The organism is Haemophilus influenzae (assembly GCF_900475755.1).
GTDB lineage: Bacteria > Pseudomonadota > Gammaproteobacteria > Enterobacterales > Pasteurellaceae > Haemophilus > Haemophilus influenzae_D.
Window position 1 is genome coordinate 519,042 of the sequence record NZ_LS483411.1, and the last position, 115,343, is coordinate 634,384.

Genomic DNA, 115,343 nt, shown 5'->3' on the forward strand with positions numbered 1-115,343 from the left:
AGTGCGGTCATTTTTCACCGCACTTTCGCCGTTACGTAATTTTACAGGCAAGGCTTGAAATAACACATCGCCTAATCCTGCTTGATAATAATTTGCTGCCCAATGCAGCCAATTCCAATAAATAGGGGTAAAGATTGGTGCTAAATCTAATGGTTGAAGAATGGCTTTGAGCTTATCCTCTGGCACGTCCGATTTTGTCGGAAAATCAACCACAATGGCGATGCGTTTTTGCGTACCAAAAGGCACAAGAATACGCATACCGATTTGTAATGAAACATCATCGGGGACGAGATAATCAAATAAACGAGGAAGCGGCACAGCCAGTGCCACTCGGACAATTTTCATAATCAACCTTGGGAAAAAATTTGCCCTATTATACGAGAAAAATTGGTATAATCGCCGCCAATTTTTTTCACGAACAAGATTTTTATGACACAAACTTTTGCTGATCAAAAACGTAAAACCGTTGAAACCGCAGAATTTACCGAAGATGGCCGCTATAAACGCAAAGTCCGTAGTTTTGTTCTCCGCACTGGTCGTTTGAGCGAATTTCAAAGAAATATGATGAATGATAACTGGGGAACACTTGGTTTAGATTATCAAACGGAACCTTTTGATTTTGCGAAGATTTATGGCAATGATAATCCAGTTGTATTAGAAATTGGCTTTGGAATGGGAAAATCGCTCGTGGATATGGCTTTTTCTAATCCCGACAAAAATTACCTTGGCATTGAAGTTCATACTCCAGGCGTTGGTGCTTGTATTGCTTATGCAGTGGAAAAAGGCGTCACGAATTTACGCGTGATTTGCCACGATGCAACGGAAATTTTACGAGACAGTATTGCAGATGGTGCACTTGGCGGTTTGCAATTATTTTTCCCCGATCCTTGGCATAAAGCAAAGCATCATAAACGTCGTATTGTTCAACCGCACTTTGTGACACAAGTTGTACAAAAATTAGGTGGAAATGGTTTTATCCATATGGCAACAGACTGGGAAAATTATGCAGAGCAAATGCTAGAAGTATTAAGCACGAATACCGATTTAGTGAATACCTCGAAAAATGGCGATTATATTCCAAGACCAGATTTTAGACCTTTAACTAAATTTGAAGCCAGAGGCCACAGACTTGGACACGGTGTTTGGGATTTATATTTTGTGAAGAAATAAGCTGGTTTTAAATAATGCGTGGGCTTACGCCCACCCTACCACAAAATTTTCATAAACAACTATAATAATATTTCTCGTAGGGTGGGCGTAAGCCCACGAAATAACAAAAGAAATGCCTAATTTTGAGGCTAAAGACCACAAATTTAGGCTCAATATTTAGCATTTATACTTTGTGAAGAAATAAGCGGATTTTAACTAAACCCAATACCTAATTTATGAATTTAATATAAAATACGCGTTTGAATATAACCTTAATAGGAGAAATACAATGTCTAAATCTTACAATCAACGCCAACGCAAAAAACTTCATCTTGCGGAATTTCAAGAGCTTGGTTTTCTTGTCAATTTCCAATTTGCAGAAGGTACTTCGATTGAAACGGTAGATGAAATCGTTGATCGTTTTATTAACGAAGTGATTCAACCAAATGGTCTAGCTTACGAAGGTAGCGGTTATTTACATTGGGAAGGTTTAGTTTGCCTAGAAAAAATTGGCAAATGCGATGAAAGCCATCGTGAAACTGTGAAAAAATGGTTAGAAACAAATGGTTTGCAACAAATTGAAATAAGTGAATTATTTGACATTTGGTGGGAATATCCAGCAAAAGCAGAATAATCTAAATTGAAAGCAGCATAGCATAAATCGCTATGCTGTATTGTTTTAATGCCTTGCAAAATTCATTAAACCTTAGATTTTTTGATCTATAACAAATAAAGTTCAAATAATTGACAAACTACCTATTTTGGGTTGTTTTCATTCATTTATCGTAAACACATAATCCGTCTTCTACAGAAGCATTTAGAAATATTTTAAAGACAATGACCGTTGAAAATTTACCTCGCAGACAATTTTTACGCGGTAGATTTTCAACATTGAGCTGTTTAGAAAATAATCAAAAACAGAATTTTGTGGGTATTAGACCGCCTTGGTCTGTGGAAAATTCTATTTTTGTGGAGCAATGTACACGCTGTGGCGATTGTCTTTCTGTCTGTGAAACCAATATTTTGGTAAAGGGCGATGCTGGCTTTCCTGAAGTTCGTTTTGATAATGGCGAATGTACTTTTTGTGGAAAATGTGCAGATGCTTGTAAACAGCCTATTTTTCATCCTCGTGAGCAGTTGCCTTGGTCACATAAAATCGACATTGGCGTAGCTTGTTTAACTTTACACCGTATTGAATGCCGAACTTGCCAAGATAATTGTCCAGCTAATGCGATTCGTTTCAAATTACAAATGGGTGGCGTAGCACAACCTTTAGTTAATTTCGATGCTTGTAATGGCTGTGGGGCTTGTGTGCAAGGTTGCCCTGTGAATGCAATAACAATGAACGATCTAAAACAAAATGAATAATACAAATTTAATATCAGAAAATGCGGGAGATTGGCACGTTGTTGGATTGATCGTGCAAGGTAATCCAAAAAAATTATCAGCAATTCAAACCGCACTTTTAGCGATTGAGCATACTGAAATTCCGACTTTTGATGAAAAACTTGGGAAATTTGTGGTGGTAATGCAATCGCACGATCAGCATCTCTTGCTTGAAAAAATGGAAAGTGTGAAAGATATCGACGGTGTGATTAATGTATCGTTGGTGTATCACGAGCAAGATGAACAAAATAAATAATTTTAAAATCAAACGTTTAACGTGGGGGAAAACGCGATGAATTTAAGTCGTCGAGACTTTATGAAAGCCAATGCGGCTATGGCAGCCGCAACGGCAGCGGGGCTAACCATCCCAGTAAAAAATGTGGTCGCAGCCGAATCCGAAATTAAATGGGATAAAGGCGTATGTCGTTTCTGTGGTACTGGTTGTGCTGTGCTGGTTGGGACTAAAGATGGGCGTGTTGTGGCATCTCAAGGCGATCCTGATGCAGAAGTAAACCGTGGTTTAAACTGTATTAAAGGCTATTTCTTACCGAAAATTATGTACGGTAAAGATCGTTTAACGCAGCCGCTTTTACGTATGACAAACGGAAAATTTGATAAGAACGGCGATTTTGCGCCAGTTTCTTGGGATTTTGCGTTCAAAACAATGGCTGAGAAATTCAAAGAAGCGTTTAAAAAGAACGGGCAAAATGCAGTGGGTATGTTCACTTCTGGACAATCAACCATTTGGGAGGGTTATGCGAAGAACAAACTTTGGAAAGCAGGTTTCCGTTCTAACAACGTAGACCCAAATGCGCGTCACTGTATGGCGTCTGCAGCTGTTGCATTTATGCGTACTTTCGGTATGGATGAACCAATGGGCTGTTATGATGATATTGAACAGGCAGACGCTTTCGTGCTTTGGGGATCAAATATGGCGGAAATGCACCCAATTTTGTGGTCGCGCATTACTGATCGCCGTATCTCCAATCCTGATGTTCGTGTCACTGTTCTTTCGACTTACGAACATCGTAGTTTTGAACTTGCCGATCACGGTTTGATATTTACACCGCAAACTGATTTGGCGATTATGAACTATATCATCAATTATCTTATTCAAAATAATGCGATTAATTGGGATTTTGTTAATAAACATACAAAATTTAAACGTGGAGAAACGAATATTGGCTATGGTTTGCGTCCAGAGCATCCGTTAGAAAAAGACACGAATCATAAAACAGCTGGGAAAATGCACGATTCTTCTTTTGAAGAATTAAAGCAACTTGTCTCAGAATATACTGTGGAAAAAGTGTCGAAAATGTCTGGGTTAGATAAAGTTCAGTTAGAAACTTTAGCGAAACTTTATGCCGATCCAACGAAGAAAGTGGTTTCCTACTGGACAATGGGCTTTAACCAACATACACGTGGTGTGTGGGTAAACCAATTAATCTACAATATTCATTTACTTACTGGAAAAATTTCAATTCCGGGTTGTGGGCCATTTTCATTAACTGGTCAGCCTTCTGCTTGTGGTACAGCGCGTGAAGTAGGTTCATTCCCTCATCGTTTACCTGCCGACTTAGTGGTAACTAATCCTAAACACCGTGAAATTGCTGAACGTATTTGGAAATTACCAAAGGGGACGGTTTCTGAAAAAGTGGGGCTACACACAATTGCACAAGACCGTGCAATGAATGATGGCAAAATGAATGTGTTATGGCAAATGTGTAACAATAATATGCAAGCAGGGCCAAACATTAATCAAGAGCGTTTGCCAGGCTGGCGTAAAGAAGGCAACTTCGTGATTGTTTCAGATCCTTACCCAACTGTATCCGCACTTTCCGCTGACTTAATTCTTCCAACGGCAATGTGGGTAGAAAAAGAGGGGGCTTACGGTAATGCAGAACGTCGTACTCAATTCTGGCGTCAGCAAGTCAAAGCACCAGGCGAAGCAAAATCAGACTTATGGCAATTAATGGAGTTCGCAAAATACTTTACGACTGATGAAATGTGGACAGAAGACTTACTTGCACAAATGCCTGAATATAGAGGTAAAACTTTATATGAAGTGCTTTTCAAAAATGGTCAAGTAGATAAATTCCCATTGAGCGAACTTGCTGAAGGTCAATTAAACGACGAATCAGAATATTTTGGTTACTACGTTCACAAAGGTTTATTTGAAGAATACGCTGAATTTGGTCGTGGTCACGGTCACGATTTAGCTCCATTTGATATGTATCATAAAGCACGTGGTTTACGCTGGCCAGTTGTAGAAGGTAAAGAAACCTTGTGGCGTTACCGTGAAGGCTATGATCCGTATGTTAAAGAAGGGGAAGGTGTGGCTTTCTATGGTTATCCTGATAAGAAAGCGATTATTCTTGCGGTGCCTTATGAACCACCAGCTGAGTCACCCGATAATGAATACGATTTATGGTTATCGACGGGTCGTGTTCTTGAACATTGGCATACGGGTACAATGACACGCCGTGTACCAGAATTGCATCGCGCATTTCCAAATAATTTAGTATGGATGCACCCATTAGATGCACAAGCACGTGGTTTACGTCACGGCGATAAAATTAAGATTTCATCTCGTCGAGGCGAAATGATTTCTTACTTGGATACTCGCGGACGTAATAAACCACCTCGTGGCTTAGTATTTACCACTTTCTTTGATGCAGGTCAGCTTGCAAATAGCTTAACCCTAGATGCGACAGACCCAATTTCAAAAGAAACCGACTTCAAAAAATGTGCGGTAAAAGTGGAAAAGGCTGCGTAAAAACGATGTAAAAATCAACCGCACTTTATTTTCTCTCACCAATAAAAGAGGAAGATGAAAGTGCGGTTAAAATTTAAAAAGAAAATGAAGAAACCCGCTCTCAATCCTGAACGTAGAAAATTTCTCAAAGAAGCAACCCGTACTGCGGGTGGTTTAGCTGGCGTTGGGATTTTGTTGGGATTGCAGCAAAATCAAAGTCTTGCGCGAGAAGGTGTGCCATTACGTCCGCCCTTTGCTTTGCAAGATGCAAAAGCGTTTTCTGCCGCTTGTATTCGTTGTGGACAATGTGTTCAAGCCTGTCCTTATGACATGCTGCATTTAGCATCTTTATTATCGCCAGTAGAAGCGGGAACGCCGTATTTTATTGCGCGTGATAAACCTTGCGAAATGTGTCCCGATATTCCTTGTGCAAAAGCCTGTCCTAGTGGTGCATTAGATCGTCAAGCAACAGATATTAATGAATCGCGTATGGGGCTGTCAGTACTGTTAGATCACGAAACTTGCTTAAATTATCAAGGATTACGTTGCGATGTTTGTTATCGGGTTTGTCCATTAATCGATAAAGCGATTACATTGGAAAAACAACATAATCCACGTTCTGATAAGCACGCGTTATTTATTCCAACAGTACATTCTGATGCTTGTACGGGATGTGGAAAATGTGAGCAAGCTTGTGTGTTAGAAGAAGCAGCGATTAAAATTTTACCAATGAATCTGGCAAAAGGTATGTTAGGTAAACATTATCGTTTAGGCTGGGAAGAAAAAGCGAAAGCGGGTCATTCTCTTGCGCCTAAAGATATGATTTCGTTGCCAACTCGAACGCCAGAGGGAGCTACAGTAATGCCTGAACCAGCAGAACCCGTGCTTGCGCCTATTTTAGGGAGTGGCAAATAATGGCAAATGCACCAAAATTTGCAGGGAAAGAGGCTCGAGAAAAATGGGGCTGGTGGTATGCAAACCGCTTTTTGTTTTGGCGTCGATTAAGCCAACTCAGCATTCTTGCCATGTTTTTAAGCGGGCCTTATTTTGGCGTATGGATTTTAAAAGGTAATTATAGTGGAAGCTTATTGCTCGATACTATTCCATTAAGTGACCCTTTAATTACCGCTGAAAGCTTGGCTGCAAGACATTTACCAGATGCTCTCACTTTGATTGGTGCAGCGATTATTGTGTTATTTTACGCAGTACTTGGTAGTAAAGTGTTTTGTGGTTGGGTATGTCCGCTAAATGTTGTAACTGACTGTGCTGCGTGGCTTCGCCGTAAGTTAGGCATTCGCCAAACAGCAAAAATTTCGCGTAGTTTACGTTATGGCATTCTTGTGCTTATTTTACTAGGCAGCTGCGTAAGCGGAATGTTGCTTTGGGAGTGGGTTAATCCAGTGGCTGCTCTTGGCCGCGCCTTTGTGTTTGGTTTTGGTGCAACAGGCTGGCTATTACTTGTTATTTTTCTTTTTGATTTATTGATTGCAGAACATGGCTGGTGTGGACATCTTTGCCCAATTGGTGCTGCTTATGGTGTGATTGGTGCAAAAAGTTTAATCCGTATTAAAGTGATTGATCGTGCTAAATGCGATAATTGTATGGATTGCTACAATGTTTGTCCCGAAGCCCAAGTGTTACGTTCGCCTTTACACGGAAAAAAAGACGAAAGCCTACTCGTGCTTTCCAAAGATTGCATCAGCTGCGGACGTTGTATTGACGTTTGCGCTGAAAAAGTTTTTAAATTTTCGACCAGATTCGATCATTCAGGGGAGTGATTAATATGACTAAACAGGTATCTAAAATTTTAGCGGGATTATTTACCGCACTTTTTGCTGGCTCACTGATGGCATCTGATGCACCAGCAGTGGGAAAAGATTTAACTCAAGCGGCTGAAAATATTGCACCCGCATTTCACAATCCACCGCGTCAAAGCGAATTACCCGCATTGAACTATGTAAACCAGCCTCCAATGGTTCCACATAGTGTTGCAAATTATCAAGTGACAAAAAATGTAAATCAATGTTTAAATTGTCACAGCCCAGAAAATTCTCGTTTGAGTGGTGCAACTCGAATCAGCCCAACTCACTTTATGGATCGTGATGGAAAAGTAGGTTCAAGCTCCTCTCCGCGTCGTTATTTCTGTTTACAATGTCACGTTTCTCAATCAAACGTAGATCCAATTGTTCCAAATGATTTTAAACCGATGAAAGGTTACGGAAACTAGTTTAAGAGGTCTATATGTCTGAGAAAAAACCAAATATCTTAAAGCGTTTCTGGCAATGGTTTAGAAAACCAAGCCGTATGGCAATTGGTACGATTATTATCTTATCGGCTATTGGCGGTATTCTTTCTTGGGTTGGTTTTAACTATGGTTTAGAGAAAACCAACACAGAACAGTTCTGTGCAAGCTGCCATATGCAAGATGTTTATCCAGAGTATTTGCATAGTGTGCATTATCAAACTCGTACTGGCGTGGGGGCAAGTTGTCCAGATTGTCACGTACCACACGAATTTGGTGCAAAAATGAAACGTAAAATTATAGCGGCTAAGGAAGTATATGCTCACTATACTGGAAAAGTGGATACCTTAGAAAAATTCAATGCGCATCGTTTAGAAATGGCTCAAAATGAATGGGCTCGTATGAAAGCTAACGATTCTAAAGAATGTCGTAATTGCCATAATGTAGATCGAATGAATTTCAATGATCAACGTTCTGTGGCAGCACGTATGCACCAAAAAATGAAAACTGAGGGTAAAACTTGTATTGACTGCCATAAAGGTATTGCACACCAATTACCTGATATGAGTGGCGTTGAGTCAGGCTTCAAAGACGAGAAGTGATTTTCTAAAAATAGGCTGAAAAAATACCGCACTTTTATCAGCCTATTATAAATTTGGGTAGTTTATAAAAAAATCTGCACTTTAATTCGCTGATTTCTTCAGCCTTTAAGGTGCAGACTAATTATATTTTCTAAAGTGCGGTTAATTTTTAGATTATTTTTAGCCTAAGATTTTATCTAACTCTTGGCTAACCTCTTCTACTTTTTGTGTACCATCTAAACGGAAATATTGAGTATTCCCCTCTTTCGCTTCTGCTTGGTAATAATCAATTAATGGACTAGTTTGTTTATGATATACGGCTAAACGATCTAATACAGTTTCTGGTTTATCATCTGCACGAATAATTAAATCTTCGCCAGTTACATCATCTTTACCTTCCACTTTGGGTGGATTATAAACGATGTGGTAAGAACGACCAGATGCTTGGTGTACACGACGACCGCTCATACGTTCAACAATCACTTCGTCTGGCACATCAAATTCTAAAACAAAGTCAATTTTAACACCTGAATCTTTCAGTGCATCCGCTTGTGGAATAGTACGAGGGAAACCATCTAACAAGAAACCATTTGCGCAGTCAGGTTGTGCAATACGATCTTTTACAAGCGCAACGGTTAATTCATCTGGTACTAATTTACCTTCATCCATTAATGCTTTAGCTTGTTTGCCCAATTCAGTCCCCGCTTTGATTGCAGCACGGAACATATCGCCAGTTGAAATTTGCGGGATACCAAATTTGTTCATAATAAATTGTGCTTGAGTGCCTTTACCTGCACCCGGCGCACCTAAAAGAATAATTTTCATAAAAATCTCCATTAATAAAAAACGTGATTAAGATACTGATAAAGAATAGTGTGGTCAAATTTTTTATAATTTTTACCGCACTTTTATACAAAGCTGGTCTTATGATTTTGTTGATTCCAAGGTGCTACCCAAAATAAACAAAGCATGCCTGGAATCGCTAAAAATAAACAAAACCAAAAATACTGATAATACCCCACTGCTCCCACTACATAACCAGAAAGCATACCTAAAACTTTACTAGGCAAAGCTGAAAGGCTTGTAAAAAGTGCAAGTTGCGTTGCAGTATAAAGCGGATTACTCTCACGCGCCATAAAAGCCACAAAAGCCGCGGTGCCAAGTCCAACGCCGATATATTCTGCGGCAATCACAACACCTAGTTTCCATAACTCGGCTGATGTAATAACATCAAAATGACCGAAAGCAGACAACCAAATAAACCCACCAATTGTTACCATTTGTACAAGCCCAAATAGCCACAATGCACGGTTAATACCCAGTTTTATTATTATCACACCACCAGCAAGCCCAGATAAAATGCTTGACCAAAGTGCGGTACTTTTTACAACAATAGCTATATCCTCTTTGCTAAACCCCATATCATAAATAAATTTGGTTTGTAGCGTTGTGGCAAAAGAATCCCCGAACTTATACAAAAACAAAAACAGTAAAAAACCGATAGCCTGAATAACGCCCTTACGCTGGAAAAATTCTTGTAATGGAATCCAAAATGCTTGATAGAACGGCTGATTAGTTTGCTGCATGTCTATTTTTGGCTCTTTTGCTAAAAATAACGTCATAAAGATGCCCGCTAACATACAAAGTGCGGTCCATAAAAAGACAGTTTCCCAAGGATAAATCGCCGCCAAATAGAGCGATAATCCACCCGGAATTAATCCCGCAATTCGATAAGCATTAATATGAATAGTGTTTCCCAAACCTAATTCATGATCACTCAAAATCTCACGACGATACGCATCCAACACGATATCTTGTGTGGCTGAAAAAAAGGCGATAAGCAACGCAATATTTGCCACCACGCTCAGTTGTGTGAGCGGATCAAACAGGCTAATGATGTAAAGTAAAATCAATAATGCCACTTGTGAAAGCAGCATCCAGCTACGACGACGCCCTAAAAAACTCGGGAAATAACGATCCAATAATGGTGCCCACAAAAATTTCAATCCATAAGGCAACATCACGCCAGTTACTGCACCAATAAGCTCAATTGAGAGATGCTTATCCGTCAGCCAAACAGGCAACATTTGCAATAACACAAATAATGGCAAACCAGAATTAAAACCTGTGAATACGCAAATCAACATTTTGCGTGTAAAAATTTGGGAAGAAAGGGAATTTGACATAAAGTGCGGTTAATTTTGGTTGTATTTTAGAAATTTCGCCTTTCAATTAAAGGATTTTTGTAAAAATTAGGGGATTTTTAATCATTCCCCCCAATGTTTAGCATTCTTCTTCCTAAAAAAGAAAAACAAATATTAGAGAATATTAATCTCTGTACCCTTTGGGATTATTTTTCTGCCAGTTCCACGTATCTTGCATCATTTTTTCAAGACCACGTTCTGCCACCCAACCAAGCTCTTTTGCAGCTAAACTTGGATCAGAATAACAAGTGGCAATATCGCCAGGGCGGCGTTCTACAAGTTTATATGCAATTGTAATATCGTTGGCTTTTTCAAAGGCTTTTACCATATCTAATACGGAATAACCATGACCTGTACCAAGGTTATAAATATGTAAACCAGAGTCATTTTCATGACGTTGAAGCGCTTTTAAATGTCCCACGGCTAAATCCACTACATGAATATAATCACGCACCCCAGTTCCATCGTGAGTGTCATAATCACTACCAAATACAGAAAGTTGTGCTAATTTACCGATAGCAACTTGGCTAATATAAGGTAATAAATTATTTGGAATGCCATTTGGATCTTCACCAATCAAGCCACTTTCATGCGCCCCAACTGGATTAAAATAACGCAAGATGGTCATGCTAAATTTTGGTTCCGCTTTTGCTGTATCGCGTAAAATCTGCTCAACCATATATTTAGAGGTACCATAAGGATTGGTTGTACCGCCGACTTCACAATCTTCTGTAATTGGAATAATTTTTGGATCACCGTAAACCGTTGCAGATGAGCTAAACACAAAGTTCCAAACACCCGCTTTTTTCATTTCTTGAATTAATACAAGGGTGCCAGCGACATTGTTCATGTAATATTCTGTCGGCTTTTGAACACTTTCCCCTACGGCTTTTAACCCTGCAAAGTGAATAACAGAGCTAATCTCATTTTCTGCAAAAATTTTTTGTAACAAAGTACGATCTAAAATATCGCCTTCATAAAACTTTGCGTCTTTGCCCGTAATTTGTTTTACGCGTTCAAGGGATTTTGGCGATGAATTGCAAAGATTATCTAATACCACCACCTCTTTGCCAGCATTTAATAATTCTACAACTGTGTGAGAACCGATATAACCGGCACCACCTGTCACTAAAATGGCCACAATGATCTCCTTATTAATTATTGAGACTAAAAAAATTATATCACTATTTTGTGTGATAAGAAAGATGTCTTGTATGCCCTTGCGGTCGCACCGCACGTTTTAAACGATATGGTTTCGGCAGTTCAAGCAAGGCTTCTGTTTCATATTGGCTCACTGGGATAGAATGGCCAATATATTCTTCAATTGCTGGTAAATTCATCGCATATTCTTCGCAAGCGAAACTAATAGAAACACCACTTTCCCCTGCTCGTCCAGTACGGCCAATTCGGTGAACATAATCTTCTCGATCATCGGGTAAATCATAATTGAAAACATGCGTCACATCAGAAATATGCAAGCCACGAGCAGCCACATCTGTTGCTACTAAAATATCTAAATTACCATCAGTAAATTGTTTTAATAAGGACAAACGTTTTTTCTGTGCTACATCGCCAGTCAGTAAGCCGACACGATGCCCATCAGCAGCCAAATAACCCCAAATTTCTTCACAACGATGTTTCGTATTAGCAAATACAATACAACGCTCAGGCCATTCATCTTCCATTAAGGTTAAGAGAAGTGCCATTTTATCCTGATTAGATGGATAAAAAAGTTCTTCTTTAATGCGATGTCCTGTCTTTTGTTCTGGTTCTATTTCAATATATTCAGGATCATTCATATCTTCAAATGCTAATTCACGCACTTTATAAGAAAGCGTCGCTGAAAATAACATCGTTAAACGCACTTGCGGAGTGGGGCATTTACGCAATAAATAACGAATATCACGGATAAATCCAAGATCGAACATTCGATCCGCTTCATCTAGCACGACAACTTGAATTTCATCTAAACAAATTACGCCTTGTTTCACATAATCAATGACTCGCCCCGTCGTACCAATCAAAATATCTACGCCACGCTCAATCGCTTGTAGTTGTTTATCATAACCATCGCCACCATAGGCAAGTGCGGTTTTTAATCCACAGGCTTTTGCAAGAAATTCTGCGTCATTACTAATCTGCACCGCTAATTCTCGAGTAGGTGCTAAAATCAAAGCTCTTGGGTGAGGATATTCCAGATTAGGATCTTGGTGAGTTAAAAGATGGTGAAAAGTAGCCGTTAAAAAAGCCATTGTCTTGCCTGTACCAGTTTGAGCTTGTCCTGCGACATCGCGTCCATTTAAACTGATAGGCAAGGATAAAGCCTGAATTGGGGTACAAAAATCAAAGCCTTTTTTTGCCAAAGCATCTCGTACAATCGGATGTAGAGGAAGATCGGAGAATCGTTGTTGGCTTAAATAATCTTGTTGCATAAAAATTACATTTTAGAATAATAAAATTACGTTTAGCATAGCATTTTTAGGAAAAATCCTCAAAAAAGCACCGCACTTATAAAAATTAACCGATAGGGTTTCCTATCGGTTAATCTCTATTTAATGCTCCATTCGTCACTCACATTTGGATCCATTGCAAAATCAGCAGTATCACTTGGAATCGCTTTTTCTTCAGCCGCCCATTCGCCAAGATCGATTAACTGGCAACGTTTGCTACAAAAAGGTCGAAAAGTACTTTCATTTGTCCAAGGCACAGATTTCTGGCAAATCGGACAAGGTACTTCAATAATTTCGTCAGACATTTTTATTTTCCGCTTGTTGTAAATAAAACTGGTGCAATTCTAGCACCTTTTTCTGCAAGTGCGGTAAGTTTTGAGCCAGATCAGCATCATTGTTAATCACATCATCCGCCCATTTCAAACGCTCTTGTTGAGAAACTTGAGAATTTATAATTCGTTGAATTTGCTCAAAATTATTGTTATCTCGTTGAGCTGAACGAGCAAGTTGAGTTTGTGGACTCACATCTACTACCAAAATACGATCACAAAGTGCGGTCAATTTATTTTCTATTAATAAAGGGACGACAAATAATGTGTAAGGTGCAGTTTGTTCAGAAAGTTGTTGTTTCATTCGTTCACGAATAGCGGGATGTAAAAGATTATTTAACCACTGTTTTTCTTCATCATTGCAGAACACTCGCTCTCGTAAGGCTGCACGATTAAGTTCTCCTTGCTCCGTTAAAATTTGAGCCCCAAAATGTTCAACAATTTTTGACAATAAAGGGGAATCTTTCGCAACGACTTCTCTAGCAACCACATCCGCATCTACTAGAGGTACGTCAAGATCGGCAAATAAATTAGCAATCGTTGTTTTACCACTACCAATGCCACCAGTTAAGCCAACAATATAAGTCATATAATTTCCCATAAAAAATAAGCGGCGATATTAATCGCCGCTAACCATATAATCAACGAAAGAAAATAAATCATTTCGGATAAACTGGAAGACGTTTACAAATTGCTAATACTTTTTCTTTAGTTTCAGCAATCACTTGTTCTTCATTTTCTTTGCCTAAAGCATCTAAAACATCACACATCCAGCCAGCTAATTCACGCACATCATTTTCATTGAAACCACGGCGAGTCACAGATGGTGTGCCTACACGGATACCTGAAGTAACAAATGGTTTTTGCGGATCATTTGGTACAGCGTTTTTGTTCACGGTAATATTTGCTTTGCCTAATGCCGCATCAGCTGCTTTACCTGTTAATCCTTGTTTAATGAAACTTACTAAGAACAAGTGGTTTTCAGTACCATTTGATACAACGTCATAATCACGTTGTTTAAATACATCAACCATTGCTTTCGCATTTTTGATTACATTTGCTTGGTATTCTTTATATTGAGGCTCTAATGCTTCTTTAAAGCAAACTGCTTTTGCCGCAATAATATGAACTAATGGACCACCTTGATTTGCGGGGAATACAGATGATTGTAATTTTTTGTAGATTTCTTCATTGCCACAAGATGAAAGAATTAAACCACCACGTGGACCGCCTAAGGTTTTGTGGGTTGTAGTGGTTACAACGTGTGCGTGCGGAAGTGGATTTGGGTATAAACCTGCTGCGATTAAACCTGCAACGTGTGCCATATCCACAAATAAATACGCACCCACTTCATCTGCGATTTCACGCATTTTCGCCCAATCCACAACTTGTGAATAAGCCGAGAAACCAGCAACGATAAGTTTTGGTTTACATTCTAATGCTTTTTGACGAACATCTTCATAATCAATTAAGCCATCCGCAGTGATTCCATAAAGCACAGAGTTATAAATCTTGCCAGAGAAACTGACTTTTGCACCGTGAGTTAAGTGACCACCGTGAGCCAAATCCATACCTAAAATAGTATCGCCTGCATTAATCAACGCACCATACACTGCAGCGTTTGCTTGTGAACCAGAGTGCGGTTGAACATTCACGTAATCTGCACCAAATAATTCTTTCGCACGATCAATGGCTAACTGCTCCACAATGTCTGCATACTCACAACCACCGTAATAACGTTTACCTGGATAGCCTTCAGCGTATTTATTAGTGAATTGTGAACCTTGAGCTTCCATCACACGCGGACTAGCATAGTTTTCAGATGCAATGAGTTCGATATGTTCTTCTTGACGACGATTTTCATCTTGGATCGCTTGCCACAATACCGGGTCGTAATCAGCGATAGTCATATTTCTTGTAAACATTGTGTTCTCCTGTTATGTAATTTATGGCAGATAGTTTAACTGTTTATGGATAAAAACTTAATTAAAATTTCATTCCTAAATTTTCATTACTTAAATGAAATTAATTCATCATAATGATATGAATTATTTTTGCAACTCTCGTTCAACAGCCCTATACCCAATATCTCGACGATAAAAACGCCCAGACCATTGAATTTGCTCAGCCAATTTTAACGCTTTCTGCTGTGCCTCAAATACGCTTTCGCCTAATGCAGTTACACAAAGTACACGACCGCCGTTTGTTACTAGCTTGCCTTCTTGTTCTGCGACACCCGCTAAGAAAACTTTCTCGTTTTTGACCGCACTTTTAGGCAATCCGCTGATTTCATCGCCTTTGCGATAATCTTTTGGGTATCCTTCTGCAGCCAATACGATACCTAAAGAAGCCTGTTGATCCCACTGTGATGTTACTTCATCTAATTTGCCGTCACAGGCTTTAAGACAGAGTTCAACAAGGTCTGATTTGAGACGTAGCATTATTGGTTGCGTTTCCGGATCGCCAAAACGACAGTTAAATTCGATCACTTTCGGCTGACCATTCGGCATAATCATTAATCCTGCATACAGGAAGCCAGTATAAACATTGCCTTCTTCCGCCATGCCATTAACCGTCGGATAAATCACTTCCCGCATAATGCGACTATGAATTTCGGGTGTTACCACAGGTGCAGGCGAATACGCACCCATACCGCCTGTATTTAATCCCGTATCATTTTCGCCAACACGTTTATGATCTTGGCTAGTCGCCATAGGCTCAACATTTTTACCGTCTACCATTACGATAAAACTGGCTTCTTCGCCATCTAGAAACTCTTCAATTACTACTTGGCTCCCCGCTTCGCCAAAGGCATTGCCAGAAAGCATATCATGCACAGCGTTTTCCGCCTCTTGCAAGGTCATCGCAACGATTACGCCTTTACCCGCAGCTAAACCATCTGCTTTAACGACAATTGGTGCGCCTTTCTCACGCAAGTAAGCCAATGCTGGTTCGACTTCGGTAAAGTTTTGATATTCCGCTGTTGGAATTTTATGACGAGCAAGAAAATCTTTAGTAAATGCTTTTGAACCTTCTAATTGTGCCGCTGCTTGAGTTGGGCCAAAAATTTTCAATCCTGCCTTGCGAAATGTATCAACAACACCAACTACTAACGGAGCTTCAGGGCCAACAATGGTTAATCCAATTTGTTTATCTTGAGCAAATTTCACTAAGGCTGGAATATCTGTCGCAGAAATATTCACGTTTTCTACTTTGTGTTCCAATGCAGTGCCAGCGTTACCTGGTGCGACAAAAACTTTATCCACAAGTGGAGATTGTGCAGCTTTCCAAGCCAGAGCGTGTTCACGACCGCCGTTTCCGATGATAAGAATGTTCATAATAATCCTAGTATCTTTTTGAATTTAATCCCCTCTTTACGAAAGAGGGGGAGAGTTAGATAAATTAATGTCTAAAATGTCGCATCCCAGTTAATACCATGACCATATTATGTTCATCCGCGGCATCGATGACTTCTTGATCACGCATTGAACCACCTGGGTGGATCACACATTGAATGCCCACTTTCGCCGCTGCATCAATGCCATCACGGAATGGGAAGAAAGCATCAGATGCCATTACACAACCAGCCACTTTTAAGCCTTCATCTTGCGCTTTGATACCTGCAATCTTCGCAGAATATACGCGGCTCATTTGACCTGCACCAATGCCAACAGTTTGATTATCTTTAGCGTAAACAATGGCATTAGATTTCACAAATTTTGCCACTTTCCAGCAGAACAATAAGTCTTTTAATTCTTGTTCAGTTGGCTGACGTTTACTCACCACTTTTAAATCATCCAAACCAACCATACCTAAATCAGCATCTTGTACTAATAAACCACCATTTACACGTTTGAAATCTAAACGTTCAGAACGTGAGGTCAATCCTCCACATTCAAGCAAACGGACATTTTTCTTGCGTTGTATTACTTCTTGCGCTTCAGCAGAAACTTTCGGTGCAATAATCACTTCGACGAATTGGCGTTCCACAATTTCATTTGCTGTTTTTTCATCTAATTCACGGTTAAAAGCAAGAATTCCGCCAAATGCAGAGGTTGGATCGGTTTGGTAAGCGCGATGATAAGCATCTAAAATATCCTTACCTAACGCCACACCACACGGATTAGCGTGTTTAACGATAACACAAGCTGGCTCATCAAATTCTTTCACGCATTCAAGTGCAGCATCGGTGTCGGCAATATTATTGTAAGATAATGCCTTACCTTGCAGTTGATTAGCCGTAGCCACGCTCGCTTCTTTCACATTCAAATCAACATAGAAAGCAGCATTTTGATGGGCGTTTTCGCCGTAACGCATAGTTTGTTTACGCACGAAGTTAAGGTTTAAAGTTCGTGGGAATTGACCGCACTTCGCATTCGCCTCTTCTTCCTCTGCAATATGATAAGGTTTTACTAGCTGACCGAAATAGTTGGCAATCATAGAATCATATTGAGCGGTATGTTCAAATGCTTTAATCGCAAGGTCAAAACGAGTTTCAAAAGTTAGGCTGTTTTGGTGTTTATCCATTTCTGTAAGAATGGCGTTAAAATCATTATTATTAACTACGATTGCTACATCTTTATGGTTTTTCGCCGCAGAACGCACCATTGTTGGCCCCCCAATATCGATATTTTCTACCGCATCAGTCAAGGTGCAATCTGGTTTAGCAACGGTAGCTGCAAAGGGATATAAATTCACAACAACCATATCAATGCCTTCAATACTATGTTGTTGCATAATGGCATCGTCCGTACCACGGCGACCAAGAATACCGCCATGTACTTTTGGGTGTAAGGTTTTTACTCGACCGTCCATCATTTCTGGGAAACCTGTGTAATCAGACACTTCAATTACAGGTAAACCATTTTGTGCTAAAAGTTTTGCCGTTCCGCCTGTTGAAAGTAGTTTTACACCACGTTTAACTAAACCTTGAGCAAACTCTACAATACCCGTTTTATCATACACACTCAGTAAAGCCTGACGAATTGGACGATCTGTCATTGTATTTTCCTTTCATTAAATAGTTAAAAATAAGCGATGAGAATTATAACGCAAACGTTTGCTTAAATATAGAAAAGATTAAATATAATTTCTTAACGTGCGGTAAAAATACGATAAATTTCAGGCATAAAAAAGCCCACATAAATGTGGGCAAAAATAAGGATAAAATTATGAAACTACAACTAAACTACTTTTTAAAAAACTTATTATCTAAAGCACAAGCACCTGCGCCAGAAAATACAAAATATAGAAAGAGAAGTGAGTAAAGTAATGCAAGTTCGCCGCCATTTGCAATTGGGAAAAATAGATTTCCTTTTCCTGCTACGTGCATAAAGAAATAGGCATATGCCATTTCCCCTGACAAAATAAACGCAGCTTGGCGTGTAAATAAACCTAAGATTAATAAAATGGAACCAACAATTTCAATTACGCCTGCCACTAGTAGCATTGGATCGCCTACTGCACCATTTCCTCCAGTCATAGAAATTGGAAATTCCAAAAATTTTGCCGTGCCGTGTAAAATAAACATATAAGCGACAACGATACGTAAAAATGCCAAGAAATACGGGCGATATTTTTCAAGATTGTTCATTTTGCTTTCCTTTTGTTTAAAGATGAATTAAAACGGCGTCATATTAATCTTTAACGGATAGTCAAACAATAATTAAAATTGAAAAATACTTTTTACCAAAAGTAAAAAATAACTAAAGTAGCTTTTCAATCCAATTAGAAAAAGCATCAGCATCCATAAAGCCCGTTACTCTACTTCCTTTAATTTCATTATTTTGCTGATCAAAAAATAAAATCGTAGGCAATCCCATTACCTTAAAGCGTTCCATTAATGCTTTATTTTCTGGGCTATTCTTTGTCATATTCACTTGTAACAATAAGATATTTTGAAATTGCTGTTGCACTTTTGGATCTGCAAAAGTCAGCTTTTCAAATTCTTTACAAGCCACACACCAATCCGCGTATAAGTCCAACATCGCGATCGAATGTGGATTTTCCGCTAAAGTGCGGTCAAGTTCTTCAATATTTTTAATCTGCTTAAATTTAACTTGAGAAACAGACTTATTTTCTACCGCACTTTGTGTTGCAGTTTGGGTTTGCCAAATCCAATTTTGCAGGGGTTGTACAGTAACCATAGCCAACGCAAAACTAATAATTTTAATGGCATAGCCAAAACCGTTCTTAGACATCTGCAACGAAAACCAAATAAAGAATGCTGTCGCTAATCCAGCCCATAAGCGTGGCTCCCATACTTCAGGCAAAATACGAGAAAGTAAAAATACAGGTAACGCCAACATAACAAAGCCGAATGTTTGTTTTACGGTATTCATCCATTCGCCTGATTTTGGCAAAATTTTATTACCAAACAATGTGATTAACATTAGCGGCACGCCCATACCCAGTGCAAGTAAATAAAGGGTTGCTGCACCTGTGAATAAATCGCCACTTTGTGCCACATAAAGTAAAGCACCAGAAAGTGGCGCAGATGTACAAGGCGATGCCACCAGCCCAGCAATCATTCCCATCGCAAAGGCACCGCCAAAAGCACCTGAGGTTTGTTTTTGGCTCCATGTATTGAGTTTATTTTGTAAGCTATTTGGTAATTGAATAGTAAATAAGCCAAACATTGAAAGGGCAAGAGCAACAAATAAAATAGAAAGCCCGATCATCACATAAGGATGTTGCAAAGCAATTTGGAACGGCAAACCGATGGCTGCCACTGCAAGCCCTAACAAAGTGTAAGTCAGTGCCATACCTTGAACGTAAAGAAAAGCTAAACTAAACGCACGCATCATATTTGGACGTTGTTGCTGACCGATAACAATAGCAGAAAGCAACGGTAACATTGGCAATACGCAAGGCGTAAAAGCCAGTCCCAATCCCAATAAAAAGAAACCGAAAATTGCCCATTTACTATGGAATAAACCATCAGCTAAACGATCTTGTTCAGATAAAAGTGCGGTATTTTTTTCAACTGTTTTTTCGACAATTTGCTCTTGAGAAAGTGCTAAATCGCCAATTCGTAATACTTTAGTTTCAGGCGGATAGCAAAAACCTTCGGTACACCCTTGATAAGTAATTTCAACCTTATCATCAGCATTATTAAATGCTCCGCTAAATATGCCATCAATTGAGTGAGTAAAAACTTTTACTTCGCCAAAATAAGGATCTTGATGTAATTCCGCTGCCTGTTGTGTATGCAAAGAGAGAGGATTTGATTTACCGACTAACTCAGCACTAATTTTATCTTGATACAAATAATAGCCATCGGCAATATCCCAATGGGCTTGTAACTGGCTTTTATCTGTAGATAAAGTAGCAGAAAAAGCAAAAGCATCATCTACTTTTAAAAAGGTTTGTTTTTTATCGAATAAACCTGAATTAGCCGCAAAAGCAGTGAAAATCAGCGTAAAAAAAAGAAAGAGTTTTTTCATAGAATTGAGTGTAAAAATATAAATGTTCGAAATTCTATCACAAAGAAAGTTGAATACCTAAAACTATGATTTAGATCACAAAAAGGAAAATCAGGTAAAAAATCACCGCACTTTTTTATTGTTACAATAATGTTGCACAGCTAGAATGATAGCTTTGATAGCATACGCCAAAATAAGTATAAGGATGGAAAATGGCTACTCCAAAAATTCTCGTTGTTGAAGATGAAATCGTCACTCGAAATACGCTTAAAGGGATTTTTGAAGCGGAAGGATATGATGTATTTGAAGCAGAAAATGGTGTTGAAATGCATCATATATTGACAAATCATAATATTAATTTGGTTGTGATGGATATTAATTTACCAGGTAAAAACGGCTTATTATTGGCAAGAGAACTCCGTGAAGAATTAAGCTTACCTCTTATTTTTTTAACTGGTCGAGATAATGAAGTGGATAAAATTTTAGGTCTGGAAATTGGTGCCGACGATTATTTAACCAAACCTTTTAACCCTAGAGAACTGACTATCCGCGCACGTAATCTATTGCATCGTACAATGCCACATCAAGAAAAAGAAAATACATTTGGTCGAGAATTCTATCGTTTTAATGGTTGGAAATTAGACCTAAATAGCCACAGTTTAATTACACCAGAAGGACAAGAATTCAAACTTCCTCGCAGTGAATTCCGTGCAATGTTACATTTCTGTGAAAATCCAGGAAAATTGCAAACGCGCGAAGAATTGCTGAAAAAAATGACGGGACGAGAGTTAAAACCTCAGGATCGTACCGTAGATGTCACAATTCGACGTATCAGAAAACATTTTGAAGATCATCCAAATACTCCAAATATCATTATGACTATACATGGAGAAGGCTATCGTTTTTGTGGAGATATTGAATAAAGTGATTTTTCTACATAAAAATTCCTTTTTGAAATTCATTTCCTGTTTTGTTAGAATTCGCACACTTTTCAGTATCTAATGAAAAGTGAGTTCGGATGAAGGTAGCTGGAGAGCGGGGAATTGACCCCACACCGACGATGTAAAATCTTTCAGGTGCGATGGCAGGGACTGTTACTGGACGAACCCTTGGAGAGATCCATTTTAGAAATGGACGCCGAAGGCGCAAAAGAGCGGTTAATTTTTTAATCGTTTTTCAAACGCTCAGGCAAAAGGACAGGGGCAAAAGACAATCTATTGTAAGTGTGGAAATTATCTATCTTTTCACCGCACTTTCTTTTCCATTGTATCTTTTCGTCTTCTTGTCGTGTTTATTTTTGATTTAAACGACGAGGAATCACAATGACAATTGAGTCAATTCTTTCAGCTATTGATAGCTTTATTTGGGGCGCACCGCTACTTATATTATTATCTGGTACAGGACTCTATTTAACGTTACGCTTAGGCTTTATTCAAATTCGCTACTTACCACGCGCACTAGGTTATTTGTTCAAAAAAGATAAAGGTGGAAAAGGGGATGTTTCCTCTTTTGCCGCACTTTGTACCGCATTAGCAGCAACAATTGGAACGGGTAATATTGTGGGCGTTGCAACTGCGGTACAAGCAGGTGGGCCAGGGGCTATTTTTTGGATGTGGCTGGTTGCTTTGTTAGGAATGGCAACAAAATATGCCGAATGTTTACTCGCAGTTAAATATCGTGTTCGTGATAAAAATGGCTTTATGGCTGGCGGCCCGATGTATTACATTGAACGCGGACTAGGTATTAAATGGCTGGCAAAATTATTTGCATTATTTGGTGTAATGGTGGCCTTTTTCGGAATAGGTACATTCCCACAAGTGAATGCAATTACTCACGCAATGCAAGACACTTTTAACATTCCCATTTTAGTTACAGCAATTATTGTTACACTTTTAGTCGGCTTAATCATTCTTGGCGGAGTTAAACGTATCGCAATCGCATCATCAGTAATTGTGCCGTTTATGGCGATTTTATACGTCACAACTTCACTGGTTATTATCCTTTTGAATATAGAAAAAGTACCAGATGCGATTTTATTGATTATTGATAGTGCTTTTGATCCACAAGCAGCATTAGGCGGTGCCGTAGGGCTTACTGTGATGAAAGCGATTCAATCAGGCGTTGCGCGCGGCATTTTCTCCAATGAATCTGGTTTAGGAAGCGCACCAATTGCAGCCGCAGCGGCACAAACTCGCGAGCCTGTTCGTCAAGGTTTAATTTCTATGACAGGAACATTCTTGGATACCATTATTGTTTGTACGATGACGGGGATTGTATTGGTATTGACTGGGGCGTGGAACAATCCTGAATTAGCAGGTGCTACCGTCACAAACTATGCCTTTGCACAAGGTTTAGGCACATCAATTGGCGCAACGATTGTAACAGTCGGTTTATTATTTTTTGCATTTACAACTATTTTAGGTTGGTGTTATTACGGGGAACGTTGTTTCGTTTATCTTGTGGGTATTCGTGGCGTAAAACTATATCGTCTAGCTTATATTATGTTGGTTGGTTTAGGGGCATTCTTACACTTAAATTTAATCTGGATTATCGCCGATATTGTAAATGGTTTGATGGCTTTCCCAAATCTTATCGCGCTTATTGGATTGCGAAAAGTGATCGTTGAAGAAACAAAAGATTATTTTCAACGTTTAAAAATTAATCATTATGATCAAGATGAAGTGATAAAATAGTTAAATAAAAGGTGCTGTTCAGCAAATTCTGTGAAACAGCACCTTTATTTTTCTATTTTTAATCAGCACTATAATATAATTTTCCGATTTCAATTTTTTGACGACCCGTATCTTCTCGCCATTTATTACTATCACGTAAAGAATACACACAACCGCAATATTCTTGTTGATAGAATCGTTCACGCTTACTAATCTCAATCATACGCTGTGAACCACCTTCCTTGCGCCAGTTATAATCCCAATAAACAACATCATCATATTTTTCCGCCGCACGATGCCCACAGCCATTGATTTGATTCATATCTTTCCAGCGAGAAATACCAAGACAACTAGTAAATACAGGGAAGCCGTGTTTATGTGCATATTCAGCCGTTTTTTCAAAACGCATATCAAAACACATTGTGCAGCGAATGCCTCTTTCAGGCTCCCATTCCATACCCTTAGCACGATCAAACCAATTTTGGCGATCGTAATCGGCATCAATAAATGGAATACCAAATTTTTTTGCAAAACGGATATTTTCTTCTTTACGAATTAAATATTCTTTGAGTGGATGAATGTTTGGATTATAAAAATAAATCGTAAATTCAATGCCTGATGCAAGAATTGCTTCCATCACTTCGCCAGAGCAAGGCGCACAACAAGAATGCAAAAGGAGCTTATTGTGTCCATCTGGCAACTCAAGTTTTTCACGAATAAAAGGTGCGTTAGGATCCTTACGGATTTTTTGTTTTCGCGGTTTAGTTTGAAAATTGACCGCACTTTTTTCTAGTTTAGGTTGAAGTTCTGTATTCATAAAGTTTAATTAAAATTAATGGGTATCAAGTATATAAGCTAAATTATGGACTAATAATTTCTATCCACAGACAAATATGCCAATGAAATTAACGCTTGTTTATATTCACTTTCTGGCAAAATTTCGATTGCATCCACTGCTTTTTGAGCCTCTTCTTTTGCACGATTCATCGCATAATCTAAAGACTTATGCTCAGCCATAATAGCTAATACTTCATCAATAGCTTCACGTTTACCGCCTTGCTCAATCGCTTCGCGAATTAAAGCTGCCTGTTGAGCATTACCATGACGCATAGCATGTAGCAGAGGAAGGGTTGGTTTTCCTTCAGCTAAATCATCGCCTACATTTTTACCCAGAGCTTGTGCATTTGCACTATAATCCAATACATCATCCACGAGTTGGAATGCAGTGCCAAGATAACGCCCATAATTTTGTAAAGCCTTTTCTTGAGGTTCTGTTCCACCGGCGACAATTGCCGCAGCTTGACCAGCCACTTCAAACAAACGCGCAGTTTTACTATAAATTACACGCATATAATTAGTTTCGCTCGTTTCAGGATCATTAACATTCATTAGCTGCTGAACTTCGCCTTCCGCTAAAACGTTAGTCGCATCCGCCATAATACTTAAAATTTTCAATGATTCTAATTGTGCAACTAATTGAAATGCACGCGTATAAATAAAATCGCCTACCAACACACTCGCCGCATTGCCAAATTCAGCATTCGCCGTAGCACGCCCACGACGCATATCAGATTCATCTACTACATCATCGTGTAATAAAGAAGCGGTATGAATAAATTCAACAAAAGTAGCACAAGTAATTGAATTAGATCCTTCGAACCCTAAAGATTGAGCTGCAAGCACTGCGATCAACGGGCGTATCCGCTTACCGCCACCTTGAACAATATAAAAACCTAACTGTCCTATTAATGGAACATCTGAATTAAGCTGAGCAAGAATATTTTGATTAACTTTTTGCATATCGGGATCTGCAAGTTTCTGGATCGCGTCTATGCTCATAAGATCTTGTTTCTTCATTTTTTCATCAATTATTAGTCAAAAGTGCGGTGCATTTTACCCGAATTTTCAGACTTTCTGAAATCAATCCGCAAATGAAGGGAATTTTTTTATTTTATTGTAAATAAATTCTTGCCATAGGTAGGATTTTTCCGTAGAATTTGCCACCTATTTTATATGAATTTTTAAGTGTGGACTGCTAAAGAGCAGAGAAACACAATTAAGCGGAGTATTTATGTACGCAGTTTTCCAAAGTGGCGGTAAACAACACCGTGTGAGCGAAGGTCAAGTTGTTCGTTTAGAAAAACTTGAACTTGCAACTGGCGAAACAGTTGAGTTCGATTCTGTGTTGATGGTCGTTAATGGTGAAGATGTTAAAATTGGTGCACCAGTAGTTGCTGGTGCAAAAGTAGTGGCTGAAGTTGTTGTACAAGGTCGTGGCGAGAAAGTTAAAATCGTTAAATTCCGTCGTCGCAAACACAGCCGTAAACAACAAGGTCATCGTCAGTGGTTCACAGAAGTGAAAATCACTGGGATTCAAGCATAATTTCAGAGGAGATCAAGTAGATGGCAACTAAAAAAGCTGGTGGTTCAACTCGTAACGGTCGCGATTCTGAAGCTAAACGCCTTGGTGTTAAACGTTTCGGTGGCGAATCTGTATTAGCAGGTAGTATTATTGTTCGCCAACGTGGTACTAAATTCCACGCAGGTAACAACGTAGGAATGGGAAGAGATCACACCTTATTTGCAACCGCAGATGGCAAAGTTAAATTTGAAGTAAAAGGCGAGAAAAGCCGTAAATACGTAAGTATTGTTACTGAATAATTTAAAATCTATTCCATTGAAACGCCCTACAATTTTGTGGGGCGTTTTGTCTTTCTTAATTTCACATAAGTGAGAACGCAATGAAACAACAACCTTTACTAGGCTTTACCTTTGCACTTATTGCTGCAATGGCTTGGGGATCATTGCCTATTGCCTTGAAACAAGTTTTGTCTGTAATGAATGCGCAAACTATCGTATGGTATCGTTTCATTATTGCTGCAGTTTCATTATTGGCTTTACTTGCTTATAAAAAACAATTACCTGAATTAATGAAAGTTCGCCAATATGCGTGGATTATGCTTATTGGAGTAATTGGTCTTACCGGCAATTTTCTATTATTTAGTAGCTCGCTGAATTACATTGAACCGTCAGTTGCACAAATTTTTATTCATTTATCATCTTTTGGAATGCTCATCTGTGGTGTACTAATTTTCAAAGAAAAATTAGGGCTGCACCAAAAGATCGGACTTTTCTTATTATTAATTGGTTTAGGCTTATTCTTTAATGATCGTTTTGCTGTATTTTCTGGACTAAATCAGTATTCAATAGGTGTCATTTTAAGTGTAGGGGGCGCTCTTATTTGGGTCGCTTATGGAATGGCGCAAAAATTAATGTTACGTAAATTTAATTCACAACAAATCTTGCTAATGATGTATTTAGGTTGTGCCATAGTCTTTATGCCGATGGCTGAATTCTCGCAAGTGCAAGAACTCACACCTTTAGCTCTGATTTGTTTTATTTACTGCTGTTTAAATACCTTAATTGGATACGGCTCTTATGCGGAAGCACTTAATCGTTGGGATGTATCAAAAGTCAGTGTTGTTATCACACTTGTACCTCTTTTCACAATCCTATTTTCCCATATTGCCCATTATTTTAGCCCATCAGATTTTGCAGCCCCAGAATTGAATAATATTAGCTATATTGGCGCATTTGTTGTAGTATGCGGGGCAATTTTATCCGCGATTGGACATAAATTATTACCGCATAAAACTCATTAAAGTGCGGTTTATTTTGGAGAAGTTTTAATGAAATTTATTGATGAATCCCTTATTCGAATTGAGGCTGGGGATGGTGGTAACGGTTGCGTAAGTTTCCGTCGAGAGAAATTTATTCCGAAAGGCGGCCCTGATGGTGGCGACGGTGGCGATGGTGGCGATGTCTATTTACAAGCCGATGAAAACCTCAATACCTTAATCGATTATCGCTTTAATAAACGCTTTGCCGCAGAGCGTGGAGAGAATGGACGGAGTTCAGATTGTACAGGACGTCGCGGTAAAGATATTATTTTACCTGTTCCCGTAGGAACTCGCGCTATTGATAATGACACCAAAGAAACCTTGGGAGATTTAACCCAACACGGTCAAAAAATGTTGGTAGCTAAAGGCGGTTATCACGGGTTAGGGAATACCCGTTTCAAATCATCGGTAAACCGTGCACCGCGTCAAAAAACAATGGGAACACCGGGCGAAAAACGCGATTTATTATTGGAATTAATGCTACTTGCTGATGTGGGAATGCTCGGTTTACCTAATGCTGGTAAATCCACTTTTATTCGTGCCGTTTCAGCAGCCAAACCAAAAGTTGCAGATTATCCATTTACTACCTTAGTACCAAGTCTAGGTGTTGTGAAAGTGGATGACTCACACAGTTTCGTCGTCGCCGATATTCCAGGATTAATTGAGGGCGCAGCAGATGGTGCTGGGTTAGGAATTCGTTTTTTAAAACATCTAGAACGTTGTAGAGTGCTTATTCATTTAGTCGATATAGCGCCAATTGATGGCTCTAATCCAGCAGATAATGTTGCTATTATTGAATCTGAACTTTTCCAATACAGTGAAAAATTATCAGAAAAGCCACGCTGGTTAGTATTCAATAAAATTGATACGATGAGCGATGAAGAAGCTGAAGAGCGGGTTCGAGAAATCACTGAACAATTAGGTTGGGAAGAAGACTATTACCTGATTTCAGCTGCAACAGGGAAAAATGTTCCACCACTTTGTCGTGATATTATGGACTTTATCATAGCAAATCCACGCGAAGCTGAAACACAACAAGTTGCACCTGAAGAAGTAAAATTCAAATGGGAAGATTATCATCAGGAACAACTAACGGGGTATCAATTTGATGATGACGAAGATTGGGATGACGATTGGACTGAAGAAGATGATGACGAAGATTGGGATGATGATTGGACTGAAGAAGATGATGAAGGAATTGAGTTCATCTATAAACCTTAAGAAAGTCTAATTTTGTAAGCATTAAAACTTTAAAAGCACCTAAAACTTTTAGGTGCTTTTTGCTATCAATTAACGCTCAAAAATTTCACAATCAGTAAAGAAATAAGCAATTTCACGATTTGCATTTTCTATACTATCTGATCCGTGAACCGAATTCTCACGCTGACTCAATGCAAACTCTTTACGAATTGTCCCTTCTGCGGCAGTTTCTGGATTCGTTGTACCAATCAAAGTGCGGTAATCTTTCACTGCATTTTCTTTTTCAAGAACAGAAACCACTATCGGCGAAGACATCATATATTCAACTAAAGGAGCAAAAAATTCTTTGCCTTGATGCTCTGCATAAAAGCCTTCAGCCTGCTCACGAGTTAGGCGTACCATTTTAGAGGCTATGATTTTAAAGCCATTTTGCTCAAAACGAGTTAAGATTGCTCCAATAAGATTACGCTTTACCGCATCAGGTTTAATAATCGAAAAAGTTCTTTCTGTCATCATATCTCCTTACTTCAATGATTTTGATAACATTAAATTTGCTAAAGTTTGCACACCAATCCCTGTTGCCCCAACAGCCCATAAATCACTACCAGATTTACGATAAGTTGCGGAACAATCAATATGCAACCAATTTTGTTGATAATTTTTTACAAAATACGATAAAAATGCCGTTGCTGTACTTGCCCCCGCCCCAACTGGAACAGAACCAATATTAGCAATATCTGCAAAAGATGAATTAATTTGTGAGCGATGAAAATCTTCAAATGGTAAACGCCAGAAAGGTTCATTTTCTTCTTGTGCTGATTGGAAAAGATTCTTCACGAGATCATCATCCATAGATAATACCGAATGATAGTCATTTCCTACTGCCATTTTTGCTGCGCCAGTTAAAGTTGCACAATCAATAATAAAATCTGGATTTTGGCTGTCCGCTTCAATCAATCCATCAGCCAACACCAAACGCCCTTCAGCGTCAGTATTCAGCACTTCTGCTGTCACGCCATTTTTATAAGTAATAATATCGCCTAGTTTAAAGGCATTATTGCTTACCAAATTTTCTGCACAACATAAATACAGTTTAACGCGTTGATTTAATCCGCGAGCGATAGCGAAACCTAATGCCCCCGTTAATAATGCTGCCCCACCCATATCGGTTCGCATTGTGCTCATTCCATCACTTGGTTTGATACTGTAGCCGCCACTGTCAAAAGTAATCCCCTTACCAACTAAACAAGCTAACACTGGCGCATTCGGATCTTGTGTTGGATTGAAATCAAGTTGCAACATAGCTGGCAAGTTGGCAGAGCCTTTACCCACAGTCCAAATTCCGTGATAACCTTGTTGCTCAAGTTCCTCTCCAGAAATAATCTTAAAACTTACCGCACTTTTTTCATTATAAATATCAGCTTGGTTTAAAATAAATTCAGCCGCACGTTCTGCTAATTTTACTGGTGTTAGGCTTTGTGCTGGCTCATTAATAATCCCACGTACAAAATCGCCACATTCAATACGCGCTAATAATTCATCTTGCGGTTCATCATCTAAATGCGGAAACTCAATCCCGTAATCTTGTTTTGCGGTATAAAAACCTTGATAAAACGCCCAGCAAAATTCTAAATCCCATTCTTCACCGAGCAATTCCACATCTTTAATTCCCTGCCCACGCAATTTACGAGCAGCTTGTTGAACTAAAGTGCGGTCAGTTTTTTCATTATTTTTTAAATGAATTGTTGCTTTATTAGAGACAAAGCTCAAAATAGCATTTTTTCCCCAAGCATCATTCGCTAAGTTATTTGAAAGTGTAATTTGCATATTTATTCCCCCATGTATAAACAAAATAAATTTAGAAACTATACCAGCTTTATTTCTAATAGTTAATTATTTGACCTTATTCACTCACTTTTTGACACCATTCTTGATGATTTAAATACCAAATTACCGTTTTTCTTAATCCCGATTCAAAAGTTTCTTTAGGTATCCAGCCTAGTTTATGATTGATTTTACTTGTATCAAGTGCATAACGAAGATCGTGACCTGGTCTATCTTGCACATAACAAATTAAATCTTCATATTTATCAATATATTTTGGCTTATTAGGTAAAAATTCTTCCAGCAAAGAACAAATAGAACGCACTACATCAATGTTGGACTTTTCATTATTTCCGCCAATATTATAGGTTTCCCCAATATTTCCTTTCATCAAAACGTTATATAGTGCATCAATATGATCTTCAACAAATAACCAATCTCTAATTTGTAAACCATCGCCATAAATAGGCAGTGTTTTTCCCTCTATCGCATTTAAAATCATCAATGGAATTAATTTTTCAGGGTACTGATACGGGCCATAATTATTTGAACTATGTGTAATAATTGTCGGTAACCCATATGTTCTATACCAAGCCTGCACAAGATGATCGCTTGCCGCCTTTGAAGCAGAATAAGGGCTGCTAGGTTTATAAGCTGATGTTTCAGTAAATAAACCCTCATTACTTTTTAAATCGCCATAAACTTCATCGGTGGAAATATGTAAGAATCGGAAGCTGGATTTTTTTTGATTATCTAAACGATGCCAGTAATCTAGAGTTGATTCAAGTAGCCTATAAGTTCCTACAATGTTAGTTTGTATAAACTCCGAAGACGCATTTATAGAACGATCAACGTGACTTTCAGCAGCAAGATGGATAACAGCATCAGGTTGGTATTGTGCAAAAATATAAGACAACGCTTTAGTATCACAAATATCTGCTTGTACAAAAGCATAACGTGGATGGTTTTCTACGGTTTTAAGTGAGGCTAAATTTCCTGCATAAGTCAGCTTATCAACATTTACGATCTTATTATGTGTCTTTTCAAGAAGATAACGGACAAGCGCAGAACCAATAAACCCCGCTCCACCAGTGACTAGAATTGTTCTATTTGTATTCGACATTTTTACCCGAGTCTCGTTATAAACAATTTCAAACGAAAAGTGCGGTAAATTCTACCGCACTTTTAAAAATGATTACGTCAATGACATTACGCATAATACATTTCAAACTCAACTGGATGTGGTGCCATATTTAAACGTTCCACTTCTTTACGTTTGATACTGATAAACGCATCAATAAAATCTTTAGCAAATACGCCACCTTGAGTTAAAAATTCATAGTCTTTTTCTAATGAATTCAATGCTTCTTCTAAAGAGCTTGCAACCGCTGGAATATCTTTTAATTCTTCTGGTGGAAGATCGTAAAGATTTTTATCCATTGCATCGCCTGGGTGGATTTTATTTACCACGCCATCAAGGCCTGCCATCAATAATGCAGCGAATGCAAGATATGGGTTTGCTAAAGGATCAGGGAAACGCGCTTCTATTCGAATCGCTTTCGGATTGGTTACAGCAGGAATACGAATTGAGGCAGAACGGTTGCTTGCGGAATAAGCCAGCAATACTGGCGCTTCATAACCAGGTACCAAACGTTTATATGAATTAGTGCTTGGGTTAGTGAACGCATTTAATGCTTTAGCGTGCTTAATGATACCGCCGATGTAATAAAGTGCGGTTTCAGAAAGACCTGCATATTTATCGCCTTGGAAAATATTTTTGCCATCTTTACTTAACGACATATTACAGTGCATACCCGAACCATTATCTCCAGTAATTGGTTTGGGCATAAAACACGCCGTTTTACCGTGCTCTAATGCAACGTTTTGTACGACATGTTTATAAATTTGAGTTTCATCCGCTTTTAAAGTTAGCGTATTAAATTTAGTCGCAATTTCGTTTTGCCCTGCAGTCGCCACTTCATGATGATGGGCTTCAATGACTAATCCCATTTCTTCTAAAATCAAGCACATTTCAGAACGAATATCGTGCGCACTATCAATCGGTGCAACGGCACAATATCCGCCTTTTTTTAATGGGCGATAAGCATTATTGCCTTCTTCATATTTTTTATTCGTGTTCCAAGCAGCTTCTATATCATCAATAGAAAAAGATGCTTTGTTCATTGATACATTAAAACGCACATCATCAAATAAGAAGAATTCAGGCTCTGGGCCGAAAAAAGCTTGATCCGCAATACCTGTTGAACGCATATAATTTTCTGCACGAATTGCAATAGAGCGCGGATCGCGATCATAGCTTTGCATTGTCGTTGGTTCATAAACACTACAACGAATAGAAAGCGTTGGGATTTGCGCGAATGGATCGACAACTGCAGTTTCAGCCATTGGCATAAGCAACATATCGGCTTTATTAATAGTCTTCCATCCTTCTACAGAGGAACCATCAAACATCTTGCCGTCTTCAAACATATCTTCATCAACAAGGCTAACTGGGATAGAAACACCATGTTCTTTACCTTTAATATCGGTAAATCGAAGAAGTACAAATTTCACATTATTTTCTTCAATTAGCTTAAATACATTGGCGATTGCATTTGCGTTTGGCATTAGAAAATCCTCTATGGTTAGTCTTATTAAGATAAGCGCACATTATAACGTAGCCATGCTATTTTTTCATGAAATTTATTTTTCTTATTCTAGCCATAGCAGAAAAAGAAAAATACATGTATAATTTTTGCCTTTTCGACAAATGTAGAAATGTAGGGTGCAATTCATTGCGCCATTTTTTATGTAACAATGCAATAAAAATTGCATCTTATCCAATTAAAGCATTAAACAATGAAAAACGAAATTGATATTAAAAAACTCCGTAACATCGCCATTATTGCGCACGTAGACCATGGTAAAACCACTCTTGTAGATAAACTTCTTCAACAATCTGGTACTTTTGAATCTGCTCGTGGCGATGTAGATGAACGCATTATGGACTCAAACGATCTTGAAAAAGAACGTGGCATTACCATTCTTGCAAAAAATACTGCGATTAACTGGAATGACTACCGCATTAACATCGTGGATACTCCAGGGCACGCAGACTTCGGTGGCGAAGTTGAACGTGTACTTTCTATGGTGGATTCTGTTCTATTAGTTGTTGATGCGTTTGATGGCCCAATGCCACAAACCCGTTTCGTGACACAAAAAGCATTCGCTCACGGCTTAAAACCAATCGTCGTAATTAATAAAGTTGATCGCCCTGGTGCACGTCCAGACTGGGTTGTGGATCAAGTATTTGACTTATTTGTCAATCTTGGTGCAAGCGATGAACAATTAGACTTCCCAATTATCTATGCTTCAGCATTAAATGGTGTTGCAGGTCTTGAACACGAAGATTTAGCGGAAGATATGACGCCATTATTTGAAGCCATTGTGAAATATGTAGAACCGCCCAAAGTAGAACTTGATGCGCCATTCCAAATGCAAATTTCACAATTAGACTACAACAACTATGTAGGTGTTATTGGTATTGGTCGCATTAAGCGTGGTTCGATTAAACCAAACCAACCAGTTACTATCATCAATAGTGAAGGAAAAACTCGTCAAGGTCGTATCGGTCAAGTACTTGGTCATCTTGGTTTACAACGTTATGAAGAAGACGTTGCTTACGCAGGCGATATCGTGGCAATCACGGGTTTAGGAGAATTAAACATTTCAGATACGATTTGTGATATTAACGCAGTTGAAGCACTTCCATCATTAACGGTTGATGAACCAACAGTCACCATGTTCTTCTGTGTAAATACCTCTCCGTTTGCAGGGCAAGAAGGAAAATACGTTACATCGCGTCAAATTCTTGAACGCTTAAATAAAGAATTGGTTCACAACGTGGCGTTACGTGTAGAAGAAACCCCAAACCCAGATGAATTCCGTGTTTCTGGTCGTGGCGAATTACACCTTTCTGTATTAATTGAAAATATGCGTCGTGAAGGTTATGAACTTGCCGTTTCTCGTCCAAAAGTAATTTATCGTGATATTGACGGTAAAAAACAAGAACCATACGAACAAGTAACTATTGATGTGGAAGAACAGCATCAAGGTTCTGTAATGGAAGCATTGGGTATCCGTAAAGGTGAAGTTCGAGACATGTTGCCTGACGGTAAAGGCCGCGTTCGCTTAGAATATATCATTCCTAGCCGCGGATTAATTGGCTTCCGTGGGGACTTTATGACCATGACTTCTGGCACAGGCTTACTTTACTCAAGTTTTAGCCACTATGATGAAATTAAAGGTGGAGATATTGGCCAACGTAAAAACGGCGTATTAATTTCTAATGCAACAGGTAAAGCACTTGGCTACGCATTATTTGGCTTACAAGAACGTGGTAAGTTAATGATTGATGCAAACGTAGAAGTTTATGAAGGCCAAATTATCGGTATTCATAGCCGTTCAAATGACTTAACCGTGAACTGCTTGCAAGGTAAAAAACTGACGAATATGCGTGCTTCAGGTAAAGACGATGCGATTGTGCTGACTACACCTGTAAAATTCAGTCTTGAACAAGCCATTGAATTTATCGATGACGATGAATTAGTGGAAGTGACACCTGAATCGATTCGTATCCGTAAAAAACTTTTAACGGAAAACGATCGTAAACGTGCAAATCGTACAACGACAAGTACTAGCACGCATTAATAAACAACTTTAGCACGAAAATTTGTAAAAAAATTAACCGCACTTTGGGGATACAACTAAAGTGCGGTTATTTTTATGCTCAATTTACTAAGGCGAAAGTCTTTCTCTAATCCAATTATCGCTTTCTTTACGATAACGAATGCGATCATGTAAACGGCTTGGTCGCCCTTGCCAAAATTCCACGGTTTCTGGCACGACTAAATAGCCGCCCCAATAATCTGGTCGAGGCACGTTTAACGGATGTTTAGCAACAACCAATGCGGCTTTTGCTAGTAAAGATTTATAATTAGAAATCACCGCACTTTGTTCACTTGCCCAAGCACCTATACGACTGGTGTAAGGTCGGGTAGCAAAATATTTATCGGATTGTTCTGCTGAAATTTTAACCGCCTTACCTTCAATTCTCACTTGGCGTTCCAATTCAGGCCAAAAGAAAGTCAGCGCGACATAAGGATTACGCTCAATACAGCTGCCTTTTCGGCTAAGATAATTGGTAAAAAAGACAAAACCTTGTTTAGTGACTTCTTTTAGCAAAACCATTCGGCTATTTGGGCGACCTTGTTCATCAACAGTCGCAATATTCATTGCGGTAGGTTCATTAACTTGCGCATGAATAGCCTCTTTCTGCCACTGTTCAAATTGCGAAATTGGATTCTCATAGCAATCATTTTGTGAAAGCACGCGTTTAGTATATTCATCACGAATATTGTGTAACTCCATTTTTTCTCCTTTTAAATTTGATGAAAAACGCAAATAGAATAAAGTCTGTAAAATCATTCGTCAATTTTCATAAAATATAAAACTCAAATGCAATCACCCCTTGCAATTATTAGAAATATGCGTATCATCTAGCCCCCTATATTCAACCTCGGGTTCCCTAACCCCGATTTATTTAAACTAAAAAGGTACAATATGAAATTAAACTCTCCGATCTTTAATGATCAACAAAAACGTCGTGCAATCATCTGGCTCAGCTTTTTCCACATATTCATCATTGCCGCAAGCAATTACTTTGTTCAAATCCCTTTTGAAATTACGCTAAAATTGACCGCACTTGGTGCAGCAAACGATTTTTCCTTCCACAGCACTTGGGGAACGCTCACATTCCCATTTATCTTTTTAGCTACTGATTTAACTGTGCGTATTTTCGGTGCGGAAGATGCGAGAAAAATCATCTTCGTGGTAATGTTTCCTGCATTGATTGTAAGTTACGTCATATCGGTTTTATTCTCTGAAAGCAAATTCCAAGGTTTTGAATCATTAACGCATTTTGATCTATTTGTATTCCGTATTGCTATTGCGAGCTTTGCCGCTTACGTGGTAGGACAATTGCTTGATGTGATCGTATTTAACCGCTTACGCCAGTTAAAAACATGGTGGGTGGCACCAACTAGCTCAATGACATTCGGCTCAATGGCAGATACCTTTGTTTTCTTCAGTGTAGCCTTCTATCAAAGTGCAGATCCGTTCATGGCTGAACACTGGGCACAACTCGGCTTTGTAGATTACCTGTTTAAGCTATTTGTCGGCATTATATTATTCGTACCAGCCTATGGCGTAGTATTAAATGTTATTTTACGAAAACTACAAATGCTCGTAACAGAACGCGTTCCTGCATAAACTAAATTTCTGGCGCATATAAAACAATTAATCCCACTCTTTTGAGTGGGATTAATTGTTTTTGAAATACTGCAAATAAAAATTAAATTAATTTAACAGGCACTTTCACGACCAATTTTTTAATTTTTTCTGTTTTTCCATTCACTACACAGCAAGGTTTATGCGGTTCGTAAGGATAGAATACAGCGAACATTTTTGGTTTCATTGTAACGGTGAATTTATCATCAATATCTGCACAAAGTTGATAATCATCCGCTTCGTTATAAGATTCATATTTAGACAAATCAGGATAATTAGCGCCAACTTCTATATTTTCCATACCGCGGATTAACACCTGAACATCTAAGTATTCATGATGTAACTCTGCTTTTTTACTGCTTGGTTCTGCTGTTTCTGGTTCCATTACGTTCATATAAATTTGATCGTTAATATCATGGCGACCATTTTCTAACGCATTCAAATCTAACGTATTCAAATAATCACATACTTCAGCAATCGCTTTTGGTAAACCAACTTTAAAATTTGGGCTGGTTAAGCTGCTAATAATCATAGAATTTTCCTTATAGTGGATAAAAGTTATCCTATGATACCAAGTCGGTTAAATGAAATAAAGTTACCAATCACACAAAAACCTCTGTATAATGCTTAGGCTTTATTTTCTACATTAGCGTGCGGCTATCAAAAGAAATTTTTAAACGTCCAAAGTGCGGTCATTTCTTCGAAAGATTTCTTTTGCTAGTCGCAATCTGGAAAATAAGGCATTGTTTTTAATATAAATTTTAAGGAAAACATTGTGAATCCAATTGTTAAACAATTTAAATACGGTCAGCATACCGTAACCCTAGAAACTGGCGCAATTGCACGTCAAGCAACTGCTGCAGTGATGGCAAGCATGGACGATACCACGGTATTCGTGACTGTTGTGGCTAAAAAAGATGTGAAAGAAGGTCAAGACTTCTTCCCATTAACCGTAAACTACCAAGAGCGTACTTATGCGGCGGGTAAAATCCCTGGTGGTTTCTTCAAACGTGAAGGTCGTCCATCTGAAGGCGAAACTTTAATTGCACGTTTAATCGACCGTCCAATTCGTCCATTATTCCCAGAAGGTTTCTTCAACGAAATCCAAGTTGTGGCAACTGTAGTTTCTGTAAACCCACAAATCAGCCCTGACTTAGTGGCAATGATTGGTGCTTCTGCAGCATTAACCTTATCTGGTGTGCCTTTCAACGGCCCTATCGGTGCGGCGCGCGTTGGTTTTATCGATAACCAATTCGTATTAAACCCAACGATGGCTGAACAAAAACAAAGCCGTTTAGACTTAGTAGTTGCAGGTACTGACAAAGCCGTATTAATGGTTGAATCTGAAGCCGACGTTTTAACTGAAGAACAAATGTTAGCGGCGGTCGTATTCGGTCATCAACAACAACAAGTTGTGATTGAAGCAATCAAAGAATTTGCAAAAGAAGCGGGCAAACCACGTTGGGATTGGGTTGCGCCACAACCAAACACAGATTTAATCAATAAAGTAAAAGCAATTGCTGAAGCGCGTTTAGGCGATGCATACCGCATTACTGAAAAACAAGCACGTTACGAACAAATCGATTCGATTAAAGCAGATGTGATTGCACAAATCACAGCTGAAGATGAAGAAATCAGCGAAGGTAAAATCGTGGATATTTTCACCGCACTTGAAAGCCAAATCGTTCGTGGCCGTATCATTGCAGGCGAACCACGTATTGATGGTCGTACCGTTGATACCGTTCGTGCATTAGATATTTGTACTGGTGTATTACCACGTACTCACGGTTCTGCAATTTTCACCCGTGGTGAAACGCAAGCATTAGCTGTTGCAACGTTAGGTACTGAACGTGATGCACAAATCATTGATGAATTAACAGGTGAACGCCAAGATCACTTCTTATTCCATTATAATTTCCCTCCATATTCTGTAGGCGAAACAGGAATGATCGGTTCTCCAAAACGTCGTGAGATCGGTCACGGTCGTTTAGCAAAACGTGGTGTAGCGGCTGTTATGCCTAGCCTTGCGGAATTCCCGTATGTTGTGCGTGTTGTATCTGAAATTACTGAATCTAATGGTTCTTCTTCTATGGCGTCTGTATGTGGTGCGTCTTTAGCATTAATGGATGCCGGTGTTCCAATCAAAGCCGCTGTTGCAGGAATCGCAATGGGCTTAGTGAAAGAAGAAGATAAATTCGTGGTGCTTTCAGATATTTTAGGCGATGAAGACCATTTGGGCGATATGGACTTTAAAGTGGCAGGTACACGTGAAGGTGTCACTGCGCTTCAAATGGACATCAAAATTGAAGGTATCACACCTGAAATTATGCAAATTGCATTAAACCAAGCGAAAAGTGCACGTATGCACATTCTTGGTGTAATGGAACAAGCAATCCCTGCTCCACGCGAGGATATTTCTGACTACGCACCACGTATCTATACAATGAAAATTGATCCTAAAAAAATCAAAGATGTGATTGGTAAAGGTGGTGCAACAATCCGCTCACTAACTGAAGAAACTGGCACTTCTATCGATATTGATGACGATGGTACAGTGAAAATTGCCGCAGTCGATGGCAATGCTGCGAAAAATGTAATGGGACGCATTGAAGAAATCGTTGCAGAAGTTGAAGCTGGTGCAATTTACAAAGGTAAAGTCACTCGTCTTGCTGATTTTGGTGCATTCGTCGCAATCGTTGGAAATAAAGAAGGTTTAGTTCATATTTCTCAAATTGCTGAAGAGCGCGTAGAGAAAGTGAGTGATTACCTCCAAGTGGGTCAAGAAGTAAACGTAAAAGTTGTTGAAATCGATCGTCAAGGTCGTATTCGTTTAACAATGAAAGACTTGGATCCAAAACAAGAAACTGAAATTAACCAAGAAATGTCTTCCGAAGAACAAGAATAATCTTGGAATATCGAATCAAAACTTGGTAGCAACTGCTGCCAAGTTTTGTTGTTTTCCAACTTTTAGGCATAAAGAAAGCAAATGCGGTGTTTTCGCTTATCTCGCCATTTTATAGTCTATTTATTTAGCTTATGTGCGATCTTATTCCTTGCAGGCTGTGTTCAGTCTAGGGGCAGTTTTGTGTCTAAAAATCATGTCGTGTTGGCTGAACAAAATCCGAATACTCACTTTGAACAAGAAGTGATGATCGTGCGATTAAGCCAAGTACTACTGGTTGGAAAAATGAGTAATGAAGAACGTGCATTGCTACATTTTGAACGTGGCGTACTCTATGATTCTCTTGGATTATGGGGACTTGCTCGTTACGATTTTACTCAAGCTCTTGCATTACAGCCTAAAATGGCTTCTGTGTACAATTACTTAGGGCTTTATTTGTTGCTTGAAGAAGATTACGACGGCGCATTGGATGCTTTCAATACGGTGTTTGAATTAGATTCAGGTTATGACTATACCCACCTTAATCGTGGTTTAAATTTTTATTATGTAGGACGCTACCATCTTGCTCAGCAAGATTTCTTACAGTTCTACCAAGCCGATACAAAAGATCCCTATCGTGTCTTATGGCTATATTTGAACGAACAAAAATTAAAACCACAAGAAGCCCAAACAAACCTTGTTGAACGAGCAAAAGGGCTATCAGAGGACTTCTGGGGTACACATATCGTTCAATATTACTTAGGACACATCTCTGTAGAAGAATTACAACAACGTGCGAATGGATTTGCTGAAAATTCGCAACAATATGCTGAAATTCTCACAGAAACCTATTTTTATCTAGCAAAACAAAAACTCAATGTAGGGCTAGTAGATGAAGCAGCAGCTTTATTTAAACTAGCTATGGCAAATCAGGTTTATAACTTTGTTGAGTATCGTTTTGCTGCGTTTGAACTAATGAAATTAAAACCGGTTCAAACAGAAGACGAAAAAGAAGAGAAAAGTGCGGTGGCAAAATAAGTACTTAGGGTAGGTATACCCTAAGTTATGCAAAGCGGTTCTCCTTTGGAGAACTGCTCTCCTCCAACGAGGCAGCACTAAAATTAGCCTAGAGTATATTTACCCTAGGACTACGTTTTAATAGCAACATAAACCCGAAAGCCCGTTGAGCTTTCCTTATTTATATTCGAGTATTTTAATGACTGACAAAATTACTTTTAATGACTTAGGCTTACCTGAGTTCATCTTAAAAGCTGTTTCTGACTTAGGTTTTGAAACCCCTTCTCCAATTCAACAAGCTTGTATCCCACATTTGCTCAGTGGCAATGATGTGCTAGGTATGGCACAAACAGGTAGTGGTAAAACCGCTGCTTTTGCACTGCCTTTATTAGCACAAATCGATCCAAGTGAAAAACATCCACAAATGTTAGTAATGGCACCTACTCGCGAACTTGCTATTCAAGTTGCCGATGCGTGCGAACAATTTGTTAAATATGCTCATGGCTCCCGCATTGTTACCTTATATGGCGGGCAACGTTATGACATCCAACTTCGTGCATTAAAACAAGGCGCACAAGTGGTTGTGGGTACACCAGGTCGTATTCTTGACCATATTCGCCGCGGCACATTAAATCTTTCTGAACTTCGTTTTATCGTATTAGATGAAGCCGATGAAATGCTACGTATGGGTTTCATTGATGATGTAGAAACCGTGATGGCTGAACTACCAGAAAATCATCAAACTGCGTTATTCTCTGCAACAATGCCTGAACCGATCCGTCGTATTACGAAACGTTTTATGAATGATCCGAAAGAAGTGAAGATCAAAGTTAATAATGAAAATGCTCCAGATATTGAGCAAAGTTGCTGGTATGTACACGGCGTGCGTAAAAACGAAGCTCTTCTTCGTTTCTTAGAAGTGGAAGATTTTGATGCCGCAATTATTTTTGCTCGCACTAAAACTGGCACGTTAGACATTACAGAACTACTTGAAAAAAATGGTTTCCGTTCCGCCGCACTTAATGGCGATATGACACAACAACTCCGCGAACAAACCCTCGATCGCTTACGTAACGGCAGTTTAGATATTGTAGTAGCAACCGATGTGGCTGCTCGTGGTATTGATATTGAACGTATCAGCCTTGTGGTAAACTACGACATTCCGCTGGATGCAGAATCTTATGTACATCGAATTGGCCGTACTGGTCGTGCAGGTCGTTCTGGTCGTGCTTTATTATTCGTTGAACCTCGTGAGCGTCGTTTACTTCGTAATATTGAACACCTAATGAAAAAAGGTATCAATGAAGTAGAATTGCCAAATCATCTTGTGTTACAAGAATGCCGCCGCAAAAAATTCGTTGCAAAAATTACGAAACAACTTGAGCATCACGATTTAGAGCAATATCGTAGTTTATTAGAAGACTTATTCACAGCCGATCAAGATCAAGAAGATATTGCTGCTGCAATGTTAATGTTGTTACAAGGTAAACAAAAATTAATTCTTCCACCAGATCCACCAATGGAAAAACGTCGTCGTGAACGTAATGAACACGGTGATCGCCGTGAAAATCCACGTTCAGCTGAACGTCGTGGCGAACGTAAAGGCTACGGAAATCCACGACCAATGGATTTATATCGTATCGAAGTCGGTCGTGCAGATGGTGTAGAAGTTCGCCATATCGTTGGTGCAATTGCTAACGAAGGCGATATTAACAGCCGTTATATTGGTCATATTAAACTTTATGATGATTACACTACCGTTGAATTGCCACAAGGTATGCCGAAAGAATTATTGCAACAATTCGGAAAAACACGCGTATTGAATAAACAAATGCAAATGTCTTTCTTAGGTGCAGTAAAATCCGATAATTCTCGTGGCAGCGATGATTTTAACGGTAAACGTAAAGGTCGTGGTGGCGATTTCTGTGGAGAGCGCGGACGTGAACGTGGCAATGATAATCGTGGAAATCGTAAATTTAACGAAAAAAGTAACCGCACTTTTAGCGACAAACCACGCCGTGATCGTAGATCATCATTCTAAAAATAAATAGTCTGATATTTTACATACGCTTAGCCTCTTGAACCTCAAGGGGCTTTTTATTGTCTATAGTGAAAGTTTTGGCTACAATCCCATAACTTTTTTATATAGGAAAAATCATTGAAAGGTCTTTTTTTACGTATTATTACTGCTCTAGCTTTATTATTTTGGGCTATTGATATGGTATTCCCATGGCAATTTTTACGTCATACTGAAGAAAATCATTATGCTGCAATTCAATCAAGGGGAGCACTTTATGTAGGTACAATAAATAACCAGATTTCTTATTTTACCAATAAAGATGGTGAACGAGGCTTTGAATATGAATTAGCCAAAGCATTTGCTGATTCACTAGGTGTAGAACTCGAAATGAAAACTTTCGATAATCAAGAGCAGTTATTTGATGAACTTGATAAACATAATATTGATTTAGCTGCCGCCCACCTTTTATACCATCCTAAAAATGCAGAACGTTTCCAAATAGGCCCAGCATATCATTCTGCTTCATGGCAATTAGCTTATCGAAAAAATGAAAATCGTCCTAAAAATTTAGGTAACGTAAAGAAAGATATTTATATCTCAAATAATTTAGCATTAGAAGAAACGTTAAAAGAATTACAAAAACAATATCCACAATTAACTTGGAAAAGAAATCAAACACTTACTCAAGAAGAACTATTACTACAACTGGCTGAAGGCAAAATTCCTTACGTTATTGCAAATTCTATTGATATTGCTGCAATGCAACAAATAAAACCAGAATTAGCCATTGCCTTTGATATTACTGATGAAGCAAACGTTCACTGGTATTTACCCAATAAATCCTACCACGATCTGCAAACGGCTTTACTCAATTTTATGAATAATGCCGAAGAAACGGGGCTTTTAGATAATTTAAAAGAAAAATATTTAGGACATATTTCACAATTTGATTACGTGGATACGCGTTCTTATATGAACGCAATTGAAAATACACTGCCACAATATTTACCGCTTTTTGAAAAATATCAGGGAGAATTAGATTGGCGGTTACTCGCAGCAGTGGCTTATCAAGAATCCCATTGGGATCCTCACGCAACATCGCCAACTGGCGTACGTGGCATAATGATGCTCACCAAAAATACCGCACAACATATGAAAATCAGTGATAGAACAAATCCTGAACAAAGTATTAAAGCAGGTTCAGAATATTTACACTGGTTGATTAGTCAGCTTCCTGAAAGCATTGAAAAGGAAGAAAAAATTTGGTTTGCCTTAGTTGCCTATAATATAGGACTCGGTCACTTAATTGATGCTCGCCGTTTAACTCAAAATCTTGGAGGAAATCCAGATAATTGGCTCGATGTGAAAAAAAATCTGCCTTTATTAGCAGAAAAACGCTATTATTCCCAACTCAAATACGGCTATGCTAGGGGCTATGAAGCCTATCAATATGTAGAAAATATTCGCCGCTATATAAATAGCATCGTAAATTATCATCGAGTCCAAGAAAATCAAATAATAAATGATAATGCAAGCAACGAAAGTGCGGTTAAAAATTTAGAAGAAATAAAAGAAAATAAGGATTAATAAAATGTTAAAACGCAAAACTTTTCTTAAAAAGAAAGCTAATTTACAACAAAGTTCTTTATCACGAAATCTACGTTTAAGACGTTTAAAACACCGCAAACAAAAACAATTTTCGAGACATTCATTGCAATTTGTCGTACAAGAAATTTGTTGTTAATTAATCTATTTTTTATCAAAATAAAGAAAAAAATAACCGCACTTTTTTATATAGTTTATATCATTAAAGTGCGATCTTTGTTTTACAATAATCGTAAAATATAGTGTGAAATTTTATAGATTAATCAATATTTTATTCTGATTTTATCCCTAAGTTTCCAATTTTCACACCGACTAGACCAATAGATACGGGATCAAAATAATCCCCTAAAAATTTAAACAATTCATTTAACTCTGTAAAAGAACGCTGAATTTTTATTTGATCCTCCACTTTACGCACAAATTCATAGCGTATGTTATTTTCTTCAAAATAAGCCGTTAGAGTTAAATAAATCCTTTCAAAGAAATGGCTTTTTGCCCCCTCCTCTCCGGGATCACTAATACGCACATTCCACGTATTATTAAGTAGAATTTGAGGCTGTTTTGACATATTTTACTCCTTATTATTTTTAACCTAAGAAAAACCCGATTATAAAGTTTCTGTAATCAAAAAATTTATAATCGGGCTTTTCAAACATTTTCCCTGGGTGTTTCACTTTACGTTGGTAACTGCCTTTCCCTTTACGTTTTTTCTCAACACGCTGACGAAATAATTTATCGCCTAGCAATGCCATCACTGCATTATCTTTTATCACGCCTCGAGTATGCTGATAAACGGTTTCATTTTCAACCGCACTTTTTTGTTGCTTTGCCATAATTTTTCCTCAAAAAAGCCGCGGAAGGATTTCCACGGCGGGAGTATTATACTCGCAAACGTTTAAATTACAAAATCTCAAGTACAGTTTCTGGTGGACGCCCTATTTTAGCTTTATCGCCATTTATAACAATTGGGCGTTCAATAAGTGCTGAATGTTCACTCATGGCTTTTAATAATTCAGCTTGAGAGAGCTCTAAATTATCTAAATTTAAGCTTTTATATAAATCATCCTTCGTTCGCATCATTTGACGCACATCATCAATTCCTAATTTTTGAGCAATACTTTTTAATTCATCAATGGAATATTGCTTTTGTAAATACAGTTCAATTATTGGCTGAATACCTTGATTTTCTAATAATGCTAGCGTTTCACGGCTTTTTGAGCAATGTGGGTTGTGATAAATAATAACAGACATAGGATTTCCTTTTAGTAGCTATAAACACTGTAAATTTTAACTTATAATGGCGAAAAATACTTATAGGAAAAGAAATTATGCTAGAAATGTTAAAAAGCTGGTACTCGCGCCGTTTAAGTGATCCGCAAGCGATGGGACTATTAGCAATATTATTATTTGGCTTTATCTCCATTTATTTTTTTGGAGATTTAATCGCACCTTTGTTAATTGCTCTAGTACTATCCTATTTACTAGAAATGCCAATCAATTTTTTAAATCAATATTTAAAATGCCCAAGAATGTTAGCGACAATTCTTATTTTCGGTAGTTTTATTGGTCTAGCAGCAATTTTCTTTTTGGTATTGGTGCCAATGTTATGGAATCAAACTATTTCCTTATTAAGTGATTTGCCCGCTATGTTTAATAAATCTAATGAATGGCTACTCAATTTACCCAAAAATTATCCTGAACTTATTGATTATTCAATGGTTGATTCTATTTTCAATTCTGTGCGAGAAAAAATCCTTGGTTTTGGCGAATCTGCTGTAAAACTTTCTTTAGCCTCTATTATGAACTTGGTTTCTTTAGGGATTTATGCCTTTTTAGTGCCATTAATGATGTTTTTTATGTTGAAGGATAAATCAGAACTTTTACAAGGCGTTAGCCGTTTCTTACCGAAAAATAGAAACTTAGCTTTCAAAGTATGGAAAGAAATGCAACAGCAAATTTCTAATTACATTCACGGAAAATTATTAGAAATACTGATTGTCACTTTAATCACTTATATTATTTTCTTAATTTTCGGGCTAAATTATCCACTCTTATTGGCTTTTGCGGTGGGTCTTTCAGTTCTCGTCCCCTATATTGGCGCAGTTATTGTCACGATTCCTGTTGCATTGGTTGCTTTATTCCAGTTTGGAATCAGCCCAACATTTTGGTACATCATTATTGCTTTTGCTGTAAGCCAACTTTTAGATGGAAATCTCCTTGTGCCTTATTTATTTTCTGAAGCCGTGAATTTACATCCATTAATTATTATCATTTCAGTATTAATTTTTGGCGGTTTATGGGGATTTTGGGGCGTATTTTTTGCCATTCCTTTAGCCACTTTAGTAAAAGCCGTAATAAATGCCTTACCTCAAGATTAAATAATTTTTGAATTTTAAGTACTCTTAGAGGTTATTTATATAAATAAAAAATAGTTAATCGTAAATTTTCGATTAACTATTTTTTTAAATTTATTCTAAGCGTAAATTAACTAAGGTAATTCATCAATTCCTTTATCTACTTTAGGTGGGATCATATGCTCACGACGTAAACCAACATCGTATGCAATGGCGATGGCAACAAAGATCGAAGAATAAGTACCAAATCCAATACCTACGAGTAAAGCAAGTGAAAAGTTATGGATAGAAGGACCGCCAAAGAAGAACAATGCGATCACAACAACTAATGTGGTAACCGAAGTAATGATAGTTCTTGATAAAGTTTGCGTTAAAGAAATATCAATAATATCAATCGTATCTAATCGTCTAATTTTTCGGAAATTTTCACGAACTCGGTCAAATACCACAATACTATCGTTAATAGAGTAACCCACCACAGATAAAATCGCGGCGACAAAAGTGAGATCAATTTCAATTTGTAATGCAGAGAATACCCCTAGCGTAATAATTACGTCGTGCGCAAGAGAAGCTATACCACCAAAACCTAAACGCCATTCAAAACGTGACCCCACATAAATAAGCACCATTGCTAATGTCGCTAAAGTTGCATATACCGCACCTTGTGCTAATTCTTCACCGACATTTGGGCCAACAAATTCAATACTGCGAATTTGAATGTCTTTATCTACATTCTGTAGCATATTTTTGACGTGTTCACCAATGGTAGAATCATTATTACTTGCAGGTAAACGAATCATTACATCTTGAACCGATCCTGTGGTTTGAACAACTGGGCTTTCAATTCCATTTTCGTGAAGTTTATTACGGATTTGTTCAAGATTAGCGGATTGCGAGAAGTGGGTATCAAATACCACTCCACCAGTAAAATCTAAGCCCCAGTTAAATCCTTTGGTAATAATAAAAAATAGAGAAATTACCATTAAAAGTGCGGATAATATATAACCCAATTTACGCACTTTCATAAATTCAGTCAATGGGAACGGGAGTTTGATCCCATTGATTTCACGGATAAAATGTCCGCCTTTATCTTTTGTAAAAAGTTTCATCATTTCCCACCTAAATTAATAATTTTTTAAGTTGTTTACCGCCGTAAAGGGCATTAACTAATGCGCGAGTTCCGGTAATCGCGGTAAACATAGAAATCGCAACACCAAGTGAAAGCGTAATTGCAAAACCTTGAATTGGGCCTGTTCCAACCGCGTATAGAATAATTGCAGTTAAGATTGTGGTTAAGTTTGCGTCAAAAATAGAAGTAAATGCGCCGTTATAACCTTCATTAATGGCTTGCTGAATTGAACGACCATTACGAATTTCTTCTTTAATACGTTCAAAAATCAATACATTCGCATCTACTGACATACCTAAAGTTAAAACGATACCCGCAATACCCGGCATTGAAAGTGTCGCACCGGGTAAAATAGACATCAAGCCCACAAGTAATACGATATTAATAACAAGTGCAAAACTTGCAATCACACCAAACATTTTGTAGTAAAACAACATAAAGGCAATAACCGCAACTAATCCCCAAAGACTCGCATTAATCCCTTGCTCTACGTTTTGCGCACCTAATGATGGGCCAATTGTGCGTTCTTCAACAATTTGAATTGGTGCAATTAATGCGCCAGATTTCAACAAGGTAGAAAGATTATGTGCTTCCGCGATGCTATCAACACCAGTAATTTGGAAATTAGAACCAAAACGACCTTGAATTGTTGCAACATTAATAACTTCTTCATGCTTTTCTAAAATGGTTTTGCCATTTTCATCTTTTTTGCCATTATCTTTATACTCAACATAAAGCGTTGCCATTGGTTTTTTGTAATATTTTTTAGTGGTCTGAGACATAATCTCGCCACCTTCGCTATCCAAGGTTACACTTACTTGCGGTGTGCTTGAATGCTGATCTAAACCAGAGCTTGAATTAATAATATGCTCCCCACCTAATACGGCACGTTTAAATAATGCAACAGGATGACCTTGGCGATCATATTTAACTTCCGAATCAGCTGGTAACATATTACGAGAAATAGCATCGGCTGTAACATTTTGATTTACGATACGAAACTCAAGTGTTGCCGTTGCCCCTAAAATTTCTTTTGCACGTGCAGTGTCTTGAACACCTGGTAATTCAATCACAATACGCTCCGCACCTTGACGTTGAATTACTGCTTCTACAACCCCTAATTCAGCAACACGTTTACGTAAAATCGTTAAATTTTGCTCAATGGCTAAGTCGCGTGCTTCATTTAATGCTGCAGTAGATAGCCCTAAATTAATACTATCAGCATCAGGCTCAGTAATGTCTAATGTTGGATGCAATTGGCGAATAATTCGCTCAGCTTTAGCACGCTGGCTTACATTAGCTAAGGTTATCAACGTACCAAAATGCTCAGTATTTTTAATAGCAGTATATTGAATTTTTTCTTTACGAAGTTCGCCACGCAAACTGTCTTGTAACTGCTCTTGGCGTTTTACAAGTGCTGCATTCATATCCACTTCCATCAAAAAACGAACCCCACCGCGTAAATCCAATCCCCATTTCATTGGGTTAGCACCAAACATACTTAACCAAGCTGGAGTCGCAGGAGCAAGATTTAATGCAGTGGTGTAATTATTGCCAAGACGTTCAGCAATTTTATCTTTAGCGAGGAGTTGAGCATCGGTATTAGTGAAACGAGCCAAAATTGAGCCGTTCTCAAGTACGACAGATTTGGTTGGAAGATTATTGGTTTTAAGCACATCTTGAACTTGTCCAAGCACGCTAGTATTCGCTTCTTGACCGCGCGTACCAGAAATTTGAACCGCAGGATCTTCACCATAAATATTTGGAAGAGAATATAAAATCCCGATGGCTACAATAAAAATCACCATCAAATTCTTCCATAATGGATAACGGTTTAACATAGTTTTCCTTTTCTTTTCTAACGCACAGAGCCACAATACGTGGCTCTGGAAAATAATTTAACGTTACTCTTAAAGTGATTTTAATGAACCTTTAGGAAGAACGCTCACAATGTAGTTACGATTAATCGTAATTTCTGTCGTGTCGTTTAACGCAATCACGATGCTATCACTACCTTCGGTTACTTTAGTAATTTTGCCGATTAAACCACCAGCAGTTAAAACTTCAGTACCTTTTGCAAGCTCAGACATCAATTTTTTATGTTCTTTATTGCGTTTAGATTGCGGGCGATAAATCATAAAGTAGAAAATTAAACCAAAGATCACGAAAATAAATAGTGTGGACATTGGGCTTTGTGCTTCCATTGTGTTTTCCTTATTAATTTAAGTTAAAAATTTTGCGTAAAATACCATAAATTGCTTCATTGGGAAAGGCGAACCATCCTCAATATTCACTGTTATATAAAATGACTGAAAATATTGATTGTTTATCGTTCATTTCTTGAACATCATTGAACTTATCAATGAAATATATACTGTGGAAAAATGATGATTGACAATATTATTTAATGGAGATTGAGTTTGAGCTTCTATAGAGAATATTTCTATTTCACTGATAAAAAACGCTTAATTACCATTCATAACCATAAGCAGCACCAAGCATAACATCTTTCTTACCAGACATATTAGATGCTCCGCTGAGTTTGATAATGTGTTTACCATTATCCGTCACGTGGGAGTATCCAACAGCTAAGGCTTGTTCGCCGCGATAATATGTAGCCGCCGTGCCGATGGAAGATTTACCATTAGTACGAGGTTGCGGCAATAGCCCCATCGCACCAGCAATGGCTGCTCCACGACGACCGCGACGATCAATTTCATCAACTTTGTTATTTAACTGACTAATCGAGCGCGTATTTTGTGCCACATTCACTGCATCAGTATCTTCTAAGCCTGCAGCAACATTCGTGATTTGGCGAGTGATACCTAAATCAGAATTACCTACAGATACTGCACCAGCTGAATTTTGCCAAGGACTTCTCCACGCTTTAGAATTATTGTACTCTGTTTGAATTTTTGTAAGCGCAGCATCTCTTTTAGCGATATATCTCCTGAGCTTTCTTGATGTTTTCATTAGCTTCATAGATAGCCTGATTAGCTTCATCAACAATTGTTTTTTGTTTGTTATATTTGTTTAAAAAATTTCATTGTTTCTTATAAAAAAGAAGTCGTGAATTCTACTTAAACGCTCAACAAAAAGCTATAAAATGAAGACTTATCTAAAATACCACTTCGCTAACAACACACCCGCATTCACCGCAATGTTTAGGCCTGATTTAATTGGGCTTGCGAGCGTTAAACGCACTTGCGTGTCTTCTGGCGTCGCCAAACTTTCCGTAAAACTTTCACTTAGCACAAAAACTACTTTATTTTTTAACCGCACTTTATCCAATGGGTCGCCTTGTTTATTGTGCGATACGTGAATAACTTGATAGCCTGATTTACGCAAGTGCATTAAAGCTGAATCAATATAATCCGTTTCTAACACACGAATATATTCTGCGCCACCTTCTGCTACGCGCATTGAAGCTGATGAATACAGATTTTCCACATTATCGGCAACAATATTTTTCACGCCAAAATAAGCACAAGTACGCAATACGCCACCAATATTTTGCGCATTATTCACATTGTCCAATAGCACTAAACAATCCTCGTTACGAGGAATATCCAAATATCCTTGCAACGTAAAAGCTCGCGGTTTCTTCACTAATAAACAAATGCCACCGTGATGTTCTGTTCCGCTCACTCGAGCTAATTCTTCGCTATCTACAATATGATAAGCCTTTTTGTTTTCAGCTAAATAACTCAATACTTCGCCAATTTTGTGTGACATTTGTACGGTTGCCCACAATCGAACAATACTTTCAGGGCGTTCTGCAAATAAAGCTAAACAGGCATTTTCACCGTAAACCTTCATTTCTTCCGCACGGTTTTTCTTAATTTTTTCAGGTGCACGAGGAGAAAGCGCACCAGTTTTCTTTTCTTTTGTTTTATAAATCGTGCCCGTCGTTTTTATTGTCACTTGAACCTTAGGTTTTTCTACATTTTTATTTGATGGCGCACGAGATAAAGAAAGTTGCGTAATTTTAGTTTCTTTCACTTCTTGTTTATCACGAGAAAAACGAGATTTTTCGTTTCTATTTCCATTAAATTTATCATTAAAGTGCGGTCGATTTTGGCTTGGTTTTTCTCGATACTTTTCCCCCACTGAGCGTTCTTGAAAGGTTTTGCCTGCGGATTGAAAAGACGGTTTGCGTTTGTCGTTCATAGGATTTTCCTGAATTAAAATGGCTATTATTTAGCCAAAAAATGCTAAAATTTGTGAGCATTATAACGAAAAAAAGCCTTTTTTCTATTAATAAGCACGTGAAATATTGTAAACTAGCACACTAGTCTTCAATCACGAGATGGATTATGTTAATCAATAAAACCAAACGAGCTGAACAAAATTTAAATAATTTGCCATTCCTTGCTTTGCAAGCTGAGCAAATTGAATTTTTGGGTAGCCCGGCTGAATTTAAAACTCAAATTATTGAATTAATCAGAAACGCAAAAAAACGTATTTATGTCACCGCACTTTATTGGCAAAAAGATGAAGCGGGACAGGAAATCCTCGATGAAATTTATCGCGTGAAGCAAGAAAATCCACACTTGGATGTAAAAATTCTCATAGATTGGCATCGCGCACAACGCAATTTATTAGGGGCGGAAAAATCTGCCACCAATGCAGATTGGTATTGCGAGCAACGCCAAACTTATCAGTTACCAGATGATCCAAATATGTTCTTTGGCGTGCCAATTAACACGCGCGAAGTTTTTGGTGTATTGCACGTTAAAGGCTTTGTATTTGATGATACGGTGCTGTATAGCGGTGCAAGCATTAATAATGTCTATCTTCATCAACTTGAAAAATATCGTTATGACCGCTATCAAAAAATCACTCATGCCGAATTAGCTGATTCGATGGTAAATTTCATCAATGATTACTTGTTAGATTTCAGTGCCGTTTATCCACTTGATGTGACCAATCGCCCTAGAACTAAAGAGATCCGCGGCAATATTCGCATTTATCGCAAAGACCTTGCTCAAAATGGAAAATATTCATTAAAAAGTGCGGTGAAATTACCAAATGTTTTAAGCGTATCGCCATTGTTTGGCTTAGGCGCATCGGGCAACGAATTAAATCAAGTGATTGAAGATTTATTCTTGCAAGTGCAAGAAAAATTGGTGATTTGTACGCCATACTTTAATTTCCCACGCACATTGCAACATAAAATAGCGACGTTGTTGGAAAATGGTAAACAAGTAGAAATTATTGTTGGCGATAAAGTCGCAAACGATTTTTATATTCCACCAGAACAACCATTTAAAATGGCGGGGGCGTTACCTTATCTGTATGAAAGTAATCTTCGCTGTTTCTGTGAAAAATTTGAGACTCAAATTGAAAGAGGTCAGCTTGTGGTGCGTTTATGGCGTGATTGCGATAATACCTACCACTTAAAAGGTGTGTGGGTAGATGATCGTTATATTTTACTTACGGGCAATAATCTTAACCCTCGAGCGTGGCGTTTGGATGCAGAAAATGGCTTATTAATTTACGACCCACAACAACAACTTTTAGCCCAAGTGGAAAAAGAGCAAAACCAAATTCGCCAACATACAAAAGTATTAAAACATTACACTGAATTAGAAGAATTGAATCAATACCCCGAACCAGTGCAAAAATTATTGAAAAAATTTGCACGGATTAAAGCGGATAAATTAGTGAAAATGATTTTGTAATAGGAAATTTTATGTTTTTCCTTAAATTCGCTTTCAGTATTAATCTGATAAATTTTGTGGCAATCGTTCAAGAATAGCTTTCCAATAGGTCGAAGAACGCAAATTATTTTTTCGGATGCAATCCACTACTGCATCGGCATTTCCCTCAAGACAAATTTGTTGCATTTCTAAGTAAAATTGCTTTGTTAATTCACGGTGTGTTTTTTCTTTAAAAAATAATAATCCTATTCGCTGATAAACGCCTTTTAAACTATTGAAAATTAAACGATAAAAGGGTTTGTTGGCAACAACAGTGAATTGACGAAATAATTGGTAATCAAATTCTGTGTAATCTTGTGCTGTGTTTTCTAATTGCCCTAATTCAGCAAAAAGTGCGGCTGATTTTTGAGGGGAATTCTTTACGGCTTCATAAATGTAAGATTCCGACATTTTACTACGCAAAGACAGCATATTATCAATAATTAAGGGCGCGGACTGCATATCTAAAGCAATTAGGGTTTCTATAATATTTGGACCTGCAGCATCCCAAATATTATTTACTTTAGTGGGTTTGCCGTGCTGAATTGTTAGCCAACCATCACGAGCCAAACGTTGTAAAACTTCACGTAAGGTAGTGCGAGTTACACCAATCTTATCGGCTAAATCACGTTCTGATGGTAAATTACTGCTCGCAGGAAAAACATCTTGCCAAATGCTTTTTACAATATATTCCTCTGCTAAAGCAGCTGGACTTTGGGCTTTTAAAATATCGTTATTGTTTTGCATTACAATTAAAAATCAGATAAAAATCAAAAAAAATGCAATTTTATAAAAAAATTACTTGGTTTTTATTATCCTTTAAAGGGGGATATATTACAATGTTCACGTGATAAAAATAATGGAGTTCACTATGACAAACACTCAAGCTTTTATGAAAAACTTTCTTGGGGCAAGTCCAGACTGGTACAAACTTGCCATTGTGGTTTTTCTTATTATAAATCCAATTGTTTTCTTTTTTATCAGTCCTTTTATTGCGGGTTGGTTACTCGTTGCAGAATTTATTTTCACATTGGCAATGGCATTAAAATGCTATCCGCTTCAACCGGGTGGTCTATTAGCAATTGAAGCTATTATTATCGGAATGACAAATGCCAAACACGTCAAAGCAGAAATTATGGCAAACTTTGAAGTGATCTTGTTACTGATGTTTATGGTGGCAGGTATTTTCTTTATGAAACAATTACTGCTTTATGTATTTACTAAATTACTTGTCAAAATTCGTTCTAAAATTGCACTTTCTATTGCCTTTTGTTTTAGTGCTGCTTTTTTATCGGCTTTTCTCGATGCTTTAACGGTTGTAGCTGTTATCATTAGTGTCGCAATGGGATTCTATGGTGTGTATCACAAAGTTGCATCAGGCAATAATTTAATTGATGCGGTTGATATTTCAGACGATAGAAAAATTATTGAACAACAGCACGAAATCTTAGAAAAATTCCGTGCATTCTTACGTAGTTTAATGATGCACGCAGGGGTAGGGACTGCACTTGGTGGTGTAATGACCGTTGTTGGAGAACCACAAAACTTAATTATTGCAGAACAAGCAAAATGGAACTTTATGGAATTTTTCTTACGTATGGCACCCGTGACTATTCCTGTATTTATCTGCGGATTACTCACTTGTTTCTTAGTCGAAAAATTCAAATTATTTGGTTATGGCGAGAAATTACCAGACGAAGTGTGGAAAATCTTATCAGATTTAGACCGCACTAATTCAGAAAAAATGTCTAAACAAGATAAAATTAAATTAGGTATGCAAGCGTTAATCGCAATTTGGTTAATTCTTGGATTAGCATTCCATCTTGCCACAGTCGGTTTAATTGGTTTAAGTATCATCATTTTTGCTACTTCCTTCACTGGTGTGACGGATGAACATACTATTGGTAAAGCCTTTCAGGAATCTTTACCCTTTACTGCATTGCTCGTTGTATTCTTTTCTGTTGTTGCAGTAATTATTGATCAAAAACTTTTTTCACCAATTATTCACTTCGTTCTTTCTGCGGAAGAAAATACGCAACTTGCTTTATTCTATGTGTTTAATGGCTTGCTTTCTTCTATTTCTGATAATGTATTTGTTGCAACGGTTTATATTAACGAAGCTAAAGCTGCATTAACTAACGGCGTTATTGCACCGCATCAATTTGAATTGCTTTCTGTTGCCATTAATACAGGTACAAACTTACCGTCAGTTGCAACACCAAATGGACAAGCTGCTTTCTTATTCTTATTGACTTCATCACTTTCGCCATTAATTCGCCTTTCTTATGGCAGAATGGTTTATATGGCTTTACCTTACACGATTGTACTTTCAATCATTGGTTTACTGGCTATTGAATTTATTTTACCAGCTGCCACAATTTGGTTAGCAAGTTTAGGTTTAATTTTGCCAATTTAAGGAGAAAAAATGCTCGCGCTATTAAAACAATTTTCTGAAAAACGTTTTGTGTGGTTTTTATTGGCTTTTTCAAGTTTAGCCTTAGAATCTACCGCACTTTACTTCCAATATGGAATGGGCTTACAACCTTGTGTGCTTTGTGTTTATGAACGTTTAGCAATGATTGGCTTATTTGTAGCGGGCATTATCGCTTTACTTCAACCTCGCGTTTTCATCCTTAGATTAATCGCCTTGGTTTTAGGCTTATTCAGCAGTATTAAGGGCTTATTAATTTCGTTTCGTCATCTTGATTTGCAAATAAATCCAGCCCCTTGGAAACAATGTGAGTTTATTCCAAACTTTCCCGAGACTTTACCATTTCATCAATGGTTTCCATTTATATTTAACCCGACTGGCTCTTGTAATGAAAGCCAATGGTCATTATTTGGTTTAACGATGGTGCAATGGCTGGTGGTTATTTTTTCACTATATGTGGTTATTCTTACATTATTGTTAATTGCTCAAGTGATTAAAACACGGAAACAAAGAAGATTATTTAACTAAAAAATACGGTGAAATTTCACCGTATTTTTTATTACATTAAAATCAACCGCACTTTATTCTACGGTAACTGATTTTGCTAAGTTACGAGGTTGATCTACGTCAGTACCTTTAATTAAAGCCACATAATAAGAAAGCAATTGCATTGGAATGGTATAAAAAATTGGTGCAACAATATCATTGACTTTTGGCATCGTGATGATTTTCATTCCTTCACTTGGCGTAAATCCTGCTTCTTTATCGGCAAATACATATAATTGACCACCACGAGCTCGCACTTCCTCAATGTTCGATTTTACTTTCTCTAATAATTCATTATTTGGTGCAACGACAATCACTGGCATATCGGCATCAATTAACGCTAATGGTCCGTGTTTCAATTCTCCTGCCGCATAGGCTTCAGCGTGAATATAAGAAATCTCTTTCAATTTCAAAGACGCCTCTACCGCAATAGGATAAAATTCGCCACGACCTAAGAAAAGTGAATGATGTTTTTCAGCAAAATCCTCTGCTAATGCTTCAATTTCTGAATCAAAGGCTAACGCTTTTTCAATTTCAGCAGGTAAGGATTGCATTGCTTTAATAATTTCACGTTCTTTTTCTGCAGAAATATGACCTTTAACTTTACCAAGTGCCGTCACCAACATTAATAACGCAGCTAGCTGTGTCGTAAATGCTTTTGTTGATGCCACCCCGACTTCAACACCGGCACGCGTCATAAATGCAAGATCTGATTCGCGTACGAGCGAAGATCCAGCAACATTACAAATTGTTAATGCTGCCATATAGCCCTTTTCTTTCGCTAAACGAAGTGCGGCTAAAGTATCTGCTGTTTCGCCAGATTGAGAAAGGGTAATCAATAAGCTATTTGGACGGGTAACAAATTTGCGATAACGAAACTCTGATGCAATTTCAACATCACAGCTCACGCCAGCCAAAGATTCAAACCAATAACGCGCCACCATACCTGCATTATAAGATGTGCCACAAGCAACAATTTGAATATGCTCAACTTTTTCTAAAATGTCTTTTGCACCATTTCCGATTGAATCGACAATCACATTTTCGTGATTGATACGCCCTTCCATTGTATTAATAAGTGCGGTTGGCTGTTCGTAAATTTCTTTCTGCATAAAATGGCGGAATTTACCTTTCTCTGCCGCGTCATTTTCAAGATTAGACTCGTGAATTTCACGTTTAGCCTTATTACCGTGAGTATCATAAATATCAACTGTACGACGTGTAATTTCTGCAATATCCCCTTCTTCTAAAAAGATAAAACGGCGAGTAACACTTAATAGCGCAAGTTGATCTGAAGCTAAGAAATTTTCGCCAATACCTAAACCAATCACAAGCGGACTACCAGAACGAGCTGCGACTAAATGTTCAGGATTACGACTATCCATTACCACCATCCCGTATGCGCCCGTGAGTTGTTTTACCGATTTCTGCACAGCCTCTAAAAGGGAATCCGTGCTACGCATTTCCCATTCAACCAAATGTGCGATCACTTCAGTATCTGTTTGCGATAAAAAGACATAGCCACGAGATTTTAATAATTCTCGAAGTTCTTCATGGTTTTCAATAATACCGTTATGTACTACAGCAAAAGTACCTGACGCATGGGGGTGCGCATTAGTTTCTGATGGTTCGCCGTGAGTTGCCCAGCGAGTGTGTGCAATTCCCGTTCCACCAATCAATGGTTTTTCTGATACGGCTTCATCTAATGCTTTAACTTTACCTAAACAACGAATACGTTGTAATTCATTTTGTTTATTGATTACTGCAACACCAGCTGAATCGTAACCACGATATTCCAAACGATGTAAACCATTAATTAAGATTTCCGCTACATCTCGTTGCGCTACTGCGCCGACAATACCACACATAAGTCTTCCTTATTCATTCTATTACTAAGTTTGTTTTTACATTTGCCACGCTATACAATAAAAAAACCCTGCGTAATCGACAGGGCTTCATTTCATTGATGTTATCAATTATTTAATTGCATCTTTTAATGCTTTACCAGATACAAATGCTGGCACTTTAGATGCTGCGATTTGGATTTCAGCACCAGTTTGTGGGTTACGGCCAGTACGAGCAGCACGTTCATTTACTTTAAATGTACCGAAACCGATTAATTGTACAGGCTCACCTTCTTTTAGGCTTGCAGTAATTGCATCTAAAGTCGCTTCTAACGCTGCTTTAGCTTGTTTTTTGTTTAACTCTGCAGCGTTTGCAATTGCATCAATTAAATCTGTTTTGTTCATAAATTTGTACCTTCTGTTAAATAAAAATTTGATTCTTTAAAAGTATCTTTGCGAACTCGTCGCAAAAGCTGTGCAAAGGATAATCTAACTTGAGATGAATTAAAAGCATGATTTATAAAAATTGTGACAAATCTCACGTTATTGATGAAATTCTATACCAATGTTAGATATGCCCTCAGTCCGAATTTCATTTTTTAAAGCTAAAATTAATTCAATATCACGTTTTTCACATTCTTTAAGCAAACGATAAACTTGCCATTGCACATCAAGTTCTGTTTGAATATCTTCATTTTCTTTTAGCTCACTTTCTGACCAATCTCGTCCAGTTTCTGTTTCCAATAACGCTCTTATTGTTCCCAACGAAATTAAGCTTATTTCCACCGCCCTTTCTAAGGTTTCTCCCGCAATAATAGCGTGTAAAATTTCAGCTAAAGCCTGACAGGCATCTAATGCAGGCACAACACCAAAACTATCATAATCATTCACATCGGGAATAATGCTTTCTAATTTCTCCAACTGATTTTCAAAGTTGATTTTGACATCTTTAATTGTTAAATATTCCCACACCAAATTGAGAATATTTTGATACGTTTTAGCTTCAACGCTAAGCTCGTTCATTTGACAGAACAATTTAAAATTTGGTGCCATACGTTCACATAAAGCAGCCATAAAAGTAAGATGTTGCCAACTTTCTAAGTTTTCTAAGCGTTTATGAATCGGATTTCGCATCTTATTTCCTTAATTTATAAGAGTTGGAATATTTATTAATCGCGTTTATTTTCCGCTTTACAGAGTTCAAGCGTTGCGTGAATTAATTTACGAGCGATAGTACCTGTTGGCGGTAATTCTGGCAAGGGTTGATCATAAGAAAACCATTGTGCGTCATAAATTTCACTTTCCTGCAATGTTATTTCTCCGCTTTCATAATCAGCAAGAAAACCGACCATTTGAGAGTTTGGAAATGCCCAAGGCTGGCTACCAAAATAACGAAGATTTTTTATTGAAATCCCCGTTTCTTCAAAAACCTCTCTATTCACCGCTTGTTCAAATGTTTCCCCTACTTCGACAAAACCTGCAAGCGTCGTATATATTCCTCCGTTGGGACTATAATGTCGCTTATGATTTGCCAATAGAATTTCGTGACCACGACGAACCGCAACAATAATTGATGGGCAAATCACAGGATAAGTTCGATACCCACAGTGAGTACATTGCACGGCAAGTTCATCTTGAGTTTGTTGTGTTTTATGACCGCACTTTCCACAGAATTTATGGGTTTTCAGAAAATGATTAATTTCCACTCCTCGACTTAATATATAAAATTCATCCTCTGGCAGTGAAAGTAATTTACGCAAACTCACATATTCTCGTTCGTCATTTATTTGCTCTGCAACAAGCCACAAGGGATGATTTTTCCATTCTCCAATTTGCATTGCTTTCAATCCTTCCAAATCAATATCTTTAGCGATACCAAAAGGCAATTCATTATTCACTAAATACAGATTAGAACCTTGTGTAAGCAACCAATAACCAAAATCATCTTGTTGAAGTATTTTCATTTTTTCTCCATAAAAATAACCGCACTTTCAAAAGTGCGGTTATTATAAATCTTCTTTTTATAACTCACTAATAATAAGAATGTTCGCCACGTTGATGCTCGGTTATATCTTTTGCACCTTTTAATTCATTCGGGAATAGGCTAATAAGTTGTTTTTCTACGCCATCTTTTAATGTAACGTCCACCATTGAACAACCATTACAACCACCACCGAATTGTAAAATTGCGTAACCATCTTCAGTAATTTCAATTAAGGTTATGCGTCCACCGTGATTTGCAAGCTGTGGATTAATTTGAGTTTGAATGACATATTCAACACGTTCAATTAATGGCGCATCATCAGCCACCTTACGCATTTTGGCATTTGGTGCTTTTAAGGTAAGTTGCGCACCAAGTTCTTCGGTAACATAATCAATTTCTGCTTCTTCTAAGAAAGGCAGGCTGACCTCATCAATAAATGCAGAAAAAGTGTCATATTTCATTTCAACATCACTTTCTTCCACGGCATTCGGTGGGCAATAAGATACGCCACATTCCGCATTAGGCATACCCGGATTAACGACGAAAATACGAATATTGGTTCCTTCTTCTTGGGTGTCTAAAAGTTTTCTAAAATGCGCTTGTGCGGCATCAGAAATAGCGATTTGCTGGGTTGCTTGTTCCATAATTATGTCCTAAATACTTGAGAGAAAGTATCGGAAATAATACGCTCATCGCGTTTTTTTTTCCAGTGCTTTATATTAAGCCCGTGCCAGTCCCCACACTTGGATCTCCTCCACACCTAATTTTCGCAACAATTTTGAGATTTCATTGAGTGTAGAGCCTGTAGTAATTACATCATCCACCAGCGCGACTCGATGATAAGGAAATTCATTTTTCAAAACAGCAAGAGAAAAGGCATTTTTTAAATTCTGACGACGATCTTTTGCACTCAAACCACGTTGAGTATGCGTATGTTTCACACGTTTTACGATATTGTTCAAATTAGGAATATCCAGCCAACGACTTAATTGCCGAGATAATAAATCAGCCTGATTATAACCCCGTCGCCACTGACGAAAATGATATAAAGGCACAGGAATGATTGCTTCTGGCAATTTAAGTTGATGCGTTCGCTTAGCATCACGCACCGCAAGATATAAAAGCCGAGCTAAAGTGCGGTCAATCCAAAATTGATTTTGAAATTTAAAACGATGAATTAACACTGAAAGTGGCTCAACATAATGCCCTATAATGACCATCTTATCCCAACTAGGTTCTTGTTTAAGACAATTTCCACAATGCTGCGCATAATATTGCAATTCCGCACCACAATGACCGCAATAAGGAAAAGATTTAATTTGTTTTTGGCAACCTGAACATAACCCATTTTTTGCGATATGAAGATTGCCACGACAGTGGATACAGCGAAAATTTAAAAAATTCATTTGATCCTTATTAGTGATTACTGCAACCTAGGGTAGATATAAGCGTTCCCCACAGGGGAACTACGATTACTATCACTAACCGTAGGTATACTTACCCACGGCTTACAAACCTAGGGTAGGTTTACCCTAGGCTAATTGTAATGCTACCCCGTTGGGGTAGGCATAAGTGTTCCCCAAAGGGGAACCACGATTACTATCACTAACCGTGGGTATACTTACCCACGGCTTACAACATTCCCAAAAACAACTAAACATTTCTCTCAAACCATTCTACGTTAAAATCTATTCCTTCACGTTGAAATAGGCTCTTCATTTCATCATTGAAATGAGTTTCTTTGTGATGCTGTTTTTGATTCTTAATGTAATTAATAAGTTGATGTTTATCTGTCGCTATAAGTTAATGCGCAATATCCTACTGACCAAGCCGTAAATTCTGGAAATAATGGTTTATTTTCATCTAAAAAACGGTGTGTCGATTTTTTTAATTTACGAACAAATTCAGCCACTGAAATCGTTTGGTGTAATTCAACAAATAAATGTAGATGATCTGGCATACCATTAATTCGATGAAGTATAGAATGGTGTGATTTAACAAATCCCCAAATGTAATCATAGAGAATTTTCTCATTTTCTTCATTAATGGCATAAACACTGTCTTTTGTCCTAAAAACAATGTGATAAAACAAACGGCAGTAACTCATTGTAACTTTTTCCCCGCACTTTTTTGCTTCAACGCCTCTAACGTTTCTCCTGCTTTTAAAATATGCGGCGTCACGAAAATCACGAGCTCACGTTTTTGATGTCGTTCGCTTTCTTTGCTGAATAATCGTTTAATAACGGGTATATCGCCAAGCAATGGCACCTTATCTTCGCTTTTCGTAATTGTGTCGTGAAACACGCCGCCAAGCACAATGGTTTCCCCATCTTTGGCAAAAACCTGAGTATTAATTTCTTGCTTATCAATAGAAACCACCTCATTTTGTCCATAAGAAACACGAGAACCTGGTGAGTTTTGGCTCACTAATAAATCAAGTAAAATATTGTTATCTTTAGAAATATGTGGTGTGACTTCCAAACCAAGCACCGCCTCGCGAAATTCCACAGATTGCGTATCGTTACGAGTATTGCTCACAATATAAGGAATTTCTGTCCCCTGTTTAATGCTTGCACTTTTCTTATTTGTGGTTAGTAAGCGAGGGCTTGCGATAATTTCTACATTATTTTCACGCTCTAACGCACTCAATTCTAAATCGAGCAATCGCCCATTAATTTTGGCGACTTGTAATGCTATCGAGCCAGCAGGTGTTGTCGTTGTCGCAAAATTTACATTAAGATTATCCGCAATATTTTCAAAGCTATTGCCTGCAAGACTGCCCGCAACTCGTCTTGCATTTTCCGTTGGATTAAAAATCCCCCACCGAACGCCAAGTTCTTTCAAACTCTCATCTGTTATCGTCACAATACGCGCTTCAATAGCAATCTGCTCAATAGGTTTATCCATTTCAGAAATTAGTTTTTTGATATTTTGCACAGAATGAGGTTCATCTTGAATCACGAGCAAATTACTACGATCATCAAAGGTAATGCTCCCAGCTGATGAAAGCAAAGAGCCACTTCCTGTCGTTAAGGACTTCATTAATTCAGAGGCTTTAGCAAAATGGAGTTTTACTGTATGGCTCTCTAAGTGCGGTTCATTTGTAGTAAGATTTCCTGCAACTTGCCATTTGCCTGATTGCCCTCCATTCAGATAGTAAATACCCTCATCTTTATTCAAAGTAAGCTTCTTACTTTTAGCGATTATTTGTAGTAAACGTGGCATATCAATATTATCTAATCTCAATGAAATATTACTTTCTAATGCTTCATCTATCACTAAATTCACATCTTGTTGAAAAGCCAACTGCTCTAATGTTTGAGCTAAAGGTGCTTGCGATAAACGAATAAAAAAACGTTCGTTATCAGTTTTGGGATTAGCAAAAACAATTAAGGGTAAACAAAAACAGACTAAAAAATAACCGCACTTTAAAAAATATTTCTTCATAATCTTCCTTTAAAAACTTAATTTTTTCCATTCACTACTATCACATTGCTCTCCGAGCTTGCGCATAAATTGAACATTGTTTTGGTCGATTTTTTCTACAATATAGCCCTCTTGAGCCACATCAACACCCTCTAAAACACTGTAAATTTGCAAATTCTGATCCAGCAATAACGCAAACGCTTTATCTTTAGAAATCACTACGCCCACCAATTTTAAAGCATTCAAGGGAATTTCAGCCGCTTGGCGATTTTCATCCGCTCCGCATAGATTATTAGGTACATCTGAGGAAATTATTTCTGTCTGTTCCATTACTGTTTGTGCGTTATCAAACTGAGAACGGTTACGTTGTGTTTTATCGAAAGGATCCTGCCCCCAACTGCAATTTATAAAAAGCAATGCAGTTAGGAAAAACCAATACTTCATTTTGTCTCCTTCTCTAGCTGAAAAATAATCTCGGTTTGCAATGGGCTGTCTTCGGGTTTCATAAATTGCAGCCGACTTACTGAAAGCTGTGACGTACTAGCTAAAAGTGCGGTTAAAAATGTCTTCGTTTTTTCAAAATGCCCAATAAGCTGTAAATGCAAAATGGGCTGTTGCCCCATTTCCCAACGTAAATGCTGAGATAATCCGTTACGCACAGCTAAACGTTGAATTTGTTTATTCAAAGGAATAATTTGTGCAGCCAGTTCTGGAGAAAGTTTTCGACTTTCCGACTGCTGCTGTAAAGAAGTTAAAATTTTCTGTTGATGTAGAAATTCCGAACTTTTCTTTGCTAATTCATATTCAGTTTCAGCAAAATGCTCACTAGCCTCGATATAATCTAAAACAGGGCGAAAAATCACCGCACTTAATAACAACAAAAAGGTTAAACTCTGTATATAAACAGGCTGACTTAGCCATTTGCCAAAAGGAGTAAAAGGATCGTTAAAAAAGGTTTTCACTTATCTTCTCCAACTTGTTCCACATCAAAGAGAAAATACAATGACTGTTGTTCAGGTTGAAACTGGCTTAATTTCACATTGGGAAAATGTTTCTTTAAAAATTGATGAATCAGTTCAAATTCTCTTTGATCTTGTGCGAGACCTTCCAAACTTAAGTTATGAGCATCTTGTTTAAATTTATTCAGTTCTCCTTGCTGAAAAGGTAATTCACTTAGCAGCTGTAAACTCTTTTTTACTTGCTCTTTAGGAATAGATGTCAAAATTTCGCCAACCTGCACTGCACTACGCAACTGTTCAATTTTCTTGGCGGTTTTATAAAGTTGCTGATTAAGTTGTTCAAAAGATGTTTGTTGCGCCTGCAAATGTTGTTTCTGTTGTTCAATTAAATTACTAAAAGCCAAAGTTAAATTAATAGCAAGCAAGATAAATAAAGCGATATAAAAAGCTAAACGACGTAAACGGTTTTGATGTTGATAAGTACGCCAAGGCAATAAATTCATCGACATTTAGTTACCTACTTTTTGTTGATATAAATCTTTTTGCCATAGCGCGTTGCCCAGTGCAATAAAAGGGAGTTCTGTTTCTACTCGCTGCCAGTGTTCTGGTAATGGCGTATGACTTGAGGGAATTTGATACACAAAAACTTGTTCAAGTTGCCCTTCAAAACGTTCGGTAAATTGTTCATAAAGTGCGGTCAAATTTTCGTGAGATTGTAAAATTTGCGATTGCTGCGATCTTTCACAAATCGCCAAACAATAGTCATCTTCTTGAAATAAAAATAAGGTATTTTCTGACCGCACTTGTTCATTCAACAAATACTGAAATGCACGCAAAATAGCATTTGACGCAACATCCAATACATTAATTTTAAATGGCTGAAAATCTTGCAAATAAGTTTGAGCAGTACTTTTACGAATTGCAGTAACGTCTAATCGAAAACCTTGCTTTAACGAGGTAGAACGATAATCAAACCATAATTCATCTAAAGAAATAGGCAGCTCTTTTTCAAGCACAAATTTACATTGTTGATGACATTCTTGCGCATTTAACACTTGTGGCAACATTAATACTTTCGACCAAGTTAAGTGAGCGGGAATGCTTGCCACAAACTGTAAAGGAAAGGTTTTCCCTTGATATTGTGTTTTTAGCTGTTGTAAAAAACGATTTTTAAAATCACGATCATTAACAAAAATTTGATAACTTTGTGGCTGTTCAAGATCATCAAACCACACAAAATCAAAATAACCCTGCTTACGATGAATGCCGATTTGTAAAGTGAGGTAATTTTTCAGGGAGAATTGCATATTCTTTCCTATTCTTTAAAGGCTGAATCTTTTATACTTAACAACTAAATCATAGGTCTCTTGACAAGAATATTCATTAACCAAGCGAGAATTTTACGATGCGGATCGCAAAATTAATATTAAGCACCCTATTAACTTTATGTATTTTAGGTTTAGTGGCTGGTGGAATGCTGTATTTCTACCTAAAATCGGAATTGCCCTCAGTAGAAACATTAAAAACCGTTGAATTACAACAACCAATGCAGATTTATACGGCTGACGGTAAATTAATTGGCGAAGTGGGCGAGCAACGCCGTATTCCAGTGAAATTAGCTGATGTACCGCAACGCTTAATTGACGCATTTTTAGCAACGGAAGACAATCGTTTTTACGATCATCACGGATTAGACCCTATCGGCATTGCCCGTGCATTATTTGTCGCAGTGAGTAATGGCGGTGCATCACAAGGTGCAAGTACGATTACTCAACAATTAGCGCGTAACTTTTTCTTAACCCCAGAAAAAACTATTATTCGTAAAGCTCGTGAAGCGGTGCTTGCGGTAGAAATTGAAAATACCCTCAACAAACAAGAAATCTTAGAGCTTTATTTAAACAAAATCTTTTTAGGCTATCGTTCTTATGGTGTTGCAGCAGCGGCACAAACCTATTTCGGTAAAGCATTGAATGAATTGACCTTATCTGAAATGGCGATTATTGCTGGTTTACCTAAAGCACCTTCAACAATGAATCCGCTTTATTCGCTAAAACGTTCAGAAGAACGTCGCAATGTGGTGCTAAGCCGTATGTTAGATGAAAAATACATCAGCAAAGAAGAATATGATGCTGCATTGAAAGAGCCGATTGTGGCGAGTTATCACGGCGCAAAATTTGAATTTCGTGCTGATTATGTCACTGAAATGGTGCGTCAAGAAATGGTTCGCCGTTTTGGAGAAGAAAATGCCTACACCAGTGGTTATAAAGTATTTACCACTGTACTTTCAAAAGACCAAGATGAAGCACAAAAAGCTGTGCGTAATAACTTGATTGATTATGATATGCGTCACGGTTATCGCGGTGGTGCACCATTATGGCAAAAAAATGAAGCCGCTTGGGACAATGATCGCATTGTCGGTTTTCTACGCAAATTGCCAGATTCAGAGCCATTTATTCCTGCGGCAGTGATTGGAATTGCAAAAGGCGGTGCTGATATATTGCTTGCCTCTGGAGAAAAAATGACCTTATCAACCAATGCAATGCGTTGGACAGGCAGAAGCAATCCTGTGAAAGTCGGCGAGCAAATTTGGATTCGTCAGCGTGCTAATGGGGAATGGCAATTAGGACAAATTCCCGCAGCAAATTCAGCATTGGTTTCTCTTAATTCAGATAATGGCGCGATTGAAGCAGTGGTGGGCGGATTTAGTTATGAACAAAGTAAATTCAATCGAGCCACACAGTCTTTAGTTCAAGTGGGTTCTTCTATTAAACCATTTATTTACGCGGCAGCATTAGAAAAAGGCTTAACGCTTTCTAGTGTATTACAAGACAGCCCGATTTCTATTCAAAAACCGGGACAAAAAATGTGGCAACCGAAAAACTCGCCTGATCGTTATGATGGTCCAATGCGTTTACGCGTAGGATTAGGTCAATCCAAAAATATGATTGCTATTCGTGCGATCCAAACGGCAGGTATTGATTTCACAGCAGAATTTTTACAACGTTTTGGTTTTAAACGTGATCAATATTTTGCAAGTGAAGCCTTAGCACTTGGTGCTGCCTCTTTCACACCATTAGAAATGGCGCGAGCTTATGCCGTGTTTGATAATGGTGGCTTCCTCATTGAACCTTATATCATTGAAAAAATTCAAGATAATACAGGAAAAGAATTATTTGTCGCAAACCCTAAAATTGCTTGCATTGAATGTAATGATATACCTGTGATTTATGGCGAAACTAAAGACAAAATCAACGGCTTTGCCAATATTCCTTTAGGCGAGAGTGCCTTAAAACCAACAGATGACAGCACCAATGGCGAAGAATTAGATCAACAACCTGAAACTGTGCCTGAATTGCCAGAATTACAATCAAATATGACCGCACTTAAAGAAGATGCGATTGATTTAATGGCTGCAGCAAAAAATGCTTCGTCGAAAATAGAATATGCACCACGAGTCATTAGTGGCGAACTTGCTTTTCTCATTCGTAGTGCCTTAAATACGGCAATTTATGGCGAACAAGGTTTAGACTGGAAAGGCACAAGTTGGCGTATTGCACAAAGCATTAAACGTAGCGATATAGGCGGTAAAACAGGTACCACCAACAGTTCAAAAGTGGCTTGGTATGCGGGATTTGGTGCAAACTTAGTCACTACAACTTATGTTGGATTTGATGACAACAAACGTGTACTTGGGCGTGGAGAAGCGGGTGCAAAAACAGCAATGCCTGCTTGGATCACTTATATGAAAACGGCTTTAAGTGATAAGCCAGAACGTAAATTGACACTGCCGCCAAGAATTGTGGAAAAAAGCATTGATACTTTGACAGGTTTGCTTTCTCCAAACGGTGGACGCAAAGAATACTTTATTGTAGGTACTGAACCGACACGTACCTATCTTTCGGAAATGCAAGAGCGTGGTTATTACGTTCCTACAGAGTTACAGCAACGCTTGAATAATGAAGGCAATACACCAGCGACGCAACCACAAGAACTCTTCTAAAAATGACCGCACTTTAGTGTGTAATAGGGCGAGTCTATTGGCTCGCCTTCGTTATTAAACAAATAAGGAATATATTATGCTGAGTTATCGTCACTCATTTCACGCAGGCAATCACGCCGATGTCTTAAAACATATCGTCTTAATGCTTATTTTGGAAAATCTTAAACTCAAAGAAAAAGGCTTTTTTTACTTAGATACGCACTCTGGCGTGGGGCGTTATCGTTTATCCTCAAACGAATCAGAAAAAACGGGGGAATATAAAGAAGGTATTGGACGCTTGTGGGATCAAACAAACTTACCCGAAGATGTTGCACGTTATGTAAAAATGATCAAAAAACTCAATTATGGTGGCAAAGAACTACGTTATTACGCGGGTTCTCCATTAATTGCCACTGAATTGTTGCGCCCACAAGATCGCGCACTATTGACCGAGCTTCATCCTAGCGATTATCCAATCCTTCGCAATAATTTTAGCGACGACAAAAATGTCACCGTAAAATGTGACAATGGCTTTCAACAAGTCAAAGCAACACTACCACCAAAAGAACGCCGTGGCTTAGTGCTAATTGATCCGCCTTATGAATTAAAAGAAGATTATGATCTTGTTGTCAAAGCCATTGAAGAAGGCTATAAGCGTTTTGCCACTGGCACTTATGCGATTTGGTATCCCGTTGTATTACGCCAACAAACTAAACGTATTTTTAAGGGCTTAGAAGCAACGGGGATTAGAAAAATTCTAAAAATTGAACTCGCCATTCGCCCTGATAGCGATCAACGAGGAATGACGGCAAGCGGTATGGTAGTAATTAATCCACCTTGGACATTAGAAACTCAAATGAAAGAAATTTTGCCTTATCTCACAAAAACATTAGTTCCAGAAGGCACAGGAAGCTGGACTGTCGAATGGATTACACCAGAATAATTCTCCATTCTAAACACCACTAAATTTCACCGCTAAAAGTGCGGTAAGATTTTCTAAGATTTTAAATAAATCCTACAGTTCCCAAAAGCCCATTTTTTCGCTAGAATGCACGCAATTTTTGACTTAATAAAGGATAACATTATGTTTGGAAAAGGCGGTTTAGGCGGCTTAATGAAACAAGCCCAACAAATGCAAGAAAAAATGCAAAAAATGCAGGAAGAAATCGCACAACTAGAAGTAACGGGTGAATCTGGTGCGGGTTTAGTGAAAATCACAATTAATGGTGCACATAACTGCCGTCGCATTGACATTGATCCATCTTTAATGGAAGACGATAAAGAAATGTTAGAAGATTTAATCGCGGCTGCTTTTAATGATGCGGTGCGTCGTGCAGAAGAATTACAAAAAGAAAAAATGGCATCGGTTACCGCTGGAATGCCATTACCTCCAGGAATGAAGTTTCCGTTTTAATCAAACACTTGTCTTCCCCTGCTTGCGGGGGAAGGTGTCGCAAAGCGACGGAAGGGGGTTCCCCCCAAGCCTTCGGTAGCTTCCTCCGTAAATAGAGGGAGCGAAAAGTAGCCTTATATTTCATCTCAAATTATGCAAAGCAGTCCACTTTTAGAACACCTTATTGAAAACTTACGTTGTCTTCCTGGCGTAGGGCCTAAATCGGCGCAACGTATGGCTTATCATCTTTTACAACGTAATCGTAGCGGTGGAATGAATTTAGCTCGAGCTCTCACAGAAGCGATGTCTAGAATTGGCCATTGTTCACAATGTCGAGACTTTACGGAAGAAGACACCTGCAACATTTGCAATAATCCACGCCGTCAAAATTCAGGTTTGCTTTGTGTCGTTGAAATGCCAGCAGATATTCAAGCGATTGAGCAAACTGGACAATTTTCAGGACGTTATTTTGTTTTAATGGGACACTTGTCTCCACTTGATGGCATTGGTCCTCGTGAAATTGGCTTAGATTTACTGCAAAAACGTTTAGTAGAAGAATCTTTCCACGAAGTGATTCTTGCAACAAATCCAACTGTGGAAGGCGATGCAACAGCAAACTACATCGCTGAAATGTGCCGCCAACATAATATCAAAGTGAGTCGTATCGCTCACGGTATCCCTGTGGGTGGGGACCTAGAAACTGTAGACGGCACAACGCTTACCCACTCATTTCTAGGTCGTCGTCAAATCGACTAATCTTCTCATACCATTATGCGTTTATTTATCGCCGAAAAACCAAGCCTAGCTCGCGCTATTGCAGATGTGCTACCTAAACCCCATCAACGTGGGGACGGTTTTATTAAATGTGGCGATAATGATGTGGTAACTTGGTGTGTAGGGCATTTGCTCGAGCAAGCAGAACCCGATGCCTATGATCCTAAATTCAAACAATGGCGTTTAGAACATCTCCCTATTATTCCTGAAAAATGGCAACTTTTACCGCGAAAAGAAGTAAAAAAACAGCTTTCTGTGGTGGAAAAACTGATCCATCAAGCGGATACACTTGTTAATGCAGGAGACCCAGATAGAGAAGGACAATTACTTGTAGATGAAGTGTTCAGTTATGCCAATTTAGCTGCTGAAAAACGCGACAAAATTTTACGCTGCTTGATTAGCGACCTAAATCCAAGTGCGGTAGAAAAAGCAGTAAAAAAATTACAACCTAACCGTAACTTTATTCCTCTTGCCACATCCGCACTCGCACGAGCCCGCGCCGATTGGCTTTATGGCATTAATATGACCAGAGCCTATACCATTCGTGGCAGACAAACTGGCTATGATGGCGTGCTTTCGGTTGGTCGAGTGCAAACCCCTGTGCTGGGTTTAATTGTACGTCGAGATTTGGAAATTGAACATTTCCAGCCCAAAGACTTTTTTGAAGTACTAGCTTGGATTAATCCAGAGAGTAAAGAAGAAAAAACTCGGGAGAAATCAACCGCACTTTTCAGTGCCTTATGGCAACCCAGCAAAGCTTGTGAAGATTACCAAGATGATGATGGCAGAGTACTTTCTAAAGGCTTAGCTGAAAACGTTGTAAAACGTATTACAAATCAACCTGCGGAAGTAACCGAATACAAAGACGTTCGTGAAAAAGAAACGCCACCCTTGCCTTATTCCCTTTCTGCGTTGCAAATTGATTCGGCAAAGCGATTCGGTATGTCCGCTCAAGCCGTATTAGATACTTGCCAACGCCTGTATGAAACTCATCGTTTGATTACTTATCCGCGTTCTGATTGTCGCTATTTGCCCGAAGAACATTTTGCCGAACGCCATAACGTATTAAATGCAATTTCAACCCATTGTGAAACTTATCAACGCTTACCAAATGTTATTTCAACTGAACAGAGAAATCGTTGTTGGAATGATAAAAAAGTAGAAGCTCACCACGCAATTATCCCGACAGCCAAAAATCGTCCAGTAAATCTAACACAAGAAGAACGTAATATTTACAGCCTTATCGCTCGCCAATATTTAATGCAATTTTGCCCTGACGCAGAATATCGTAAAAGCAAAATCACATTAAACATTGCTGGCGGTACCTTTATAGCTCAAGCGCGAAATTTACAAACCGCTGGGTGGAAAGAGTTATTAGGCAAAGAAGACGACACAGAAAATCAAGAACCCTTATTACCCATAGTAAAGAAAGGACAAATTTTGCATTGTGAACGTGGAGAAGTCATTAGTAAAAAAACTCAACCGCCAAAGCCTTTCACAGATGCAACCTTGCTTTCAGCAATGACGGGTATTGCGCGATTTGTACAGGATAAAGAACTCAAAAAAATCCTGCGAGAAACGGATGGATTGGGCACAGAGGCTACTCGCGCTGGCATCATTGAGTTACTTTTTAAACGCGGTTTTTTAACGAAAAAAGGGCGAAATATTCACAGTACAGAAACAGGAAGAATTTTAATTCAGGCATTACCAGATATTGCCACCCAACCAGATATGACAGCTCATTGGGAATCGCAACTCACAGACATTAGTCAAAAACAAGCAAGCTATCAGCAATTTATGCATAACTTGAATCAAATGCTGCCTGATTTAGTCCGTTTTGTAGATCTTAATGCATTAAGACAATTAAGTCGCATTAAAATGATTAAATCTGATAGAGCAAAACCTAAAAGTGCGGTAAAAAAATCGAGTAAATCAAACGGTGAAACTGATTAAAGTTAAACCAATTAATATTTTTTTTATGCAAAGCACTTGCGAGAAAATTGAATTTTCTATAACATTCACGACCAGTTTTCTTGCAAAATTGCAAATTAGAGAGAAAAAATGTATCAAGTTCTTTTATTTATTTATGTTGTTGTCGCGATTGCCTTGATCGGGTTTATTCTCGTTCAACAAGGTAAAGGAGCGAACGCTGGTGCATCTTTTGGTGGTGGCGCATCAGGTACAATGTTTGGCTCTGCTGGTGCAGGTAACTTTTTAACACGTACCAGTGCGATTTTAGCAACTGCATTTTTTGTTATTGCTCTTGTTTTAGGTAACATGAATTCACATAAAGGCAATATTCAAAAAGGTGCTTTTGACGATTTATCACAAGCTGCAGAGCAAGTTCAGCAACAACAAACTGCTCCAGCGAAAGAAAATAAAAATAGCGACATCCCACAATAAAATAGGATTAGCATAAAAATTAACGCTCTGGTGGTGGAATTGGTAGACACGCTATCTTGAGGGGGTAGTGACCACAGGTCGTGCGAGTTCAAGTCTCGCCCAGAGCACCATTTGACTAAACAAAGCCCCGCGAAACTAATCGTGGGGTTTTGTTTTATCCAGGTTTCACAAGGGTTTATAGCACTTTAACCCCTCATATCTAATCTTACCTAGTGGTTCTAAAAGCTGGCGATTTAACTACGCTAGACCACTCACAGGGAAAAGAACAAAAATAGCCTTAGGCGGTTATCCAGAATTATCGTTAGCAGATGCCCGTGCTAAACGTGAAGAATATCGTGCGTTACTTTCGAAAGGTATCGAACCACAAGAAGAAAAAATACGCATTCAACAATAATATGAAAACTGCTTAAAATATACTTTTCATTCTGTTGCAGAAAGTTATTTTTATGGCATTTATAAAGAAAAGGCTAAAAATTCAGAAACACGAGAAAAGAATTGGGAAAGATTGAAAAATTATATCTTCCCTTATATTGGTGATAAGCATCTATCAGAAATAAAAGTAAAAGAGTTAGTTAGCATTTGTGAAAAAATAGCAGATAGAAGTAACACGCTCAAAAAAAATACACCAGATTATCGGTGTAATAATGGATCGTGCGATAACACAAGGTATCATGGAAAGTCATAATTGCAGACTGGTTTTGAAAAACTATTAATTTGCTGATCTTTTTTAACGGCATTACGATTAAAAGAGACAGTAAGTGCGTAATAGTCAGAAATTGGTTTTAAAATGCTTGAATTTACTGACTTCGATTACATCTATAAGCAAATAGTTTTTGAGTTATTATCTAGTACATTAATTTTATTTTTTCAAGATAACAATAAATTCTTTTTCCGAAGTGTAATATTGTTCGACCAAAGCAACAGAATTTTCTTCGGCAAAAATAGAAAAATTTTCCACCGCACTTTCAATGTTTAAGATCAACATTAGTTCATCATTTTTATCCAAATTTTTTAAGGCTTTTTTGGCACTTAAAAGAGCAATTGGGCATCGAAGTGCGGTTAAATTGAGCTGATATTTCATTCTGTAACTTGACGACGAATGCTCATATTTTTACCCATTTCAGACAACACATCATCAGCTAAAAATTCTCGCCCCATCTCAAATAAAGGTTCTTCTAACGTAATATGACGTTCATAACCTTGAACAAAGCGTTCAATTAAATGTTCATCAATATTTTGACGTTGTTCAGAAATAAGTTCTTCTAACTGCGCAGATAATGCATTCCAATTTTCATGCAAATTTTTGTGCTGTTGTTCCAATTCATCAATGGCACTTTGTGCTTGCGGAGCCACTTTGACTAGTTGAGGGAAAAAATCTAATTCTTCATCATCGTGATGTAAAGGCGCGGCACGATTGAAATAGCTTAAAATCTGCTCAACATCATTTAATACAGCCTGAGTATAGCCGTGTTTTTCTAGATAATCAGGCAAAATGCTTAACTGACGACAAAAACGTTTTACCTTGCTATGGCAGGCATAAAGCATTTCAATAGGTTCATTCCATGTGGCGAATTGTTGAGGTTCAAGAATTTGCATAAAGTTTCCTTTGTTAAAAAGTGCGGTCAAAAAACGTTTCATTTTTCTACCGCACTTTCATTCATTATGATTTATCTGCTAATTGTAATGGCGGAACGGGTTTGCCCATACGAGCATAGAATTCTACTACAAAATCATCGAAACGATCATCTTCTATTGCTTGACGAATTTCAGCCATTAAACGTTGATAATAGCGTAAATTGTGAATGGTATTTAAGCGTGCGCCTAAAATTTCACCACACTTATCTAAATGATATAAATAAGCTTTGGTGTAGTTTTTGCAGGTGTAGCAATCACATTCAGGATCTAACGGACTGGTATCATCACGATATTTTGCATTACGGATTTTAACAATGCCATCAGTCACGAATAAATGGCCGTTACGTGCGTTACGGGTTGGCATTACGCAATCAAACATATCAATACCACGGCGAACACCTTCCACTAAATCTTCTGGCTTACCCACGCCCATTAAATAACGTGGTTTATCCGCAGGAATTTGTGGGCAAATATATTCTAAAATGCGGTGCATATCTTCTTTCGGCTCGCCAACAGCTAAACCGCCCACCGCATAACCGTCAAAGCCAATATTCACTAAGCCTTCTAGTGATACTTTGCGTAATTCTTCAAATACGCCGCCTTGAATAATACCGAATAGCGCATTTTTATTGCCTAATTCATCAAAGCGATCACGGCTACGTTTTGCCCAACGAAGTGACATTTCCATAGATTTTTTCGCATAATCAAACGTTGCAGGATATGGTGTACATTCATCAAAAATCATCACAATATCTGAGCCGAGATCATATTGAATTTCCATAGATTTTTCAGGCGAAAGGAAAATGCGCTCGCCGTTAATTGGGTTTTGGAATTTCACGCCTTCTTCTGTAATTTTACGTAATTTACCTAAACTGAATACTTGGAAACCGCCACTGTCAGTCAAAATCGGGCGATGCCATTGCATAAAGTCGTGCAAATCGCCGTGTTTACGCATAATTTCTTGCCCTGGACGTAACCATAAATGGAAAGTGTTACCCAAAAGAATTTCTGCACCTGTCGCACGCACTTCTTCTGGCGTCATGCCTTTTACCGTGCCATAAGTACCTACTGGCATAAATGCAGGGGTTTCTACACTGAACGTGCCTTGTGGACGCTCAAATACTAAACGACCACGACGAGCACTGCCGCTTATTTTATCTAATTCATACTTCATTTTAGCTCCAACGAATAAACAGTTCGAAGATTTTTATGAATAAAAAAGCCTGTTCAAAGTTACAGGCTTTATGCTATCATATTTTTAATGCTCTTTGAGCAGAGGCGGATCTGCTAAAATCAGTCCGCCAGTACGCACCTGACGGGCTGCTTAGTAGATCCTTCATTTGTAATCAAATTGAGGATAAAAACTATGATTAATCTTATTATTAAACTAGTCATTGTTATTCTACTTTGCCTACTATTGAAAGGTAGCGCTGGCAGGTAGATTCTCCGACACAAGGGATGGTTACAGCCATCTCTTGTTCTTTATTGTAGGTGCTGACTAATTACAAGTCAAACAACTTATTCTAATCCTTTTACATTTGGATTTTTAGTAATAAACATCGCATCACCATAACTGAAAAAACGATAGTGATTTTCGACCGCACTTTTATAAGCATTCATTGTATTTTTATAACCAGCAAAAGCTGAAACTAACATAATCAATGTGCTTTCAGGTAAGTGGAAATTAGTAATTAAGCAATCCACCACTCGGAATTTTTTCCCTGGATAAATAAAAATAGCGGTATCAGAAAAATAAGGCTCAATTAAATCAGGGTTGCCAAATTCTTCCGCAGAAAGTGCCGCACTTTCAATAGAACGAACGGAAGTTGTTCCCACTGCAATTACACGTTTGCCCGCTTTTTTTGTTGCAATAATCGCATTGCAAACTTCTTGAGAAACTTCCACGTACTCTGCGTGCATTACGTGATCTTCAATATTTTCCACACGAACAGGCTGGAATGTACCCGCGCCTACGTGTAATGTAACAAATTCAAAATTCACGCCTTTCGCTTTGAGTTTTTCAAGTAAATTTTCATCAAAATGTAAGCCCGCTGTTGGTGCCGCGACTGCGCCTGGGACTTTACTATAAACCGTTTGATAACATTCTTGATCAGCTTTTTCATCTGGACGGTCAATATAAGGCGGTAATGGCATATGTCCAATGGCTTGCAACACATCTAAAAGAGCGGTTGATTTATCACTTAATTCCACTTTAAACAACGAACTATGGCGTGCTGTCATTACCGCTTTAATGCCATTATTTTCGCCTAATTTATCTTCACCTAAAAATAATTCAGCCCCTTCTTTAGGGGATTTCGATGAACGAATATGCGCTAAGAAACGATGTTCGTCTAACATTCTCTCAACTAAAACTTCAATTTTTCCACCACTGGCTTTACGCCCAAACATTCTTGCAGGAATAACGTGCGTATTATTAAAAATCAACAAATCGCCTTCATCAATTAAATCTAATACATCAGAAAAAGTGCGGTGAGAAATTTCTCCGTTTTCGCCATTTAACTGTAATAAACGACAAGAAACACGATCAGTTTTAGGATAACGAGCAATTAATTTATCGGGTAAATCAAAGTTAAAGTCTGAAACACGCATAACAAAATTTAGGTTAAATAAAATAGGCGGTAAGTCTAGTTTGAATTGAAAATGATCTCAAGAAAAAATCTCCCCTCGGGGAAGATAAAATAACCAGCAATTATGCTGGTCATTTGGGATTAATTATAAATTTGCTTTTTTAGTTGCTTTTACGTTTACATCACAATTTTTAACGATGATGTTATCGCTAGATTTACCTTTTTGAATTAAATTTACAGGCACAACAGAATCAAATTTATCTAACGTTAAGCCACTATCTACATTCCAAACATAATCCCCAGAAACGAAACTTGTAAAGTCATTTTGTGATTTATCACGAGTAAAATCTTTCGCAATAATGCCATCGCCCACACTTACCATTGCAGCAACTGGTTCTTGGTTTTCAAATTGATACACAGCAGTCACAGTTTGTTTATTGCAGGAATATACAACTGTTTTATCAGTGATTGTTGGAAGTGTTTGCATTTCAGCTATTTGCGCAGATGATTTTGTCATTTCAGGTGCATCCTTTGCACAAGCAGATAATACAACTGCAGCAGCAAATGCGGGTAAAATTTTAGTTAAATTCATTATTAAATCCTCTTAATTAATCCCTATATAGGGTGCTACTTAGATACCTTTAATAAAATAAAGTTCCATTATTGGAATAAAAAAGGTGGGCTCTGATCTGCCCCACCTTGTTTATCAATAAACGATAAAATTATGTTGATTTTTACCAACGATACCCCAATTTCACGCCCACATTTTGCTGTTTGCCGAGTTGTGAACCTTGAGATTTTGAGATAAAAGCGGAAAGTTGGAAATGTAAAATTTCTGCCTTTAATCCCACTTCTTTTTGCCAATAACGCCCAAATGATTGTTGCAACATCGTGCGATTTACAGTGGTTTGTACGTTAGCGTTTGAAACATCAACATAATTGACGAAGAAATAAGGCTTAACGCTGATATTATTTGTCGGGGTAAACGTATAATCAACTCGAATGCCAGCATTATAGCGATTAAATGCAAGGCTCGGTGTTTGCACTTTCACTTCTTCAGATTGATAATTTTCACGTTCAATAAAATATCGATTAACACCCAAATAAGGCTGAATACCCAATTGCCCTAAACGGAACTGATAACTTGCATTCACACCATAATTTATCGCTTTTCGATGAATTTTTCGGCTTTGTTCTTCAGCCATTTTACTCGCACTAATTCCCGCACCCACGTTTACACCAAATTGTAAATCGCCCCATTGATATTGGGCAAAACCAGACATCATCGTTAATGTCGCGTGATTTTTAACCTGTTCGTCAAAGGTATTATCTGAACGGCTATGCGAGAAAACCGCCCCAATTCGTCCATTGGCTAAGGCTTTTTGCACCCCAATTTGACGCAAGTTCGTTTTCTGCTGATAAGCACGGAATGCATCAGAATCATAGCGTCTTTTATCCTGTGCGATATTTGTCCACACAGCAGATTGTGCTTGATCTACAAAAAGACGATCCAATTCATCTTGAACGGAAAGCATACTATTTACTGTTGCAGACAACTCCGATAACGCACTATTTGAGTAACGGCTGATCAATTCTTTTTGTTTGCGTTGTTTTTTCTCTTGTTCCTCTTGAGCTTGACGTTCTTTTTCTGTTTGCTGTTGTTGGACATTAATAACTTCAAGTGCGGCTTGTAATACGTTTAACTGGCTTTGATCAATCGGGGTATCAGAAAACGCTGCTCTCAATGCTCTTTTTGACCGCGCTTTTTTTGCCTTACTTGTTTGTGTTTCAGTAGTCAGAGCTTGTTTGGCTTCTAATGTTTGTTCTGCTTGCTCTGATCTTACTAAGTCATTGCGCAATTCCTGCTCTTTTATTGGGTTATGCAAGCGGAATTCGCCATCATTCTTCACTAATTTATAACGTAATGCACCTGCATCAACGTGGTCATTTTCTAAAGTAAATTTGAGTTTGTCTGATAACGGTTTATTATCTTTGCTTTCAACCAAAGTTAATTGCTCAAGGGCTTCGGGTTCTTTGCCTGTGTTGCGAACAGATAATGTGTAATCGCCCTCAGCGTCATTGGATAATTTTAATTTATCGCTTTTATAGCCAAATAAAGATGAAGTAAATTGGAATGTGCCTTGCCCGCTCAATTTACCATTTACTGTCAATGTGTTGAAACGATGTTCTGCCGATGTTGGCGTTGTTTCCGTCTCTAATGAACGGCGGTGACGTGGCGCATTATTTGAGCTAGCTGAATAAGCTGAATTTAACGTAACAGTACTATTATTTAGCGTTAAATTCTGCAATGTGGCATCGCTAGGCATTGTCCAAGTCGCATTTTCCAACGTCACTGTTGTGTCTTTGTCGCCCTGAATTTGGTGCGAAAAATGGCTGTTTTTTAAAGAAAATTGAGCAGAATCCGTTAAATTCACATTACCATTTAACGTGGCATTATCTACTGTTGCATTTGCGTGATTTGAAAGTTTGATATTGCCTATTTGGGTGGCATTGTTGCTCAATGTAAATTGGCTATGATTTATTAAAGTGACATTACCATTAAGTTTTGCTAAACCATGAATATTCACTGTTGCATTATCAGTTAAATTAATAGAGCCATTAATTTGTGTTGTCGGTATGGAATCAATAACTTTTGTATCGGTTAAATCAACTGTTTTACAAGTCGTTAATCCTGTCCAATCTGAACGCGTGCAAATGGTATTTTTCTGATTTGGCACAACACCAAATGTGGCATTTGCATTATTGCTGACTGTCCAATTTCCCTCAATTGAAGAAACATTGCGAGAAACCACCGCACTTCCGCCTTTAATTTGGAAGTTTTCAGCTTTAAATGTGCGGTTGATCCAATCGTCATCAATAACCACTTCGCCTTTAGGTCGCCCAAGCTCGTTTGGGCGATTTAAATGATTGTAAGCGTGTGGCGTTGGGCGACCACTAAACACTAAAGTGCCGCCTTCTTGAGTAATATTGCCTTTTAAATTTGTGCCACCTGAAAGTAGCAAAGTACGATCTTCTGTGGTTGGTTTATAAATAAGGTTTAATCGTCCATTGTGTTTATTTTTATCTGTTTCGCCAAACCAACCGTTGTAGGCAATTTCTTTGCTGTAATTAAGTTTATTAATATTATTTCCATTAGGTAGAACAATGCTTTCGTTCCCAGTAATAGTAATATTAGCGACTTGAGTTGTATTATGGTTCACAATCATCGCCCCCTCGTCCGTATTTTGGATACGTTTAAAGGTTAATGAATGCCCGTTAAGATCTAAGCGACCACCACGAAAGCCGAAATAAAATTTATCGGTATCAAATTGCTTGTCATCGTTTAATTGAACAGTCCCTCTGCCACTAACTAAGCCTATTTCACTAAAGGCTTGTTTTTTGTTTTGATCGTCTGCCTGCTGCTCTAAGATGACTTTACCATCTCCCACGCTGATCGAACCTTTATTTTCCCCTTTGGCTTTAACGTGTAATGTGCCTTTACCGATTTTAGAAAGGCGATCATTTTCAACGCCATTTACTTTCCAAGTAACGGTGCTATCTTCACTTACATGCACTCCAGCACCTTGCCAAGTTGCATTATTTTCTGAAGATACCGTAAAGTTACCCTCAAAATACAAACCGCCCGCACCTTGGTTGATGTTGGTTGATAAGGTAACAGTGCCGTTTTTTTGATCTCCGAAATACAGGTTTCCACCGTTATTCAAACGAGGCAGGTATATATTTGGACCTTGGTATTGGTAAACATCGTCTTTACCTTCGGCAGGTAATTTGTCGTCTTTTAAACCGATGCGGACTTCAGATGGTCTTCCTGTTTGTTGTTTGACAATGCCGCTGCCGTCGCCTTTGTCTGTAATGGTGTATGCACCATTGCCCGATGGGCTATAAAACGATGTACGCAAATCTTTTTCAAGGATTTCATCAAAAAAAGACTTGCGTACCAGTTGGAATGTATTCTCTGTCCCCGCCCAAGGGTTGCCGGTCCTCAATACGCCGTTAATCAACCATTTTTGTTTTTCCGAATCATAAATAAACATAGGCGAACCGCTGTCGCCGCTTGAGCCTGCAATAGGAATGGGGCCGTAATTGCCCGCTTGGCGCACATCGCCGCTCAGACTTGACCAGCCGCCCCCTGCTCCGCCTTGGTTGTGTGTATTGCCTGCTGTCAGGTAATGATATGCGCCGGCAACTTGGTCGCCGTTGTTTTGATCGTTTCGCCAAAACTGCCACCCGGAGCCGATACGCACGCGTTCGGGATATTTCGTCCTATCTGTATATTTGTTGCCGTTCATATCAGAAGTCATATCGATTGGGGTGGCTTCCGTAACAAATTTATGTAAGCGTGGGTTGTGGTAGTCTTTCTCATAAGGATGCGTTTGATCGTTTTTATAATTATTCCGTTTTGCAATCTTATAAGAAAAACGGTGCTGATCGGGATTGCTTCCCTCTGCACCAAAATCAACATCGCGATAACCTACATTATGCGCCACGCTCACAATATATTGATCGCCCACCAATGCCGCCACGCCGTTACGCGACACCACGGAAAAATCAATCATCGGGGCTTTTGTCATTGATGTGCCAACTAAATTTCCATTTTTATTGTAAACCTCAATATTTTTAGCCCCAACTGTGAACTTCCCTTTATTCTCGGCAAAATCACGATAATATTGGTAGTCAATCCCAAAATAAGTATGACCTGCCCACGCTTGCGATACTATCCCTAATGAAATGCAAGCGGTTAAAAAATTAAGACGAAATACAGTTTTTTTCATAATGTTTATTTAATTAAGTAATTTTTCGTATTAAAAAATACGTGGTTAAACGACTATTGAACAATAAAAGTGCGGTGATTTTCTAAGGGATTTCAGCTAAAAAACGAACTAAAAGGCACAAAAGAAAATAAATGAGTAAAACTATATAGTAATTAAGCCAAAATTTCTAGGTTTTTGCTTAATACTTAGTGGGTAATCTAATCTTGCGATGTGGTAATATTGTATATAATTTACATAGGCGACTAAAGTTAAAACAATATCACTAATAAAATAACCGCACTTTATGTGAGTTTTCTCTGAAAGTGCGGTCATTTTTTCTAAGATTTTTCTAAAATCGGTTTAAGGAAGCGAGCGGTGTGGGAGCTTTTTACTTTAGCAACTTGCTCTGGTGTACCCGTCGCAATAATTTGTCCGCCGCCACTGCCTCCCTCTGGGCCAAGATCGACAATCCAGTCTGCGGTTTTAATCACATCAAGATTGTGTTCAATGACGACGATAGTATTTCCTTGATCGCGTAATCGATGCAGTACTTCAAGTAATTGCTTAATGTCAGCGAAATGCAAACCAGTCGTCGGTTCATCTAGAATATACAAAGTTTTACCCGTATCACGTTTAGAAAGCTCAGTCGCTAGCTTAACGCGTTGGGCTTCACCGCCTGAAAGTGTTGTGGAAGATTGACCTAATCGAATATAGGATAATCCCACATCTATCAAGGTTTGTAATTTTCTTGCAATCATTGGAATCGCATCAAAAAACTCGCGAGCTTCTTCCACTGTCATATCTAAAACTTGATGAATTGTTTTGCCTTTATAACGAATTTCTAAGGTTTCACGATTATAGCGTTTGCCTTTACATTGGTCGCAAGGAACATAAACATCGGGCAAAAAGTGCATTTCAACTTTGAGTACACCATCGCCCTGACAGGCTTCACAGCGTCCACCCCTTACGTTAAAGCTAAAACGCCCAGGATTATAACCGCGCGCACGTGCCTCTGGCACACCTGCAAAAAGCTCGCGAATTGGGGTAAATAAGCCTGTATAAGTGGCTGGATTTGAACGTGGCGTGCGTCCAATCGGGCTTTGGTTAATATCAATAACTTTATCGAAATGTTCTAATCCCTCGATAGATTGATAAGGTGCGTAATCCGTCTTTTCGGCTCGATTTAATGCATTTTGCGCAAGTGGAAATAAAGTATCATTAATAAGTGTGGATTTTCCTGAACCAGACACACCAGTTACGCAAGTAAACAAACCAACGGGAATATCTAAATTCACATTTTTTAAGTTATTACCTGATGCACCTTTAAGTTTGAGCCATTTTTTCTTATCAAGTGCGGTGCGTTTTTTCGGGATTTCGATTTTATCTGCGCCCGATAAAAATTTTCCCGTGATGGAATTTGGATTGAGCATAATTTCATCGGCATTTCCTTGCGCAATAACTTGTCCGCCATGCACGCCAGCACCAGGTCCAATATCAATAATATGGTCAGCTGCACGAATCGCGTCTTCATCGTGCTCCACGACAATTACCGTATTACCAAGATTACGCAAATGAATTAACGTATTAAGTAAGCGTTCATTATCACGTTGGTGCAAGCCAATAGAGGGTTCATCTAATACATACATTACGCCAACAAGTCCCGCACCAATTTGACTCGCAAGGCGAATACGTTGAGCTTCACCGCCTGAAAGGGTTTCTGCAGAACGAGAAAGAGAAAGATAATTCAAACCAACATTGACTAAAAACTGCAAACGCTCGCGGATTTCTTTAAGAATTTTTTCCGCAATTTGCGCTTTTTGACCAGTGAGAGAAAGTGCGGTAAAAAATTCGAGGGTTTCGCCAATGCTTTTTTCCGCAATTATCGGCAAATTGGTTTTTCCAATATACACATTACGTGCTTCGGGTCGCAAACGAGAACCGCCACAATCTATACAAGGTCGATTGCTAATATTTTTCGCTAATTCTTCACGCACCGACATTGATTCTGTTTCTTTATATCGGCGAGCCATATTATTCAAAATCCCTTCAAAAGGATGCTTGCGAATAACCACATCGCCACGATCATTCATATATTGGAATTCAATTTCCTCTTTTCCTGAACCCTGCATAATGATGTGTTGAATTTTCTTTGGCAAAGATTCATAGGGCGCTTCAACATCAAAATGATAATGTTTCGCCAATGATGTAAGCATTTGATAATAATAGAAATTACGACGATCCCAACCTTTTACCGCACCACCAGCAAGAGAAATAGTTGGATTTTGCACCACACGATCTTCATCAAAATATTGCTGCACACCCAAGCCATCACAAGTTGGGCAAGCACCTGCAGGATTGTTAAAGGAAAATAAACGAGGCTCTAATTCTGGCACAGAATAACCACAATGCGGACAAGCAAAATTTGCCGAAAAAACTAATTCTTCTGCTTTCGGATTATCCATATCTGCCACAATTGCAGTGCCACCAGAAAGCTCTAATGCGGTTTCAAAAGATTCGGCTAAACGTGTTGCTAAATCTGACCGCACTTTAAAACGATCAACCACTACTTCAATAGTATGTTTTTTCTGTAAGGCTAATTTTGGCGGATCAGATAAATCGCAAATTTCGCCATCAATACGCGCACGAATATAACCTTGCGCAGCAATATTTTCTAAAATCTTGAGATGTTCGCCTTTTCGATTTTTGACAACTGGCGCAAGTAACATCATCTTGCTGTCTTCTGGCAAACTTAATACTTTATCCACCATTTGACTAATCGTTTGTGCCGTTAATGGAATATTATGATCGGGACAACGCGGCTCCCCTACTCGTGCAAACAATAAACGTAAATAATCGTAAATTTCCGTAATTGTTCCCACCGTAGAACGTGGATTGTGTGAGGTAGATTTTTGTTCAATGGAAATTGCAGGGGAAAGTCCCTCAATAGAATCCACATCAGGCTTTTCCATTAAAGACAAAAATTGACGTGCATACGCCGAAAGAGATTCAACATAGCGGCGTTGCCCTTCCGCATAAAGTGTATCAAAGGCTAAAGAGGATTTTCCCGAACCTGAAAGCCCAGTAATTACCACAAGTTTATTGCGTGGAATAGTTAAATTAATATTTTTCAGGTTATGGGTTCTAGCCCCGCGAATATCGATATTTTCCATAAAATAACTCAAAAGTATAAAATAAATGTAAATTTTGCGATCATTATCGCATATTTTAATATCTGTGCAAATATCCAGTTAAAATATATAGATCTTTTAAAAAATTTCAGGCAAAATAACCGCACTTTTTTAGATAAAAAATGAGGTTTTTTTATGGCTGGAATTAATAAAGTCATTATTGTAGGTCATTTAGGTAATGATCCTGAAATTCGTACTATGCCAAACGGCGATGCCGTTGCAAATATCAGCGTAGCAACCAGTGAAAGCTGGAACGACCGTAATACTGGCGAACGCCGTGAAGTAACAGAATGGCACCGCATTGTATTCTATCGTCGTCAAGCAGAGATTTGCGGCGAATATTTACGCAAAGGCTCTCAAGTGTATGTGGAGGGTCGTTTAAAAACACGTAAATGGCAAGATCAAAACGGTCAAGATCGCTACACCACAGAAATTCAAGGCGATGTAATGCAAATGCTTGGTGGGCGTAATCAAAACGCAGGTGGTTTCTCTAATGAGATGGGATCTTCACCACAACCTTCTTACCAAGCTCGTCAAACTAACAATGGTAATAGTTATCAATCATCTCGCCCAGCTCCACAACAAGCTGCACCACAGGCTGAGCCACCAATGGATGGATTTGATGACGATATTCCGTTCTAAATTACATAGATTGAAAAGTAAATGATAAAAATCAAAGAGAAGCTGAATAAAAGAGAGCTTCTCTTTTTATTTTACTAATTAAAAGGACTAAATCTATGATTATAGATTTAGCCCTTAATTTTATAGCTTTAGTTTTAGGGAAGATTAATTGCTACCATTTATCTTCCATATCACATTTTATTGAAGAGTAAAACTAATTTGCACACTTAAACTCGAAGGAAATCCTGCGGGTCTTGTTCCAACAGAGCGAGATACGTTAATAGCGTCTAATGCCGCCTTATCTAAACTTTCATCGCCTGAGGATTTTGTAACCTTAGCACCACTTAATGAACCATCAGCTCCTACATTAAAAGATACACTCACTTTTCCTTGTTTGCGCATTATCTTCGCTCGAGTTGGATAACGTTTATGGCTTTCAATTTCACGGCGGATTGCAGAACGGTAAGCCGCTATTTCACTCGTATCCGTTCCACTTCCTGCTACCTGTGCATTGCTATTAGCTGCACTTGTTGTACTTGCTTTATCATTTACGTTGGCACTTGAATCAATATTTTCATCGCCTTTTGGTAGCTCTTTATTGATTGGTTTCTTTTGTGGTTTAACCTCTTTTTTAGGTTTCTTCTTCGGCTTTTCTTTTGGTTTTGGCTTTTCCTTTTCCGGTTCTTTGATTTTTTTCGGTTCAGGTTTTATTGTTGGATCTTCTACAATTTCTTGTTTTTCTGGTTCTGGCTCTTTTTGTACATTTTCTGGCTCAGGCTCTGGCTCTTTTTGTACATCTTCTGGCTCTGGAGCAGGTTCTTCCAACACCATGCCCTGTAATAGCTCCATAGAAATACTTGTAGATATATCGCCTTGTGCGCTATTTGCACTATCACTTGGCTCATTCCAATTCCATAAGATAAATCCTATAACAATACCGTGTGCGATCAAAGAAATAAGCAAACCCAATAGCGAACGTTTTGTTTGCTGCATAATTATTCCTTACGGCGTAGTTGGTACAGATTGAGAAGGAGTAGATTCTTGAGAATTTTTACCCGCACTTTTTCCCTTATCTTTCATAGAAACAATTGCCACATTTTTGATTTCATTTTTAGAAAGCATATCTGTAATCGTCACAAAATCTTGGAAAGAGGCTTCGGCATCAATTTTTAAAGTTACTTTCTGATCTTTATTCCATTGAGCAATTTCTGCCTCTAGAGCTTCTTGAGAAATAGGTTTATCATTAAAATAGAGTTGTTTATCCGCTGTCACTGTCAATAATTTAGCTAGCTCGTCAGATTTAAATGCGACCGCTGTACTAGCTTTTGGTACATTTACTTGAATTTTACCTTGAGAGATAAAAGATGCAGTAATAAGCACCACAGTAAGTAGCACCAACATAATATCAATGAAAGGGATAATGTTGATTTCATCGAATTTTTTCACGAATTATTCCTTATCTTTTTGTTCGCTTAATACTTTCCATTTTAAACGATTAACTTCAACTTTACGCCCCAAACCGTTATAAAACACCATAGAGGGAATAGCCACTAGAATACCTAATGCAGTTGCTTTTAATGCTAAAGATAAGTGCAACATAATTACACTTGGATCAATATCGCCACCGCCGTGACCGATTTGATAGAAAGTTAATAAAATCCCGATAACTGTACCAAGTAATCCAACATAAGGCGCATTTGCACCGATGGTAGAAATCACTGTCATATTACGGTTTAAATCAATATCTAATGCGTGAATAGTAGAATAATGTGCCACGCTTACCTTTCTTAAAAAAAGATAACGTTCAATTACCATCGCAAGCATAATAATGCTCATCAGTAATAATAAACCGATGATAAAATAATCACTATACTGTTGTAAAAAATCAAAAAGTTGTACCATTTTTTTTCCTTGTTATTTGAGAAATTTTTTTGAGAATATAATTGAGAATGAATTTCAATCACTCGGGGAATTCTAGCAAAGGCTGAATAATGCGTAAACCTTGAATTTAAAAATTTCTGAATTTTTTACCGCACTTTATGTGGAAAAGTGCGGTTATTTTTTGAAATATTATAGGGAACGAAGATAATCAATGATCATTTGATGATGGTCTTTTATCTTAAATTTATCAAATACTTGCATAATAGTTCCGCTTTCATTGATTAAAAAACTAATTCGATGAATACCGTCGTAAGTTCTCCCCATAAATTTTTTTTCGCCCCATACGCCAAATTGCTCCGCAACTTGATGATCAGGATCAGAAAGCAATGTGAAATTAAGTTCTTTTTTCTCAATAAATTGAGCTAATTTTTTCGGGGCATCAGGACTAATACCAAGTACAACTAAACCTAGTGCATCTAATTCGGATTTACTGTCGCGCAATCCGCAGGCTTGTGTGGTACAGCCTGGAGTGAGAGCCTTTGGATAAAAATAAATTAAAACTTTTTTACCACGAAAATCACTTAAAGAAACAAATTTTTCTTGTTGATTTAATAAGGTAAAAGCAGGTGCTTGATTACCAACAGATAATGGATTCATAAAAAACTCCTTTAATGAAAAAAAATTTGCAAATTAAAGTTATTTTAGCGACTATAACAAGTGAAACCAAATAATAAAATTAAAAACCGACGGAGGTTATATGTCAGCGCAAAATTCTTTATTTTCGGGTAGCATAGTTGCCCTTGTTACGCCAATGAATCATTATGGCGAAGTCGATTTTTCCTGTTTAGAAAAATTAGTAGAACACCACATTGAAGCTGGTTCTAATGCGCTTGTTTCTGTGGGTACAACGGGAGAATCCGCCACGCTAAGTATTGAAGAAAATGTAAAAGTCATTGAAAAGACTGTTGAATTTGCCAAAGGACGTATTCCTATTATTGCGGGAGCGGGTGCAAATGCGACGAGTGAAGCAATTACAATGACCAAATTATTACGAGACAGTGGTGTAGCAGGATGTTTATCTGTTGTGCCTTATTATAATAAACCAACCCAAGAGGGAATGTATCAACATTTTAAAGCCATTGCGGAATGTACTGATTTACCACAGATTCTTTATAATGTTCCTAGTCGCACAGGCAGTGATATGAAACCAGAAACAGTTGCTCGTTTAGCTGAAATTGAAAATATTGTAGGCATTAAGGAAGCAACGAGAGATGTTAGCCGAATAGTTAAAATTAAGCAGCTTGCAGGTAAGAATTTTATTGTTTTAAGTGGCGATGATGCAACAGGCTTAGAAGCAATAAAATTAGGTGCTGAGGGAGTAATATCAGTAACAAATAACATTGCAGCAAAAGATATGGCTGATATGTGCCGTTATGCACTCGTGGGAGATTTTGATAAAGCGGAAGAAATTAATGCTCGTTTAATGCGTTTACATCACGACCTATTCATTGAATCCAATCCAATTCCAGTGAAGTGGGCAGCTTATCGATTAGGCTTAATTAAATCGCCACATTTACGCTTGCCACTTACGACACTTAGTGAAGAAATTCAACCAAAAGTAGAAGATGCACTAAAAATTGCAGGATTGTTATAAAAATAAAAGGGTAAGTAATTACCCCTCACTTTTATGTATTATAGATCAGTAAAATGATCAGAAAAGTGCGGTCAGAATTTATCAAATTTTCAATTTAGTTAAGGTTAGTATATGAAAAAAATAATATTGAGTTTAATAACGGCTATTATTCTAGCTGGTTGTTCGTCTAATCCCGAAACCTTAAAAGCAAGCAACGATTCATTTCAAAAATCTGAGGCGAGCATTCCCCATTTTTCCCCTTTGGCTACTGGAGGTGTACAATTACCAAAAGCTGATGATGCTTATTCGTTACCTAATATTGAAGTGAAAAAAAGGGGAGATATTGATATTCGTCCACCATTAATCCCTCTTGCTATTATTCAAAATTCAATAACAAAATTTGATGGAGAACGCTCGTTGATTGTCTATCCAAAACAAGAGGCAAAACTATATAATCTTCAGCAAGTTAAGCGTTTGTTGAAAGAAGAGGGTATTTCATCAACAACAAATGGTTCGATTTTAACGACCGATTGGACAAAAACAGAACGAATTGGCGATAAGTCTATAGAAATAAAATATCAAATAGAACAAGTTATGACACCTGATGTGAGTGCGATTACCGTATCTATTTTGCATATGCGCCGAGATGGTATTATTTTTACACCAAATGTATCAGATAAACAATATTATACTTCGGAACGTTTAAATCGCATTGTTTTAACACTCACTACCGCATACAACAAACAATTACAGGATTTATCAAGCACTTCAATTCAATAGGGTTTCGTCACATAATAATTTTTCGAATATAATAAATGTTTAAAAATGAGACATAGATCATCCTTTTGAAAATTATTCTGATATTTATCTTTAAAGCACTTGAAAATCTAAAATAAGAACACTATTTTGTTATTAACTAGAATTTAAATCACGCAACAAAGAGGTAAATGCTATGACACTTAATATTACCAGTAAACAAATGGACATCACTCCTGCAATTCGTGAACACTTGGAGGAAAGACTTGCGAAGTTAGGTAAGTGGCAAACGCAGTTAATTAGCCCACATTTTGTTTTAAACAAAGTACCTAATGGATTTACTGTCGAAGCCTCTATTGGCACACCTTTAGGCAATTTATTAGCCAGTGCAACTTCAGATGATATGTATAAAGCAATTAATGAAGTGGAAGAAAAATTAGAACGTCAGCTTAATAAACTTCAACATAAAAGTGAATCTCGCCGAGCGAATGAACGTTTAAAAGATTCTTTTGAAAACTAAATACTGTAAAAGATAAAATCTAATCTGGCAGTCTTATTGTAAAATAATATGTCTGTCAGATTAATTTTTTCTTAAATTGGTTTTAATAGAAATAAAGACTAATGAAAGATACAGATTGTATTTATATTTTTTAACGAGATAGATATTATTTGACGGGATTAATGGCGGTGAGAAAGGGATTTGAACCCTTGATGCAGTTTCCCACATACACGCTTTCCAGGCGTGCTCCTTCAACCACTCGGACATCTCACCGTAAAAGGTTCGCAAACTATAAAGATTTACTCTGGTTTAGTCAAGTTTTTTACTATAAAAAATAAAAATCTTTAGAAGATTAGTTAAAAAATAGGCAATAAAGCTATTGATCTAATCCAGAGTTAGAAGAAATTAATAATTATTAAAACAGTTGATTTTTAATAGATGCCATATATTAATTTATCTTTTATTCTCTTTCTTAACCTTTTTATTTTAATTAAAAAAGGGATTTTCTCAAAATGATCATACCAAGATGATGGTATATCAATAATTTTATCCATTTCTTTTAAAAGTAAATTTCCTATATGACAATTTAAGTGACCGCATTTTTTGTGCCAAAATTTATATGGACCACAATAATGAGAAATAATTATTGGCATTTTTACGTGTAATAAATTTTTCTTTTTAATCAAATCTCGATCCGTTGGTGTAAAATTAAATCTATTATTAATAAATTTTACTTTTCCTTTACAGATACCATTTAGAATATCTTGATCTTGGTATTTCATAACATTATTGTATTTATTCATCCAGTTTATTGATTTTTGGAAAATATTTTCTTCTTTCCATTTATTTAAATTAATTAATAATATACCTGCATTAAAATAAGAATATCCTTCTAAACCAATGGATTTTTTATAAGCTTCATTTTTTACATCAATAAAAGTATCTCGACATGCTGCCAAATAATAATTCGTTATATCTATATCCCAAAGTTCTTGAAGTGAAGAGTTTGTTAATGTATCTACATCGATATAAATAGCTTTTTCTATATTCTTTATATATTTAGTTAAATTTAGTCTAGCGTAAGTCGCTAAAGATATGTAATCTATTGTTTTTGGAAAATTTTGAAAATCTGCCTCACAAACAGGCAAGAAAAATACTTTACAAGAATATGCACTTGCTAAATTATTTATTATGGTCTTATTTTCCTGATTTATTTTCATATCAAGAATATAAAAATTTATTTTTTCAGGTGTATTTTTAATAATGCTAAAAATACTTACAGCTAAATAAGTTGCATAATAGTTGTCAGATGAAAATATAATATTTATTATCTGTCTGTCTGTCTGTCTGTCTGTCTGTCTGTCTGTCTGTCTGTCTGTCTGTCATAAAATTATCTCTGATTAACATGTGAATTATTATTTTTAGGGTTATTTTTTATTGATAGATTAAATAATTTTATTAACTTTATAATTTATTTTTTAAAACGCTCAATGCCTTTGCACGATGAGAAATTTTTTTCTTCTCAACCGTTTCTAATTCAGCAAATGTACAACCTTGTTCTGGACTAAAGAATAAACTGTCATAACCAAAACCATTTTCGCCTTTTTCTTCAAAACCAATCACACCATGACACTCACCTTCGGCAATAATTGGAGATGGATCTGTTGGATGCTGTAAAAACACGATACAGCTCACAAATTTGGCTTGGCGTTGATCTTGTGCAATATGTGCAAGCTCTGCCAATAATTTCTCACGGTTTTTAGCATCATTGCCCTCTTCGCCAGCATAACGTGCAGAATACAGACCTGGTGCGCCATTAAGTGAGGAAACTACTAAGCCAGAATCATCCGCAATAGCAGGCAAACCTGATTTCTCTGAGGCATAGCGTGCTTTTAATAAGGCATTCTCTACAAAAGTTAAACCTGTCTCTTCTGGGCTTTCAATGCCTAGATCTGTTTGTGCAATCACTTCAAAACCAAAATCAGATAGGACATCAGCCATTTCTTTTACTTTTCCTTTATTGCCTGTAGCAAGTACGATTTTTTGTTTCATAATCAATCCTTTTATTGATGATAAGCTGACGTTAAATCAGCCCAGTTTTGCTCGGTAAATTGAATATTCATTCGTCCAACTTCTTTTTCGAAGGAACGTTTTAAACGGTTCAGATTCTGCACTTTCCAAAAATCTCCAGATTTTTCGCCGCACTTATCAAAATCCAGTAACCAACATTTTTGCCCTTGTTCAGCTTGTTGAAGCAAAATATTGTGTGCATTCAAGTCTGTATGGCAAATCTGTAAATCATGTAGTTTTCGAATCAAACGACCAATTTGCCTCCAAGTTTCTTTTGGCAATGTTTGTGTTTGTAAAAGTGCGGTTAAATCCTGCGCGTTTTCGATTTTTTCCGTCAAAATATCCGCTTGATAGCAAATACCTAACTTGCCTTTTTGAATACGTGCAGCAATGGGTTTAGGCACAGGTAACCCCGCTTCATACAAACGTTGCAACAAATGAAACTCAGCAAAACTACGGGTAGTTTCAAGATCAGAAAAACGATAACGATCTTTGTTCAGTTTACCCCAAAGTCCGCCGCGATAATAATGACGCAACGCACAATTTACACCAAACCAATCTTCAGTTTGCAAAAAATAAGTGATGCCTCGACCTTTTGCACTTCCTATCACTCGTTCTTGTTTTTGCCAAAATTCCGCTTGGAAAAACTCGGTTGCTTGGTCAAAAGTGCGGTCAAAATTAAAGATAAAATATTGGTTATCTTGTTGGAATTGGTGCATTAGAACGTTGTTATGAATAGAAAATGGGGTCATTCTACTTTAAAATAGGCACAAATTAAATGATAAAGGAACGTTAATGCCACTTTTTACCGAAGCTCCAAAATCCCTTTGTATTCTCCGATTATCAGCTGTAGGCGATGTTTGCCACGCCTTAGCGGTGGTTCAGCACATTCAGGCATATTATCCCCAAACAGAAATGACGTGGATTGTAGGAAAAACCGAAATGGGTTTGCTTTCAGGCATTCCTAATGTCTCGCTCATTCCTTATGATAAAAAAACAGGATGGAAAGGCGTTTTATCACTTTGGAAACAACTAAAAAATAAGCAGTTTGATGCGCTATTAAATATGCAAACAGCATTTCGTGCATCAATCCTTTCTTTAGGAATTAAAGCAAAATTCAAAATTGGATTTGGAGAAAAACGTTCTCGCGAAGGGCAATGGCTATTTGTAAATCGTCGTATCAGAGATCCTTTTTCCCCTCACGTATTAGATGGATTTATGGCTTTCGCTGAATATATTGGCGTACCGAAAGTAGAACCGAAATGGCAATTAGCTATCTCACAAGATGATGATAAATTTGCCGATCAATTTATTGATTTCTCTCGTAAAAATTTATTAATTTCCCCTTGTTCTAGCAAAGCAGAAAAAGATTGGCTAATCGAACGTTATGCAGAGGTTGCCAATATTGCCCATCAGCATAATGTCAATGTGATTTTCTGCAGTTCGCCAGCCAAACGTGAATTAGAAATAGTCGAAAAAATTACCGCACTTTGCCATTTCACGCCAACCAATATTGCAGGAAAAACAAACCTAAAACAGCTTACCGCTTTAATTTCTAAGGTTGATTTGGTACTTTCGCCAGATTCTGGCCCTGCCCATATTGCGACAACACAAGGAACACCCGTTATTGGCTTATATGCCTATCACAATCCTTTGCGGACTGCGCCTTATAATAATTTAGATAACGTGGTATCTGTATATGAAGAAAATGCCCAAAAAGAATTTGGCAAACCGTCATCTGAACTACCTTGGGCAACCAAACTAAAAGGGAAAAATTTGATGGCAGAGATTCAAGTCGAACCCGTTATTGAACAAATGAAAAAATTAGGATTATTTTGAAAAAATGATCTGCATCTCAAAAGTTAGATGGTTAAGTTAAACGTTTTAATATAGCCAACTTGAAAGTTGTTTTTGGAAAGTAAGAGTTTTATTTTTTAAGTTAAAAATCAATAACTTGTTGTTAAATTAGTTTATATTTAGTCATAAAAATCTATACCTTAATCTCTTGCTTATTTAGTCCAATTTTTGCAGGTACAGATTGAAATCCAAAATTAGTTTAAATTTTACGCTACTAAATACAAATGATTATAAATAAATCAATTGATTATTATTGTAATTATCATTATTATCATCGCCATTCTCCTATTTTTAATTATTACAATAAGGAAAACAGATGCGATTTTCTAAACTTTCCCTTGCAATTGCAACAACCTTAGTGACAGCAAATGCACTAGCGCAATCCGTTGAATTAGACTCTATCAACGTTATTGCGACACGAGATCCAAGTAGGTTTGCTTATACGCCAGAAAAACAATCTAAAGATAGTCTTCTTTCTAAGCAAGCGACTAGTGTTGCAGCAGCGTTAGAAGACATTCCAAATGTTGATATTAGAGGCGGTTCGAGAAGCATTGCTCAAAAACCTAATATCCGAGGGTTAAGTGATAATCGTGTTGTGCAAGTCATTGATGGCGTGAGACAAAATTTTGATTTAGCACATAGAGGTTCTTATTTTCTTCCAATGTCACTCATCCAAGAAATTGAAGTAATCAAAGGGCCAAGTAGCTCCTTATGGGGTAGCGGTGCTTTGGGTGGTGTTGTGGCAATGCGTACGCCAAATGCTTTGGATTTATTGAAAAATAATGACAAACTCGGGGTTAAAATTCGCCAAGGTTATCAAACTGCTAATAATTTATCGGAAAGGGATGCTTCTGTATTTGCGGCAAATGACAAATTCGATGTTCTTATTAGTGCTTTCTATAATAATGCGGATAATTTACGCACTGGTAAAGGCAACAAGCTGAATAATACAGCCTATAAACAGTTTGGGGGCTTAGCAAAGTTTGGTTGGCAAATTAATGATGCGAACCGTGTGGAATTATCCCACCGCGAAACTCGTTTTAAACAAACAGCACCAAGCAATAATGAGGTGGAAAACGAACTTACCAATGAAAAAATTATAGATCAAATCAACGAGTTCCACGGACCAAGCGACAGTTTTCCGCCGATAAAAAGAAAACCATCAGAAATATCAGAGTTTTACTCTAAAGTGAAAACACGTTTTGGCAGTGTCAGTTATTTAAGTGATCAACAAATTCCTGATCAAAGCACGGTATTTAACTATTATTTAACGCCTGATAATCCTTATCTAAATACGCATATTGCGCTATACAACAATAAGACTATTGAGAAAGAACAGCGTAAAGTCAGTGGTGTGAAAGATCAGACTAAATTAACTACCCGAGGTATAAATTTACGTAATTCTTCCGAATTATCTCACATTTCCTTTGTTTATGGGGTGGATTATATGCGAGATAAAATTAGTACAGAACGCGGCACAAACAGTAATGATGCGAAGTTTCGAGCGGACCCCTATAATGCGAATTCAAACACTACAGGCGTTTATTTAATCGCCCATATTCCACTATTTGGGGAAAAATTGCTAGTTTCGCCAAGTGTACGTTATGACCACTACGATACCTCAAGTAAAACTGTAAAATATAAGGATAATCATTTATCGCCTGCCACAAAATTAACTTGGAAAGTGACCAATTGGTTAGATTTTTCTGCTAAATATAATGAAGCTTTCCGAGCACCATCTATGCAAGAGCGGTTTGTGAGTGGTGCTCACTTTGGGGCAAATACTCTAGGGCTAGATCAAGTCAATAGATTTGTAGCAAATCCAAATTTGCGCCCTGAAACAGCGAAAAATAAAGAAATTACCGCAAATCTACATTTTGATAGTCTGTTTAAACAAGGCGATAAATTCAAAATTGAAGCGACTTATTTCCGTAATGATGTGAAAGATTTTATTAACTTAAAAATATTTAATGATGCAAAGACAAATACAAATGCAAGTGCAAATCCAAATACAAATACAAATAGAGCATTTTTGCCAACAAAATCCCAGTATCAAAACATAACTAATGCCCGTTTAAGCGGTATTGAGTTGCAAGCTCAATACCAAACAGAACGTTTAACGCTGTTTACTAACTATGGCAGTACCAAAGGTAGAGATAAAGATAGCGGCGAAGCTTTATCAAACATTGCCGCAAGCAAAATCGGCGTAGGGGCAGATTATGCTTTAGTAAAAGACAAATTCACTGTAGGAGCGACAATAACCCATTACGCTGCCCAACATCGAGTGCCTAAAGATCATGGTGTTACCTACCCAAGTTATATACTGACCGATCTTCGTGCTACCTATGCGCCATTAAAAGGCGAATGGAAAAACCTGCGTTTAGATTTTGCGCTGGAAAACTTGTTTGATAGAAAATATCAACCAGCGTTTAGTTTAATGGAAGGCACTGGTCGCAATGCGAAAATTAGTGCGGTTTATAGCTTCTAAATTTACTTTGGAAAAACGCCCTAAAGCTGTTTTCCCTCAATTTTTGTAATTTTATCAATTAATAGGACATAAGGAATGAAAATGAGACCTCGTTATTCTGTTATTGCAAGTGCGGTCAGTTTAGGCTTTGTTTTGAGTAATTCAGTGATGGCATTAGTGCCAAATGCTGGATCATTGAACCGTGAACTAGAACAGCGTCAAATTCAACCAGAAGCCAAACCTAGTGGCGAATTATTTAATCAAGCAGCAAAATCGCCTTATACCGCACAGTATAAACAAGAGCTAAAATTTCCACTTACGCAAGTACAGATTTTAGATCGAAACAATCAGGAAGTGGCGGCAGATGAACTTGCGCATATTTTGAAAAATTATGTAGGAAAAGAGGTATCGCTGTCAGATTTAAGTAATTTAGCAAATGAGATCAGCGAATTTTATCGTCATAATAATTATTTAGTGGCAAAAGCAATTTTACCACCGCAGGAAATTGAGCAAGGTACGGTAAAAATTCTGTTACTCAAAGGTAATGTGGGCGAAATACGCTTGCAAAATCACAGTGCATTAAGCAATAAATTTGTATCCCGTCTTTCTAATACAACAGTAAATACGTCCGAATTTATTTTGAAAGATGAGTTAGAAAAATTTGCTTTAACAATAAATGATGTTCCAGGGGTAAATGCTGGTTTGCAACTCTCCGCAGGCAAAAAAGTCGGCGAAGCGAATTTACTGATTAAGATTAACGATGCAAAACGTTTTTCTAGTTATGTTTCAGTAGATAATCAAGGCAACAAATATACAGGGCGTTACCGTTTGGCTGCGGGGACAAAAGTCAGTAATTTGAATGGCTGGGGCGATGAATTGAAACTGGATTTACTGAGTTCTAATCAGGCTAATTTAAAAAATGCTCGTATAGATTATTCCTCTTTAATTGATGGTTATTCTACGCGTTTTGGTGTAACTGCTAACTATCTCCACTACAAATTAGGTGGTAATTTTAAATCATTACAATCTCAAGGGCATTCCCATACCTTAGGGGCTTATTTGTTGCACCCAACAATCCGTACACCAAATTTTCGTTTAAGTACTAAAGTGAGCTTTAATCATCAAAACCTTACGGATAAACAACAAGCGGTTTCTGTGAAACAAAAACGGAAAATAAATAGTTTAACTGCAGGGATTGACGGCTCTTGGAATCTTATTAAAGATGGGACAACTTATTTTTCATTATCTACCTTGTTCGGTAATTTAGCGAATCAAACTAGTGAAAAACAACATAATGCAGTAGAGAATTTTCAACCACAATCGCATTTTACGGTATATAACTACCGCTTGTCTCACGAGCAAATTTTACCAAAATCTTTTGCTTTCAATATTGGTATAAACGGTCAGTTTGCCGATAAAACCCTTGAAAGCTCACAGAAAATGTTGCTTGGTGGTTTGTCTGGAGTACGTGGACATCAAGCTGGTGCGGCTTCTGTGGATGAAGGGCATTTGATACAAACAGAATTCAAACATTATTTACCAGTCTTTTCCCAAAGTGTGCTAGTAAGCTCATTGTTCTATGACTATGGTTTTGGGAAATCTTATAAACATAGCCAATTTCTCGCAAAAGGCGTGAAAAATAGCGTGAAATTACAAAGCGTTGGTGCAGGACTTTCTCTTTCAGATGCTGGCAGCTATGCCATCAACACTAGTATCGCTAAACCGCTTGATAACAATATTAATAATGCCGATAAACACCAATTCTGGCTTTCTATGATTAAAACTTTCTAAGGAGGTATGCTATGTATAAATTAAATGTAATTTCTCTTATCATTTTGACCACTTGCAGTGGTGCGGCATATGCCTCTACACCGGATTTTCCACAAAAGGATAAAGTAGTTGTTGGGGAGGCAGATGTTTCTACAATTGGAAATAAAATGACGATTGATCAAAAAACCCCAACAACTCAAATAGACTGGCATAGTTTTGACATCGGTCAAAATAAAGAAGTGGAATTTAAACAGCCTGACGCAAATTCTGTGGCATATAACCGTGTAACTGGTGGCAATGCTAGCCAAATTCAAGGGAAATTGACGGCAAACGGTAAGGTTTATTTAGCAAACCCTAATGGGGTTATTATTACCAAAGGGGCACAAATTAATGTAGCTGGTTTACTTGCAACAACCAAAGATTTAGAGAAAATCAGTGAAAATGGCAATAGCAATACCAATACCAATAAATTTACCCGTAAACTAAAAGACGGTCAGGTGGTAAAAGAAGGTCTGGTGCTAAAAGACGGTCGGGTGCTAAAAGAAGGTCAAGTTATCAATGAAGGGGAAATTAAGGCGAAAGATTTCGTGGTACTTAATGGCGATGAAGTTATCAATGAAGGGAAAATTGACGCTACAAATGGCAAAGTATATTTATCCTCAGACTATAATTTTACATTTACCTTATCAGATAGCAGCATAAGTGTGGCATTAGAAGATAATGCAGTACAGAGTATTGTTAAAAATGAAGGGAGCATTAAAGCAGGAGAGATTACGTTAAGTGCGAAAGGGCGTAAAGAAGCATTAGATAGCTTGGTTGTGAATAATGGAGTATTAGAAGCAACTAAAGTTAGCAATCGAAAAGGTAAGATTGTGTTATCTGCTGACAATGTTGAGTTGAATAATAAAAGTGATATTAAAGGGGAGAGTGAGACTGTATTTACCTCAAATAACGAACTTAAAGACAATATAAAAATCACTTCTCAAACTGGATCAAAAGTTACCTCGCCTAAAATCAACTTTAAAGGCAAAAGCGTTAATATCAATGGTAACTTTGGACGTGAAAATAGTGGAACGCACTATAATGATGAACATAAAACATTAAATACAGAAGTTAATATTGACGTGCCAGACACTGAAAATATTCGGATTGCAGATGATAAAGATGATACGGGGACGGATTCATTTATACAAACAGAGGCGTTAAGTTCATTACTAGCTAATAATGGAAAAGTAACTCTTAAAGGAAAGGACGTTAATATTTCAGGACGTATTCATATAGATTCCTTTAAAGGCACAGATTCGCTATTAAAGCTGACTAACCAAGGTCATATTAATATTGATCATGCGGATATTCACTCAAAAGGTCGTTTATTTGTTGTAACGAGTTTGCAGAATAAGGAAGATTTTAAATCAGATATTAAAATTACCGACAGCAAAATAAATCTTGGTAACGGAGCGATAGGATTGGGGCGTAGTGTCAATGAAGAGGATTATGAAAACCGATGGAAGAGAGCAGAAAAGTCACAACGCAAGAAGTTTAATGTTGATATGCGTAATGTAGTCTTTAATCAGGTTGATGATGTGGTTTTAGCGGGTGGATTTGAAAAAGTTAATTTAAATAACATCACCGCCACAGGACAGACGAATTTTTACATTGATGGGGGGGTATCCCGTAATAATTCAAAATATGAATACGGTGTATTGGATTTAGACAAGCGTACACAGTTATCTTCGTTAGAACAAGGCAGACGCCGTTGGAAATATTACAATGATTTAGATTTAGATATGAACAAAGCCTATTGGCATCGTTTTGATATGTTTGCCACCAAAAATACAGGGCGAGCAGCTATTAAAGGCACAGAAATTAATATTTCTAACAGTAATATTAATCTGAAAAATGGATTTGTGCATTTACTGGCAGAAAAAATTAAGTTAGATAATAGCAAGATTGATATTACCTTTGATAAAGATAATTCACAAGATATTTCAACTCAAATTAACCGTTTAGGAATGAATGGTAAAGTCTCAATGGTAAACTCACATATCAAAATCGTGGGCGATGAGAAAAGCGATATATCTCCAAAAGCACCTTATGCTACGATGTTTTTAATCGGGGAATTAATAGGGGAAAAAAGTTCTATTTTTGTGAAATCTCATCAGGGTTACACCTTTAGAACTGATGGCGATACAAAAATTGCAGGTAAAAACAGCAAAGATGACTTGAAAATTACTGCAATTAACACAGGTGGAAGAACTGGGAAGGAAGTGATCATTAATGGTGCGCCAGGCTCAATTGATAATGATGCTAATATTGCCAATATGGCATTTACTATTGGTGATAACGCAAATACCAAAACAACCATTGAAAATGCCGACATCACTGCCTTAGCACCAAACGGTGGGACAGCTTATTTAAGCTCCAAAGGGGTAGAAATTGAGGTAAAATCAAATTCAAATTTCACATTCTTTGAACTGCCTCGTGAGAAAAACTTTAATCAAACAAAAATTAACGGCGATTCTACCAAACTCAGTGAACGTGGTTTTGCTAGACTTTATGACAAAATTAACGGTGTGCGAGCCACCAACTTATCTGCTGAGCAATTGAATGTTACGGACGCAAGCGAAAAAATCATTAATACAAAGTTAGTGAGTAGCTTAGATGTTGAAAAACTTGTTTCTGTTGCAGTTTGTGATGCAGGTAACGGTTGCGAAGAACAACAATTCGGCGATAAAGGTAATAATACTAAAGTGAGTGTTGGAGAGTTAGAAGCTGAACAATAACTATTCAGAACACAAGGTAAAAGTGTAAAGCCAATCTGACAGGCACCAATTAAATTGCATGCCTGTCAGATTTATTAATAGCCACTATCGCTACATTATTTTAAACATCCACGTATAACCAATACGCCAACATTTCGAGCTTGCGCGACGGCTTTTGGTTTACTCAGTTTAATTTTTAATCCTTGAAGTTGATAACGTGACTCAAGCAAATCCGCCACTTCATAAGCCACTCGCTCAATCAGCAAGAAAGGTTTACTTTCCACATAATCAATTATCACTTGGCTCACTTCAGCATAATTTAAACAATATGCAACATCATCCGTTTCTGCCGCTTGTTTACAATCCCAAGCCATTTCCAAATCAAACACAAGTTTTTGTTTTATTTGCTGTTCCCAATCATATACACCGATTTGTGCAAAAACAGTCAATTCTTCAATAAAAATACGATCCATAAGGTTTCCTCTAAAATTATTGTAGGCGTATGCTATCAATTTTGGGTAGAATAACGAACAGTTTTTCTTGCTGGAGTGCAAAATGAGCCTTTTCGCCCTTTTTTATATGCTTTTTGCCTATCTTTTAGGCTCTATTTCCAGTGCGATTTTAATTTGTCGCCTTACTGGATTGCCTGATCCTCGTCAAAATGGTTCACACAATCCTGGTGCGACGAATGTATTACGTATTGGAAATCGTAAGTCTGCCTTGGCGGTGCTTATTTTTGATATGTTAAAAGGGATGATTCCTGTATGGGCAGGTTATTATTTAGGTTTAACCCAATTTGAATTAGGGATGGTCGCACTTGGTGCTTGTTTAGGGCATATTTTCCCCATTTTTTTTCAATTTAAAGGTGGCAAAGGTGTTGCAACTGCCTTTGGAGCAATCGCACCAATTTCTTGGGCTGTTGCAGGTTCAATGTTTGGTACGTGGATCTTTGTTTTTCTTATTAGTGGCTATTCTTCATTAAGTGCGGTACTTACGGCGTTACTCGTGCCTTTTTATGTGTGGTGGTTTAAACCAGAATTTACTTTTCCTGTTGCCTTGGTATGTTGCCTATTAATTTATCGTCATCACGATAACATTCAACGCTTATGGCGTGGTCAAGAAGATAAAGTTTGGGCTAAATTTAAAAAGAAATAAAAATTCTACCGCACTTTTTTAATTTCCACTGGAGTTTTCTGTGCATACCAAGCGTTCTGTTTCCACTCGTATTGCTAAATATTTATTTATTATTTTAATTGTTGCTGGCGTGATTAGTTCTCTGAGTTTAGCGATTATAAGTAGTAATAAATATGATGCGAAAGCTATTAATATTTCTGGTTCATTACGAATGCAAAGTTATCGTTTGCTTTACGAAATGCGGACACAACCAGAAAGTATAGAAAATAATTTGCGTCGTTATCAGGTTAGCTTACATTCTTCTGCATTACTGGAAACGCAAAATCAATTTTTTACACCTAAAGCAGTGAAATTATCTTATCAAACCATTTTGCGACGTTGGGCGATAATGGAAAAATATGCACGTCAGTATGATGTGAAAAATTATAGTGAACAGCTCACAGATTATGTTGCAGATGTTGATCATTTTGTGTTTGAGCTACAACGTTTCAGTGAGCAAAAATGGATTTTGGGCGTATCGGTGCTTTTTTTCGCTATGTTGTTAATTTTAGCTATGGTGTCTTATGTGATTTGGTACACACAGCGAGAAGTTGTGAAACCTTTGCATTTAATGACAAAAGCCAGTATGCAAGTGCAAATGCGTCAATTCAATCATATTCCGCTTGACACAAGGAAACAAAACGAACTTGGCACGCTGGCACGTGTATTTACACAAATGTCCACAGAACTAGGACAACTTTATTCACGTTTAGAAGAAGCTGTAAACGAAAAAACGCAAAAGTTACGCCAAACTAACCGCACTTTAAGCACACTTTATCAAAGTGCTCAACTTCTGAATACAAACACAATTAACGATAAAATTTTAAATCAAGTTTTGAATTACATTTTTATTAGCGAGCATTTGAACTTCGTTAAAGTGGAAGTGATGGGAGCTGAGCATTGGGATATTACATTGGGTGAGCGAGAAACCGATAGTGCATTACAAATCGAACCCCTTTCTGTGGATAACGAAGAATTAGGTGTACTCTCTTGGCAAGCGGGACTACCTTGTCCAGATCCCCGCATTATGCAAAATTTAGCGCAAATGCTTGCTCGTGCGCTTTATTTCCATAAAAATTTACGCCAGAAAGAACAGCTTTTATTAATGGAAGAACGCTCAATTATTGCGCGAGAATTGCACGATTCCTTGGCACAAGTCTTATCATTTTTACAAATTCAACTTACTTTGCTCAAACATAACCTGAAGAAAGAAGACGAACAATCAAAAGAAAAGAGTTTGGCAATTATTGCCGATTTTGAACAAGCCCTTTCTGGTGGTTACGCACAGTTACGCGAGCTTTTAGCCACTTTCCGTTTAACCATACAAGAAGCGAATTTACAACTCGCTTTAGAACAGGTAATTAATTCTTTACGCACTCAAACTTCAATGCAAATGAATGTAAAAAGTCAATTACCCTCACAAAGTTTAAATCCTCAACAGTTAGTGCATATACTTCAAATTGTGCGTGAGGCAACAACCAATGCAATCAAACATTCTCAAGGCACAGCAATTGAAATAAGTGCAAGAATTAATGCAGAAGGCGAATATGAAATTTTAGTTGAAGATGATGGGGTTGGCATTCCAACTCTTGAAGAACCAGAAGGGCATTACGGCTTGAATATTATGGCGGAACGCTGTCGTCAGCTTAATGCACAATTGCATATTCATCGCCGTGAACAAGGCGGCACGCAAGTCAAGATTACCTTGCCGCATACATTATTTTAGGACATCAAAATGCAAAATTTACAGCCTTTTCATACTTTCCATATTCAGTCTAATGCTCGTGAAATTATTGAAGCACATAGTATCGAACAACTACAACAAGTGTGGGCGCATTCTAAATCAGAAAATTTACCCGTACTTTTTTTAGGTCAAGGCAGTAATGTTCTGTTTCTGGATGATTTTAATGGCGTGGTGGTTTTAAATCGTTTAATGGGGATTACGCACGAACAAAATGCACATTTTCACTATCTTCACGTCAATGGTGGGGAAAATTGGCATAAATTGGTGGAATGGTCTATTAATAATGGTATTTATGGCTTAGAAAATCTGGCTTTAATTCCTGGCTGTGCAGGATCTGCGCCTATTCAAAATATCGGTGCTTATGGCGTTGAATTTAAAGATGTGTGCGATTATGTGGATGTACTTAATTTAAACACGAATGAAACCTTTAGACTCGACACAGAACAATGTGAATTTGGTTATCGTGAAAGTACTTTTAAACATCGTTATCAGCAAGGTTACGTGATTACAGCGGTTGGATTAAAGCTTAAAAAAGATTGGCAGCCTATTCTAAAATATGGTTCGCTTGTAGCGTTCGATCCAAAAACTGTCACGGCTAAACAAATTTTTGATGAAGTCTGTCATATCCGTCAAAGTAAATTACCTGATCCAAATGAAACGGGTAATGCAGGGAGTTTCTTTAAAAATCCAGTTGTCAGTTCAGAACATTTTGAGGAAATCAAAAAACATCACAAAAATCTACCGCACTTTCCACAAGCAGATGGCTCAGTGAAATTAGCGGCAGGCTGGCTGATTGATCAATGTAATCTTAAAGGTTTTCAAATAGGAGGGGCTGCGGTTCATAAAAAACAAGCATTAGTGTTAATTAACAAAAGTGGGGCAACAGGACAAGACGTAGTCAAACTTGCCCATCACGTTCGCCAAACTGTTGCAGAAAAATTCGGTGTATATTTGCAACCTGAAGTAAGATTTATCAGTGCAACTGGCGAAGTAAATAGCGAGCAAACTATCGCATAATTTTATAAACTAAGGATAACACTATGAACTTTAAAGAAATTTTAGAAACCTTGCCCAACATCGATCATCTAATGGGTTTAAATGTGATGAATGGAGAAACTATTATCCATAACATTCCTGCGATACAAGGTAAATTAGGATCGCTTCGCCTTTATAATGCGTTGGCTGAAAAATTTAACGGGAAATTAAACCGAACTTCCGCACAACAAGGTGTTGAATGGTTTGCAGAACACGTCGAAGATGCAAAAGCGAATCCAGGCAAACATCCAAACATTGATTTACTATTTAAAGTGGTTGATGAAAATCTTAATTTAACCCTCATTCCACTTTGCTAATTAATCAGAGTTATTTAGAATAATTGAACTTTTGATTGATAAACCCTGTCTTATTAACAAATTGGTTCAATAAGATAGCTTATTGTGCTATAACTAAGTACATTGATTGGCAAAAGCCAAAATAAAGAAGGGAAACGATGGATAAAGAAACACAAATGATGTTAGTTCCTCAAGGCAGTATCGAAGGTTATATTCGTGCGGCAAATGAATATCCGATGCTGACCGCAGAGGAAGAAAAGGAATTGGCAGAACGTTTGTATTATCACGAGGATTTAGATGCTGCGAAAAAACTCATTTTGTCGCATCTTCGTTTCGTGATCCATGTTGCACGTGGCTATTCTGGCTATGGCTTGCCTCAAGCGGATTTAATCCAAGAAGGCAATATCGGGTTAATGAAAGCGGTAAAACGTTTTAACCCTGAAGTTGGTGTACGTTTGGTGTCATTCGCCGTACATTGGATTAAAGCGGAAATCCACGAATATGTGCTTCGTAACTGGCGTATCGTAAAAGTAGCGACCACGAAGGCTCAACGTAAATTATTTTTCAACCTACGCAAAACTAAACAACGTTTAGGTTGGTTCAATGAAAATGAAGTTGATATGGTGGCAAATGAATTGGGTGTTTCCAAAGAAGATGTGATCGAAATGGAATCGCGTATGAGCGGTGCCGATGTAGGTTTTGATTTACCCACTGATGATGCAGAAACAGAGACTTACTCTCCATCCCTTTATTTGGAAGATAAAAGTTCTAATTTCGCTGCAGAGCTTGAAAATGAAAACTTTGAAAGCCAAGCCACTGAGCAACTAAGCACGGCATTACAAAGTTTGGATGCGCGCAGCCAAGATATTATCAAAGCTCGTTGGTTAGATGATAACAAAGCAACATTACACGACTTAGCAGCAAAATATAATGTCTCTGCGGAACGTATCCGTCAATTAGAAACCAATGCACTGAAAAAATTAAAAAGTGCGGTCAATTTTTAAATAATTTATAAAAAGAAAACCTGCTGATTAGCAGGTTTTTTATTTATCATTTAAACGTAATTTCAAATCTTCAGCAGTTTGGCAAGTCTTAATCTTATCAAACACTTTGTTCGCCTCATCATATTCCTTATTCAAATAACGTAACCATTGTTTAATTCGTGCCACATGGTAAAAACCGCTGCCATATTCATTTTCAACATTCGCATATTTTTGCAAGATTTTTTGAATCTCACGCCAAGGCATTTTTTCTGTATTTGATTTCAGAACATGACTTAAATTCGGAATATTCAACGCACCTCGTCCCACCATTAAATCCTGACAACCTGTTTGAGATAAGCAATCTTGCCCATCTTGCCAATGCCAAATTTCTCCGTTAGCAATAACAGGAATGGATAAATGCTCTCGAACTTTACCAATTTTTTTCCAATTAATTCGATCAGCACGATAACCATCAGATTTTGTGCGTCCATGAACTGTAATTTCGGTTGCTCCCCCTTGCTCTACCGCATCAGCGATTTCAAAAGCTTGAGAAATATTATCCCAGCCTAACCGCACTTTTACACTAACGGGGAATTCACTTGGCACGGCTTGGCGTAAGGCTTGAGTGGCACGATAAATCAATTCAGGCTGTTTCAATAATGCCGCACCACCATTACTGCCATTTACAGTTTTAGAGGGGCAACCACAATTTAAATCAATGCCATGAGAGCCAAGTTCTATCGCACGAATCGCATTTTCAGCAAGGCATTCTGGATGCTGCCCTAGCAACTGCACTCGCACAGGCGTGCCAGAAGAAGTAAAGCCCTGATTTTTTAATTCAGGGCATAAACGATAAAATACTTTTTCAGGGAGAAGTTGATCAACTACACGAACAAATTCTGTTATACATAAATCGTAGTCATTCACTTCAGTGAGAAGTTGGCGTACAAAGGGATCAAGAACCCCTTGCATAGGCGCAAGAATAACACGCACTATTTCCAGCCTTTTGCTTTACAAATTAAATCGTAAGCAGCTTGAATCTGTTGCGTTTTTTCTTTTGCCATTTCCATCATTTCTGGCGGTAAACCTTTCGCCACGAGTTTATCTGGATGGTGTTCATTCATTAAACGACGATAAGCGCGTTTTACTACTTGTTGCTCGTCGGACTCAGTCACACCCAATACTTTATAGGCATCATTTAAAGTTGGGCCAGAAGCATGTTGGTAACCACCACTATTTTGTTGCTGATATTGGTAGCCACCTTGATATGCACCTTGTTGATATTGCTGATAGAAACCGCCTTGAGTAAAAGCTCGAGCAGCCATTTCCATTGCAATCATTTGTTCAAATTGCATACGAGAAAGACCAAGTTCTTCAGCAATCACATAAAGCACTTCTTTCTCATTTTCGTGAAGTTCTGAATCGGCAAAAGCCGCTTGAACTTGCACTTGTAAGAACATTCGCAATAAATCAGTACGTTGCCCACAACCAATGCGAAATTCACGGATCACTTGACGAATTGGGAAATCAGATTCTTTACCACGACGAAACGCATCCTGTGCTAATTTACGCCCTGCATCATCTAGTTTAAGCTGAATCATTAATTGATTAGCTAATTGGATATCTTCTTCTGTTACACGCCCTTTCGATTTGCTTAAATGCCCTAGCACTGCAAAGGTGGTTTGCATAAACAAGTCTTGACGCGTTGTTTTCTTTTTAAAGAAACTAGAACTTACCGAACCAAGTTCATACAATTTTTTATCTGCGATGGAGCCTAAGATTAGCCCAGCAATCGCACCAAAAAATCCACCAACTTTCCAACCTAAAAATACGCCTATAATTTTTCCAATAAAATTCATTCTTTCCTCTGTTAAGTCAAAGTGCGGTTATTTTTATAATGTTATTTATAATGATAACAAAAATTTATTTCTCAAGTTTTATACGCCAAATTCGGCACGATAAGCACGCATTTCTGGCAAATGGCTACTGTATCGCGGATCTTGTTCAATAAATTGCATCAAATCATCTAAATCAATAATTGATAACACTTGGCATTGATAATCACGTTCTACTTCTTGAATTGCTGAAAGCTCGCCTTTTCCTCGTTCCTTACGGTTTAAGGCGATTAATACTGCCGCAAGCTCTGCCTGATTTGCACTGATTAATTCCATAGATTCACGAATTGCAGTACCAGCCGTAATCACGTCATCCACAAGCAAAATTTTTCCTTGCAATGGACTACCAATTAAATTGCCGCCCTCTCCGTGATCTTTCACTTCTTTGCGATTAAAACACACGGGTTTATCAATACCATAACGATTAAATAACGCCACCGAAACTGAAGTGCCAATTGGAATACCTTTGTAAGCCGGGCCAAAAACAACATCAAAATCTACCGCACTTGCCTGAATTGCCGCAGCATAAAACTCGCCTAAACGCGCTAAATCTGCCCCCGTATTAAACAAACCTGCATTGAAAAAATACGGACTTTTACGCCCCGATTTCAAAGTAAACTCGCCGAATTTCAATACATTTCGGCTTAAAGCAAATTCGATAAAATCGCGTTTATATTGTTCCATTTTTTAATCCCTATAAACTATGTTTATAAGCCTAACGCTTCGCGTTGAGCGATGAAAATTTGATTACAGCCTTGTTTCGCTAAATCTAATAATGTTAATAATTCTTCATGGCTAAATGGCTCGCCTTCTGCGGTGCCTTGTACCTCAATCATGCGACCATCTTCCATCATCACAACATTCATATCAGTTTCTGCTGCAGAATCTTCCACATATTCCAAATCACAAACGGCTTGCCCCTCAACAATCCCTACAGAAATCGCCGAAACTAGACCTTTAATTGGGTTAGTTTTTAACGTGCCATTCTCAATTAAACCGTTGATCGCATCACATAATGCGATAGCAGCACCAGTAATGGATGCGGTACGTGTGCCGCCATCTGCTTGAATAACATCGCAATCTAAAGTAATCGCACGTTCGCCAAGTGCTTTGAGATCCACCATCGCACGCAAAGAGCGAGCAATTAAGCGTTGAATTTCCATTGTGCGTCCGCCTTGTTTACCTTTAGCCGCTTCACGTTGCATACGACTATGTGTTGAACGTGGCAACATTCCATATTCAGCCGTGACCCAGCCTTGTCCTTGTCCTTTTAAGAAACGTGGTACAGCATCTTCCACTGTTGCAGTACAAAGCACTTTGGTGTCCCCAAATTCAACAAGCACGGAACCTTCAGCGTGCTTGGTGTAATTACGGGTAATTTTAATTTGGCGGAGTTGATTATTTTCTCGATTATTTGGACGCATAATTATTCCTTGATATGGTTTCTAACGATGTAATAAAAAAGCGTACTATTCTAGCACGCTTTGATTTTTATTTTTGTTAAAATTCACTAAGATATTGATTATTGATAATAAAAAAGCAAGGTAAGTAACCTTGCTTTATTAATTTGGTGGAGATAATCGGGATCGAACCGACGACCTCTTGAATGCCATTCAAGCGCTCTCCCAACTGAGCTATATCCCCATAAAAGACAGCAATATGATAAAATTTGACTATGTGGCTGTCAATACGATTTTATTATGTGTTTGTTATCCGATTAAATATTAAGCGTTTTGTGCATTAATAAAATCAATTGCGCGCTGAATACGTGTAAGTACACGATCTCTGCCGATACCGACTAGGGTAACATCCATTGATGGAGATTGACCAGAGCCTGTCACAGCAACACGTAATGGCATGCCAACTTTGCCCATTCCTACTTCTAATTCAGCAGCCGTTTGCTCAATCGCTTCGTGAGTAGAATGTAAATCCCAGCTAGAAAGTGCGGTTAATTTTTCTTTTATTTTTGTAAGCGCTTCAACAGCATTGCCTTTGAAATGTTTTTTCGCTGCAGGTTCATCAAAGGTTTCAAACTCTTCAAAGAAATAGCGGCTTGAGCTAGCCATTTCTTTTAAGGTTTTGCAGCGTTCCGCAAGCATAGAGACAATTTCAGTTAATGCAGGACCATTGGTTGTATCAATGCCTTGATCTTTGTAATGCCATTCAAGATGTTTAACCACATATTCTGGCGGTAATTCACGGATATAATGTTGATTCAACCATTGTAATTTTTCAGTGTTGAATGCACTAGCTGATTTGCTAACGTGATCTAATTCAAAATAATTGATCATTTCTTCGCGACTGAAAATTTCTTGGTCGCCATGTCCCCAGCCTAAACGCACAAGATAGTTGATTAAAGCTTCTGGTAAGTAACCATCATCACGATATTGCATTACGCTCACTGCACCATGTCGTTTAGAGAGTTTTTGACCATCATCTCCATTAATCATGGAAACGTGCGCATAGGTTGGAATTGGGGCTCCAATGGCTTTTAAAATGTTAATTTGACGTGGCGTGTTGTTGATATGATCTTCGCCACGGACAACGTGTGTGATACCCATATCCCAGTCATCTACAACCACGCAGAAGTTATAAGTTGGCGAACCGTCTGTGCGACGAATAATAAGATCATCAAGTTCACTGTTGCTGATTTCAATGCGACCACGTACGGCATCATCAAATACTACCGAGCCTTCAGTTGGATTTTTGAAACGTACAACGTGAGGTTCATCTGGAGAGCGGATGTGATCGTGTAAGCAGTGGCGGTCATAACGTGGTTTTTCTTTATTTTGTTCTTGAGTATGACGAAGTTCTTCTAAGCGATCTTTAGTACAATAGCAACGATATGCTAAGCCTTGTTCAATCATTTCATCGATCACTTGGTTGTAACGATCAAAGCGTTTAGTTTGGTAATAAGGGCCATGCTCCCACGGAAGATTTAACCATTCCATTCCTTCAATAATTGCAGCTGTTGCTTCTGGTGTTGAACGCTCTAAATCTGTGTCTTCAATTCGTAATACAAATTCGCCGTTATTATGTTTTGCGTATAACCAGGAATAAAGTGCGGTACGTGCGCCACCTACATGTAAATAACCTGTAGGGCTAGGAGCAAAACGAGTACGCACTTTTACATTTGGATCTAAATTAAAAGGAGCATCTAGTTTCATTTTTATAACCTATCTTCAATAAAATATTAGTCGTTATTCTACTACGACTTGTTTGACTTCTAAATAAAAAAGCGGATTTTATGCTTATTTTTACGACAATTAAACAAAATTTAGTAAAAAGGTATTGACTGAAAATGCATTCTCCCTATAATGCCAACCCACAACATTAAGGGCGATTAGCTCAGTTGGGAGAGCACCTCCCTTACAAGGAGGGGGTCACTGGTTCGAGACCGGTATCGCCCACCACTTCTCTAAAAAGTGTTCTTAATGTTACTAAGTTTGACCAAGCGGGCGATTAGCTCAGTTGGGAGAGCACCTCCCTTACAAGGAGGGGGTCACTGGTTCGAGACCGGTATCGCCCACCACTTTTCTAAAGTGTCCTTTCCGCTCAAACTTTCCCTTTATATTTAAACGCTTTCTAGTGGGCGATTAGCTCAGTTGGGAGAGCACCTCCCTTACAAGGAGGGGGTCACTGGTTCGAGACCGGTATCGCCCACCACTTAAAAGTGTTTAAATAAACCGAAAATTTAGGGTTTTCCTTAATATTATCGGGCGATTAGCTCAGTTGGGAGAGCACCTCCCTTACAAGGAGGGGGTCACTGGTTCGAGACCGGTATCGCCCACCACTTTATTTTCAAATTATCTAAATAATTTTCTTTTCCCGTTCAATCTATTACGTTTACGTGATAAAGTATTCAGATATTGTCATGTCTTATTTTAGTCTGTTATGCATCATAGGGAAAATTTATGATCGCTTATATTTTCTTAGCTTTATTCACGATTGCGGCAGTGATTTTTATCATAAACTCCCATTATCGTTGGACTTATTTCTTTGCTATCGCACTCTTTTCTTTTTTATTTGGCGGTATGCTTATGGTTTCCGGTCAATGGCAACGTGCTTTAAATTTTTCATCTGTGCTTTTTGTGGTACTGATGTTATTTCACCGTTTAAAAATTCATTATTACAAACAACCTTTGCTAATTTCAGATTTCTTTCTTGTGGTGGATTGGCGAAATTGGGAAACTTTAATTCATTATAAAGGTGCATTGTTTGACGTTATTGGGCTACTTGCGTTATTAGGTTATGCGATTTTTGGTTTCAATGATGTCGAGTCTTTAGGGGTATTAGGTAACAGCATTGGAGCGTTATTGTTTATCCTTAGCTTTAGTTTGATGTGGCATTATTCTAAAAAGCCAAGTGCGGTGCAAGTTTGGTTAGATTCTTTGCCTGATGATGGTCGTGATGTGTTTTTAAATTTACCAATGTCTTGCCGCGGTATTTTTTTCAAAGTGCCAAGTTTTGATGGCAATAGCCAAAATTTTATTGAAAAAATGACCGCACTTTCATCTGAAACAAACAACCTATCTGAAACAAACAACCTATCTGAAACAAAACCCGATATTGTTGTAACATTAATGGAATCCACGCTGAACCCTCATCAATTTGCTTTTAGTCAGCAATCTATTCCACCACTTTCCATGTTTGAGCCTCAAAATGATACGGTATTTACTTCGCCATTGCGTGTACATACTTTTGCTGGCGCAACCTGGAAATCAGAATTTGCTTTTTTAGCCGGTGTGCCTTCGACTGATTTTGGTACGTTAGCAAGTGGCGTTTTTTATTCTGTTGTACCGCACTTGCAATCAGGTTTAGTGAAAAATCTAAAAGCACAAGGATATTTTTGTGTTGCCTTGTCGCCTTTTACAAAAGGTAATTACAATGCGAAATCCGCTTATGATCATTTCGGTTTTGATTTGATGTTACAGCCGCAAGATCTTGGTTATCCTGCACCTATTAGTAAAAATCTTTGGGATATTAGTAGTGAAGAAATGATGAAGTACACCCGAATGATTTTGGAAAAGCAGTATCCTGCGTTAGAAAATGTAGATCAACCGATGTTTGTTTATGTATTGACTATGCGTGAACATGGTCCATATGAATTAGGTATGGAAAATAAATTTAACCTTCAAATGCCTAATTTAGGGGCTAAAAGTATTTCTGCATTGAATGACTATACTCAACGTATTGTCGCATTGAATGATGCGATTGAAGGAATGAATAACTATTTACATGAACGTAAAAAGCCTTTTGTTCTAGGTTATTTCGGTGATCACCAAGTGGCATTTGATAATGTTATCCCACCGAAGAAAGGGGATTATGCACAGCCCGATTATGTGACTCAATTTGTTGTAAGAAGTAATTGTGCGAGTCAATTTAAACAAGAACAACGTTTTTTAGATCTCGCTTTTGTTGGAGGTGTTTTGATGAATGTAGCTGGATTATCAGCAGAAGATGAATTTATGAAAGCGAATATGGCAATGTGCAAATTAAGTAATGGAAAATTAGAAGATTCTTCTGATATTCAGCTACTCAATGATTATCGCCATTATTTATATCAAACATTGGCGATTGCCCGATAATTTTCTTAGATCGAGCATTATTGCTCGATCTGCTCGCCAATTTCATCCAAGGTTGAAGCTAATTGCGCACCAACTAATACCACAAGCCAACTTATTTGAATCCACAATAACATAATTGGTAAAGTTGCCATTGCACCGTAAATTAATTGATAAGAGGGAAAAGTAACGATATACCAAGTAAATGCTTGTTTACCAAGAGTGAAAAAAACCGCGGCAAGAAATGCACCGTAAGCTGAATGCTTAATTTTCACTTTTTTATTCGGTACAACCGTATAAATAAGCGTAAAAATAAACCAAGTAAATAAAAAAGGCACAAAACTGAGCAATTTTAAGCCTAATGATAAATGTTCCGATTGCTCAAACATTATTTTAATATACGAACTAATCCCAATGCTCACGCCAATAATAAGTGGGCCAAGTGTCAAAATCATCCAATAAATCGCAAAAGAAGAAAGCGGAGAGCGAGATTGACTATTGTGCCAAATACTATTTAGTGTTCGGTCGATATTATTAATCAACATCAAGGCTACCGCAATCAAGCTAATAATACCAACAGCACTCATTTTTTTGGAATTTAAGACAAATTGATCGATATATTCGCCCACCATATCACTCGCTGATGGCGCAAAATTAGTGAAAATCATTTCTTTCAATTCTCCCGTCACTTCATTGAATACAGGAAAAGCAGAGAAAATAGAAAAAATAACCATAACCAAAGGAACCATTGCTAACATTGTGCTATAAGTCAATGCGCCAGCTACTTGATTAAGTTTATTTTCTGAAAAACGTTTCCAAAAGAGCAGGCTAAATTGTTTCAATGAAATCATAAAAATCCCCCACAGCAATGTTTAAATTTTTTACTCGAACCACATACACAAGGTTGTTTCATTGTAGGCAAGGATACTGTCGGATCAACAAAATACCAACGATCTTTAATTTTCACAAAAATTGACCGTTCTTGATGGGCTTGCTCACATTCATCGCCTTGAAAAATCGCTTTAAATTCCACCGCACTTTGAGTTTTTGTAAGGCTTTCTGTTTTTAGAATTTCTAATCCTAGCCACACGGTGTTGTCCGCCCATTCTTGCAATAACCTAGGCTCTAATAAAGTTTGTTGGCTTGGCACAGTTGTTACAACAATATAGGGAATATTTTTTAACACATAAGCCGTATAACGTGAACGCATAAGTTGCTCTGCCGTTTCGGGAAATGCTTGTTTTAAATGAAATTTTCCACAACAATCCGCATAATGATGACCAGATTGACAAGGACAATTTTCTAAAGAAAGTGCGGTTGAAATTTCTGACATATTTATCTCTGTTGTTTGAATTTCGATACTTGCGATCGAATTGAGCGTTTAAAGGCTTCAGCTAATACTTCAATATCTAATGCTGCTTCTAGTTCAGCTTCATTTTCGGGTGAGGATAACAAGCGATTTA

The 115,343-nt window shown here is 37.8% G+C and carries 110 protein-coding genes, 7 tRNA genes, 1 pseudogene and 1 riboswitch (2 of these 119 cut by a window edge); of the genes and pseudogenes, 52 read left to right on the forward strand and 66 right to left on the reverse strand.

The features are described 5' to 3' along the window. Positions 1-345: the beginning of a primosomal protein N' gene (gene priA, locus DQN24_RS02615; RefSeq protein WP_111695346.1), read on the reverse strand. 1,848 nt of this gene lie to the left of the window's left edge; only the first 345 of its 2,193 coding nucleotides appear in the window; the start codon lies at positions 343-345; the stop codon falls past the left edge of the window. A gap of 84 nt (positions 346-429) precedes the next feature. On the opposite strand from priA, the gene trmB reads away from it, so the two are divergent. From trmB to DQN24_RS02660, 9 genes are all read left to right on the forward strand, one after another. Continuing rightward, on the forward strand, positions 430-1,170 hold the full coding sequence (gene trmB / locus DQN24_RS02620; protein ID WP_021034429.1) for a tRNA (guanosine(46)-N7)-methyltransferase TrmB: 741 nt from the start codon (positions 430-432) through the stop codon (positions 1,168-1,170). A gap of 268 nt (positions 1,171-1,438) precedes the next feature. Continuing rightward, positions 1,439-1,783 (forward strand): YggL family protein, encoded by a 345-nt coding sequence (locus tag DQN24_RS02625; protein ID WP_021034428.1) that lies wholly within the window; start codon positions 1,439-1,441, stop codon positions 1,781-1,783. Between the two features lie 203 nt (positions 1,784-1,986). Continuing rightward, on the forward strand, positions 1,987-2,517 hold the full coding sequence (gene napF, locus DQN24_RS02630; protein WP_021034427.1) for a ferredoxin-type protein NapF: 531 nt from the start codon (positions 1,987-1,989) through the stop codon (positions 2,515-2,517). After that, a complete protein-coding gene (locus tag DQN24_RS02635; protein ID WP_005686781.1) occupies positions 2,510-2,791 on the forward strand; it encodes a chaperone NapD in 282 nt (93 codons plus the stop codon). Before napF ends, DQN24_RS02635 begins: the two co-directional genes overlap by 8 nt. Positions 2,792-2,827: 36 nt before the next feature. Further along, on the forward strand, positions 2,828-5,311 hold the full coding sequence (gene napA, locus DQN24_RS02640) for a nitrate reductase catalytic subunit NapA (protein WP_021034426.1): 2,484 nt from the start codon (positions 2,828-2,830) through the stop codon (positions 5,309-5,311). Positions 5,312-5,365: 54 nt separating this feature from the next. Next, positions 5,366-6,205, forward strand: a complete 840-nt coding sequence (gene napG, locus DQN24_RS02645) for a ferredoxin-type protein NapG (RefSeq protein WP_005662676.1) — start codon at positions 5,366-5,368, stop codon at positions 6,203-6,205. Continuing rightward, positions 6,205-7,068, forward strand: coding sequence for a quinol dehydrogenase ferredoxin subunit NapH (gene napH, locus DQN24_RS02650; protein WP_005662674.1), 864 nt, complete (start codon positions 6,205-6,207; stop codon positions 7,066-7,068). The genes napG and napH overlap by 1 nt, the downstream gene beginning before the upstream one ends. 5 nt (positions 7,069-7,073) lie before the next feature. Continuing rightward, entirely contained in the window at positions 7,074-7,517 is a 444-nt protein-coding gene (locus DQN24_RS02655; protein WP_021034425.1) for a nitrate reductase cytochrome c-type subunit, read from the forward strand. 14 nt (positions 7,518-7,531) lie between these two features. After that, positions 7,532-8,134 (forward strand): cytochrome c3 family protein, encoded by a 603-nt coding sequence (locus DQN24_RS02660; RefSeq protein ID WP_021034424.1) that lies wholly within the window; start codon positions 7,532-7,534, stop codon positions 8,132-8,134. 159 nt (positions 8,135-8,293) lie between these two features. Here the strand turns inward: DQN24_RS02660 and adk are convergent, their stop codons facing one another. The 11 genes from adk to DQN24_RS02720 form a co-directional block, all read right to left on the reverse strand. After that, positions 8,294-8,938, reverse strand: a complete 645-nt coding sequence (gene adk, locus DQN24_RS02665; protein WP_041175242.1) for an adenylate kinase — start codon at positions 8,936-8,938, stop codon at positions 8,294-8,296. 83 nt (positions 8,939-9,021) lie between these two features. Continuing rightward, positions 9,022-10,299 carry an MFS transporter gene (locus tag DQN24_RS02670; protein ID WP_041175241.1) on the reverse strand — a complete coding sequence of 426 codons (1,278 nt, stop codon included), beginning with the start codon at positions 10,297-10,299 and terminating at the stop codon, positions 9,022-9,024. Between the two features lie 142 nt (positions 10,300-10,441). Continuing rightward, positions 10,442-11,458, reverse strand: a complete 1,017-nt coding sequence (gene galE, locus DQN24_RS02675; protein ID WP_111695347.1) for a UDP-glucose 4-epimerase GalE — start codon at positions 11,456-11,458, stop codon at positions 10,442-10,444. A gap of 43 nt (positions 11,459-11,501) precedes the next feature. Next, positions 11,502-12,749, reverse strand: a complete 1,248-nt coding sequence (gene rhlB, locus DQN24_RS02680) for an ATP-dependent RNA helicase RhlB (protein ID WP_021034419.1) — start codon at positions 12,747-12,749, stop codon at positions 11,502-11,504. A 116-nt stretch (positions 12,750-12,865) separates the two neighbouring features. Next, positions 12,866-13,072, reverse strand: a complete 207-nt coding sequence (gene yacG, locus DQN24_RS02685; protein WP_005645697.1) for a DNA gyrase inhibitor YacG — start codon at positions 13,070-13,072, stop codon at positions 12,866-12,868. Next, complete coding sequence (coaE, locus tag DQN24_RS02690; RefSeq protein WP_021034418.1) at positions 13,065-13,685, reverse strand: dephospho-CoA kinase; 621 nt, start codon at positions 13,683-13,685, stop codon at positions 13,065-13,067. The genes yacG and coaE overlap by 8 nt, the downstream gene beginning before the upstream one ends. 70 nt (positions 13,686-13,755) lie before the next feature. Next, positions 13,756-15,021 (reverse strand): serine hydroxymethyltransferase, encoded by a 1,266-nt coding sequence (gene glyA / locus DQN24_RS02700; protein WP_041175240.1) that lies wholly within the window; start codon positions 15,019-15,021, stop codon positions 13,756-13,758. A gap of 123 nt (positions 15,022-15,144) precedes the next feature. Beyond that, complete coding sequence (purD, locus tag DQN24_RS02705) at positions 15,145-16,434, reverse strand: phosphoribosylamine--glycine ligase (RefSeq protein ID WP_021034416.1); 1,290 nt, start codon at positions 16,432-16,434, stop codon at positions 15,145-15,147. Positions 16,435-16,498: 64 nt separating this feature from the next. Beyond that, positions 16,499-18,097, reverse strand: coding sequence for a bifunctional phosphoribosylaminoimidazolecarboxamide formyltransferase/IMP cyclohydrolase (gene purH / locus DQN24_RS02710; protein WP_111695348.1), 1,599 nt, complete (start codon positions 18,095-18,097; stop codon positions 16,499-16,501). Positions 18,098-18,284: 187 nt separating this feature from the next. After that, complete coding sequence (locus DQN24_RS02715) at positions 18,285-18,689, reverse strand: DoxX family protein (protein WP_005655793.1); 405 nt, start codon at positions 18,687-18,689, stop codon at positions 18,285-18,287. A gap of 112 nt (positions 18,690-18,801) precedes the next feature. Continuing rightward, complete coding sequence (locus DQN24_RS02720) at positions 18,802-20,541, reverse strand: protein-disulfide reductase DsbD (protein WP_111695349.1); 1,740 nt, start codon at positions 20,539-20,541, stop codon at positions 18,802-18,804. Between the two features lie 191 nt (positions 20,542-20,732). Between DQN24_RS02720 and arcA the strand changes: the two genes are divergently transcribed. Further along, complete coding sequence (gene arcA, locus DQN24_RS02725) at positions 20,733-21,443, forward strand: two-component system response regulator ArcA (protein WP_005655790.1); 711 nt, start codon at positions 20,733-20,735, stop codon at positions 21,441-21,443. 176 nt (positions 21,444-21,619) lie between these two features. After that, positions 21,620-21,730: riboswitch (glycine riboswitch) on the forward strand. A 112-nt stretch (positions 21,731-21,842) separates the two neighbouring features. After that, positions 21,843-23,213 carry an alanine/glycine:cation symporter family protein gene (locus DQN24_RS02730; protein ID WP_021034413.1) on the forward strand — a complete coding sequence of 457 codons (1,371 nt, stop codon included), beginning with the start codon at positions 21,843-21,845 and terminating at the stop codon, positions 23,211-23,213. Positions 23,214-23,271: 58 nt separating this feature from the next. Here the strand turns inward: DQN24_RS02730 and DQN24_RS02735 are convergent, their stop codons facing one another. Next, the gene (locus DQN24_RS02735; RefSeq protein ID WP_105895794.1) at positions 23,272-24,009 is read right to left on the reverse strand and encodes an epoxyqueuosine reductase QueH; all 738 of its coding nucleotides are present in this window, start codon (positions 24,007-24,009) and stop codon (positions 23,272-23,274) included. 50 nt (positions 24,010-24,059) lie between these two features. Next, positions 24,060-25,049: an octaprenyl diphosphate synthase gene (gene ispB / locus DQN24_RS02740; RefSeq protein WP_111695350.1), complete on the reverse strand. Its 990-nt coding sequence runs from the start codon at positions 25,047-25,049 to the stop codon at positions 24,060-24,062. Between the two features lie 214 nt (positions 25,050-25,263). Between ispB and rplU the strand changes: the two genes are divergently transcribed. The 4 genes from rplU to cgtA all read left to right on the forward strand — a co-directional run bounded on the left by rplU (position 25,264) and on the right by cgtA (position 28,093). Further along, on the forward strand, positions 25,264-25,575 hold the full coding sequence (gene rplU / locus DQN24_RS02745; protein WP_111695351.1) for a 50S ribosomal protein L21: 312 nt from the start codon (positions 25,264-25,266) through the stop codon (positions 25,573-25,575). A 20-nt stretch (positions 25,576-25,595) separates the two neighbouring features. After that, positions 25,596-25,853, forward strand: coding sequence for a 50S ribosomal protein L27 (gene rpmA / locus DQN24_RS02750; RefSeq protein ID WP_005539872.1), 258 nt, complete (start codon positions 25,596-25,598; stop codon positions 25,851-25,853). Positions 25,854-25,933: 80 nt separating this feature from the next. After that, positions 25,934-26,854: a DMT family transporter gene (locus tag DQN24_RS02755; RefSeq protein ID WP_111695352.1), complete on the forward strand. Its 921-nt coding sequence runs from the start codon at positions 25,934-25,936 to the stop codon at positions 26,852-26,854. Between the two features lie 27 nt (positions 26,855-26,881). Further along, positions 26,882-28,093 (forward strand): Obg family GTPase CgtA, encoded by a 1,212-nt coding sequence (gene cgtA / locus DQN24_RS02760; protein ID WP_111695353.1) that lies wholly within the window; start codon positions 26,882-26,884, stop codon positions 28,091-28,093. 69 nt (positions 28,094-28,162) lie between these two features. Here the strand turns inward: cgtA and ndk are convergent, their stop codons facing one another. The 4 genes from ndk to glnA form a co-directional block, all read right to left on the reverse strand. After that, positions 28,163-28,585: a nucleoside-diphosphate kinase gene (gene ndk / locus DQN24_RS02765; protein WP_041174641.1), complete on the reverse strand. Its 423-nt coding sequence runs from the start codon at positions 28,583-28,585 to the stop codon at positions 28,163-28,165. 9 nt (positions 28,586-28,594) lie between these two features. Then, a complete protein-coding gene (gene pepB, locus DQN24_RS02770; protein ID WP_111695354.1) occupies positions 28,595-29,899 on the reverse strand; it encodes an aminopeptidase PepB in 1,305 nt (434 codons plus the stop codon). A gap of 76 nt (positions 29,900-29,975) precedes the next feature. Beyond that, positions 29,976-31,019, reverse strand: a complete 1,044-nt coding sequence (gene rfbB, locus DQN24_RS02775) for a dTDP-glucose 4,6-dehydratase (protein ID WP_111695355.1) — start codon at positions 31,017-31,019, stop codon at positions 29,976-29,978. 86 nt (positions 31,020-31,105) lie between these two features. Continuing rightward, entirely contained in the window at positions 31,106-32,524 is a 1,419-nt protein-coding gene (gene glnA, locus DQN24_RS02780; RefSeq protein ID WP_048946862.1) for a glutamate--ammonia ligase, read from the reverse strand. Between the two features lie 231 nt (positions 32,525-32,755). On the opposite strand from glnA, the gene typA reads away from it, so the two are divergent. Beyond that, entirely contained in the window at positions 32,756-34,606 is a 1,851-nt protein-coding gene (gene typA / locus DQN24_RS02785) for a translational GTPase TypA (RefSeq protein ID WP_111695356.1), read from the forward strand. A gap of 87 nt (positions 34,607-34,693) precedes the next feature. Here the strand turns inward: typA and pdxH are convergent, their stop codons facing one another. After that, positions 34,694-35,326: a pyridoxamine 5'-phosphate oxidase gene (pdxH, locus tag DQN24_RS02790; RefSeq protein ID WP_111695357.1), complete on the reverse strand. Its 633-nt coding sequence runs from the start codon at positions 35,324-35,326 to the stop codon at positions 34,694-34,696. A gap of 192 nt (positions 35,327-35,518) precedes the next feature. Between pdxH and DQN24_RS02795 the strand changes: the two genes are divergently transcribed. After that, complete coding sequence (locus DQN24_RS02795) at positions 35,519-36,226, forward strand: 7-cyano-7-deazaguanine/7-aminomethyl-7-deazaguanine transporter (protein ID WP_042593693.1); 708 nt, start codon at positions 35,519-35,521, stop codon at positions 36,224-36,226. Positions 36,227-36,308: 82 nt separating this feature from the next. On the opposite strand, the gene nanQ is transcribed toward DQN24_RS02795, so the two are convergent. Continuing rightward, the gene (nanQ, locus tag DQN24_RS02800; RefSeq protein WP_021034404.1) at positions 36,309-36,776 is read right to left on the reverse strand and encodes an N-acetylneuraminate anomerase; all 468 of its coding nucleotides are present in this window, start codon (positions 36,774-36,776) and stop codon (positions 36,309-36,311) included. A gap of 243 nt (positions 36,777-37,019) precedes the next feature. Here nanQ and pnp point away from each other — a divergent pair, with 243 nt between their 5' ends. From pnp to mltF, 4 genes are all read left to right on the forward strand, one after another. Next, the gene (gene pnp, locus DQN24_RS02805; RefSeq protein ID WP_111695358.1) at positions 37,020-39,149 is read left to right on the forward strand and encodes a polyribonucleotide nucleotidyltransferase; all 2,130 of its coding nucleotides are present in this window, start codon (positions 37,020-37,022) and stop codon (positions 39,147-39,149) included. Between the two features lie 81 nt (positions 39,150-39,230). Next, the gene (gene nlpI / locus DQN24_RS02810; RefSeq protein WP_050837769.1) at positions 39,231-40,163 is read left to right on the forward strand and encodes a lipoprotein NlpI; all 933 of its coding nucleotides are present in this window, start codon (positions 39,231-39,233) and stop codon (positions 40,161-40,163) included. A gap of 178 nt (positions 40,164-40,341) precedes the next feature. Next, positions 40,342-42,183, forward strand: coding sequence for a DEAD/DEAH box helicase (locus DQN24_RS02815; protein WP_050847375.1), 1,842 nt, complete (start codon positions 40,342-40,344; stop codon positions 42,181-42,183). A 117-nt stretch (positions 42,184-42,300) separates the two neighbouring features. Continuing rightward, positions 42,301-43,749: a membrane-bound lytic murein transglycosylase MltF gene (mltF, locus tag DQN24_RS02820; protein ID WP_111695359.1), complete on the forward strand. Its 1,449-nt coding sequence runs from the start codon at positions 42,301-42,303 to the stop codon at positions 43,747-43,749. A 289-nt stretch (positions 43,750-44,038) separates the two neighbouring features. Here mltF and DQN24_RS02825 read toward each other — a convergent pair whose 3' ends face one another. From DQN24_RS02825 to arsC, 3 genes are all read right to left on the reverse strand, one after another. Next, positions 44,039-44,335, reverse strand: a complete 297-nt coding sequence (locus DQN24_RS02825; RefSeq protein WP_021034398.1) for a DUF5377 family protein — start codon at positions 44,333-44,335, stop codon at positions 44,039-44,041. Positions 44,336-44,354: 19 nt separating this feature from the next. After that, complete coding sequence (locus DQN24_RS02830) at positions 44,355-44,600, reverse strand: alternative ribosome-rescue factor A (RefSeq protein WP_046067560.1); 246 nt, start codon at positions 44,598-44,600, stop codon at positions 44,355-44,357. Positions 44,601-44,667: 67 nt separating this feature from the next. Beyond that, entirely contained in the window at positions 44,668-45,018 is a 351-nt protein-coding gene (arsC, locus tag DQN24_RS02835) for an arsenate reductase (glutaredoxin) (RefSeq protein ID WP_005653416.1), read from the reverse strand. A 77-nt stretch (positions 45,019-45,095) separates the two neighbouring features. Between arsC and DQN24_RS02840 the strand changes: the two genes are divergently transcribed. Continuing rightward, the gene (locus DQN24_RS02840) at positions 45,096-46,145 is read left to right on the forward strand and encodes an AI-2E family transporter (protein WP_006996235.1); all 1,050 of its coding nucleotides are present in this window, start codon (positions 45,096-45,098) and stop codon (positions 46,143-46,145) included. A 110-nt stretch (positions 46,146-46,255) separates the two neighbouring features. On the opposite strand, the gene secF is transcribed toward DQN24_RS02840, so the two are convergent. The 5 genes from secF to DQN24_RS02865 all read right to left on the reverse strand — a co-directional run bounded on the left by secF (position 46,256) and on the right by DQN24_RS02865 (position 51,420). Continuing rightward, a complete protein-coding gene (gene secF, locus DQN24_RS02845; RefSeq protein WP_050848127.1) occupies positions 46,256-47,230 on the reverse strand; it encodes a protein translocase subunit SecF in 975 nt (324 codons plus the stop codon). 10 nt (positions 47,231-47,240) lie between these two features. Further along, entirely contained in the window at positions 47,241-49,091 is a 1,851-nt protein-coding gene (gene secD, locus DQN24_RS02850) for a protein translocase subunit SecD (protein WP_111695360.1), read from the reverse strand. A 69-nt stretch (positions 49,092-49,160) separates the two neighbouring features. Further along, positions 49,161-49,454, reverse strand: coding sequence for a preprotein translocase subunit YajC (yajC, locus tag DQN24_RS02855; protein ID WP_053465297.1), 294 nt, complete (start codon positions 49,452-49,454; stop codon positions 49,161-49,163). Positions 49,455-49,719: 265 nt separating this feature from the next. Continuing rightward, positions 49,720-50,223 carry a YadA family autotransporter adhesin gene (locus tag DQN24_RS02860; protein ID WP_197711752.1) on the reverse strand — a complete coding sequence of 168 codons (504 nt, stop codon included), beginning with the start codon at positions 50,221-50,223 and terminating at the stop codon, positions 49,720-49,722. Positions 50,224-50,364: 141 nt separating this feature from the next. After that, the gene (locus DQN24_RS02865) at positions 50,365-51,420 is read right to left on the reverse strand and encodes a tRNA/rRNA methyltransferase (RefSeq protein WP_111695362.1); all 1,056 of its coding nucleotides are present in this window, start codon (positions 51,418-51,420) and stop codon (positions 50,365-50,367) included. Between the two features lie 146 nt (positions 51,421-51,566). Here DQN24_RS02865 and pssA point away from each other — a divergent pair, with 146 nt between their 5' ends. Further along, entirely contained in the window at positions 51,567-52,934 is a 1,368-nt protein-coding gene (gene pssA / locus DQN24_RS02870) for a CDP-diacylglycerol--serine O-phosphatidyltransferase (RefSeq protein WP_111695363.1), read from the forward strand. A gap of 39 nt (positions 52,935-52,973) precedes the next feature. Here the strand turns inward: pssA and fadR are convergent, their stop codons facing one another. Beyond that, on the reverse strand, positions 52,974-53,699 hold the full coding sequence (gene fadR, locus DQN24_RS02875) for a fatty acid metabolism transcriptional regulator FadR (RefSeq protein WP_111695364.1): 726 nt from the start codon (positions 53,697-53,699) through the stop codon (positions 52,974-52,976). A 124-nt stretch (positions 53,700-53,823) separates the two neighbouring features. Here fadR and nhaB point away from each other — a divergent pair, with 124 nt between their 5' ends. Then, positions 53,824-55,368, forward strand: coding sequence for a Na(+)/H(+) antiporter NhaB (gene nhaB, locus DQN24_RS02880; RefSeq protein WP_021034390.1), 1,545 nt, complete (start codon positions 53,824-53,826; stop codon positions 55,366-55,368). A 9-nt stretch (positions 55,369-55,377) separates the two neighbouring features. Continuing rightward, positions 55,378-55,911: a disulfide bond formation protein DsbB gene (gene dsbB / locus DQN24_RS02885; RefSeq protein ID WP_021034389.1), complete on the forward strand. Its 534-nt coding sequence runs from the start codon at positions 55,378-55,380 to the stop codon at positions 55,909-55,911. A 53-nt stretch (positions 55,912-55,964) separates the two neighbouring features. Here the strand turns inward: dsbB and glmS are convergent, their stop codons facing one another. The 12 genes and pseudogenes from glmS to DQN24_RS02945 form a co-directional block, all read right to left on the reverse strand. Continuing rightward, a complete protein-coding gene (glmS, locus tag DQN24_RS02890) occupies positions 55,965-57,797 on the reverse strand; it encodes a glutamine--fructose-6-phosphate transaminase (isomerizing) (RefSeq protein WP_021034388.1) in 1,833 nt (610 codons plus the stop codon). 108 nt (positions 57,798-57,905) lie between these two features. Then, on the reverse strand, positions 57,906-58,178 hold the full coding sequence (locus DQN24_RS02895; protein WP_005630954.1) for an HU family DNA-binding protein: 273 nt from the start codon (positions 58,176-58,178) through the stop codon (positions 57,906-57,908). Positions 58,179-58,316: 138 nt separating this feature from the next. Then, entirely contained in the window at positions 58,317-58,907 is a 591-nt protein-coding gene (locus tag DQN24_RS02900; protein WP_021034387.1) for a YjaG family protein, read from the reverse strand. A gap of 35 nt (positions 58,908-58,942) precedes the next feature. After that, the gene (gene nudC / locus DQN24_RS02905) at positions 58,943-59,737 is read right to left on the reverse strand and encodes an NAD(+) diphosphatase (protein WP_021034386.1); all 795 of its coding nucleotides are present in this window, start codon (positions 59,735-59,737) and stop codon (positions 58,943-58,945) included. A gap of 67 nt (positions 59,738-59,804) precedes the next feature. Next, a complete protein-coding gene (nfuA, locus tag DQN24_RS02910) occupies positions 59,805-60,401 on the reverse strand; it encodes a Fe-S biogenesis protein NfuA (RefSeq protein ID WP_021034385.1) in 597 nt (198 codons plus the stop codon). Between the two features lie 75 nt (positions 60,402-60,476). Continuing rightward, complete coding sequence (locus DQN24_RS02915) at positions 60,477-61,163, reverse strand: ComF family protein (protein WP_021034384.1); 687 nt, start codon at positions 61,161-61,163, stop codon at positions 60,477-60,479. Between the two features lie 247 nt (positions 61,164-61,410). Then, positions 61,411-61,864: pseudogene (tnpA, locus tag DQN24_RS02920) on the reverse strand (IS200/IS605 family transposase). Further along, positions 61,861-63,204, reverse strand: a complete 1,344-nt coding sequence (pilQ, locus tag DQN24_RS02925) for a type IV pilus secretin PilQ (RefSeq protein WP_021034382.1) — start codon at positions 63,202-63,204, stop codon at positions 61,861-61,863. Before pilQ ends, tnpA begins: the two are co-directional and overlap by 4 nt. A 9-nt stretch (positions 63,205-63,213) precedes the next feature. Next, a complete protein-coding gene (locus DQN24_RS02930; RefSeq protein WP_021034381.1) occupies positions 63,214-63,627 on the reverse strand; it encodes a pilus assembly protein PilP in 414 nt (137 codons plus the stop codon). Next, positions 63,624-64,145, reverse strand: a complete 522-nt coding sequence (locus DQN24_RS02935) for a competence protein C (protein WP_111695365.1) — start codon at positions 64,143-64,145, stop codon at positions 63,624-63,626. The genes DQN24_RS02930 and DQN24_RS02935 overlap by 4 nt, the downstream gene beginning before the upstream one ends. Next, positions 64,142-64,651 (reverse strand): competence protein B, encoded by a 510-nt coding sequence (locus tag DQN24_RS02940; RefSeq protein WP_111695366.1) that lies wholly within the window; start codon positions 64,649-64,651, stop codon positions 64,142-64,144. The genes DQN24_RS02935 and DQN24_RS02940 overlap by 4 nt, the downstream gene beginning before the upstream one ends. Then, positions 64,652-65,449, reverse strand: coding sequence for a pilus assembly protein PilM (locus tag DQN24_RS02945; protein ID WP_110430714.1), 798 nt, complete (start codon positions 65,447-65,449; stop codon positions 64,652-64,654). It abuts the gene before it with no gap. 98 nt (positions 65,450-65,547) lie between these two features. Between DQN24_RS02945 and DQN24_RS02950 the strand changes: the two genes are divergently transcribed. From DQN24_RS02950 to DQN24_RS09265, 9 genes are all read left to right on the forward strand, one after another. Then, positions 65,548-68,142: a penicillin-binding protein 1A gene (locus tag DQN24_RS02950; protein WP_110430713.1), complete on the forward strand. Its 2,595-nt coding sequence runs from the start codon at positions 65,548-65,550 to the stop codon at positions 68,140-68,142. Between the two features lie 76 nt (positions 68,143-68,218). Beyond that, on the forward strand, positions 68,219-69,064 hold the full coding sequence (locus tag DQN24_RS02955; RefSeq protein ID WP_111695367.1) for a 23S rRNA (adenine(2030)-N(6))-methyltransferase RlmJ: 846 nt from the start codon (positions 68,219-68,221) through the stop codon (positions 69,062-69,064). A 141-nt stretch (positions 69,065-69,205) separates the two neighbouring features. Continuing rightward, the gene (locus tag DQN24_RS02960) at positions 69,206-69,535 is read left to right on the forward strand and encodes a YbaB/EbfC family nucleoid-associated protein (protein ID WP_005629464.1); all 330 of its coding nucleotides are present in this window, start codon (positions 69,206-69,208) and stop codon (positions 69,533-69,535) included. Positions 69,536-69,667: 132 nt separating this feature from the next. Next, a complete protein-coding gene (gene recR, locus DQN24_RS02965) occupies positions 69,668-70,270 on the forward strand; it encodes a recombination mediator RecR (RefSeq protein WP_021034375.1) in 603 nt (200 codons plus the stop codon). A gap of 15 nt (positions 70,271-70,285) precedes the next feature. After that, positions 70,286-72,241, forward strand: coding sequence for a DNA topoisomerase III (locus DQN24_RS02970; RefSeq protein WP_111695368.1), 1,956 nt, complete (start codon positions 70,286-70,288; stop codon positions 72,239-72,241). 108 nt (positions 72,242-72,349) lie between these two features. Then, positions 72,350-72,691: a preprotein translocase subunit SecG gene (gene secG, locus DQN24_RS02975; protein ID WP_021034373.1), complete on the forward strand. Its 342-nt coding sequence runs from the start codon at positions 72,350-72,352 to the stop codon at positions 72,689-72,691. Positions 72,692-72,715: 24 nt separating this feature from the next. Continuing rightward, a tRNA-Leu gene (locus DQN24_RS02980) sits at positions 72,716-72,801 on the forward strand. Between the two features lie 92 nt (positions 72,802-72,893). Continuing rightward, positions 72,894-73,085: an integrase arm-type DNA-binding domain-containing protein gene (locus DQN24_RS08975; protein ID WP_172453994.1), complete on the forward strand. Its 192-nt coding sequence runs from the start codon at positions 72,894-72,896 to the stop codon at positions 73,083-73,085. Between the two features lie 57 nt (positions 73,086-73,142). Continuing rightward, complete coding sequence (locus DQN24_RS09265; protein ID WP_416212903.1) at positions 73,143-73,376, forward strand: phage integrase central domain-containing protein; 234 nt, start codon at positions 73,143-73,145, stop codon at positions 73,374-73,376. Between the two features lie 174 nt (positions 73,377-73,550). Here the strand turns inward: DQN24_RS09265 and DQN24_RS02990 are convergent, their stop codons facing one another. The 7 genes from DQN24_RS02990 to uvrA all read right to left on the reverse strand — a co-directional run bounded on the left by DQN24_RS02990 (position 73,551) and on the right by uvrA (position 84,856). Beyond that, positions 73,551-73,772, reverse strand: a complete 222-nt coding sequence (locus DQN24_RS02990) for a sulfurtransferase TusA family protein (RefSeq protein ID WP_021034372.1) — start codon at positions 73,770-73,772, stop codon at positions 73,551-73,553. Next, positions 73,769-74,287: a hemerythrin domain-containing protein gene (locus DQN24_RS02995; RefSeq protein WP_041175236.1), complete on the reverse strand. Its 519-nt coding sequence runs from the start codon at positions 74,285-74,287 to the stop codon at positions 73,769-73,771. Before DQN24_RS02995 ends, DQN24_RS02990 begins: the two co-directional genes overlap by 4 nt. A gap of 64 nt (positions 74,288-74,351) precedes the next feature. Next, a complete protein-coding gene (tgt, locus tag DQN24_RS03000) occupies positions 74,352-75,500 on the reverse strand; it encodes a tRNA guanosine(34) transglycosylase Tgt (RefSeq protein ID WP_021034370.1) in 1,149 nt (382 codons plus the stop codon). Between the two features lie 344 nt (positions 75,501-75,844). After that, entirely contained in the window at positions 75,845-76,936 is a 1,092-nt protein-coding gene (gene queA, locus DQN24_RS03005) for a tRNA preQ1(34) S-adenosylmethionine ribosyltransferase-isomerase QueA (protein ID WP_111695369.1), read from the reverse strand. A 123-nt stretch (positions 76,937-77,059) separates the two neighbouring features. Beyond that, complete coding sequence (locus DQN24_RS03010) at positions 77,060-77,506, reverse strand: hypothetical protein (RefSeq protein ID WP_005668223.1); 447 nt, start codon at positions 77,504-77,506, stop codon at positions 77,060-77,062. A gap of 142 nt (positions 77,507-77,648) precedes the next feature. Next, on the reverse strand, positions 77,649-81,707 hold the full coding sequence (gene hap, locus DQN24_RS03015; RefSeq protein ID WP_111695370.1) for an adhesion and penetration autotransporter Hap: 4,059 nt from the start codon (positions 81,705-81,707) through the stop codon (positions 77,649-77,651). A 317-nt stretch (positions 81,708-82,024) separates the two neighbouring features. Then, positions 82,025-84,856 (reverse strand): excinuclease ABC subunit UvrA, encoded by a 2,832-nt coding sequence (uvrA, locus tag DQN24_RS03020; protein ID WP_111695371.1) that lies wholly within the window; start codon positions 84,854-84,856, stop codon positions 82,025-82,027. A 153-nt stretch (positions 84,857-85,009) separates the two neighbouring features. Between uvrA and DQN24_RS03025 the strand changes: the two genes are divergently transcribed. Then, positions 85,010-85,516, forward strand: a complete 507-nt coding sequence (locus DQN24_RS03025; protein ID WP_012054898.1) for a single-stranded DNA-binding protein — start codon at positions 85,010-85,012, stop codon at positions 85,514-85,516. Between the two features lie 177 nt (positions 85,517-85,693). Here the strand turns inward: DQN24_RS03025 and DQN24_RS03030 are convergent, their stop codons facing one another. The 4 genes from DQN24_RS03030 to bcp all read right to left on the reverse strand — a co-directional run bounded on the left by DQN24_RS03030 (position 85,694) and on the right by bcp (position 88,033). Next, positions 85,694-86,488, reverse strand: a complete 795-nt coding sequence (locus DQN24_RS03030; protein ID WP_005692201.1) for an energy transducer TonB — start codon at positions 86,486-86,488, stop codon at positions 85,694-85,696. Between the two features lie 9 nt (positions 86,489-86,497). Next, positions 86,498-86,941, reverse strand: a complete 444-nt coding sequence (gene exbD / locus DQN24_RS03035; RefSeq protein ID WP_005694050.1) for a TonB system transport protein ExbD — start codon at positions 86,939-86,941, stop codon at positions 86,498-86,500. A gap of 3 nt (positions 86,942-86,944) precedes the next feature. Then, complete coding sequence (gene exbB / locus DQN24_RS03040; protein ID WP_005648856.1) at positions 86,945-87,397, reverse strand: TonB-system energizer ExbB; 453 nt, start codon at positions 87,395-87,397, stop codon at positions 86,945-86,947. Between the two features lie 168 nt (positions 87,398-87,565). Continuing rightward, a complete protein-coding gene (gene bcp, locus DQN24_RS03045; RefSeq protein WP_005653400.1) occupies positions 87,566-88,033 on the reverse strand; it encodes a thioredoxin-dependent thiol peroxidase in 468 nt (155 codons plus the stop codon). Positions 88,034-88,133: 100 nt separating this feature from the next. On the opposite strand from bcp, the gene dapA reads away from it, so the two are divergent. The 3 genes from dapA (at position 88,134) to hpf (ending at position 90,285) form a co-directional block, all read left to right on the forward strand. Continuing rightward, on the forward strand, positions 88,134-89,030 hold the full coding sequence (gene dapA, locus DQN24_RS03050; protein WP_111695372.1) for a 4-hydroxy-tetrahydrodipicolinate synthase: 897 nt from the start codon (positions 88,134-88,136) through the stop codon (positions 89,028-89,030). A gap of 111 nt (positions 89,031-89,141) precedes the next feature. Then, positions 89,142-89,789 (forward strand): outer membrane protein assembly factor BamC, encoded by a 648-nt coding sequence (gene bamC, locus DQN24_RS03055; protein WP_050948883.1) that lies wholly within the window; start codon positions 89,142-89,144, stop codon positions 89,787-89,789. 172 nt (positions 89,790-89,961) lie between these two features. Continuing rightward, entirely contained in the window at positions 89,962-90,285 is a 324-nt protein-coding gene (hpf, locus tag DQN24_RS03060; RefSeq protein WP_005648863.1) for a ribosome hibernation-promoting factor, HPF/YfiA family, read from the forward strand. Between the two features lie 162 nt (positions 90,286-90,447). Here the strand turns inward: hpf and DQN24_RS03065 are convergent. The 4 genes from DQN24_RS03065 to DQN24_RS03080 all read right to left on the reverse strand — a co-directional run bounded on the left by DQN24_RS03065 (position 90,448) and on the right by DQN24_RS03080 (position 93,053). Next, positions 90,448-90,537: transfer RNA gene (locus tag DQN24_RS03065), tRNA-Ser, on the reverse strand. 158 nt (positions 90,538-90,695) lie between these two features. Beyond that, positions 90,696-91,592, reverse strand: coding sequence for a glycosyltransferase family 8 protein (locus DQN24_RS03070; RefSeq protein WP_111695373.1), 897 nt, complete (start codon positions 91,590-91,592; stop codon positions 90,696-90,698). 136 nt (positions 91,593-91,728) lie between these two features. Beyond that, positions 91,729-92,316: an RdgB/HAM1 family non-canonical purine NTP pyrophosphatase gene (gene rdgB, locus DQN24_RS03075; RefSeq protein ID WP_111695374.1), complete on the reverse strand. Its 588-nt coding sequence runs from the start codon at positions 92,314-92,316 to the stop codon at positions 91,729-91,731. 11 nt (positions 92,317-92,327) lie between these two features. Further along, the gene (locus DQN24_RS03080) at positions 92,328-93,053 is read right to left on the reverse strand and encodes a 3-deoxy-D-manno-octulosonic acid kinase (protein ID WP_111695375.1); all 726 of its coding nucleotides are present in this window, start codon (positions 93,051-93,053) and stop codon (positions 92,328-92,330) included. Between the two features lie 76 nt (positions 93,054-93,129). Here DQN24_RS03080 and DQN24_RS03085 point away from each other — a divergent pair, with 76 nt between their 5' ends. The 4 genes from DQN24_RS03085 to DQN24_RS03100 all read left to right on the forward strand — a co-directional run bounded on the left by DQN24_RS03085 (position 93,130) and on the right by DQN24_RS03100 (position 101,211). Continuing rightward, positions 93,130-94,173 (forward strand): glycosyltransferase family 9 protein, encoded by a 1,044-nt coding sequence (locus DQN24_RS03085; RefSeq protein ID WP_111695376.1) that lies wholly within the window; start codon positions 93,130-93,132, stop codon positions 94,171-94,173. A 334-nt stretch (positions 94,174-94,507) separates the two neighbouring features. After that, positions 94,508-96,679 carry a TonB-dependent hemoglobin/transferrin/lactoferrin family receptor gene (locus DQN24_RS03090; protein ID WP_111695377.1) on the forward strand — a complete coding sequence of 724 codons (2,172 nt, stop codon included), beginning with the start codon at positions 94,508-94,510 and terminating at the stop codon, positions 96,677-96,679. Between the two features lie 75 nt (positions 96,680-96,754). After that, positions 96,755-98,449, forward strand: coding sequence for a heme/hemopexin-binding protein HxuB (hxuB, locus tag DQN24_RS03095; protein ID WP_111695378.1), 1,695 nt, complete (start codon positions 96,755-96,757; stop codon positions 98,447-98,449). Positions 98,450-98,460: 11 nt separating this feature from the next. Beyond that, a complete protein-coding gene (locus DQN24_RS03100; RefSeq protein WP_111695379.1) occupies positions 98,461-101,211 on the forward strand; it encodes a filamentous hemagglutinin N-terminal domain-containing protein in 2,751 nt (916 codons plus the stop codon). Between the two features lie 95 nt (positions 101,212-101,306). Here the strand turns inward: DQN24_RS03100 and folB are convergent, their stop codons facing one another. Continuing rightward, positions 101,307-101,663, reverse strand: coding sequence for a dihydroneopterin aldolase (gene folB / locus DQN24_RS03105; RefSeq protein WP_005686687.1), 357 nt, complete (start codon positions 101,661-101,663; stop codon positions 101,307-101,309). 82 nt (positions 101,664-101,745) lie between these two features. Between folB and plsY the strand changes: the two genes are divergently transcribed. From plsY to rpoH, 5 genes are all read left to right on the forward strand, one after another. Beyond that, positions 101,746-102,345, forward strand: a complete 600-nt coding sequence (gene plsY / locus DQN24_RS03110; RefSeq protein WP_111695380.1) for a glycerol-3-phosphate 1-O-acyltransferase PlsY — start codon at positions 101,746-101,748, stop codon at positions 102,343-102,345. 40 nt (positions 102,346-102,385) lie between these two features. Beyond that, on the forward strand, positions 102,386-104,089 hold the full coding sequence (gene narQ / locus DQN24_RS03115) for a nitrate/nitrite two-component system sensor histidine kinase NarQ (protein ID WP_111695381.1): 1,704 nt from the start codon (positions 102,386-102,388) through the stop codon (positions 104,087-104,089). A gap of 9 nt (positions 104,090-104,098) precedes the next feature. Then, positions 104,099-105,124, forward strand: a complete 1,026-nt coding sequence (gene murB, locus DQN24_RS03120; RefSeq protein ID WP_111695382.1) for a UDP-N-acetylmuramate dehydrogenase — start codon at positions 104,099-104,101, stop codon at positions 105,122-105,124. Positions 105,125-105,147: 23 nt separating this feature from the next. Continuing rightward, the gene (locus tag DQN24_RS03125; protein ID WP_111688874.1) at positions 105,148-105,459 is read left to right on the forward strand and encodes a DUF2322 family protein; all 312 of its coding nucleotides are present in this window, start codon (positions 105,148-105,150) and stop codon (positions 105,457-105,459) included. 137 nt (positions 105,460-105,596) lie between these two features. Continuing rightward, positions 105,597-106,442 (forward strand): RNA polymerase sigma factor RpoH, encoded by an 846-nt coding sequence (gene rpoH, locus DQN24_RS03130; RefSeq protein WP_111695383.1) that lies wholly within the window; start codon positions 105,597-105,599, stop codon positions 106,440-106,442. A gap of 39 nt (positions 106,443-106,481) precedes the next feature. Here the strand turns inward: rpoH and dusC are convergent, their stop codons facing one another. The 6 genes from dusC to gltX all read right to left on the reverse strand — a co-directional run bounded on the left by dusC (position 106,482) and on the right by gltX (position 111,483). Continuing rightward, positions 106,482-107,414 carry a tRNA dihydrouridine(16) synthase DusC gene (dusC, locus tag DQN24_RS03135; RefSeq protein WP_111695384.1) on the reverse strand — a complete coding sequence of 311 codons (933 nt, stop codon included), beginning with the start codon at positions 107,412-107,414 and terminating at the stop codon, positions 106,482-106,484. Continuing rightward, complete coding sequence (gene djlA, locus DQN24_RS03140; RefSeq protein WP_111695385.1) at positions 107,414-108,280, reverse strand: co-chaperone DjlA; 867 nt, start codon at positions 108,278-108,280, stop codon at positions 107,414-107,416. Before djlA ends, dusC begins: the two co-directional genes overlap by 1 nt. A gap of 78 nt (positions 108,281-108,358) precedes the next feature. Then, the gene (pyrE, locus tag DQN24_RS03145) at positions 108,359-109,000 is read right to left on the reverse strand and encodes an orotate phosphoribosyltransferase (protein WP_005686697.1); all 642 of its coding nucleotides are present in this window, start codon (positions 108,998-109,000) and stop codon (positions 108,359-108,361) included. 23 nt (positions 109,001-109,023) lie between these two features. After that, a complete protein-coding gene (rph, locus tag DQN24_RS03150; RefSeq protein ID WP_111695386.1) occupies positions 109,024-109,740 on the reverse strand; it encodes a ribonuclease PH in 717 nt (238 codons plus the stop codon). A gap of 144 nt (positions 109,741-109,884) precedes the next feature. Then, a tRNA-Ala gene (locus DQN24_RS03155) sits at positions 109,885-109,960 on the reverse strand. Between the two features lie 80 nt (positions 109,961-110,040). Continuing rightward, a complete protein-coding gene (gene gltX, locus DQN24_RS03160; RefSeq protein WP_075913200.1) occupies positions 110,041-111,483 on the reverse strand; it encodes a glutamate--tRNA ligase in 1,443 nt (480 codons plus the stop codon). A gap of 170 nt (positions 111,484-111,653) precedes the next feature. Between gltX and DQN24_RS03165 the strand changes: the two genes are divergently transcribed. From DQN24_RS03165 to lpt6, 5 genes are all read left to right on the forward strand, one after another. Further along, a tRNA-Val gene (locus DQN24_RS03165) sits at positions 111,654-111,729 on the forward strand. Between the two features lie 43 nt (positions 111,730-111,772). After that, a tRNA-Val gene (locus DQN24_RS03170) sits at positions 111,773-111,848 on the forward strand. Between the two features lie 58 nt (positions 111,849-111,906). Continuing rightward, positions 111,907-111,982 (forward strand) — tRNA-Val (locus DQN24_RS03175). A 51-nt stretch (positions 111,983-112,033) separates the two neighbouring features. Further along, positions 112,034-112,109: transfer RNA gene (locus DQN24_RS03180), tRNA-Val, on the forward strand. Positions 112,110-112,230: 121 nt separating this feature from the next. After that, positions 112,231-113,904 (forward strand): phosphoethanolamine transferase Lpt6, encoded by a 1,674-nt coding sequence (gene lpt6 / locus DQN24_RS03185; protein WP_111695387.1) that lies wholly within the window; start codon positions 112,231-112,233, stop codon positions 113,902-113,904. A gap of 17 nt (positions 113,905-113,921) precedes the next feature. Here the strand turns inward: lpt6 and DQN24_RS03190 are convergent, their stop codons facing one another. The 3 genes in view from DQN24_RS03190 to DQN24_RS03200 are tightly spaced (at most 2 nt apart) and all read right to left on the reverse strand, a layout consistent with a single transcriptional unit that may run on beyond the window. Next, positions 113,922-114,731: a virulence factor BrkB family protein gene (locus DQN24_RS03190; RefSeq protein WP_111695388.1), complete on the reverse strand. Its 810-nt coding sequence runs from the start codon at positions 114,729-114,731 to the stop codon at positions 113,922-113,924. Then, on the reverse strand, positions 114,728-115,213 hold the full coding sequence (locus tag DQN24_RS03195; RefSeq protein WP_111695389.1) for a YchJ family protein: 486 nt from the start codon (positions 115,211-115,213) through the stop codon (positions 114,728-114,730). The genes DQN24_RS03190 and DQN24_RS03195 overlap by 4 nt, the downstream gene beginning before the upstream one ends. Positions 115,214-115,215: 2 nt before the next feature. Further along, positions 115,216-115,343, reverse strand: partial view of an MOSC domain-containing protein gene (locus DQN24_RS03200; protein WP_111695390.1) — the 3' end only. 535 nt of this gene lie beyond the right edge of the window; the window shows 128 of its 663 coding nt (coding positions 536-663); its start codon lies off the right edge, out of view; it ends in the stop codon at positions 115,216-115,218.

Coding starts and splice junctions, on each gene's coding strand:
- fadR (WP_111695364.1), bottom strand. CDS start 53,699: ATGCAAAACAATAACGATATTTTAAAAGCCCAAAGTCCAGCTGCTTTA.
- dapA (WP_111695372.1), top strand. CDS start 88,134: ATGTCAGCGCAAAATTCTTTATTTTCGGGTAGCATAGTTGCCCTTGTT.
- nfuA (WP_021034385.1), bottom strand. CDS start 60,401: ATGGAACAAGCAACCCAGCAAATCGCTATTTCTGATGCCGCACAAGCG.
- rfbB (WP_111695355.1), bottom strand. CDS start 31,019: ATGTCGAATACAAATAGAACAATTCTAGTCACTGGTGGAGCGGGGTTT.
- purH (WP_111695348.1), bottom strand. CDS start 18,097: ATGACAGATCGTCCAATTCGTCAGGCTTTACTGAGTGTGTATGATAAA.
- nanQ (WP_021034404.1), bottom strand. CDS start 36,776: ATGATTATTAGCAGCTTAACCAGCCCAAATTTTAAAGTTGGTTTACCA.
- DQN24_RS02730 (WP_021034413.1), top strand. CDS start 21,843: ATGACAATTGAGTCAATTCTTTCAGCTATTGATAGCTTTATTTGGGGC.
- exbB (WP_005648856.1), bottom strand. CDS start 87,397: ATGGTACAACTTTTTGATTTTTTACAACAGTATAGTGATTATTTTATC.
- DQN24_RS03085 (WP_111695376.1), top strand. CDS start 93,130: ATGCCACTTTTTACCGAAGCTCCAAAATCCCTTTGTATTCTCCGATTA.
- yacG (WP_005645697.1), bottom strand. CDS start 13,072: ATGTCTGACGAAATTATTGAAGTACCTTGTCCGATTTGCCAGAAATCT.
- pyrE (WP_005686697.1), bottom strand. CDS start 109,000: ATGGAACAATATAAACGCGATTTTATCGAATTTGCTTTAAGCCGAAAT.
- nudC (WP_021034386.1), bottom strand. CDS start 59,737: ATGAAAATACTTCAACAAGATGATTTTGGTTATTGGTTGCTTACACAA.
- DQN24_RS03195 (WP_111695389.1), bottom strand. CDS start 115,213: ATGTCAGAAATTTCAACCGCACTTTCTTTAGAAAATTGTCCTTGTCAA.
- DQN24_RS02830 (WP_046067560.1), bottom strand. CDS start 44,600: ATGGCAAAGCAACAAAAAAGTGCGGTTGAAAATGAAACCGTTTATCAG.
- DQN24_RS02755 (WP_111695352.1), top strand. CDS start 25,934: ATGAAACAACAACCTTTACTAGGCTTTACCTTTGCACTTATTGCTGCA.
- folB (WP_005686687.1), bottom strand. CDS start 101,663: ATGGATCGTATTTTTATTGAAGAATTGACTGTTTTTGCACAAATCGGT.
- DQN24_RS03190 (WP_111695388.1), bottom strand. CDS start 114,731: ATGATTTCATTGAAACAATTTAGCCTGCTCTTTTGGAAACGTTTTTCA.
- DQN24_RS02625 (WP_021034428.1), top strand. CDS start 1,439: ATGTCTAAATCTTACAATCAACGCCAACGCAAAAAACTTCATCTTGCG.
- napA (WP_021034426.1), top strand. CDS start 2,828: ATGAATTTAAGTCGTCGAGACTTTATGAAAGCCAATGCGGCTATGGCA.
- pdxH (WP_111695357.1), bottom strand. CDS start 35,326: ATGGAGTTACACAATATTCGTGATGAATATACTAAACGCGTGCTTTCA.
- DQN24_RS02655 (WP_021034425.1), top strand. CDS start 7,074: ATGACTAAACAGGTATCTAAAATTTTAGCGGGATTATTTACCGCACTT.
- DQN24_RS02970 (WP_111695368.1), top strand. CDS start 70,286: ATGCGTTTATTTATCGCCGAAAAACCAAGCCTAGCTCGCGCTATTGCA.
- gltX (WP_075913200.1), bottom strand. CDS start 111,483: ATGAAACTAGATGCTCCTTTTAATTTAGATCCAAATGTAAAAGTGCGT.
- typA (WP_111695356.1), top strand. CDS start 32,756: ATGAAAAACGAAATTGATATTAAAAAACTCCGTAACATCGCCATTATT.
- DQN24_RS02990 (WP_021034372.1), bottom strand. CDS start 73,772: ATGAAATATCAGCTCAATTTAACCGCACTTCGATGCCCAATTGCTCTT.
- pepB (WP_111695354.1), bottom strand. CDS start 29,899: ATGCAAATTACACTTTCAAATAACTTAGCGAATGATGCTTGGGGAAAA.
- lpt6 (WP_111695387.1), top strand. CDS start 112,231: ATGATCGCTTATATTTTCTTAGCTTTATTCACGATTGCGGCAGTGATT.
- recR (WP_021034375.1), top strand. CDS start 69,668: ATGCAAAGCAGTCCACTTTTAGAACACCTTATTGAAAACTTACGTTGT.
- secG (WP_021034373.1), top strand. CDS start 72,350: ATGTATCAAGTTCTTTTATTTATTTATGTTGTTGTCGCGATTGCCTTG.
- DQN24_RS02660 (WP_021034424.1), top strand. CDS start 7,532: ATGTCTGAGAAAAAACCAAATATCTTAAAGCGTTTCTGGCAATGGTTT.
- cgtA (WP_111695353.1), top strand. CDS start 26,882: ATGAAATTTATTGATGAATCCCTTATTCGAATTGAGGCTGGGGATGGT.
- bcp (WP_005653400.1), bottom strand. CDS start 88,033: ATGAATCCATTATCTGTTGGTAATCAAGCACCTGCTTTTACCTTATTA.
- DQN24_RS02945 (WP_110430714.1), bottom strand. CDS start 65,449: ATGCAATTCTCCCTGAAAAATTACCTCACTTTACAAATCGGCATTCAT.
- DQN24_RS02895 (WP_005630954.1), bottom strand. CDS start 58,178: ATGAACAAAACAGATTTAATTGATGCAATTGCAAACGCTGCAGAGTTA.
- glyA (WP_041175240.1), bottom strand. CDS start 15,021: ATGTTTACAAGAAATATGACTATCGCTGATTACGACCCGGTATTGTGG.
- dsbB (WP_021034389.1), top strand. CDS start 55,378: ATGCTCGCGCTATTAAAACAATTTTCTGAAAAACGTTTTGTGTGGTTT.
- hxuB (WP_111695378.1), top strand. CDS start 96,755: ATGAAAATGAGACCTCGTTATTCTGTTATTGCAAGTGCGGTCAGTTTA.
- DQN24_RS02815 (WP_050847375.1), top strand. CDS start 40,342: ATGACTGACAAAATTACTTTTAATGACTTAGGCTTACCTGAGTTCATC.
- murB (WP_111695382.1), top strand. CDS start 104,099: ATGCAAAATTTACAGCCTTTTCATACTTTCCATATTCAGTCTAATGCT.
- DQN24_RS02670 (WP_041175241.1), bottom strand. CDS start 10,299: ATGTCAAATTCCCTTTCTTCCCAAATTTTTACACGCAAAATGTTGATT.
- rdgB (WP_111695374.1), bottom strand. CDS start 92,316: ATGAAACAAAAAATCGTACTTGCTACAGGCAATAAAGGAAAAGTAAAA.
- DQN24_RS03100 (WP_111695379.1), top strand. CDS start 98,461: ATGTATAAATTAAATGTAATTTCTCTTATCATTTTGACCACTTGCAGT.
- DQN24_RS02860 (WP_197711752.1), bottom strand. CDS start 50,223: ATGAAAACATCAAGAAAGCTCAGGAGATATATCGCTAAAAGAGATGCT.
- pssA (WP_111695363.1), top strand. CDS start 51,567: ATGTTAATCAATAAAACCAAACGAGCTGAACAAAATTTAAATAATTTG.
- DQN24_RS02840 (WP_006996235.1), top strand. CDS start 45,096: ATGCTAGAAATGTTAAAAAGCTGGTACTCGCGCCGTTTAAGTGATCCG.
- rpmA (WP_005539872.1), top strand. CDS start 25,596: ATGGCAACTAAAAAAGCTGGTGGTTCAACTCGTAACGGTCGCGATTCT.
- DQN24_RS02720 (WP_111695349.1), bottom strand. CDS start 20,541: ATGAAAAAACTCTTTCTTTTTTTTACGCTGATTTTCACTGCTTTTGCG.
- DQN24_RS02795 (WP_042593693.1), top strand. CDS start 35,519: ATGAAATTAAACTCTCCGATCTTTAATGATCAACAAAAACGTCGTGCA.
- queA (WP_111695369.1), bottom strand. CDS start 76,936: ATGCGTGTTTCAGACTTTAACTTTGATTTACCCGATAAATTAATTGCT.
- rhlB (WP_021034419.1), bottom strand. CDS start 12,749: ATGCAACAAGATTATTTAAGCCAACAACGATTCTCCGATCTTCCTCTA.
- djlA (WP_111695385.1), bottom strand. CDS start 108,280: ATGAATTTTATTGGAAAAATTATAGGCGTATTTTTAGGTTGGAAAGTT.
- trmB (WP_021034429.1), top strand. CDS start 430: ATGACACAAACTTTTGCTGATCAAAAACGTAAAACCGTTGAAACCGCA.
- DQN24_RS02825 (WP_021034398.1), bottom strand. CDS start 44,335: ATGTCAAAACAGCCTCAAATTCTACTTAATAATACGTGGAATGTGCGT.
- rplU (WP_111695351.1), top strand. CDS start 25,264: ATGTACGCAGTTTTCCAAAGTGGCGGTAAACAACACCGTGTGAGCGAA.
- DQN24_RS03080 (WP_111695375.1), bottom strand. CDS start 93,053: ATGCACCAATTCCAACAAGATAACCAATATTTTATCTTTAATTTTGAC.
- hap (WP_111695370.1), bottom strand. CDS start 81,707: ATGAAAAAAACTGTATTTCGTCTTAATTTTTTAACCGCTTGCATTTCA.
- ispB (WP_111695350.1), bottom strand. CDS start 25,049: ATGAAGAAACAAGATCTTATGAGCATAGACGCGATCCAGAAACTTGCA.
- DQN24_RS03030 (WP_005692201.1), bottom strand. CDS start 86,488: ATGCAGCAAACAAAACGTTCGCTATTGGGTTTGCTTATTTCTTTGATC.
- bamC (WP_050948883.1), top strand. CDS start 89,142: ATGAAAAAAATAATATTGAGTTTAATAACGGCTATTATTCTAGCTGGT.
- DQN24_RS02865 (WP_111695362.1), bottom strand. CDS start 51,420: ATGAACGACAAACGCAAACCGTCTTTTCAATCCGCAGGCAAAACCTTT.
- DQN24_RS02930 (WP_021034381.1), bottom strand. CDS start 63,627: ATGAAGTATTGGTTTTTCCTAACTGCATTGCTTTTTATAAATTGCAGT.
- DQN24_RS02735 (WP_105895794.1), bottom strand. CDS start 24,009: ATGAATACAGAACTTCAACCTAAACTAGAAAAAAGTGCGGTCAATTTT.
- ndk (WP_041174641.1), bottom strand. CDS start 28,585: ATGACAGAAAGAACTTTTTCGATTATTAAACCTGATGCGGTAAAGCGT.
- DQN24_RS03025 (WP_012054898.1), top strand. CDS start 85,010: ATGGCTGGAATTAATAAAGTCATTATTGTAGGTCATTTAGGTAATGAT.
- DQN24_RS02635 (WP_005686781.1), top strand. CDS start 2,510: ATGAATAATACAAATTTAATATCAGAAAATGCGGGAGATTGGCACGTT.
- uvrA (WP_111695371.1), bottom strand. CDS start 84,856: ATGGAAAATATCGATATTCGCGGGGCTAGAACCCATAACCTGAAAAAT.
- rph (WP_111695386.1), bottom strand. CDS start 109,740: ATGCGTCCAAATAATCGAGAAAATAATCAACTCCGCCAAATTAAAATT.
- pilQ (WP_021034382.1), bottom strand. CDS start 63,204: ATGAAGAAATATTTTTTAAAGTGCGGTTATTTTTTAGTCTGTTTTTGT.
- DQN24_RS03090 (WP_111695377.1), top strand. CDS start 94,508: ATGCGATTTTCTAAACTTTCCCTTGCAATTGCAACAACCTTAGTGACA.
- adk (WP_041175242.1), bottom strand. CDS start 8,938: ATGAAAATTATTCTTTTAGGTGCGCCGGGTGCAGGTAAAGGCACTCAA.
- nhaB (WP_021034390.1), top strand. CDS start 53,824: ATGACAAACACTCAAGCTTTTATGAAAAACTTTCTTGGGGCAAGTCCA.
- coaE (WP_021034418.1), bottom strand. CDS start 13,685: ATGACTTATATTGTTGGCTTAACTGGTGGCATTGGTAGTGGTAAAACA.
- tgt (WP_021034370.1), bottom strand. CDS start 75,500: ATGAAGTATGAATTAGATAAAATAAGCGGCAGTGCTCGTCGTGGTCGT.
- DQN24_RS02960 (WP_005629464.1), top strand. CDS start 69,206: ATGTTTGGAAAAGGCGGTTTAGGCGGCTTAATGAAACAAGCCCAACAA.
- napH (WP_005662674.1), top strand. CDS start 6,205: ATGGCAAATGCACCAAAATTTGCAGGGAAAGAGGCTCGAGAAAAATGG.
- DQN24_RS02715 (WP_005655793.1), bottom strand. CDS start 18,689: ATGAACAATCTTGAAAAATATCGCCCGTATTTCTTGGCATTTTTACGT.
- DQN24_RS02950 (WP_110430713.1), top strand. CDS start 65,548: ATGCGGATCGCAAAATTAATATTAAGCACCCTATTAACTTTATGTATT.
- rpoH (WP_111695383.1), top strand. CDS start 105,597: ATGGATAAAGAAACACAAATGATGTTAGTTCCTCAAGGCAGTATCGAA.
- napF (WP_021034427.1), top strand. CDS start 1,987: ATGACCGTTGAAAATTTACCTCGCAGACAATTTTTACGCGGTAGATTT.
- plsY (WP_111695380.1), top strand. CDS start 101,746: ATGAGCCTTTTCGCCCTTTTTTATATGCTTTTTGCCTATCTTTTAGGC.
- hpf (WP_005648863.1), top strand. CDS start 89,962: ATGACACTTAATATTACCAGTAAACAAATGGACATCACTCCTGCAATT.
- DQN24_RS02995 (WP_041175236.1), bottom strand. CDS start 74,287: ATGCAAATTCTTGAACCTCAACAATTCGCCACATGGAATGAACCTATT.
- glnA (WP_048946862.1), bottom strand. CDS start 32,524: ATGCCAAACGCAAATGCAATCGCCAATGTATTTAAGCTAATTGAAGAA.
- napG (WP_005662676.1), top strand. CDS start 5,366: ATGAAAGTGCGGTTAAAATTTAAAAAGAAAATGAAGAAACCCGCTCTC.
- glmS (WP_021034388.1), bottom strand. CDS start 57,797: ATGTGTGGTATTGTCGGCGCAGTAGCGCAACGAGATGTAGCGGAAATC.
- secD (WP_111695360.1), bottom strand. CDS start 49,091: ATGTTAAACCGTTATCCATTATGGAAGAATTTGATGGTGATTTTTATT.
- DQN24_RS02900 (WP_021034387.1), bottom strand. CDS start 58,907: ATGCGAAATCCGATTCATAAACGCTTAGAAAACTTAGAAAGTTGGCAA.
- DQN24_RS02940 (WP_111695366.1), bottom strand. CDS start 64,651: ATGTCGATGAATTTATTGCCTTGGCGTACTTATCAACATCAAAACCGT.
- nlpI (WP_050837769.1), top strand. CDS start 39,231: ATGCGGTGTTTTCGCTTATCTCGCCATTTTATAGTCTATTTATTTAGC.
- DQN24_RS02915 (WP_021034384.1), bottom strand. CDS start 61,163: ATGAATTTTTTAAATTTTCGCTGTATCCACTGTCGTGGCAATCTTCAT.
- arcA (WP_005655790.1), top strand. CDS start 20,733: ATGGCTACTCCAAAAATTCTCGTTGTTGAAGATGAAATCGTCACTCGA.
- purD (WP_021034416.1), bottom strand. CDS start 16,434: ATGAACATTCTTATCATCGGAAACGGCGGTCGTGAACACGCTCTGGCT.
- arsC (WP_005653416.1), bottom strand. CDS start 45,018: ATGTCTGTTATTATTTATCACAACCCACATTGCTCAAAAAGCCGTGAA.
- secF (WP_050848127.1), bottom strand. CDS start 47,230: ATGAAACTTTTTACAAAAGATAAAGGCGGACATTTTATCCGTGAAATC.
- DQN24_RS03010 (WP_005668223.1), bottom strand. CDS start 77,506: ATGAATTTAACTAAAATTTTACCCGCATTTGCTGCTGCAGTTGTATTA.
- DQN24_RS03125 (WP_111688874.1), top strand. CDS start 105,148: ATGAACTTTAAAGAAATTTTAGAAACCTTGCCCAACATCGATCATCTA.
- DQN24_RS02955 (WP_111695367.1), top strand. CDS start 68,219: ATGCTGAGTTATCGTCACTCATTTCACGCAGGCAATCACGCCGATGTC.
- yajC (WP_053465297.1), bottom strand. CDS start 49,454: ATGGAAGCACAAAGCCCAATGTCCACACTATTTATTTTCGTGATCTTT.